The sequence below is a fragment of the Methylorubrum sp. POS3 genome, from assembly GCF_043352485.1.
Classification (GTDB): Bacteria; Pseudomonadota; Alphaproteobacteria; order Rhizobiales; family Beijerinckiaceae; genus Methylobacterium; species Methylobacterium suomiense.
Genome location: NZ_JAPRBT010000001.1, coordinates 265,142 through 376,132, shown reverse-complemented (window position 1 = coordinate 376,132; position 110,991 = coordinate 265,142). Strand labels below are relative to the sequence as shown.

The following is a 110,991-nucleotide window of genomic DNA, read 5'->3' as shown; positions in this document are numbered from 1 at the left end:
GCCATCGGGCAAGACCTCGCCCGCGGTGAAGACCGTCCGCTCGTCGAAGCGCGGCATGAACAGGAACATGCGCCCATCGGGCGCGAGCGTCAGCCCCGTCGGCGTCGTCGGCGCGCGGGCGGCGACGGCGAGTTCGAGAGGACCAGCTCCTGGCTCGGCCAGGGTTGGACGCAAGCCGGCAAGATTCGCGGCGAAGAGCCCCGCCGCGCCGCCGAGGAGATGGCGCCGTTGCATGTCTGTCATCCCGTCATCTTTCAGCGGCTGTTTGATTGATTGATCCCATCACTCCCCTCATCCTGAGGTGCCGCGTCAGCGGCCTCGAAGGAGGGCTCCACCCAGCCTCGCGATCCCTGGATCCCTCCTTCGAGGCTCCGCTCCGCTACGCACCACAGGATGAGGGGGTTTGGTGGGAAACCCACCTCGATGACTGTCTCGATCACGACGCCGACCGGAGGCCCTCACCCCCGAAGCCCCGCGCCGCGCACCCGCGTCTCGACAGCCAGGACCTTCGGACCGGCACAGATGTACAACCGGCGCCCATCCGGGCCACCGAAGGCGATGTTGGCGCAGGGGCCGTCCGTGGGAATCCGGCCAACGGGCGAGCCATCGGCGTTCCAGATCCGTACCCCGTCGCCGGTCCCGGCATAGACCCGACCGTCGGAATCGACTTTCAGGCCGTCCGGAATGCCGTTCTCCACGCGGGCGAAGACGCGCTCATTCGACAATCGGCCGTCCGAGACGTCGAGGGCGTGGATGGTCCGCGGCGCCGAGCCGTCCGGCCTCTTGCCGGCCTCGGCGACGTAGAGGATGCGTTCGTCGGGCGAGAAGGCGAGGCCGTTGGGCTCGTGGAAATTGGTCGCGACGGCGGTGAGCGTGCCATCCGGCGCGAGGCGGTAGACGAAGCTCCCGGCCTGCTCGGAGGCACGGGGCTCGCCCTCCGAGGGAACCGAGATGCCGAAGGTCGGGTCGGTGAACCACACGGCCCCGTCGGTTGCCACGACCACGTCGTTCGGCGAATTGAGCCGACCCGTGCCGTGGCGCTCGGCCAGCACCGTGAATGCGCCGTCGGCCTCCGCCCGCACCACCCGCCCGGTGCGGTGCTGACAGGTGATGAGGCGGCCTTGAGCGTCGAGGGTGTTGCCGTTGGCGTTCTCGGACGGATCGCGAAAGGGCTCTGGACGTCCGCCATCGGGAATGCGGATCATCCGGTTGCGGCGCACGTCGCTGAAGACGAGGCTGTTCAGAGCCGGAATCCAGACCGGTCCCTCGCACCATTGTCCTTCGGCATAGAGGGTCTCGACCCGCGCGTCCGGATCGATCACGACGGAGAGCGCGTTCCCGGCCCGGGCAGCGAGCGGGGCCAGCAGCGCGAGGCCGAGAAGGGGCCGTCGAGTGAGGCCGCGAGCGGGGGAGGCACGGTGATTCATCGGCCGGCCAACGCACCGACGTGGCGAAGGCTCCGTTAAGATGCCTACGTTAGCGTGAGTCCCCACGCCGGAGGGCATCCGCGGTCGGCCATCGAAAAAGAGATCCGTGCGCTATCCGCCCCACATCCTCGAAGAGATTCGCACGCGGCTGCCCGCCTCCGACGTCGTCGGGCGACGGGTGCGGCTGAAGAAGGCCGGCCGCGAATGGCGCGGTCTCTCGCCGTTCAACGCGGAGAAGTCGCCGAGCTTCTACGTGAACGACCAAAAGCAGTTCTACCACTGCTTCTCGTCCGGCAAGCACGGCGACATCTTCACCTTCCTGATGGAGACGGAGGGCGTCACCTTCCCCGAGGCGGTCGAGCGCTTGGCGAGCGAGGCGGGCGTCACCTTGCCGAAGATGACCGTCGAGAGCGAACGGGCCGAGGCCCGCCGCACCGGCGCCCTGGAAATCATGGAACTCGCCGCCCTCTATTTCGAGGAGCAGCTGCGCGGCCCGAACGGCAGTGAGGCCCGGGCCTATCTCGACCGGCGCGGTCTCGGCGAGGCGACGCGCAAACAATTCCGGCTGGGCTATGCCGGCGGCGCCCGCTACGGCCTGCGCGACCATCTCGCCGCCAAGGGCATCGAGCGCGACGTGATGCTGGAACTGGGACTGCTCGCGACAGCCGAGGGCGTCGCCGTTCCCTACGACAAGTTCCGCGACCGGGTGATGTTTCCGATCCGCGACGTGCGCGGCCGGGTCGTCGCCTTCGGCGGCCGGGCGATGCAGGCCGAGGCCAAGGCGAAGTACATGAATTCGCCGGAGACGCCGCTCTTCCACAAGGGGCGGATGCTCTACAACCTCGACCTGGCCCGCAAGGCCGCCCATGACCGCTCGCGCATCGTCGCGGTGGAGGGCTATGTCGATGTGATCGCCATGACGCTGGCGGGCTTTCCCGAGACGGTGGCGCCGCTCGGCACCGCGCTCACCGAGGATCAGCTCGCCCTGCTCTGGCGTCACGCCGACGAGCCGATCCTCTGCTTCGACGGCGACGGGGCCGGGCAGCGCGCCGCCTTCCGGGCGCTGGATGTCGCCCTGCCGATGCTGGAGCCCGGCAAGTCGCTGCGTGTCGCCATGCTGCCGCAGGGCCAGGACCCGGACGATCTCGCCCGCTCGGGCGGCGCTTCGGCGATCGACACGGTGCTCGCAAGCGCGCAACCCCTCGTTGATGTGCTGTGGGCGCGCGAGACCGAGGCCGGCCCCCTCGACACCCCGGAGCGGCGCGCCGGCCTCGCCAAGACGCTGCGCGAGGCGGTGGCCGGCATCCGTGACGAGACGGTGCGCCGCTTCTACCGCGACGAGATCGCGGAACGGCTGCGCGGGCTCTCGGGCGGACGGCCCGAGCGCTCCGAGGGCGGATACGCCACCGCGTCACGCCCGCCCCGTGCCGCTCCATTCCAGCGACGTCCGCGCCCCGGTGATCCACCGCCCTCGCCGCGCATCGTCACCGGCTTCAATCCGCTGCTCAAGGTGACGGCCCCGGCACCGGTGCAGGGCGGGCGGGCGGCCAAGCGCGAGGCCATGATCGTCGCGAGCCTCCTGGCCCACCCGGAGCTTCTCGGGATCGAGGAGGAGGCGCTGGCCGCGCTCGAACTCGTCAATCCGGATGCGCAGGTCCTGCGCAACCTGCTGCTCGACCGGGCGGCGGAGGTCGAGGCGCTGGAGCCGGAACTGCTCGAGGCGCGCCTTCGCCGCTCCGGACTGGAGGAGGCGCATGCCCGGCTCGCCGCCTTGGTCAATCCCGGAGACCGCTGGATGCTCGACCCGCACGCCGATCCGCAGCGCTTGGAACATACCCTGCATCAAGCCGTGATCTTGCACCGGCAGTCGGGAGCGCTACATAGCGAACTTCACCAAGCCGAACGCGCCCTTGCCGAGGATGGGTCCGAGGCCAACTTCGCGTGGCTATGCGACGTGCAGCAGCAACTCGCGGTGATCGCCGCGGCCGAAGCGGAAGCGGAGGTTGCTCGGGAGGAATGATTTCGCGTCAGCGTGGCCCAACTGCGACGGCAGTGAATTGGCCGTTATGGTTAACGGTCGGTCAAGGGGCGCCGAGGTAGAGCGAGAACAACGAGAATCGGCGCGGGCACTCGACAAGCGCGCCATTCCCCTACATTGCGACGGGTCTTCGCGGGAAGCGCGCGGGCTGCGGCCCGGCCGCCGCCACGAGAACAATAGGCTGAGCATGGCAACGAAGGCAACCGAGCGGGACGATGCGGACGCCGCTCAGGAGCAACCGACGGACGGCCCGCTCCTCGACCTGACGGATGCCGCGGTCAAGCGGATGGTGAAGCTCGCCAAGAAGCGCGGCTACGTCACCTACGAGGAGATCAACGAGGTCCTTCCGGACGGTCAGGTCGACGGCGACCAAATCGAGGACGTCCTCGCGCAGCTCGACGACATGGGCATCCGGGTCGTCGAGGCCGAGGAATCCGAAGAGACCGCGACCGAGGCGAAGGCCAACGGCGAGGCCAGCGAGGACGAAGAGGCGTCCGAGGGGGGCGAGGTCGCCGAGACCACGACCGCCCGGGCGGTCGCCGTCGCCACGCCCACCACCAAGGAGCCGACCGACCGCACGGATGATCCCGTGCGCATGTACCTGCGCGAGATGGGCTCGGTGGAGCTCCTGTCCCGCGAGGGCGAAATCGCCATCGCCAAGCGCATCGAGGCCGGCCGCGAGGCGATGATCGCGGGCCTGTGCGAGAGCCCGCTCACCTTCCAGGCGATCATCATTTGGCGCGACGAGCTCGTCGACGGCAAGGTGCTCCTGCGCGACATCATCGACCTCGAAGCGACCTATGCCGGCCCGGATGCCCGCGGCGCGCCGCAGGAAGCCGAGGAGAGCGAGGAATCCGAGGATGGCGACGGTCCCGTCCCGCCGGAAGGCGGCGACGACGAGGACGACATGGAGAACAACGTGTCGCTTGCGGCCATGGAGGCCGAGATCAAGCCGCGTGTCCTCGAGACCTTCGACAACATCGCCTCGAACTACCGCAAGCTGCGCAAGCTGCAGAACGAAGAGACCGAGCTCAAGACCTCCGGCGGCTCGCCGACGGCCGCTCAGGGCAAGAAGCAGGCGGAACTGAAGGACATCGTCGTCACCGACGTGAAGTCGCTGTCGCTCAACGCCAACCGCATCGAGGCCCTGGTCGAGCAGCTCTACGACATCAACAAGCGCCTCATCAGCCACGAGGGCCGCCTGATGCGCGCCGCCGAGAGCCACGGCGTCGCCCGCGACGAGTTCCTCCGCCACTATCAGGGCTGGGAGCTCGACCCGAACTGGATGCAGCGCGTCGGCACGCTCGGCGGCAAGGGCTGGAAGAACTTCGTCGAGAAGGGCGGCCGGCAGGTCGCGGATCTGCGCGAGCAGATTCTCACGCTCGCTTCCGAGACGGGGCTCCAGATCGGCGAGTACCGCAAGATCGTCGCGATGGTCCAGAAGGGCGAGCGCGAGGCGCGCCAGGCCAAGAAGGAGATGATCGAGGCCAACCTCCGCCTCGTGATCTCCATCGCCAAGAAGTATACCAACCGCGGCCTTCAGTTCCTGGACTTGATCCAGGAGGGCAACATCGGCCTGATGAAGGCGGTCGATAAGTTCGAGTATCGCCGCGGCTACAAGTTCTCGACCTACGCCACGTGGTGGATCCGGCAGGCGATCACCCGTTCGATCGCCGACCAAGCGCGCACCATCCGTATCCCGGTGCACATGATCGAGACGATCAACAAGATCGTCCGGACATCGCGCCAGATGCTGCACGAGATCGGCCGCGAGCCGACGCCCGAGGAGCTGGCCGAGAAGCTGGCCATGCCCCTGGAAAAGGTGCGGAAGGTCCTGAAGATCGCCAAGGAGCCGATCTCCCTCGAAACGCCCATCGGCGACGAGGAGGATTCGCATCTCGGCGACTTCATCGAGGACAAGAACGTCGTTCTGCCGATAGATGCGGCGATCCAGTCGAACCTGCGCGAGACCACGACCCGCGTTCTGGCCTCGCTGACCCCGCGCGAGGAGCGCGTTCTGCGGATGCGCTTCGGCATCGGCATGAACACCGACCACACCCTCGAAGAGGTCGGCCAGCAATTCTCGGTGACCCGCGAGCGTATCCGTCAGATCGAGGCGAAGGCGTTACGCAAGCTCAAGCACCCGAGTCGGTCGCGCAAGCTGCGCAGCTTCCTCGACAACTGAGCCGGAGAGGCGGAAACGATCCGCCCCGAGCTTGACGACATCACGTAAACGGCCGCTTTCGGGCGGCCGTTTTTGTTCGCGAACCATGCCGCCCCTTGGATTCACGGGACGCGACGAACCGACAGAATCATGCCCCGAGCCGTGTTCGGCCCCTCACTAGAAGCGTGACGCCGATCGGGCCGCGCCGCGCTTCGCAATGCGTTCCGCCCAAAGGTTCCCGTCCCGTCACAAAAAACCCAGACTTCCCGGGCATCCCGGAACCACCGCGGCCGGGGACGCCAGAATCACCGGCCGGCTCGATTTGGGGGTTTGCCGGATGACGTTCGACGACGCGCGCGACGACTTCTCGCGGCTGCATCGGCAGTTCACGCTGCATCTCGGCGTGGCGGTGGGGCTGTCCTGGCTGACGGCGCTGTACGCAGCGGCCAATGCGCCCTGGGTACGCAACATCCGGGCGCTGATCGACCCTGCCGGCCCGCTCCGGGTCGAGAGCACGCTCTCCTACCTGTTCATCCTGCCGGCCGTGCTGACCTTCGCCTGGGCCTCCGCCTATTTCGGCCGCGAGACCATGCGCCGCTTCCAGACCCTGCCGAACCAGACGCTCGAATTCGCCGCCGCGGCGGCCGTCGCCTTCGGCGTGTTCTACCTGTCGATCGACCGAGCCGTCGCGGTTCTGCTGGCCGGCTTCTGACAAGCGGTCGCCACGGGCCGGAGGACGAGTCCCGGCGTTCGCGAACAATCGCTGCGGTCACGAAACCTCGCCGGCCGGCCCGGATTCGGTCACGGGACGGTCGGCTCGATAGGCTCGCTCAGGTGCCGCACGCGCTCGGTGCCGAGCAAGTGGACGAGACGCCGCTCGGCCTCGGCATCGGCAGCGACGATCATGCCGCCGCAGACGCTGCCGCGACCGGTGAAGGCGTAGCGCAGCACCGGAGCGGCCTTCCACCCGCCGGAGCCCGCGGCGACGAAGCCCTGCATCCGCCCCGGCCGATCGCTGCGCCCGATCACCACGTCCATCCCGCCCCCCTGCCCCGTCACCGTCCAGGCGCGAAGATCGAGGCGTCCGCCCGCCTGCCGGACGAGGGCGCGGTGCGGACCGGACAGGGCGACGAGGGTATCGGGGGGCAGGTGCAACAATCCCTCGAACGAGATCGACCGTCCCGCTGCGCCGCGCCGCACGAAGCGATCGAGCACGGCCAGTCCGGCCAGATCATCGAGGACGAGAAAGAGACGGGCATGGGCATATTCGGGCCCGTGCAGGTTGCTGGCGAAGGCCAGCAGCTGTGCCCCGTCGAGATCCACACGCGCCGTGAACCAAGCACGCCCGGCGACAGGTTCGCGCCCATCGGGGCGCGCGACGTTGTGGGCTCGTGACGAGAGCAGATAGTGGCGCATGGCGCCCGTCTCCGTCCCCTCCCCGCCGCCATCCACGATCCAGCGCAGACCGCCCGTCGCGAAGGTGAAGGAGGTGCCGTCGCGGTGGCCCAGAGCCGATTGTCCGCTGTGCAGACAGGCGAACTGCGCCCAACCCCGCTCCGGTGCGTCGTAGCGCAACGTCGAGATCCCTGAGGCCTCCGGCTCGGGAACAACCTCGCCACGGGCGACGACGAGCGCGCCGACATCGGGGCGACGGGTCAGCCGCGTCACCCAGCCGCCCAGGTCGTGGGGACTCGCGCCGTCGCCGAAGGACGGCAACCGCCCGCCAGGATCGACCAGCCGGGCGAGGCCGGGAAGGGCCGCCGTGACGCGGGCAGCGATCATCGGACCGGGCGAATCGTCCCCGAGGGCCTCCGCGACCGTGCGTCCGTGACTCAGCAGATAGAGGCGAGTCTGGAGCGCGGGATCGGCAAACGCACCGTCGCGGCCGACCATCGCCCCGAATCCCTGTTCGAGACTGCGCCTGGCCAGGGTCTCCCAGAAGGAGGCGAAGGGGAAGGACGGGAGCGCCCGGGCGAGAACCAGAAGGGCGGCCGACGCCTGGATGCCGGTGAGGCTGCGGGCCAGGGTGTTCTGACCGACGATCTCAGCCAGGGCGAAGCCGTGCCGTGCCGCCTCGGCCGTGATCACAGCGCGCTCCGCGCCCTCCCCATCGAGCAGATTCGCCAGAACCTCCGCGCGCGGCGCGAGGGCCGCCGGATGCAGGCTGAGGGGATCGCTCGGCTGCCCCCAGGGATTGGCCGCCGACCACGAGGCGGCGAGCGCGCCAGCGCGTTCCCTCCCCTGCGGCAGGGCGGCGAGGGGCAGAAGCCATGAGAGGGATTGATAGGCCAGCCGCCAAGCCACCGAGCGGAACGGGTCCTCCCGCCAGTTCTGGCCCTCGGGCAGGGTCCAGACCGGCAGGCCGGCCAGCTCGAGCGCCACGCCCCCCGTCGGATCGATCCGGGCACCGCGATCCGTCCCGGCCCTCAGGGCACGGGCACCGGCCAGGGGCGCGATCACGCCTCCGCTTGCGACCGGAGGCACCCAGTCGGCGATCGCCGTTCCCGGCAGACCGAGGCGCTCGGCGAGGCGGGCGAGGAAGGCTGGCGCGTCGAGAACATCGTCGGCGCACAGGCTCTCCAGGCGAAAATCGTTCTCCAGCGCGATTTCGGGCTCGGCGAGCAATTCGGCACCGTTCGGGCGTGGCGCGTCTTCCCAGGGACCGAAATCGAGATCGACGAACGCGGCGCCGCTGGGCGGGCGGAGCGCCAGGGTGAAGCGCCGCGCCTGCGGCACGGCCGACAGGTTCACGACCGCTCCCAGTCCCGGAACCGAGACCGTACCGGGATAGGGCGGTGCGATCTGCGCGCCCGCATGGTCGCGGTAGACGAGCTTGACCCGCGCGGCGTGCTCATCCGGCTCCGGTGCGTAGATCTGGCCACGCAGCACGAGGCCGACCGCGTCGGGTAGGGCGAAACGTAAGGTGACCGGGCTCTCGTCGAGGATCCACTGCCGCGGCGGCGGGCCGGGATCGGGCCGGCCGACGAGGATGACCGGGTCGGACAGGATGATGGGTGCCGTGTTGCGCCAGGACCGTACCGTCAGAGCGAGAGCGCGGGCCTGTTCCGGCATCCGGAAGCCGATGCGCACCGGACGGTCCGTGAGATCGGGCCCCGGAATCCAGGCGACGTGCGGATCGAGCAGGCTGCGCACCAGCCCCGGCACGTGGTCGAGATCGAGGCTCGATCCATCCCCCGCCAGGAAGTCGAAGCCGATCGCGACAGCGTCGGCCACGAGGCCCGCCGCCTCGTCCTCGTCGAAGGCGAGATCAAAGCGAAGGCAGCACCAAGCTCCGGGCCGAAGATCCTCGAAGTCGAGTACGACGCGGGCGAACCGGTGGTTCGGCGTGATGAGGTGCAGGCCGGGATGCTCGCCCTGCCCCGCCCCACCGGCATAGCGGACAGCGCCCGGCGCGCGGACCGGTACCGCCCCTGGCCCGCCATCGCCCTGCGGCTCCCGTTCCTCGTCGCGCCTGCTCATGGCTGCAGGCGCACCGGGCAGCCCTCACCTGTCAAGCCGAGAGCCAGCCTCGTGCAAGATTACCGACCTAAACCCCACAGGAGACGGGGAAGGTTTCACTTTCCCTCCACCAATCGAAGGGGCCGTTTGAGGATGGGGGCGTTGCCATGACGACGGGCGTCTACCTATTCGACCTTGCCTCGCAGCACGCGCGCTACCTCGCGGTGCGGCAGGCCACCATCGCGGGCAATGTCGCCAACGCGAACACCTCGGGCTTCAAGGCGCGGGATGTGGTGCCGTTCTCCCAGGTGCTGGCCCGAACCGGGCTCGACCTGTCCGCCACGTCGCGCACTCATCTCGCGCAGCAGAGCGACCGGATTCCGTTCCGGACCCAGCCCGCCGGCGACTGGGACGTGCTCGCCACGTCGAGCAGCGTGAGCCTGGAGCAGGAGATGCTCAAGGGCGGCGAGGTCGCCCGGCAGAGCAACCTCGACAATGCGGTGGTCAAGTCGTTCCACCGCATGCTGATGACCGCCGTACGGAGCGGGTGATGATCGACCCTCTGCTCTCCGCCTCCCGGCTCGCCGTGGCCGGGCTCCAGGCCCAGTCGATGCGCATGCGCGTCGTCTCGGAGAACCTCGCCAACGCGCAATCGACCGGCGAGACGCCGGGCGCCGATCCCTATGCCCGCAAGACCGTGACGTTCCGGGCCGAGCTCGACCGGGCTGCCGGCTTCGCCTCGGTGCGTCTCTCGCAGATCGGCACCGACAAGACGCCGTTCCGCACGGAGCACGACCCGGCGAATCCCGCCGCCGACGAGGACGGCAACGTCAAGCTGCCCAACGTCAACATGCTCGTCGAGATGGCGGACATGCGGGAGGCCAACCGCTCCTACGAGGCGAACCTCCAAGTCATCAAGCAGGCCCGCGCGATGGTCGCGGGCGTCATCGATCTCCTCAAATCCTGAGAGCCAGCACGATGATCGAGGCACTCACCTCGCTATCGGCCTTCGACAAGGTCGCCGGCACCGCCTTCTCCGAAACCGCGCCGGTCCAGCGGGCGGCGCTGCCAGTCCAGGCCGCGGCGCCGGCGGGGGCCGAGTTCGGCGACGTCATGGCCCAGTTCGCCGCCCAGGCGCGCGACGCCCTGCGGCTGGGTGAGGCCACCTCCATCGCCGGCATCCAGGGCCACGCCACGGCGCAGCAGGTGGTCGAGGCGGTGATGTCCGCCGAGCAGAGCCTCCAGACCGTCGTGGCGATCCGCGACAAGGTCGTGGCCGCCTATCTTGAACTCAGCCGCATGCCGATCTGAGGAGACCCAAGACCATGCGCGCTCTCGCCATCGCCGCCACGGGCATGTCGGCCCAGCAGCTCAATCTCGAAGTCATCGCGAACAACATCGCGAACCTCAACACCACCGGCTACAAGGGCGCGCGGGCCGAATTCACCGACCTGCTCTACCAAGCCGAACGCCAGCAGGGCGCGCCGAACCAAGCCGGCCAGGAGGCCGTGCCCGAGGGTGCGATGCTGGGGCTCGGTGTGCGTGCGGCCGCGATCCGCAACCTCCACCGGCAAGGTCAGCTCGCCAATACCGGCAATCAATTCGACCTGGCGGTGAACGGGCGCGGCTATTTCCAGATCACCAGTCCGAGCGGCGAAATTCACTACACCCGCGCCGGCTCGTTCAACAAGAACAGCGCCGGCCAGCTGGTGACGATCGAGGGTTACGCGGTCGATCCGGTCATCCTGATCCCGCCGAACACCTCTCAAGTGACGATCAACGAATCGGGTCAGGTCTTCGCCAAGGTCGATGGGCAGGTGGCTCTGCAGAATATCGGCCAGCTCACCCTCGCCAATTTCGCCAATGAATCCGGCCTGGAACCTCTGGGCACCGGCCTCTACCGCGAGACGCCCGCCTCCGGCGCGCCGGTCGTCGGCAATCCCGGCGATGTCAGCTACGGCCGCCTGCACCAGGGCTATCTCGAGGGCTCGAACGTCGATCCGGTGAAGGAGATCACCAACCTGATCACGGCCCAGCGCGCCTTCGAGATGAACTCCAAGGTGATCCAGGCCGCCGACGAGATGGCCGGCACCGTCTCGAAGGGCATCCGCTGACGCGCGCGTCGCGCCCGCCCCTCCCCTGCTCCCGTCTCGGCGCGTTCCCCATGGCCCGCACGCTTCTCGCCCGCTGCCTTCTCCTGCCGTTCCTCGCCGTGGCTTTGTCCGTGGGCGCCACCGGGCAGACCCTTGCCGCCGAGGAGATGGCCGCCGCCGAGATCGAGCTGCCGGTGCCGGTGGTGACGATCTACGCGGGCGACATGATCAAGGATTCGATGCTGCGGATGCGCGCCTATCCGTCGACCTTCCGGGCGCGCTCGGCGGTGATCGACGCTCCGAAGGCGATCATCGGGCGGCAGGCCCGGCGGATGCTGCTGCCGGGCGAACCGGTGCCGGTCAACGCGGTCGACGATCCCCGCCTCGTGAGCCGCGGCACCCCGACCCAGATGGTGTTCGAGGAGAACGGCCTCGTCATCACCACCGTCGGCGCGCCGCTCCAGAATGGCGGGCTCGGCGAGACGATCCGGGTGCGCAACACCGACACCAATCGCATCGTTCTCGGCACCGTGATGGCGGACGGCCGCATCAAGATCGGCGCGCAGTGATGACACCCCGCCTGCCGAACCGCGTCCTCCTTGCCATCCTGCTCGGGCTCATCACAGGGCTCGGCTTCGCGCTGATCGCCGGTCCCGCCCGGGCCGCGGGCACGCGCATCAAGGACATCGCCACGCTGAAGGGCGTGCGCGACAATCAGCTCTTCGGCTACGGCCTTGTCACCGGTCTCCAGGGCACTGGCGACACCCTGCGCAACGCGCAATTCACCGAGCAGTCGCTGCAATCGCTCCTCGATCGGCTCGGCATCAATGTGCGCGACGCGCGGCTGCGCACCCGCAACATCGCCGCCGTGATGGTGACGGCGGATCTGCCGCCCTATACCGGCACCGGCTCGCGGATCGACGTGACCGTCACCTCCATGGGTGACGCGACCTCGCTCAAGGGCGGCACCCTGCTGATGACGCCGCTCACCGGCGGCGACGGCCTCGTCTACGCGGCGGCGCAGGGGCCGCTCGCGGTCTCGGGCTTCACCGTGCAGGGGCAGGCCGAGCAACTGACCCAGGGCGTGCCGACGGCCGGGCGCATTCCCAACGGTGCCCTGATCGAGCGGGAAGTGCCCGGCACGTTCCGCGATCTGCCCGAACTCGTCTTCGAGTTGAAGAATCCCGACTTCAAGACCGCGACGCAGATTGCGGACGCGATCAACACGTGGTCGCTCGGCGCCTTCCGGCGCCGCATCGCCTCGGCCCGCGACCAGCGCTCCGTCGTCGTGATGCGCGGGCGCCAGATGGCCCAGACCCGGCTGGTCGCCGAGATCGGTGATCTCACGATTCAGCCCGACACTCCCGCCCGCGTCGTCGTCGACCAACGCACCGGCACGGTCGTGATCGGCCGCAACGTGCAGATCTCCACCGTCGCGGTCACCCACGGCAATCTCACCGTGCGGGTCACAGAATCGCCCGAAGTGTCCCAGCCCGCGCCCTTCTCCAACGGCCAGACGGTGGTGGTGCCGCGCACCGAAGTCGCCGCCCAGGAGCAGATGGGCAAGCTCGCCATCCTCGGCGGCTCCGATCTTCAGACCCTGGTTCGGGGACTCAACCAAGTCGGGCTGAAGCCCTCCGACATCATCGCGATCCTGCAGGCGGTGAAGACCGCCGGCGCCCTGCAGGCGGAGCTGGTCGTCCAATGAGCCGCCGCGCGCGCAATCTCATCGTCGGGCTCGTCCTCGGCCTCGTTCCCGCCGGCGCCGCATCGGCGGCCGGCGGTGAGAGCAGTGATGCCGCGAAGGAGGCCGCCCTCAAGGCGCTCGCGATCCGCGACGCGCCCAAGGACGTCTCGGCTCAGGACTTCGTCGCCAAGGAGCCGGCGAAATCCGGCTATTGCGCCAATATCGCCGACGCCGCTGCCGATTCCCGCTTCGCTTGGCAGAAGGAGCAGCTCGCCGCGCTCGAACGTCAGGTCGAGGAGCGCATCAAGGCGCTGGAGGAGAAGCGGGCCGAGTACGAAGCGTGGCTCAAGCGACGCAACGAGTTCCTGGCCAAGGCCGACGAGAGCGTGGTCGCCGTCTACGCCAAGATGCGACCCGACGCGGCGGCGCTGCAGTTCGCCAACATGTCCGAGGAATCGGCCGCCGCCCTTCTCACCAAGCTCAATGCCCGCACCGCCAGCGCCATCCTCGCGGAGATGGAGGCATCCCGCGCGGCGAGCCTCGCCCGCAAGATGACCGAGACCGGTCGCCGGGACGCCCCGGCCGGGGACACCCCGGAGCCGGCGAAGAAGAAGAACGAGAGGTCGTGATGCGTGGCTTTCGTACGGCCTTTGCGAGCCTGCTGACGCTGGGCCTCGGCGCCTGCCAGAGCGATCTCGACCGCCTCGGTCGTCCGCCCGTCCTGACGCCGATCGGCACCGGCCTCAACGCCCCGCGGGAGCCGCTGCCGACCGCCTTCGGCGCCTATGGCCGCCGCCACGGCTACCATTCCACGTGGTCGCCCGCGAGCGCGGAGCTGTACCAGGATCCGCGCGCGCGCAATGTCGGCGACGTCATCACGGTCGCCATCGCGATCAACGACAAGGCGCAGTTCGACAACGCGACCGAGCGCGAGCGCAGCCAGAAAAGCTTCCTGGGCTTCGATTTCGGTTACGGCGTCTCGGGGCTGAAGGATTCGGCCACCGCCGATACCGGCATCCGCTCCGGCACCTCGACCAAGGGCCAGGGCAATATCGACCGCAAGGAATCGCTCAGCCTCTCGGTTGCGGCGGTCGTCACCGAAGTATTGCCCAACGGCAATGCGGTGATTTCCGGCTCGCAGGAGGTGCGGGTCAACAACGAGGTCCGCGTGCTCAACGTCGCCGGCATCGTCCGTCCGCGCGACATCTCCCGCCGGAACACCATCGATTACGACAAGATCGCCGAGGCCCGAATCTCTTACGGGGGGCGTGGCCGCATCACCGACGTGCAGAGCCCCACCGTCGGCCAGCAGATCTTCGAAACCGTGACGCCGTTCTGACGGCAGGGCGAGCGACGGCCCGCCCCAACCGAACATGCCGGGCTGCGCCGCCCGTCGCGTGCGGTCGGGAGGCTGGAACCTCACGGACAGCGTGAAACCCAACGGAAGAAAGTCATGGCCGAGGACAAGGACGGCGCGAAGAAGGGCGGCCTGGGTTGGATCGGGGCGCTCGCCCTGGTCACGCTGGTCGCCATCGGCACGGGGGGCGGGCTCGGCATGTATCTGCTCGGCACCGTCGAGAAATCCGTCGACCTCAAGAAGCGTGAAGAGGCCGACAAGGCGGTCAAGGTGCTGAATTACACGGGCGATCTCAGTCTGCGCAGCGTCGGCTCCGCGGTGACCAATCTCGCCGAGCCCGCCGATGCCTGGGTGCGGATCGAATCGTCCATCGTGTTCAAGACCGGCGCCCTGCCCAATCCCGAGGTCACCATCGCCGAGATTCGCGCCGACGCGATCGCCTATCTGCGCACCATGTCCCTGGCCCAGATCGAGGGCGCGAACGGACTCCAGCATCTCCGCGAGGATCTGAACGAGCGCGTCGCCATCCGCACCAAGGGCTTGGTGCGCGAACTCATCGTCGAATCGCTGGTGATTCAGTGAGCGCGATCATGGCAGCCGCCTGCCCGAAGAACGGATCTTCGCCGACGCGAGCGGGATTTCAGCGGCTCGGCCGTTCCATCCCAACGGTCTTCGGTGCCTTCGGCATCGTCGGCCTCACCGCCACCGCCGCCCTCGCGCAAGGTTCCGCCCCCGCCGGGGTCACCGGCGTGCCGGGGCTCGACGCGCTGCTGCCCCCCGGCAACGGGGCGGCGAGCGGGCGCATCATTCAGCTCGTCGCGCTGCTGACCGTCCTGTCGCTGGCGCCGGGCCTGCTCGTGATGGTGACGAGCTTCACGCGCTTCGCCGTGGCCTTCTCGTTCCTGCGCTCGGGCCTCGGCCTCCAGAGCACACCGGCCAACCTCTTCCTCGTGTCGCTGGCCCTGTTCATGACGTTCTACGTCATGGCCCCGACCTTCGACCGCGCCTGGAACGAAGGGGTGAAGCCGCTGCAGGAGAATCGCATCGGCGAAGAGGAAGCTTTGGCCAAGATCGTCGAGCCGTTCCGCGAGTTCATGACCCAGCACGTGCGGCCGAAGGATCTCCAAACCTTCACCGATCTCGCCAGCCGCAACTTTCCCAAGGCGGAAGCGGGGGACAAAATCGATCTGCGCATCCTGATCCCGGCCTTCATGATCTCCGAATTGCGCCGCGGCTTCGAGATCGGCTTCCTGATCGTGCTGCCCTTCCTCGTCATCGACATCATCGTCTCCACCATCGTGATGTCGATGGGCATGATGATGCTGCCGCCGACGGTGATCTCACTGCCGTTCAAGGTGCTGTTCTTCATCTTGATCGACGGGTGGAATCTGCTGGTCAGCGGGCTGGTGCGGTCGTTCTTCTGACAGTTCGCCCCACCTCTAAGAGATGGGCCGCCGTGCCGTATGGCGGCAGCGCTGCACGATGTTGGCGACATCGGTCACGACGTAATCGATCAGGTAGGGGTAGGGGACGAGATAGATTCGACGTACCCCGGCGACCGACGTCCTGACCCCGAGTTGCGGATGTTCTCGAAGACGCTGGACGAGATGTGTAAGCCGTGCCTCGATATTCGCCGCACCTTGCGGCGAGCGGGCCTGGACATAAGTGAGCGCCGCGCCGACCTGCTGGAGCGCCCGCGCCTGGAAGCGCAGGTCGCGCGTCGAAGAACTCACCCGCGATACTTGGCGAATACGGCCTCGACAGCCGCGGTGTCAGCGAACTCGCTGCGCTCCATCTCACCTCGCGCTTCGAGAAAATCGGCCTCTTCCTCGGGCGTCAGCACGAGGACCGCCTTATCCTCACCGGCATAGGCGAGGACGAGGCTAGCGATCTCGTCCTGCATATAGGCCGGGAGAGATCGAGCTCGGTCCATGGCCTGTTCCAGCCGCTTGGTCATTCCCCGACCTCCTGCACCGTGCGCGAGAGCGACTTTGGCGAATATCGCAATTTAGAGCGCGCGCCTGACCGGTGTCGATAGACGTAGCTTTCCGTGTCGCCTGATCGGCCACCCCGCCACGGCAACGACCCGCGCAACCCCCGCGCAAGACTGACCGGCAAGATGGTCATCGGACCAAGGATCAGGTCCGGTTCGGGATGGCCCAGAATGCCCGGTCGCGAGCAAGCCGAGAGATTGTGGACCAACATCGTCGATCTCGGCGCGAGGCGGTTGATCGCCCTCGGGCTGGTCGGCCTGCTGGTGTTCCTGGGCGTCGGCGTCGGCGCCTATTACCTGAGCCGTCCGGCGCAGGAGACGCTTTATACGGGCCTTTCGCGTGAGGATGTCGGCCGGATCGGCGCCGTGCTGAAGGACAACGGCGTTCCGTTCGACGTGTCCTCCGACGGCTCGGCGGTGCTGGTGTCCTACGGGCACACCGCGCAGGCGCGGATGCTGCTCGCCGAGAAGGGCCTGCCGCAGAGTTCGAAATCCGGCTACGAGCTGTTCAACGATCTCGGCTCGCTGGGCATGACCTCCTTCATGCAGGAGGTGACACGGGTGCGTGCCCTCGAAGGCGAGATCGCCCGCACCATTCAGGGCATGAAGGGCGTGCGCGCCGCCCGCGTCCACTTGGTTCTGCCCGATCGCGGCTCGTTCCGCCGCGATCAACAACCGGCTTCGGCCTCCGTGGTGGTGCGTACAGAGCCCGCCGACGACGTGTCCGGCGCGCAGGCGATCCGCCATCTCGTCGCCTCGGCGATCCCCGGCATGAAGCCCGACCGCGTCACCGTGATCGGCTCGGAAGGCTCGGTGCTGCTCGCCGGCGACGATGCCAGCACGGCCCCCACCGGCAAGATGGCGACCCTGGAGAAATCCGTCAGCCGCGAGATGCAGGACAATATCCGCCGCACGCTCGCCCCCTATCTCGGCGTCGGAAACTTCGAGGTCAGCGTCGCGACCCAGCTCAACACCGACAAGACCTCGACCAACGAGACGATCTACAATCCTGATCAGCGCGTCGAGCGCTCGGTCCGCTCCGTCCGCGAGAGCGAGAACGCGCAGAACCGCGCCAGCCAGCGCCCGACCAGCGCCCAGGAGAACCTGCCCGATCAGCGGACCCGTTCGGACGGCAACGACCAGTCGAGCAATGAGAGCTCGAAGAAGGAAGATCTCACCAATTACGAGATCTCACAGAAGACGGTTCAGACGGTGAGCGACGGCTACGCGATCCGACGCCTGTCGGTCGCCGTGCTGGTCAACCGCTCGCGGCTCACCGCCCTCGCCGGCCCCGACGACAAGACGGCTCTGGAGAAACAGATCGCCGAGATCGAGGAACTGGTGGGCTCGGCCGCGGGCTTCAGCAAGGAGCGGGGCGACACGATCAAGGTGGCGGCCGTCGGCTTCGTGAATGACGGTCAGCCGCTGGAACCGCTGCCCCCGCTCTCCATCAGCGACGTGCTGATGAAGCAATCGGGCACGCTCATCAACGCCGTCACCATCCTCGTCGTCGCGGCCCTGTTGATCTGGTTTGGCCTGCGGCCCGCCCTGCGCTCGATTCTCGCCGTGCCGGAGGCACAGCAGGCGGAGATCGCCGCGCTCGCCGCCCCTGAGGCCGCGCCGGCCCTCGCCGCGACACCCGGATCTGCCGAGGGAGCCACCGCCCTCGCGGCACCGGCGGCGACGAATGCCGCCGAGGCGCAGAAGCTGCCCGCTCCGGGCGTCGCCGGCATGATCGGCGAGTTCGAGGACAAGATGGCCCGCTCGCCGCAGAAGCGGTTGGAGCAGCTGATCGACATCGACGAGGAGCAGGTCGCGGCCGTCCTCAAGCGCTGGCTCATGCGTGAGGAGCCGGCGTGATGCCCACGATGCTGTCGAGACTCCTTCCGGACTTCGCCGAGGCGCCTCCTCCCGTCGCGACCGCCGCGCCGAATTTCGATCGGCACTGGTTCCGCCCGACCCGACGGGCCGGAAGACCGGTGGAGGCCGACGCCGCGACGGTGCCCGACGCACCCGAGGCCGACATCGCGGGCTTCACACCGGTGAGCATCCTCTCCGGTTCGGCTTGGCAGGTCGAGGATCGGGCGGTGCTGATCGCTGCGGCCGAGGCGCGGGGTCGCGAGGCCGGCCGGGCCGAAGCCGAGGCTGAGGCTGAGACACGGATCGCCGCCGAGCGCGTCGCTTTCGAGGAGCGCCTCGCGGGCGCCCGCCGCGACTGGGCCGAGGCCGAGGGGGCGGCCCTCGCCCGCAAGCTGAATGCGGCCTTCGCCGAACTCGACGCGACGCTGTCCCAGCGCGTCGCCCGGCTTCTCGCTCCCGTCCTCACCGATGCCCTGCGGCGACAGGCGATCGACGCCCTGTCTGCGGCGGTGACGCGCCTGCTCGCCGAGCCGCAGCCGTCGGCGATCGCCATCACCGGTCCCGAAGATCTCATCGCGGCCTTATCCGGGCGGCTCTCCGGCCTGTCCGCAGCCATCGCCTTCACGGCCGCCGATGTCGCCGAGGTGACGGTATGCGCGGGCGAGACCGTGATCGAGACCGAGCTTTCGGCCTGGGGTCGACTGATCGCGGCGGCCGTGGCGGAGGCGTGAGGTGACCGAGCGCGTACCCGAGATCGTCATCGTCAAGCGCAACGGCGACCAGGAGGACGGCCATCATGGGGGCGCATGGAAGATCGCCCTAGCCGATTTTATGACGGCGATGATGGCCCTGTTCCTGGTGATGTGGCTGATCAACTCGACCAGCAAGGAGCAGAGGCAGACCATTGCCGAGTATTTCAATCCGGTGAAGCTCGCGGAGGTCACGCATGACCGCAAGGGCCTCAACGACCCGCAGAACGTGCCGAACGATCAGGCCCCGGAGGGCAGAGGCACGGGGGGCGAAACGGGTGAAGGCAGCAGCGAGGCGGCGCGGGGCAAGCCCGATGCGGCCGGTGCGCCGGGCAGCCGAGGCCGCGAGTCAGCCCTGTTCCAGGACCCCTACGCCGTGCTCGCCAAGCTCGCCGCGGAAGCCGACGCGGCCTTGGAAGCGGCGAGTGCCGATGCCTCCCTCTTCGAAGCCGGCCGGCCCGGTATGGCGGGCGGCGAGACCGGTCGCGACCCGTTCGACCCGCTCTACTGGCAGGTGGCGGCGCTGCCGCGACGGCGCACCGAGGCGCCCGGCCCCCTCGACACCGCCGTTGCCGCACCCTCCGAGGCCCGCCTCGACGCCAGAGCGCAGTCCGGTGGGACGGCGCCCAAGGTGGATCGACGCGACAGTGCCAAAGATCCGTCGAACGAGGCCGCACAGCAGAGCCTGCGGGAGGCGATGAAGCTGGCGGGTGTCCGACTGGCTTCCGTCGAGGCTCCGCCCGCTGGCAAGGATGCCATTGCCAAGGAGCCTGACCCGAAACCGGCCGAAGGACCGGCGCCGGCGAGCGTCCCAGCGGCAACCGCCGTCCTGCCCGAAATGCCCGCCCCGGATGCGGATCAGGGTGGTCGCCCCGAGATCAAGCCGGCTGCGATGAACGAGCCGGCCAAGGCGGAAAATGCGGCCAAGGCAGCCGAGACGGCCGCGGTTGCGGCACTGAAGGCCGAAATCGCGAGAGCGGTGCAGCCTCTGGCTCTGGGAAGCCCGGCGCCGAATGTCGAGGTGCGCCGCATAGGGGAGGGCATCCTCATCAGCATCACCGACGCCATTCAATTCAGCATGTTCGGGATCGGCTCCGCCGAACCGAGCCCGAAGGTCGTGAAGGCCTTGGAGCGCATCGCCAAGCTCCTGAGCCAGCGCCCCGGCCGCATCGTCGTGCGCGGCCATACCGATGGGCGACCCTTCAAGTCGGAGACGTACGACAATTGGCGGCTGTCCTCGGCCCGTGCCCAGATGGCCGCCTACATGCTCATCCGCGGCGGCGTCGATGACGGACGGATCGAGCGTGTGGAGGGTCATGCCGACCGCCTGCCCCGGATCGCCGGCGATCTGAAGGCCGCGGAGAACCGCCGGATCGAGATCCTGCTGCGGGGATCACCGGAATGAACCGGCTTCGCGTGTCGGCAGGACGGATCGGCGTCTCCCTCTGTCTCACTGTCTGCCTCACTTTTCCCGCCGTTGCGGCGGACGAGAACAATGGACAGGCCGCGCCACCTGCCGAAGCCGCCGCTTCGGCCGATTCCCATGGCAGTCCCACGGGACCGACCAACGTGATCGAGCCGCTGCCGGTGATGCCGCACGGATTGCCGGTGGAACTGGTGCGAACCCTTCAGCTCCTGCAGGATCGCATCGCCCGCGGCTCGACCCAGGCGCATCTCGCCCAGCGCCAGTTGCTCACGCATATCGAGCGGAAGCTGATCGAGTGCGAACCCGAGACCTGGGCCGACGTCGCGAATCTGCGTGCCGCGGTCGCCTTCGGTCTGGCCGGCGGCGGCCCCGGCGTGCTCCGCCACATCCTCGCGACCGGTCAGGTGACGGAGGCTGAGACGCCGCTGGCCCAGGGCGCTTTGGCCTATCTCGAAGGCCGGGAGAAGGACGCGCGCGCGAAGCTCGGGGGGATCGATGCCCGCACGATGCCCGCAAGCCTTTCCGGCCAGCTCGCGCTGACACAATCCGCGCTGCTGGTGCGCGACGCGCCGGTCCGCTCGCTGGAGCTTCTCGACCTGGCTCGCCTGCTGGCACCGGGGACCCTCGTCGAGGAAGGCGCGTTGCGCCGCCAGATCTTCGTCGTGGCGCAGGGGGGAAGCGCGGCGCGCTTCGAGGCGCTGTCGATCCAGTATCTGCGGCGGTTCCGCCGCTCGGTCTATGCCGGCAATTTCCGCCAGCGCTTCGCCGCAGCCCTGACCCGGCTCAATTTCGACAGTGACCGGACGCGCGTCGCGAGCCTGGAGCGGATGCTCGAGGAGATCGAGCCCGAGAGCCGGCGTGACCTCTACCTGCTGGTGGCGCGGGCCGCGCTCGAACAGGGCCGCCGAGAGACTGCTCTCTTCGCCGCCGAGCGCGCCGCCGGTCTCGCCGGGTCCGACATCCACGCCGCCGCCCAAGCCCGACTCTACCGAGGGGCCGCGCTGATCGTGGCCGAGGGCCGGTTCGAGGAGGGCCGCGAGGCCCTGCGCGGCCTCGACCGTGCGGCCCTGGCGGCTGGCGATCTAGAGCTACTCGACGCCGCCCTCTCCGCCGCCAATCAGATCCGCGGCCCGCTGCCGAGTGTCGTCGAACCGCCGGCCACCGAAGCCCCACCCCGCCGCGCCGTGCCGGAACCGCCGGCCATCGGCCGGGCCCGGGACGCCCTGGCCCGCGCCGAACGCGCCCTCGCCCCCTGAGGCCACGAGAACCCAACTCGGACCCGACCTCTCGGCAGACGGTGGACTGCTCCCACGTGATGACCTCCCTGGATCCTCTCTCCCTGCTGCGTCCGAAGCCCGACCCTGGCCGTTCGCCCGCCGGCGATGAGGCCGGAGAGCGCGCATCGCCCGATTTCGGAGCCATGCTCGACGCTTTCGAGACCCGTTCCGCTCCCGAGGAGCCTGATGTGTCCGGAGAGGCGAAGGAATTGGAACCGCCCCCCCCACCCGCCGATACCGGCGATGTGTCGGGATCCGACAACATCGGAGCAGACTTGCGGGAACTGATGGCCCTCACCGCACCGGTGCCGGCGACGCCTCCGGTGCCGCCGGACGCCTCCCTGGCCGCCGTCGTTCAGCGGGCGGTCGCACGCGGGAACGCGAATGCCATCGCCGAGGCGCCGCGTCCCGAGCTGCGCATCACCCTCGTCGGCGTCGAGACACATTTCGCCCCCGTGCGACCCGCCGCCGTTGCGGAGGTCGCGCAAGCCATGCCTTCGACAGCGGCAACAGGCGTCGCTGCCCGCCCACAGACAGAAGCGTTCGATATCCAGGCCGGTCTCATTGGGTCGGCACCGATGCCGGACGCGCTCGATCGGCCAATCACAGCGGCGAAATTCACCACCGGCACCGGTACCGGTGACGCGTCGAACGGGGCGCTCTCGGCGCAGGCGGATCGCGGATTGGTGCCCGATCGGACCGTGCACGAGCACGCCGCGGTTGTGCCCAACGTTGCCGACCGGGGAGCACGCTCGGCAGGCCTGGGCGATCCGACGGAAGCCCGCCTCGCATCGGCGTCCAAAGGCTCTGCATCGGAGCGCCCGCCTCAGATTTCGCCCCAACCCGCCGTATTGGCCGACCGGGTGGCCATCGAGACCGGAGCCGGTCACGGACGTCCACTCCGCGCCGCCGGGTATTCGCCCCCCGCGCGCGGCGAGGGGGATGCACGGGATTTCACGGGCGATGCCGCTTCGACGGACGATTGGTCCATCGCGGACAGGCCGGCGGTGGGAAGGGTCGCAGCTTCGCAAACCGCGACGCCCTCATCCCCAAGCACTTCGGGCCGCCTTCCCGTCAGCGGAAGCCCCGTCGGGGTTCCCGCCGCAAGCGGCTCCGAAATCCCGGCGACGAGCGATTCTCCGAATGGGGCTGGCGACTTAGTCGACGTGTCGGCGGATCGGTCTGACGCCGTTTTCGACACGCGATCATCCGCACAGGATGCCATCCCCCCGGCTCAGCGCCCGGAGGCAGCTCAAGCTTCGGAAAAAGGACGCCGGGAGCCGGCCATCACTTCGGATCGACCTTTCGGGACGACGCCGACGGCAGAGGCGATCCCGGCTTCGTCCGGGCCGGCGGAGACGGTGGCAGCGCCGTCCGCTCCATCGATGCCGGCCTCGCCCCTGCGCCAGATCGTCGATGCGGTGAGTGCACAATTTCCGGCGGCTGCGCCCGCAACCCCAGCCCGGACCGGAATACCCTTAGAGGCCGGACCGCTGCGCATCCTCACGCTGCAGCTTCACCCGGCCGATCTCGGCACCGTGCTCGTCCGGATGCGGCTTCAGGACGGGCGCCTGGAGATGAATCTGCGCACCGGTCGCGAGGAGACTGCCGAACGCCTCCGCCGGGAGGGCGGCGCCCTATCCGCCTTGTTGCAGGAAGCAGGCTACGCGCCGCAATCGCTGACCATCGAGGCCAGTCATCCGGCAACCGGGACCACCGCCGAGCGCGGGACGGCGCAGAACGGCCTGGCCGGCGGGCAGGCCCGTGACCAGGGTGGCGCCGCGCCGGACCAGCAGCCGGGCCGGCGCCCATTCCGCCAGGAGGACGGGGCTGCCCCGCATGCCAAGGAACAGGATCATGACACGGCATCTCGCGCGGGTGATCGCGGCGGCGTGTATCTGTAGCGCCGTCACCGCCGCGATGGCCCTTCCGAACAGCGTGGAGGGCGCGCGTCATGCGACCGCTGCGGACGCGCCGGAAGGCGGCGCGCGGGCAGGCTCCAACGTGTGCGAGCAGCAGATGGCGCGTGCGGCCACTCGGCACGGGGTTCCCCTCGGCATGCTCTACGCCGTCGGCCTCACCGAGAGCGGCAAGCGCGGCTCGCTTCAGCCCTACGCCATGAATATCGGCGGCCAAGCCTATTTCGGCTCGGGTCCGGCGGACGTGATCGCGCGGCTCGGTCAGGCGCAGCGCGACGGCGTGCGGCTGGTGGATCTCGGCTGCATGCAGATCAACCACCACTACCACCGCGAGAAGTTCGCATCGCTCGAAGCGATGATCGATCCGGCTCAGAACGTCGATTACGCGACGCGGTTTCTCCGGGAATTGCGGGACAGGGAGGGCAGTTGGACCCTGGCGGTGGCCCGCTACCATGCGGGCCCGCACAACAACCCGGCCCAGAAGGTCTATGTCTGCCGGGTCATCGCCAACATGGTCGCCACGGGCTTCGGCAATTGGACGCCGGGCGCCCGAGCCTTCTGTCAGCCCGGCTGACGATCAGCCGATATAGGTGTAGCCCATATAGCGCTTGGCCTCGATCGGATCGTGGCCGAGACGCTCAGCGAGCTTCTTGCGAAGCTTGCTAACATGCCCCTCGATCACGCTCTCCTCGACGCCGTTGCTGTAAACGCCGTAGACCACATTGAAGACCTGCGTCTTGGTCAGCCGGCGCCCACGGTTGCGTACGAGGTATTCGAGAATATGGCGCTCGCGTCGCGGCAGGCACAGGGGCGTTCCGTCGATCTCGGGGTCGCGCCCGTCGTGAAACACCCTGAGGCGATCCGGGGCCGGAGCCGCCTCCGCCGGTGACGACAAGGCTCCGTTGACCCGCCGCCAGATCGCCTCGGAGCGGGCCAGGATTTCGCGGACATGAACCGGCTTGGGCAGCACGTCGTCGATGCCGGCATCGAGCAATTGAACGGTCAGCTCCAAGGAGCGCAGATCGGCGAGGGCGATGATCGGCGCGCGGGAATGGCGGCGGATGGAGGTCGCGCATTTGGCGCGGTCTTCGAAATCGCCGAGGAGGAACCCCTGGATCGCGTCGAGGTCGGTCTGAGACGCGGTCTCGATCCAGCTCAGGAACTCGTCGGGCAATAGTCCGAACGACGACACACCTTCCCGGTCGAAACTGGCCCTATAGCCGGCATTCACCGATTCCCGTGGATCGACCATGAAGTACATCGACGGCTCATCCCTCGATCCGGCCATGGCATCGGCCGGGTGTCGCGGAGGGTTGGGCGTTCAAGGCTGGGAGCCGTCGCCAACCCCGATTCGCGACCGCCCTTCATCCATGTCGCGGCGCGGCGATGAGGTCAATTCGGACTATAACATATTTTAATTTTTGGCGGGACCGTTGCATTCCCACGCTCAGGCTCGTCGCAGCCGAGCCCGGGTCAAAATGTCGGCGAAGCCGTCGAGGCAGAGTGCGGCCGCGTCGGCGGCGACGACCCGCTGGATTGCGACGCCGGCGAACATCTCGTCGAGAACAAGCTTGAAGAATACGGTGAGAGGCTGTGCCGAGAATTCCATATCCAGCACAACCTGCATGGAATGACCGAAATCGAGATACACGTCGGCACCGTCGGCGTAAGTCAGGACGGAGTCGTTGAAGAAGAGTTCGGCGGAGGACGCCACCATATCGGCGATGTTGCCGTGATGCTGGCCCCGGATCCAGCCGATCAGCACGCCGCCATCGATGAGGCACAACTCGCGGATGAAGTCGCGAAGCGCGTGCGCGAAGATCTCCTCCGCGGCCGCGAGCCCGGATGGCAAGCCGGGCCGTCCGGGCGAGAGAGGAGCGGCCTGAGAGGTCATCGGGCTCTCGCGAACAGGAAGAACAGGATCTGCGCCACGGCGCGATAGAACTCCGCGGGTATCGTCTGGTCGACCTGCACAGCTTCGTACAGCGATCTTGCGAGAGGCTTGTCCTCGATCACGGCGATGCCGTTCTCCTCGGCGATCGCGCGGATCCGGAGAGCGATCAGGTCCTGCCCCTTGGCCAGCACCAGCGGGGCGGGATTCTCGGTGGGCTCGTAGCGCAGGGCCACGGCGAAGTGGGTCGGGTTCGCGATCACCACCGTGGCCCGATCGACATTGGCGAGCATCTGGTTGCGGGCGCGATCCTGGGCGAGCGAGCGCAGCCGCGCCTTCACGCTGGGGTCACCCTCCGATTGCTTGTGCTCGTCCTTGATGTCCTGACGCGACATGCGCAGCGAGCGCTGCCATCGCAGCCGCGACCAGACCAGATCGCCCGCGACGATGACGATGATCGCGATGGCGACGGCCGAGACGAGGCGGATCGCGACGGTCAGGATCAGTTCAGGCAACTGGCTCGGATCGACGAACATGGCATTGACAGCTCTTGTCCGCTCCGAGCGAAGGAGCAGGAGGGCGACGACACTGACCGAGAGGAATTTGACGACCGACTTCAGGAACTCGACTTGACCTTGCAGCCCGAAGATCCGCGACAGACCGGCCATCGGCGAGATCCGCGACCATTTCGGCGCGATCCGATCGCCGACGAGGCGCGGCAGGTTCTGCAGCAGGGATGCCGCGAGGCTGCAGACACTGAGAAGCAACAGGAACGGCAGCAGAAAGCGGCCGGCCGCGAGCGCCACTTGGTTGAGCAGCATCGTGGCATCCTCGCCGCTCTCGAGGCGGAAGCCTCGGGGATCGTCGAGAAGCAGGGAGAGATCCTGGGCCAGCTGTGCCGTCTGCCCTCGGGCGAAGAAGGCGAGCGCCAGCAGGAAGCCGAGGATCGACGCGAAGACGGGCGCCTCGCGCGAGAACGGAATGTCGCCCTTCTCGATCGCGTCGCGCACGCGTTTCTCGGTCGCGGCTTCGGTCTTGCTCTCCTTGTCGGTGTCCTCGGCCACGCCTCAGATCCGCCCGGCGCTTCGAACCAGGGGTGCGGCTGCCCCGGCATAGGCGAGAGGCCCCTCATCGGATGAGGGCTTCATCCTCGCCTCCCGGATTGATCTCGATCTCGCCGCGACCGGCCATCTCCATGACCATGTCGGTGATGGAGCGCCGGGCCTCCATGACGTCGCGCTGCGCGGCCGGTTCGCCCCCGTTGAGTTCGTGCTCGACCATGCGGCGCACGCGCGCCGACAGCGCGGAGAGGACGGTGCCGCGGAACTCCGCGTCGGTCCCCTTGAGCGCCAGCACGAGCCGGTCGTTGGGCACGGCATCGAACACGGTGGTGCGGGCGCGGGGGGAGAGCTTGACGATGTCGTCGAAGGTGAAGAGCAGCCCCTTCAGGATCTCCACGGATTTCGGGCGAGATTCGCGGAGACTGGAGAGGACGTCGTCCATCTGATGCCGCTCCATCTTGTTGATGATGTCGGCCATCTTGGCGTGGGTGTCGGCGCCGGAATTGCGGGCGCCGTTGATCATGAAGTCCTCGTGCAGCGTCCGCTCGACGCCCTGGAGCACGTCGTCGACGATCGACTTGAAGCTCAGCATCCGCCGCATCACCGTGTTGCGCAGCGGCGCGGGCAGATGGCCCATCACCTTGGCGGCGGTGGCGGGCTTCACCTTCGAGAGGATCAGGGCCGCCGTCTGGGGATGCTCCTTGACGAGATAGCTCGCCAGCACGCTCTCCTGCACCGTACCGAGCCGTTCCCAGACCGTGCGGGTGGCGTTGCCGCGCACCTCCGACAGGATCTCGGCGATCTGGTCGGCGGGCAGGAGTCCTGTGAGCAGCTTCTCGATCTCGTTGGCGGTGCCGACGAGGCTGTTGCCCGCCGAGAACTCGGCGGAAAACATCTCGATGACCGCGTCGAGCTGAGCGGGACTGATGGCACCGAGCTGCGAGGCGGAGCGGGTGATGCGCTTCAGCTCGTCCGGCTCGAAATATTTGATGAGTCGACCGGCCGCCGGCTTGCCCATAGCGAGCAGGAGCGTGGCGACCTGATCGGTCGGATCGAGGCGGCGCGCGACGGCACGGCCCGGTGGGGGAGATGGAAGGGGGCTCGCGGACATCCTCACCCTGCCGGAGCGCTAGCCGTTCTGATCGCTGGCGGACGGTCCAACGATCTCGGTGAGGGACACGCCGAAGCGGGAATTGTCCTCCTCCACGATGACGATCTCGCCGCGGGCGATAACCCGGCCGTTGACCATCACGTCCACCGGTTCGCCGACCCGATGGTCGAGTGGGACGACGGCCCCGCGGCCGAGCTTCATCAGATTGGCGACCGGCATGGTCGCAGAACCGAGCACCACCTGCATCAGCACCGGGATCCGCAGGATGGAATCGAGATTGCGGCCCTCGCCGATCAGAGGGTCGGCGGGAGGCTCGGCATCGGGGAAGGGGCTGCTCATCGCGGAATACTCGTGGGTCTGAGGCTTGGCCTTCCCACGGGTCTATCCCGCTTGGCTGACGTGAGGCTGTCGCCCCGTCGATCCGGCGGTGTTACCCGCTCAAGCCCGCCAGCATGGCCTCGATCTCGGCACGGGCCGCCGCCACGGCCTCCGCGTCGCGCCCGCGCACGACGATCCGATTGCGAAACCCCTCCGGCGTCATCGACGGATAGGAACCGATCGACACCCCTCCATGCGCCGCGGCGATACCTCCCAGAGCTCCCGCGAAATTGCCCTCGGGGATCGCTCCGGCCTCGATCGTCTCCGAGATGACCGGGGCGTTCGAGGCCAGCGTCGGTCGGATCTCGTCGAGCATGGCGTTCATGATCTGCGGCACGCCGGCCATGACGTGGACATTGCCGATGCGGAACCCCGGCGCCTTCGAGATCGGATTGGCGATCAGGTCGGCCCCGTGGGGGATGCGGGCCATGCGCAGCCGCGCCTCGTTGAGATCCTCCGGACGGTGCCGCTCCAGCAGCATGGCACGGGCCCGCTCGTCCACGTCGATGCCGACACCGAAGGCTTCGGCCACGCTGTCGGCGGTGATGTCGTCGTGGGTCGGGCCGATGCCGCCGGAGGTGAAGAGGTAGGTGTAGCGCGCCCGCAGGGCGTTCAGAGCCGCGACGATCTCCTCCTTCACGTCCGGCACGATGCGCACTTCGCGGAGATCGATGCCGATTTCGGTCAGCACGTCGGCGATGGCGCCGATGTTCTTGTCCTTGGTGCGGCCCGACAGGATCTCGTCGCCGATGATCAGGATCGCGGCGGTAATCTCGGACGTGCCCTGTGGGGTGGTGTCTGATTCCTGGGACATGCGGCCTCGGCGGCAAATTCGGCCCTGGAAGCTAGAGCGCCGATCGGCGAAGGCGAAGCGGCCGCGCGATGCCTGCTCGGCGTGACGGGTGCGACCGATGCGCTTTCCCACAGAGCTGACCGAAGGGCGCCTGGTGCGGCGCTACAAGCGCTTCCTCGCCGACGTGATCCTTGCGGATGGTCGCCTCGTCACGGCGCATTGCGCCAATCCCGGCGCGATGCTCGGCCTCAACGCGGAAGGGTCGCGGGTCCTGCTCTCGGCTTCCACCAATCCGGCCCGGAAGCTGCCGTTCTCGTGGGAGCTGGTGGAGGCGGACCTCCCGGGCGGCCCGCAATGGGTCGGCATCAACACGGCGCGCCCCAACGCCCTGGTGGCGGAGGCGTTTCAGAAGGGCCGGCTCGCGCCGCTCGTCGGCTACGAGACGCTCCGGCCGGAGGTCGCCTACGGCAAGGCGAGCCGGGTGGATTTCCTGGCGAGCGGCGGCGGATTGCCGCCCTGCCATGTCGAGGTGAAGAACTGCCACCTGATGCGTCGGCCGGGCCTCGCCGAGTTCCCCGATTGCAGGGCGGCCCGCTCGGCCCGTCACATGGAGGAATTGGCCAACGTCGTGACCACCGGCGGTCGGGCGATGCTGATCGTGGTCATTCAGATGAGGGCGGAGGCCTTCGACGTCGCCCGCGACATCGACCCGACCTTCGACCGCGCCTTCCGGGCGGCCCGGGCAGCGGGCGTCGAGGCCCACGCCGTTCGTTGCACGGTCGGGCCGGAGGGAGTGGTGATCGCGGATCCGGTGCCGATCCTGGGCTGAGCCTTATCCGACCGATGAGCCACCCTGCGGGGCAAGCAATCGACAGAGATCCGTTCCCGCCGCACAGGACCCAGAGAAGCCTGCGCGAAGCAGCGCGATCCTCACCCCACCCGCTCGAACACGAGATTGAGCCGTGTCTGGGCAATGCGGCGGTAGCCGTAACCCTCCAAGAGTCCCGGCAGGTCGAGCTGCCACTGGTCGGTGCCATTTTCGACGATCAGGAGGGTGGGGCGCAGGGATTCCGGCGCCTCCCGGAGGAACGGTTCGAGGATGAGGTCCTCGGCCCCCTCGACGTCGAGCTTGATCGCGTCGATGCGTTCGATGCCTTCCGAGCGGCACAGGCTCAGGAGCGTCACCGATGGCACGCGGATCGCCGCGCTCTTGTGGGTGCCGACGATCTTCACGCTCGATTCGCCGCGATTGCGGGGATCGATGAACAGCGTCAGTTCGCCCGCCCGGTCCGCCACGGCGCAGGCGATGGCCTTGACGGTGCCGAACGGATTCTGGCCGATATTGTAGATCAGCCGGTCGAACACGTCGGGCTGCGGCTCCACCGCCAGAATCCGGGCGCGGGGCCCGGTGAAGCCCGCCACGAATAGGGTGTAGGCGCCGATATTCGCCCCGACATCGAGGAAGACCGCGTCATCCGACAGGCGTGCCTTGAGAAGGGCTCGCTCCTCGGAATCGAAGAACTGGGGCGTGAAGAGGACCTTCTTCTCGCAATTGTTGTTGTAGGGGTGCAGCCGCATCCGCGCGCCGTAGCGCTCCACATCGAGCGGGCGGCCTCGCAACAGCGAGATGGCGATCCGGCGCAGCAGCATGGCCATCCGCCGCCCGCGCCAGGAATGCTCGTCGAGCGTCTGCGTCCGCCGCGCGATCCGGGCGACGATCCCGGTCGGGGCGTAGGTGCCGTAGGGCTGAGAATCCGTCATCGTGCGCGCCTGATGCCAGCCGATTGGGGCCGCGGCAAGTCGCGGGCGATGAAGCAAATCCGCTTCCGCGGCCCTTTGACATTCCGGGCGGCCGGACGGCATGTCGAAGTCATGCAGAGCTTCGATTCCGACGGCGTCGAGATCGCCTATATCGACGTGCCGGCCCAGGCAGGCACGGGCGATCCCGTCCTGTTGATTCACGGCTTCGCCTCGAACCACGCGGTGAACTGGGTCAATACCCTGTGGGTCAAGTTCCTCTCGGAAGCCGGCTACCGGGTCGTGGCGCTGGACAATCGCGGCCATGGCCGGAGCGAGAAACTCTACGAGCCGGACGCCTACGGCGCCGACCGGATGGCGGGCGACGGGCTGCGATTGCTCCGTCATCTCGACATCGAGCGGGCCGACGTGATGGGTTACTCGATGGGCGCGCGCATCGCCGCCCATCTGGCCCTCGACCATCCGGAAGCGGTCCGGTCCCTTCTGATCGGCGGCCTCGGCTTCCACCTCGTCGACGGGCATGGCCTGCCGAAGGGGATTGCCGAGGCTCTCGAAGCACCCGCCGGCACCCCCGCGCCCAACCCGACGGCGGCCGCCTTCCGCCTGTTCGCCGAGCAGACGAAGAGCGACCTCAGGGCGCTCGCCGCCTGCATCCGCTGCTCACGGCAGACGCTCTCGCGGGCAGAACTCTCCACGATCGACACGCCGACCCTGGTCTCGGTCGGCACACTCGACACCGTGGCCGGCTCGGGCAGCGAACTCGCTCGGCTGATGCCGAATGCCCGTGCCCTCGATTTGCCCGGGCGCGACCACTCCACCGCCGTCGGCGACAAACTGCACCGCAAGGGCGTCCTGGAATTCCTCGCGCAACGGCCCTGACGCGGCGCCGGATGCGGAATGCGCTACGCGTTCCGCCAACAAAAAAATGCGCCGCTCCCGAGGGAGCAGCGCATTGGTCCGAAGGTCCGGACGAATTTCTCTAGCGGGGCGCCAGGATCATGATCATCTGGCGGCCTTCGAGCATCGGCTCGCTCTCCACCTTGGCGACCTCTTGGGTCTCGCTCTTGACGCGCTCGAGCAACTTGAGGCCGAGATCCTGGTGCGCCATCTCGCGGCCGCGGAAGCGCAGGGTGACCTTGACCTTGTCGCCCTCTTCGAAGAACCGCTGCACGGCCTTCATTTTCACGTCGTAATCGTGCTTGTCGATGCCGGGGCGGAGCTTGATCTCCTTCACCTCGACCGTCTTCTGCCGCTTGCGAGCCTCGTTCTGCTTCTTCTGCTCGTTGAAGCGGAAGCGCCCGTAATCGAGGAATTTGCAGACAGGCGGCGCGGAGTTCGGCGCGATCTCGACGAGGTCGAGGCCGACTTCTTCGGCCATGGCGAGCGCATCGAAGAAGGGCACGACGCCCCGGTTCTGACCGTCCTGGTCGATCAGCTGGACTTCGCGGACGCCGCGGATGTCCCGGTTGGCGCGCGGCCCGTCCTTCTGCGGGGCCGGCATGGCTCTCATTGGTCTGCGAATGGCTTGGTTCTCCTGTATCAACGACGAAACGGCAGCCTGAAGATCCCGCGTCGAGCGAGCCCCGGCCACCGATCGATCCGGCTCGGCCGGACGGCGCTAACTTGGCAAATCTTCTTGCGGAGTCAACTCGTGGAACTGAGTTCGGTTCACCGTTTCAGCCCTGATCCGCGTCCGAGAAGATCCGCGTAGACGTCGAGCGTGCCCGAAATCATGCGGTCGAGGGAGAAATTCGCCTCGACATGGGCCTGAGCCCGCCGCCCCATCGCGTCCCGTGCGCTCGCCCCGAGGGAGAGGGCCTCGCTCAACGCTTCCGATAGGGCCGCGGCATCGCCCGCCGGCACGCGCCAGCCGGTGCGCTGAGCGGGATCGGTATCGGGCGGCGCCAGAACAGTTTCCGGCACGGCCCCGAGATCGGAAACAACCACGGGAATGCCGAGGGCCTGCGCTTCGACCGCCGAACGCCCGAAGGCTTCGGGCTCGACGGAGGGCACCGCCACGACCGAGGCCGCCCGGAAGGCTGCCGGCATGTCGGTGCAATGACCGACCCGGCGCACGATTTCCTTGAGCCCGCGTGCCTCGATCAGAGCATCGAGTTCGCGCTCGTAGGCGGCTCGGCCCTGCGGGTCGCCCGCGAGAACCACCGCGACATCGGTCAGGCCGCGATCGCGCATGCGTGAAGAAGCCTCGATCAGCACGCGCTGCCCCTTCCATGCGGTGAGCCGCGCGGCGAGAAGCACGACCCGCTGGTGCGGGGCGACGCCCCAGGCCCGGCGCAGGGCCTCGACCCGGCCCGGCGCGACCGCCGATGGGGTGAAGGTCGACAGGTCCGTGCCCCGGTGAATCACCACGATGCGATCGCCCGCCTGATCGGGATGGGCCCGGCGGATCAGATCGGCCGTGTAATGCGAGTTGGCGATGACGACATCGCCCCGGGCCATCACTGAATTGTAGAGCAGCTTGACGGCAGTCCGGCCCGAATAGCTGCCGTGATAGGTCGTCACGAAGGGAATCTTGAGACGGCGCGCGGCTCCCAGGGCGACCCAGGCCGGGGCGCGGGAGCGGGCATGCAGGATCTGCACGCCCTCGCGGCGACAGAGCCGGACGAGCCGCTCGACATTGAGGGCCATGGCGAACGGGTTTTTGGTGTTGGCCGGGAACGGCACCCAGACGCCGCCCTTGGCCTGAAGCTCGCCGACGAGGCGCCCCCCCTCCGTGGCGACCAGCGCACGGGCGCCGGCGGCGGCCAAAGCTTCGGCGACATCGACGGTGGTGCGCTCTGCGCCGCCCGCTTCAAGGGCCGGAATGATCTGCAGGATCGAGGCGCCAGCGAGAGGTGAAGGTTCGGCCGTTCGCACCGGGCCGCCGGACAAGCCGACCCCGTTCATCGCCGGATCCGCGGCTGCGGGAGGGTCGCTCGAAACACGTTCATCACCTATGAATCAACCCAAGCGCTTTACGGTTCGGTAAACGAAACCCCATCGGGTCTGCTCGAATTGCGAGGATCAACGCGGACGTGACGACGACGCCCCCCTCCCCCGACGATCTACCCATGGATTTTCTGACCACCGACGGTGAAAGGCACCGGCGGCTCGCGGTGCGGATACGCGACGGCGCAGGCCCGGCCGTGGTCTGGCTCGGCGGCTTCCGCTCCGACATGCGCGCGACAAAGGCCGCCGCCCTCGACGCCTGGGCCGCGCGGGCGGGCCGCCGCATGGTCCGGTTCGATTATTCCGGCCACGGCGAATCGGAAGGCCGCTTCGAGGACGGCACGATCTCCGATTGGCTGGCGGATGCCGAGACCGTGATCGCCGCCCATGCGGGCGAAGGCCCGATCCTCGTCGGCTCGTCCATGGGCGGCTGGATTGCTTGCCTCGCGGCCCGCAACCGCGCGCGGCGGGGCGAAACGCTCGGCGGCATGGTGCTGATCGCCCCCGCCCTCGATTTCACCGAGAAGCTGATGTGGGACTCGTTCCCGCCGGAGATCCGCGCGACGTTGGAGCGCGACGGCGTCTGGTATCGCCCGACCGACTATGCTCCCGAGCCCGACCCGATCCGGATGGCGCTGATCGAGGATGGACGTCGGCACCTTCTGCTCGACGCCGATCTGGATCCGGCAGGCCCGGTCCATATCCTGCAAGGCATGCGCGACCCCGACGTGCCCTACGGACACGCCCTGCGCATCCTGGAACGCCTACCGGCGGAGGGCGCGCGCCTCACCCTTGTGAAGGATGCCGATCATCGCCTTTCGCGTCCGCAGGACATCGAACTCCTGATTCGGACAGTGGCGGCGATGACGTCGTGAGACGAACGCCGGCCCGGAAGGGCCGGCGCGGCGGTCAGCGCGGGATCAGTGGAGGCTGACCGGATAGAGCGAATGGGCCATCGCATTCGCCACCGCGACTTCACGCGAGTCGGTCAGCATGATCGGAGCGCCAGATGCCGAGAGGAGGGCGAACAGATCGAGGCCCGGACTCATCTCCGGCGCCTGCGGAAACAGAGCACGCACCTCGTCCGAACGGATCGGGCGGACATAGGCGATGTGACCCTCGCCGAGCGCGGCAAACTCGGCCGGATCGATGCTGGGGGTCGCAGCGGTATCGACGGTTGATTCGGTGATGGTGAACTCGTTCATCAGTGCCCTCCTTCCGAGGCAGAGCGTAAGCCGGATATGGTCCCGCACTTCGGCGACCACAAACCCGGTTGTTGACAGCGATTCGTGTTTCGGAGGACCCGGCCTGCGGTGCGTCGCCGCGTCCGAGATGCGACGCGCCTCAGTCGTCCTTCGAGGAGATCGTGATCTTGCGGACGATCCGCTCCGGCTCGGGCCGGACCAGATCGATCGAGAGTAACCCATTGGCCAGATCGGCCCCGAGCACCTCCATGCCATCGGCCAGGAGGAAGGCCCGCTGGAACTGCCGCGCCGCGATTCCGCGATGTAGGAACTGTCGCGATTTGTCGTCGACCTGACGACCACGGACAACGAGCTGGTTCTCCTCCAGCGAGACGTCGAGTTGGTCCTGCGTGAAGCCGGCAACCGCGAGCGTAATTCGAAGCCGCTCCGGCTCTCGCTCGTTACGGGATACGCGCTCGATATTGTAAGGCGGGTAGCCATCGCTTCCTGCCTTCGCCACACGATCGAGGGCCTGCTCAATCTCATCGAAGCCGAGCAAGAATGGGTGCCCGAACGGTGATGGCCGCGTCATCGTCAACTCGAACCTCCAGCAAGGCCCTTGGGATGCGCGATCCCGGTGGCGCCTCACAGTCTCGGGCCCGCCTGACGGCAGCACCCTTGACGCCGATATGGAAAGCGAATCCCCGGCGATCAAGATGCGCCCCCTCCATTGGGCCGGCCGCTTCGGAGGCCTGTCCATGGACATTGCGCAAACAATCACGGGATGAATCGGCATAATTTCACGGCCAAGCTGAGCCCAAGTAACAGTTTGGAATTACTCTGAAATTCAGGCTTCGCCTTGATCCCGGACCTGTTTCTCGGATAGGCACGCGAATAATATGGGCAATGCACTCATGGTGAGCGCGCTGCTCGGGCTTCGCCGTATCCGGGACATTTTAGGATCGCCGCGCGGACAATGTCCGCTGGAGCATCCGCATTGGTCGAGAGCGATCCAAGGTTCTCGTGCTCATCCGAGCGGAAGGTGAGGTCCGCGGGCGGTCAGATGCCGAGCCGCGACAGGGAGGGACACGCGTCGTGATGCAGGGAACCGGGGGAATGATGCGCGCGGTACGCGGGATCGGAATGCTGGCGGGTATCGCCCTGACCCTCACGATGACCGGTGCTGTGGCTCAGGAGAGTGGGACCAAAGGCGCACCGCTCAAGATCGAGCTGAACCGGCTCGAACCGGCGGGCGAGGCGTGCCGCACTTACATGCTCGTCGACAATGGCCGGGGGCCGGCGTTGAAATCGCTCAAGGTCGATCTGTTCGCCTTCGACACCGAGGGTGTCGCGCAGAAGCGGTTGGCCGTGGAACTCGGCCCGCTGCAGGAGAAGAAGACGGTCGTCCGGCTCTTCGACTTCACCGGTCTCGCCTGCCCGAAGGTCGGCCGCATCCTGCTCAACGACGTGCTGGCCTGCGAGGGGGGCGACGCGAGCCGCGAGACCTGCCTGGAGCGGATCGAGACCGCCACCAAGACGCCGGCCGCTTTCGACCGCTGATTTGAGACCAGCCGGCTCGCCGGCTGCACGGCCCCGGGGGGCGGGGCGAACCGACACCGATTGACGAGGAGTTTCAGATGGATTCGACGTCCGCGCCCGTGCAAGCCGCTGCTGCGGCTGGCCATGACCTCTCGTTCATCGGTCTGTTTCTCCAAGCCGATCCGATCGTGAAGGGCGTGATGATCCTCCTGGTCGTCGCCTCGCTCGCGTGTTGGACCGTCGTCTTCGAGAAGATCGTGCGGCTCGCCGCTGCCAAGCGCCAAGCCAAGGCGTTCGAGGCGATGGTCCGCAAGGAAGGCCATGTGGACACCAAGCAGGTCGGCATCGCCGGCCGCATCGTCCATGCCGGACTCGACGCATGGCGTGACCAGGATCCCAGCGAGAGCCGGGCCGAGCGCCGCGACCGCATCGAGCGCGCCATGAAGGGCGCCCTCAGTCTCGAAGTGAAGCGCCTGCAGGGAGGTCTGCCGCTGCTGGCGACCTCCGGGTCCACCGCCCCGTTCATCGGCCTGTTCGGCACGGTGTGGGGCATCATGAACTCGTTCTCGTCGATCGCGAAGAGCCAGGATACCAGCCTCGCGGTGGTGGCGCCGGGCATCGCGGAGGCCCTGTTCGCGACCGCCATCGGCCTCGTCGTCGCGATCCCGGCGGTGATGGCCTACAACAAGCTTTCCGGCGACGTGGCACGCATCCAGTCGGGTTTCGTCTCGTACATCTCGATCCTCGGCAATCGCCTCGCCCGCGACCGCGGTCCGCAGGCCCGGGCCGCCGCGGCCGAATAATCGAACAGGCGCAGGACCGGCTCCGGCCGGTCGCTGAGCGCTCCGCCCTCGACGCCTCGGTGCGGCCCCACTGAAACGGCCGCCCGGTCAGCGTTGCGCCCTTCGTACGATCCGACACACCAACTCCAACGCGATCTCCGCCCGGCCGGCGAAGGCGCGCGGCCCGGGAGGGCGAAACACATGGCCATGGGATCCCTGCGCACCGGGGGTGGCGACGACGAGGACGGCCTCGACGCCACGCCGATGTCCGAAATCAACGTCACCCCGATGGTCGACGTGATGCTGGTGCTGCTCATCATCTTCATGGTGGCAGCCCCGCTGATGACCACCGGCGTGCCGGTGCAATTGCCGAAGACCAGCGCGGCCAAGGTGGCGCAGGCGCAGAAGCCGCTGGAGGTGTCCATCGACAAGGATGGCAACGCCTACATCGCCAAGGACCCGTTCACCGCCGAAACGCTGCTGCCGCGCCTCAAGGAGCTGAAGGGCGAGAATCCCGATCAGGTCGTCCTCGTGCGCGGTGATCGCGACGCGAATTACGGCAAAATCCTGGAGACCATGGGCGTCGTGGCCCAGGCCGGCTTCACCAAGGTCTCGCTGATCGCCCAATCGCCGGGCGGTGCCGCCCCCGCTGCCGGAGCCGCCAAGTAGCACCATGGCCGCTTACGCTGAACGCGCCCCCGGCGGTCCCGATGGGGGCCAGGGTCCGCTCGTCGCCGCCTTCGCCGTCGCGTTGCTGCTGCACCTGCTGGGGCTCGCGGGCCTCGCCTACATGAATCTGCACGCTCCGGAATCGGCGGGCGAGCAGGAAATCTCCATCGACCTGACTCCCCCGATGGAGGAGGCTCAGCCGCAGGAAGCCTTGGAAGCGGCGCCGGCCGAGCCCGTGCCGGAAGAGGCCAAGCCTGAGGCCGAGCCGACGACGGTGAATCCGATCGAAACCCAGGAAACGCCCGTTCCGCCGCCCCCGCCGCCGGAGGTGACGGAGGTCGTACCGCAGGAGGTGACGCCGCCGCCGCCCACCGAGATGACCCAGGTCATGCCGGAGGAAGTGGAGCCCCCGCCTCCGCCGCCGGAAGCCGTGGCCGAGATACCGCCCGAGACTCCGCCCCCGCCCCCAGAAGAGCAGGTGATTACCTCGCAGGCGCCGGAGGCCGAGCCGCTGGCGCCCCCGCCACCGGTCGTGGTCAAACCGAAGGAGCCCGTGAAGCCCAAGCCCAAGGAGCCCGATCCGGCCAAGATCGCCGAGGCCCGCCGCAAGGAGCTCTTGGAGCGGAAGCGTGAGGCGGAGCGTCGTGAGGTCCGCGAGGAACAGCGCAAGGCCGCGATCAAAGCCAAGGCCGAGCGAGACGCGGTCCGGAGAGCCACGCAGAACGCCCAGGGTGCCGCGCAGGCGAATCAGCAGGCGAGCCAACTCCAACGCAGCGGCGGCGGTAATCCGAACGCCCTAGCGGCCTGGAAGAGCATGCTGTCCTCGACCATCAGGGGTCGCATGAACCGCAATGCCGCCAGCGGCACCGGCGGCGGCGTCGCGACCGTTCGCTTTACGGTGACCCGATCCGGCTCGGTGACGAGTGCCTCTCTGGCATCGAGCAGCGGCATTCCAGCGATCGATTCCGCTGCACTCGCGGCGGTTCGGGGCTCGTTGCCGCCGGCTCCCGCTGGCTTCGACCAGCCGAGCCTGTCGGTGACGGTGCCGATGCGCTTCACCGACTGAGCACGATTTGCATCAGGAGACCGGGCATGTCGCGCCCGGTCTCGCCGCACTACATGCCGCTTCGATGGCGACCTTCTTCACCAGCGATACGCATTTCGGCGATCCGCGCATCCTCCGGATCGACCGGCGCCCCTTCCCCGACCTCCCGACCCATGACCAAGCCCTGATCGACGGCTGGAACGCCGTCGTCGGTCCCGACGACACGGTTTGGCATCTCGGCGACTTCGCCCTCGGGCCGCCGCCCGAACGCATTGTTGAAATGTTGGCCGCCCTCAACGGGCACAAACATCTCATCGTCGGCAACAACGACAAGGCCGCAACGCTGTCCGCGCCGGGCTGGGCATCGGTGGCGCATTACGCGGAGATTGCGGTCGACGAGCGCCGGCTGGTGCTCTGTCACTACGCGTTCCGGACTTGGAATGGCCTCGGACGCGGCGCCATCAATCTCCACGGACATTCCCATGGACGGCTCAAGCCGATCCCACGCCAATACGATGTTGGCGTCGATGCACAGAGCCTTCGGCCCGTGACGCTGGCGGAAATTCTGTCATCGCGCCGGCGAGGCGGGAGCGCACGGTCGTCCCGCAAAGGTTCCGTCAAGGGCGTTGAAAAGTTGCCGGAACCATCGGCTTAGCCGCACCGTTCATCAGACCATAAGCGAGGGCGATGCGTCGCAGCGAAAGCTGACAGAGTATCGGTTTCGCAAGGTTACACCCCCCACGACCTCGGTCGAAACATCGTCGGTTTGTCCATGCGTTACACCGTTCTTGCCGGCCTCACGGCCGTTCTCGTCGGCGCAAGCATCGCCACATCCGCCGTTGCGGCGCCCGGTTGCCTGGACGGCCGGCGCAAGGTCGAGGAAGCGGGCGCTCTACGCTATCAGGCGCGCCAAGAAGCGCGTCTGGGAAATCACGATCGGGTCTGCGACACCCTCGACGAAGTGGGTGACCGCTATCACGAGGCGCAGGATGCGTTCGAGGATTGCGGGGCCGACGTGGTCTCGATCGATCTCCGCAGCGAACTTCGCGATCTCCGCGTCGCCAAGCGCCTGAATCGCTGCGATTGAGGGCGGCGTCGCCAGCGACGTTACCCCACCCACACATCACCTGACGTGACCCGGCAGAGCCTTGTTCTGTCGAGCCTCGACGTGCGTCCACGCACCGCCGAGCCTGACCGTTCGCCACATCGTCAATTAAACGAGATCGCTTGATTCGGAGCCTTGTCATGAACATCGTTGCCGACACCTCCACCCAGACCGCCTCCCTGCAGACCGGTCCGTCCTTCGCGGCAGCTCTCTGCGGCTTCCTCGGCTGCACGCTGGCCACCACGATGGTGATGTTCCTGATCGGCACCAGCGTCTGATGTCACTCGAGCCTCAGGGCTTGATCGACCACAGACGGCTCCGCGAGAATAGCATGTCAGTTCGACCGACAGGCGTTTCCGCTCGTGTTTCGGGGCAACGCGGCGGCTCGATTCGGGCCATCGGCATCGGGGGCGTAGCAGCCTGAGCGACGGTGGGCATCAGCCCGAGACGCGTTTGGACGGCGGGATTGCGCGCCGCCGAGATGGTGACGACGCCGGCAATAATGCAGCCGGCAATGAGGCCTAAAAAGAAGTTCGTCATTCGTGTCGGGTCCCGGACCCGGATCGCGGCGCGAGCTGTCCACAACAGACCCCTCGCCCCCTTTCGGGGCGCCATTACGGCAACCCATGTTGCATACGGGGTTTTAATAAACCGGATGCCACATGGGCCGGACGGACGTCATATGCGTCCGGCGCACGAGGGATCAGCCGATGTCGTATGGGGCCAGTGCCTACGCGAAGGTCGCGCATGTCGCGCTTCCACCCCGTGAGGCGGAAGCTGCCGTTCTGCTGAAGGCGGCAGGCAAGCTTCAGGCCCTCGGCTCCGAGGTCACCTCCGGCACCGCCCTCAACGAAGCCCTGGTGTTCAATCAACGGGTTTGGACGATTCTCGCTGCCGCGGTCACGGACCCGGCCAATCCGATCCCCGATGAGATCCGCACCGGCATCAGCCGCCTGTCGATCTACGTCTTCCGCACGATCGTCGACACGATGATCGAGCCGAACCGCGAGAAGATCGAGTCTCTCGTCTCGCTGAACAACCACATCGCCGCCGGCCTCCAGGGCGATCCCGGCGCGAGCGCCTGAGCGCATTGCAGGGCGCCGGTTCGAGGGGCGTCGGCTCAGCGAACCACGTCGCGTTTCCGCATCTGTCTTCAAACTCATGCCGGCGCTGAAGCGCGACGGCGATGCACTGCTGAATTGGCCCACGATGGGCTGATCGCCTCTCCGAGAAATGAGCTTTGCCTCACCCCTGATCGGCGAGGTGCACAGACGGAGTTCGCTATCGCGACGACCGGCCAGTGATATGCGCGTGTTTCATCGGAGCTTCCCGAGAAATGTCGGGTCGAGCCGTTCCGCGCGAGAGCAACCGAGCGGGATTTCCGATCGGAGGCTCGCCGTTCAAGCTGTTTTGACGAGCCGTTCGCCGCTGAACGCCGCCGTGTTTTCACGGGCATAGGCGCGGGCGCGCAGGACGACTTCGTCGGGGATTTGCATCACCACGTCGCCGGTCTTGGGATCGGTCACGCGGAAGACGAGTGCCGCGCTATCACGGTCGCGGACATAGGCGCGCCGATCCGGCTCGGTTGGCTTGGCGTCACCCGCCTGCGGGCGCACATCGATGGAGACGGCGGGATCGAGCACCCGAGGCTCCGATCCATTCGACGCTCCGACGACGGGGCGGACCGGCGTGACGGCGTTGGAAGGCCCGACGGAGGGCGATGGGGACAACGGACGGATCGGGTCCATGACAGATGTCCTTTCGGTTCAAGCACGAAGCATGAACCTCAAGACATCGCGATTCCCGTGAGCGGAGTCTTAAGAGCTGGCGGCTCTCCCCTACCGACGTGGGATACCGTCGATAGTCCGTTGAGAGGGTCCGAACAATTTGAGCGAATGTTCCCTCTGGTAGAAAAAGGGGCGGCCCTCGTGACCGCCCCCTGTCGTCCTTACTCGGCCGCCTCGACGTAGAGCTTGCCGCCCTCGGCCAAGAATTCCTCAGATTTCGCCGCCATGCCGGCCTTGCGCTCCTCTTCCGAGAGAGGCTTGGCCTCGCCGAGCACGATACCGGCCTCCTCCATGGCGAGCACGTCGGCGCGCAGATCCTGCGTGATCTTCATCGAGCAGAATTTCGGGCCGCACATGGAGCAGAAATGGGCGACCTTGTGGGCGTCCTTCGGCAGGGTCTCGTCGTGGAAGCTGCGCGCCGTGTCCGGATCCAGCGAGAGGTTGAACTGATCCTCCCAGCGGAAGTCGAACCGGGCGCGGGACAACGCATCGTCGCGCAGCTGCGCGGCGGGGTGCCCCTTGGCGAGGTCGGCGGCGTGAGCGGCGATCTTGTAGGTGATGACACCGGTCTTCACGTCGTCGCGGTTCGGCAGGCCGAGATGCTCCTTCGGCGTGACGTAGCAGAGCATGGCGCAGCCGAACCAGCCGATCATGGCCGCGCCGATGCCCGACGTAATGTGGTCGTAGCCAGGCGCGATGTCGGTCGTCAGCGGGCCGAGGGTGTAGAACGGCGCCTCGCCGCATTCGCGCAGCTGCTTCTCCATGTTGACCTTGATCTTGTGCATCGGCACGTGGCCGGGGCCCTCGATCATGGTCTGGCAGCCCTTCTCCCAGGCGATCTGCGTGAGTTCGCCCAGGGTCTCCAACTCGGCGAATTGGGCGGCATCGTTGGCATCGGCGATCGAACCGGGGCGCAGACCATCGCCCAGCGAGAACGAGACGTCGTAGGCCCGCATGATGTCGCAGATCTCGTCGAACCGCTCGTAGAGGAACGATTCGCGGTGCCCGGCGAGGCACCAGCGCGCCATGATCGAGCCACCCCGCGAGACGATGCCGGTGGTGCGACGCGCCGTGAGCGGAACGTGGGCGAGGCGCACGCCCGCATGGATCGTGAAATAGTCGATGCCCTGCTCGGCCTGCTCGATGAGCGTGTCCTTGAAGACTTCCCAGTCGAGCTTGAGCGGGTCGCCGCCGACCTTCTCCAGCGCCTGGTAGATCGGCACCGTGCCGATCGGCACCGGGGAGTTGCGCACGATCCAGGAGCGGATGTTGTGGATGTTGCGGCCGGTCGAAAGATCCATGACCGTATCCGCACCCCAGCGGATCGACCAGACCAGCTTCTCGACCTCTTCCGCCGCCGACGAGGTCACGGCGGAGTTGCCGATATTGGCGTTGATCTTCACCAGGAAGTTGCGGCCGATCACCATCGGCTCGAGTTCGAGGTGGTTGATGTTGGCCGGGATGATGGCACGACCCCGGGCCACCTCCTCGCGCACGAATTCGGGGGTGATGAAGGGCGGGATCGCGGCGCCGAAATTCTGCCCGTCCGCGAGGGCGGCCTGGGCCTGATCCAGCATCTGGGCGCGGCAGGCATTCTCCCGGTGGGCGACGTAGATCATCTCCTCGGTGATGATGCCGGCTTTGGCGAACTCGTACTGCGTCACGAGCTGACCCGGCGCCGCCTTGCGGATCGTCCGCTCGGCCGGGCACGGGGCGACGAGCTTATCGGCGGAGGCGAAACCGTTGTCCTCGGGCTTCACCTCGCGGGGCTTCACCGCCGCGTAGCCGCGCTTGGCGATCCAGGGTTCGCGCGCCGTCGGGAGGCCTTTCTCAAGATCGATGGCGGCATCCGTTTCGGTGTAGGGGCCGGACGGGTCGTAGACCCGCACCGGCGCCTCCTTCGGATCGGACAGGCCGATCTCGCGATAGGGCACCCGGATATCGGGATGGCCGGGGACAGCGTCATAGACCTTGCGCGAGCCCTGGACCGGTCCGGTCGTCACGCTGGCGGGAGTGCCTTGGGGAAAATCTTTGGGACGGACGGGTGCGTTCATCGCTGTCGCTCCTGGCGTGGGAGGCGACCCGTGGTCCCGACGATGGTGCGGAAGGCCGACGCCTCTCGCGCCGGCCACAGGTTCCCGTCCCTCCGCCGGTACGAGCCGGATCAGGTTCAAGGGTCAGGGCGTCGCGCCCACTCTCAGCCCCGTACAGGGCCCCCCTCGGAACGATTCCAACCTCTTCCGCCGCGCCATCCTTGTCAATCCGTGCCGTGAAACGGACGAATCGGAGTGTTCGGTTTTACCGGTGGCTTTCCGGTGAAGGGGCGCCTCGCCCGAACCTTGCCGGTTTGCCGCGTATCCAGAAGAAGCGCCTCACCCAAAACTCACCAATCCGAGCAGGAACGCCCGCAGACGCGCCGCAATCGCCCCGCAGATGTGGATGGGCGCGGGTCCTGGGGTGGTGCCCGGCCGCGCCATCCGCGACACAGACACTCGATGAGCACGGTTGTCCCCTTCCGCAAACTGAAACCCGCCACGCATCGCCGCGCTGCCAGCGATGCCGCTGCCGTGGCCAGCGATTTGTTGGAGTTGCTGGATCAACTCGAAAGTCTGGTGGAGCGGGCGGCGGCCATGAATCGCCCGCAGATCGAGGTCGAGCGGAGCGTTCAGCACCTTCTCGACGCGATCAGCGCCGTCGAGCGGGCCTCGGATACGATCGGGGAAGGCAGCGAACCCGAGACCGCCTGAGGAGGCTCAGGCTCCGGCAGCGAGAACGCTGGTGATGATCGTGCCGTAATGGCACGCGGTCGCGGCGAGCACGAAGCCGTGCCAGATCGCATTCTGAAACGGCAATCCGCGCCACACGTGGAAGACGACGCCGACCGAATACAGCAGACCGCCGGCAGCGAGCAGCCAGAACGCCGAAGGCGTCAGGCCCGAGATGACCGATTCGTAGGCGAGGACGCCGCTCCAGCCGAGCATCAGGTAGAGTACGATCGAGACGCGGTCCCAGCGGCCCGGCATCAGGATCTTGATGGCGATGCCAGCGAGCGCCACCGTCCACACCAGGGCCAGGAGACTCCAGGCGACCGGCCCCGAGCCGACCAGGGCGACGACCGGCGTGTAGGTGCCGGCGATCATCAGATAGATGAAGGCGTGATCGAAGCGGCGCAGAATCCATTTGCGCGGCGAGACGGGCCACATGTTGTAGGCCGCCGACGCGCCGAGCATCGCCACCATTGCGGTCGCGTAGACAAGGAGAGAGGCCCGCTCCAACCAACCGAGATGCGTGAGCGCCGCTGTCACAATCAGACAAACCGCGCCGAGAACTCCGAGAACGACTCCCGCCACATGGACGGCACCATCCGCCCGCATCTCACTGGGCGTGTAGTTCCACGTCAGAGCCACAGGCCGGCCGTCCTCAGCGAGAATCATCCTCTGCTCCCGTACTGGTCGAACCTCAAGTCTTCAGCGTCACGAGTCGTTCCATCAGCGAACTACGCATTCCATCTTGTTCCACACCCTTCGTGAACAAACGACGACTACTCCCACCTTGTGCAATGCAAGAAGAGACGAAGTTCATGCTGCATTGCCGTTCGAGCGATGGGACAGAATCGACACGGTTCGCGACGCTTTCATGAACCGACCCCCGTCTCGCAGCAGGTTCCGGGCCAACGGCTGAAACCGGCGTCCGGATCAGGATCGGGACCGAAAGCCGCGGATCCGTCGCTGCCAGATGCCCGTCCGCGGGTCTGGCTCCCCTCGGTCGAGACGCTCGGCCCGTTCCAGCAGGTCGCGGGCGAGCCCGCGCGGATCGGGCACTTCCCAGGAGACCTCGAAGGCCCCGGGCTCGCGCAGGACCGTGCCGGGCGCATGGTAGTAGCGGCCCTGCGTGCCGTTGAGCCCGTCGAGCAGGGGGAAATTGGCATTGAGCGCGGGCTGCCAGTTGAGGCCGACGAGGCGCCGGCCCGGTGCCGCGAAGACCGAACCGTGGAAAGCCGAGCCGACCGTGCCGAGCAGGACCCGCCGGCTCGACATCAGGCGGATCTGCGCCCCGAAATCGAGGGTCTCCGGGGTGACGATCTCGACGCCGTGCCGATCGAGTTCGTCGGCGATCTCGATTTCGTTGACCAAGCGCGTGACGCCCGACGTGAGCCGCGTCTTGGCGAGATAGACCGGGCGTGACACGGAATCGGCTTCCGACGCCGCCCAGAAGCCCTCCCCGACCATGCGGCAGAGATCGCCATAGACCGTGTGAACGCGCGTCTGCTCATGGAGCGCCGGATCGGGGACCAGCACGTCGGAGAGACGCACCGGCCGGTCGAAGGTCACGAGATCGTCGAGACGATATCCGAGGCGTTCCAGAATGCGTTTGAGGAAGGGCGCCCGATGCCAGCTTCCGGGCTCGGCATGGCAGAGCAGCTTGGGCCGGGGCCCCGTCCAGCCCACGAGCGGCCAGAGATGCGGCAGGGTATTGACGACGAAATGCCCGTAATGGAGCGCCAGCAGGCCGATGAAGAGGAGCGGACCGGTCTCGACCTGGTCCGGTTCCGTCAGGCTCTCCCCAGCGACGGGAGCGCGCCCGGCGCCGAGACAGCGCCCATCGCGGCCGAACAGGCCCCAGGGACCGTCGGTGCGCACGGGATGAAAATCGACGCGGCCGTAGCGCCGGAGGCGGGGCAGCGCCTCGACTCGCTCGCAGGTGCCCCACAGGGTTCGGCAGGGCTGGAGCCGACCCCGCGCCGGCCGCGCCACCGGTTATCGTCCGGCGAGGGCTTCGAAGCCGATCGGCACGGTCGGCCGGTACACGATCGGTGCCGCGCCGAGGCCGAGGCTGAGCCGGGCATGGACCGTCGCCATCACGAGGACCGCCATGGCGAAGACCTGATGGGCCAGACCGGCCCAGAGCGGAACCTGCAGCAGGAGAGTGACGATCCCGAGGCCCATCTGCGCCGTCGCCAGAGCGGCGACGCCGACGGCGCGTCCCGCGGCGGCGCCCGCCGAACGGCGAACGGCATCCACCGCGTGAATCACCGCCACCAGCACGACGAGGTAGGCGAAGAGGCGGTGATTGAACTGGACCAGGGTCAGGTTGTCGACGAAGTTCTCGATCCAGGGCACCTGCGAGAACAGCGTCTGCGCCGAGGGGACGAACACGCCATCCATGTCCGGCCACGTGTTGTGGATCAGCCCCGCCTTCGACCCCGCCACGAGCCCGCCGAGCCAGATCTGCATCAGAACGAGGGCGGGCATCAGGCAGGCCAACGCACGCACGGGGCCGGGCGCCGGGCTGAGCCCACCGGACCGCGTGCCGGCGGCGAGCCAGACGAGGCCGGTCAGGATCAGGCTGGCCGTCGTGAGATGCAGCGCGAGCTTGAGCGGCGCCACTGCGGTCATGCCCGGCTGAAGGCCCGAGGCGACCATGATCCAGCCGATCGCCCCCTGAAGCCCCCCGAGCAATCCCAGTCCGAGCAGGCCGAGAAGCAGGCGCCGCGAGAGAAAGCCGCGGGCCCAGAAGAACAGGAACGGCAGGAAGAACACCAAGCCGACGATGCGCCCGAGCAGACGGTGGCCCCATTCCCACCAGTAGAGCGTCTTGAAGTCGGACAGCGGGATGCCCTGGTTGAGGATGCGGAATTGCGGCGTGTCCTGATACTTGCCGAATTCCACCGCCCAGTCCGCGTCGCTGAGGGGCGGGATCACGCCGGTCACGGGCCGCCACTCGGTGATCGACAGGCCCGAACCGGTCATCCGGGTCGCGCCGCCGATGGCCACCATGGCGACCACCAGGGCCGCCAGCAGATAGAGCCAGGCCCGCACGGCACGCTGGCCGGGGCGCGCCGTTGCCGGCACGGCATCGAGATCGGTCGAGGCTCTGGACAATCGCATGATCAATCGGGCGGTTACGTGCCGGAACGGCCGGGCGTCCCGTGCCTTACGGGAAGCGATGGGCGGGGCGCAACGCGGCGGATGAGCAGCGCCGGGTTTGACGCAGCCGGATCGGTCACCCGGATCGACCGAAGGCGGCCGTGACGCAGCGCCCCGGCGTTGCGGCCCGAGACCAGGGCCGGTACGACCGGACGCGTTCCCAACGAGACGGTAACCCGATCCCATGCGCCGGCGCACGCGCACCTTCCTCGGCACCTTCGGCATTCTGGCCTTCGTGATCGTCTACGCGCCGCTCGCCATGGCGCTGGCCGACAGCCGGATCTCGGAGTCGCATCCGGCGATCCAGACGATCGCCTACTGCATCCTCGGCATCGCCTGGATCTTTCCGCTCATGCCGCTGATCCGCTGGATGGAACGCCCCGATCGGTGATGGCTGACTTCGAAGGCGCATCCGGGCAAGCCGTGAACTGAGACACCGGCGCGGTCGCGACGCCCATAGCAGATCCCGCCCGATGGGAGCGACAGCGCCGCATTCCGGCCAGGACGGCGCCGCTCGCAGCCTTGGTCCGACCCCTCATCGCCGGAAATGCCGCGAAGCGCGCGACGGGACCGCAGGACGCTCCTTTTTTCGCCGCACTCCGCAGCGAGAAAGCCCGACGTCTGCCACGCCTAAGCTTTTCCGCCGCCTCACCCAGGGTCGCCTGTCGCCTCATGCGCCACCCGTTCCGCTCCGCGCTCCTCTTGTCCGGCCTGCTGTCCGCCGGCTCCCTGCTGGCCTCTGCCGGCCCGGTCGCGGCGCAGGGCGCGCCTCGCTCCATGGCGGAATGCGAGCGCCTGAAGAACGATCTGGCCTACAATCAATGCTTGGCGATGTTCGGCCCGCCCGCCCGCAATGTCGGGGGTGGCGACGGGGGCGCCGCGAGCGCACCCGCTCCGGTCGCCGCCACGGCGACGATCCCCGGCATTCCGGCGGTCGAGGAGCCCGAGATGCAGGAGGGCCGGCGCGGCCGTCGCAGCCGCTACAGCCGCCGCTCCGGCCGGGTCAGCGCCGCCTTCGCGATCGCGACCGCCGATGACGGCACCGGGGTGGCGGACAGCGCGGAAGCGCCGCGTTCGCGCCACAGGCGGCGGCGGCGATAGGCCATTCGGGCCAAAAACCGCGCTTCTCCTCGGTGCAGCCCTTGACAATTAAAGCTTGGCTGTTTCGGTGTCGCGTCGGGCCGCAGGTCATGGGAAGTCCGGGATCATGACGATCGATCATGGGAACGCCGCGCGCGGTGCCGTCGGCGGGATCGCTGCGTTCGAGCCGCAAAGGCCGTTTCTCAGCCGCCGCTCCTTCCTGGCCGGCTCCGCCGCCGGTCTCGGCGCGCTGGGATTGGGCGGCTGCGTGACGTCCGACGGCGCGTTGATGGCCGAGGCGGCGACGATCTACGGTCCGATGCCGGACGAGAAGTTTCCGATCCCGGCGGTCGACTACAGGAAGGTCAATCCGAAATACTATCGTCGAACGGTCGCCTACGCGTCCAAGGAGGCAGCGGGCACCATCGTCGTCGATCCGAGCCAGTACTACGTCTACCGCATCGAGGGTGACGGCACCGCCACCCGCTACGGCGCCAATGTCGGCCGCGACGGGTTCCTGTGGAGCGGCGACGCCTATGTCGGCCGCAAGTCCGAATGGGCGACTTGGACCCCGCCCAAGGAAATGATCAAGCGCCAGCCCGAAGCGGCGAAATACGCCCGCGGCATGCCGGGCGGCCTGGACAATCCGCTGGGCGCCCGAACCCTGCATCTCTACCAGAACGGCGCCTATACGCTCTACACGATCTACGCGAGCAGCGACCCCGAATCGATCGGCTCCGGCATTACCAGCGGCTGCGTCGGTCTGCTGAGCCAGGACATGATCCACCTGTATGCGCGCACGCCTGTGAAGACGAAGGTGGTGGTGCTGCCGGCCTGACCGGCGATCGAGCGGCCTTCCGGCCCGACGCCCGCACCCGGGTTGATCCATGTCCCGAACAGGGCGAGGGCGGGCCGTCCTTGCGTCACGCCACGTTGAGACGTCTTCCCCGGTTCCAGGCCAGGAACGGCACGCCCGACAGCAGGCTTGCCAGCGCCGCATCCGTCTGATGCAGCCCGTTCACCGAGACCCGCGGGAGGGCGTGGAGATGCTCCCCGTGACCGGCGAAGAGATGTCCCGGCCGCGTCGTCACCGCCGTCACGAAACCGAGGCCGCGGGCGAGCGCGAAATCCCGCGAGCCGGCGGATGTCGGATCGCCCACGGGATAGGACAGGTGGCGGACGGGACGGCCGGTCTCTCCCTCGATCCGAGCGCGGCTCTCGGCCATCTCCCGGGATGCGGTCACGGCGTCGTGCTTGGCGAGCATCGGATGCGTCAGCGTGTGCGCGCCCAGCGTGACGGCGGGATCGCGGGCGAGCGCCCGGATCTCGTCCCAGGTCAGACAGAGCTCGCCGGCCACCGCGCCGGGCGCGAAACCCGCTCGGTGGCATAGGACCGCGATCTCGGCGCGGAGAACCTCCTCCGGTTCCGCCCGGAGTGCCCGATAGGCGGCCTCGAAGGCGGCGCTCTTCTCGGCCGCATTCCGGGCCGGACAGTCGAGCCCGGTCGCCAGCGTGATGCGCTCGAGGCGAGCGACGGCGCGCTCCAGTTCGATCCACCACAGCCGGCCCCGCCCCTCGGCGAAGTCGCTCGTGACGAACAGGGTCCACGGCGCGCCGTGCCGCCTCAGCACCGGCTGCGCATGGAGGACATTGTCGCGATAGCCGTCGTCGAAGGTCAGCACGGCGAAGGGGCGGCGCGGCGCGGGATCGGCGAGGCGTCCGGGGACTTCATCGAGGCCGACGACCTCGAAGCCGCGCCGCGCGAGATGGGTCAGCGTCCGGTCGAGGAAGGCCGGAGTGATCGCGAGGAGCGCGTTCGGCGCGAAGGGTCCGGGCGGTTCGGGCCGAACATGGTGAAACGTGAGAATGATGCCGCGCCCGCGGGCGAGCGGTGCGAGCCAGCGGTCGGCGCCCAGGGCGGCGATCGTGGCGAACCCGGCGCGGAACAGGCGGTGGCGTGACATCGTCATAGCCGGCAAATGCGGAGGTCAGGGGCGCAACCTAGACCCCGGGCCGACAAGCATTCGTTACCCATCGCCGGAGTTCGCCGCACGCCGTCAACGGGCTTTTGAGGGAATCCGACGACGCTTGGCCGGACATCGGATCGGCGCATGGCCGAACGGGTGCATCCGGGATCATACCGCCATGACGGCACTCGCCGAGAATCTGGGTCGGATCGCTCTCGATGGGGTCGCGCCGCGGGGAAGCCTCGTCGCCGAGATGGCCCATGATCTCGCGAGCGTCGAGACGACGTGGCGGGCGCTCGAATCCGATTCGGCGGCGCTGATGACACCCTATCAGCGTTTCGACTGGGTCGCGGCCTACGCGACAGCCGAGGTCGAGGCTGGCTCTGAGCTTCTCGTTCTGATCCTGAAGGACGAGGCGGCGCGACCGCGTTTGCTGATCCCGCTCGCGGTCGAGCGTGTCGGTCCGTTGCGGATTGCCCGCGTGGTCGGCGACCGACACGCCAATTTCCATATGCCGCTCTTCGCCTCCCGCGAGGCCGCCGCCTTGCGACCGGAGCAGCTGGCCGAAGCGCTGGTACAGGCCGGGCGGAAGGCCGGTATCGATGCCTTCCGCTTCGCCAATCAGCCCCGCTTCTGGGACGGCGTGCCGAACCCCCTCAGCGATCGCGGACTTCCGGCGCCGAGCGACGCCTATGGCCTCCTGCTCGGGCCCGACGCGGAAGCAACCCTTCGGCGCGTCTTCAGCGGGGATGCCCGCAAGAAGGTGAGAGCGAAGGAGCGCAAACTCGTCGAGGCGCTGGGTCCGGTGCGTCACCGGATCGCCGCGACCTCCGCAGAGGCGGCCGCGATCCAATCGGCCTTCTACGCGCAGAAGGCGTCGCGCTTCGCCGCGCTCGGCATCGCCGATCCCTATGCCGATCCGGCGGTTCGCCGCTTCATCGCCTCCGCCACGGCGCCGGGCTCGGAAGGACGCGGCCCGGCCATCGAAGTGCACAGCCTCGAGACCGAGAACGGCCGCGTGCTGGCGACCTTCGGCGGGGCCGTCGACGGCAACCGCTTCTGCGGGATGTGGACCTCGTTCGATACCGACTCCGAACTCGGGCGCTTCAGCCCCGGCGAGATCCTGCTCCACCGCCTGATCGGGGACCAGTCCGCCCGCGGCCGGAGAGCCCTCGATCTCGGCGTCGGCGAAGCGAGCTACAAGGCCAAGACCTGCGACGAGACGATCGAACTCGTCGAGTCCCTCATGCCGGTCAGTGCCGGCGGTCATCTCTTCGCCACGGCGGCCGGTGCATTGGTGCGCCTGAAGCACCGGATCAAACACTCGCCGCGCCTCTTCGCCGTGGCGAACAGAGTGCGGCGCCTGCGGCGGCGCCGCGTGCCGTCTCAGGCGGAGAGCCGAAGCGGGGTTTCCTGAAGCGTCGCGCCCGGCATCTCCCGCCGCAGCGCGGCTTCGCGATCCTGGGCCACCAACACTTGGGGGGCGCCGGTCTCGCAGGCGAGCTGGTAGAGGGTCACGAGCTTGGGATCGTCCGCGGCCTCGTTGGAGGCGATGACGATCGCATCGGCGCAGGGGCCGCAGGCGGAGAGGAAATCGTTCGCTTCGGAGCCCGAGGCATCCAGGCGGCACAGCACCCAGTCGTAGCTCTGCGCCATGGCGTTGAGGGCGATCGCGAGAGCCTGCGGCTCCTCCAGCAGCACCTCGCGCTCGGTCAAGCCGCGCTGGACCCGATGCAGCCGCGAGCCGCGAACGGGTTGGATCACGTCGGGGAAGGCAGCCTCGCCGGCCACGAGATCGCTCAGGCCAGCGCCAACCAGCCCTCCCGCCGTACCGTTGATATCGACGAGCAGGGTTCGGGCGCGCGGGCTCAGGGTCCGGGCGAGATCGGCGGCCAAGCCCGACGGCTCCCGATCACTCGCCGTCTCGACCACGAGAATGCAGGCACCCTCCCCGGCTTTGCCCAGACCGAGTCGGGCGATCAACCGGTCGAGATCGATCGAGCCGGCCGGGCGCGGCGCCGAATAGGGACCGATCGGACCCGTCGCCTGGGCGCCACCGAAGAACGGTTGCTGGATCGTCGCGGTCGCCCGCAGGGAATTGGCGAAGGCGAGTGCCGGGGCGAACCGCTCCGCGGCGGAAGCCGGCATCGACGCGGCTTCGGGAGCGCGGCGGCGGGGGCCGGGCGGCTCGGGGAAATGGTCCGGCGGCAGACTGCCATCGGTCTCCTCGGCTTCGTACCGGTCGAAGCGCGGGGCGGGCGGGTTCTTGAGCAGGTGCCGGCCGATGACGGCGGCCGAGGACAAGAGGAAGGCGAGCAGCGTCGCGAAGGCGACGATCGGCACCTTTTTGGGGAAGGAGGGCAACTCCGGTTCGACAGCGCGGGACACGACGCGGGCATCGGCCGGGGTCGCGCTCTCGGCATCGCGCGCGGCGGCCTCGCGATAGCGGGAGAGATAGGATTCGAGCTGCTCGCGCTGCGACTTCGCCTCGCGTTCGAGCGCCCGCAACTGGACTTCGCTGGTATTGCCCTTAGCGACCACGTCCTGCTGTCCGTCGACCGCAGCCTGCAGGCTCTCGACCCGCGCGCCCGCGATCTTGGCATCGTTCTCCAGCGTGCGCACGACGCGGTCGGCGGCCGCCTTGATCTGGCCTTCGAGGTCCTGAAGCTGCGCGGTCAATTCCTTGATCCGAGGATGGGCCGGCAGCAGGGTCCGCGACTCGAGGGCCAACTGCGCGCGCAGGGTGATGCGGCTCTCGACGGTACGCCGGATCAGCTCGTTGTTGGCGACGTCGGGGATCTCGAAGGCACGACCGTCCTTGATCATGTCCTTGAGGAGCTTGGCGCGGGCGGTCAGGTCGGCCTTGATGGTGCGCGCCTGCGTGAGCTGGCTCGACAGTTCGGAGAGCTGCTGCGAAGAGAGCGGCTGGCTCGCCGACGAGCCGGTCCCGATCAGGCCGTTGCGGGCGCGGAAGGATTCGACCTTGGCCTCGGCCTCAGCCACCCGCGCCCGCAGGGTCTCGATGTTGTTGCCGAGCCAGGTCGAGGCGTAGCGCGCCGTGTCGACGGAGGCGGCAGCGAGCGAGGCGAGGTAGAGATCGGCGACCGTGTTGGCGCCGCGAGCGGCGAGTTCGGGATCGCGCGATTTGAACTCGATGGCGAGAATGCGCGACTTCCCGACCGGATAGACCAGCAGGCGCTCGAGGAAGTTGTCGAGCACCCGATCCTCGGGCGACCGCTCCATCGGCGAGGGGGCGATCCCGAGCACCATCAGGACTCTCTGGATTGGGGAGATCCCCGCAGCCTGCGGATCGAATTCGGGATTGCCGACGAGCTTGAGTCCGCGAATCGCCTGCCGGGCGAGATCGCGCGACATCGCCACCTGCACTTGGCTCGCCACCGCCTGCTCGTCGATCGGCTGCACCTGCTCGCCGCGCTCCGCCGCCGTGCGGGCGAAGGCGGGGTCACGGCTCTCCAGGAGCACCTTGGCCTCGCCGGTGTAGCGCGGCGTGACGGTCTGGACGAAGATTCCGGATCCGAGGGCGACGACGAGCGTCGGAACGGCGATCCAGGCCCAGGATCGGCCGAGAACGGAGAACATCTGCGACACCGACAGCCCCTCCCCGGCGGCGTATGGCGCCGCTGTCGCGGTGGCGGGATCGGTCGACGGCCTAAGGCGCGGCATGTGCAGTCTTCACACAGAGCAGGACCGGGACCGAGGCAATCGACCCGTCGGCCAACAATAGAACCTGTTAAGGTTGCGCGCAGGTTAATGACGCGTCGACATCATCCGGCCCGTCAGGGTTCATTAACTATGACGGCTTAAGCGCAAGAGAGGGATTCACCATAACGGCGATGACGATGCATCGGCGCGCATTTCTTCTCGCTCTTCCGACCGTGCTGACGCTCGGCGGCTGCCTGCGTCCAGAGTTTCGAACGGCCGATCTCGATGCCACCGGGACCGGATCGATCAGCAGCCGCTACATCCTGGCGGCGGGCGATAAGCTGAGGGTCATCGTGTTCGGTCAGGACAACCTGTCCAACATCTATGCTGTCGATGGTGCCGGGCGGATCGCCATGCCGCTGATCGGCACCGTCCAGGTCGGTGGGCACAGCACGGCCCAGGCCGCACGCCTGATCGAGGGGAAGCTTGCCTCGGGCTACGTGCGCGAGCCGCACGTCACGGTCGAGGTCGATGCCTATCGGCCGTTCTACATCCTCGGCGAGGTCACGACCTCGGGCCAGTATCCCTACGTCAACGGCATGACCGTGGAATCCGCGGTGGCGATCGCGGCGGGCTTCGGGCCCCGTGCCGCTCGCGACTACGCGGTGCTGACACGGGATGGCCCAGGCGGGCTCATCAACGGAATCGTCCCGATGTCCTATCCGGTTCGGCCGGGTGATACCATCGTGATCAAAGAGCGGTTCTTCTGAGAGCGTGTTCGTCAACACGTTTGAACGCGCGGATCCTCAAAGGCGCTCACGCATCGTCGTAGCCTGAGTAAGAACCGTCATGACGTTCGGGGTCAAATCGAGTGAGATTGACGATTTCTTGATACCCGCGCGTCCGATCACTGAATTGTGACGTTCAAAGAAAGTCATGATCGGCCTGGGCAGGAGCCGGCATTGTTCACCGAAGCCTAACCCAATTGCCGAAAAGCGCCCGGCCAGCCGCCCTCCACGGCTGATAAAGAGCTTTGCCCGGATTCCTTTAACCCGCCGCTGACTGCTCGCGCCCAATCTTCGTGGAGTTCGGCACCCGTATCGGGTTCGCCCCGCGGAGATTCACCACCGTGGTCGCCTCACTCGCCGCCGGCATCACGCCGTCTCGTCCGGTGTCCGAATCACCGGTCATCGCGTTGCCCAGCTCACCCCACAAGGGTGAGTGCCTGCGCATCCTCCACGTCTTTCGGGCACCCGTGGGCGGCCTGTTCCGGCATGTGCTCGACCTCGTTCGGATCCAGGCGGCGTCGGGTCATCAGGTCGGCATCGTTTGCGACGCCAATACCGGCGGCGAGCGTGCCGCTCGGGCTCTCGCAGAGCTCGCGCCCCATCTCGCGCTCGGCTGCGTCCGCCTTCCGATGCAGCGGAACCCGCATCCGTCCGACCTGTCCGTCCTGCTCGGCGTGCGCGAACGCGTACGGACGACCGGCGCCACGATTCTCCACGGCCATGGTGCCAAGGGTGGCGTGTTCGCGCGCCTCTGTCCCGTGCCGGGTGCCAGCCCGATCCGAGCCTATACGCCCCATGGCGGCAGCTACAATTACCGGCCGGGCAGCGCCCTGCATCGCGTTTACATGAGTATCGAGCGGTTGCTCGCCCGGGCGACCGACGTGTTCCTGTTCGAGAGCGAGTTCGTCGCCACGCGGCATCGGACCTATGCGGGCGGGACCGTGCGCCTCGGGCGCATCGTCCATAACGGCATTGCCGAATCGGAATTCGAGCCCGTCGGCACCGTCGCGGCGGCCTTCGACCTCGTTTATGTGGGCGAGCTGCGCGAGGCGAAAGGCCTGCCGTTCCTGTTCCGAGCGCTCTCGCGCTTGCGCAAGGAAGGCCGCCCCCTCAGCCTTCTGATGGTCGGGTCCGGCCCCGACACCGAGAGCCTGACGGCTCTGGCCGATGAACTCGGCATCCGCGACGCCATCGCCTTCGAGCCGCCGCAGCCGATCCGGCCCGTGCTGGGTCGCGGGCGGGTCATGGTCATCCCCTCCCTCGCAGAATCCCTTCCCTACGTGGTGCTGGAAGCGGCTGCCGCCTGTCAGCCAATGGTGGCCACGAATGTCGGCGGCATCCCGGAGATCTTCGGTGCGTTCTCCGGAAACCTCGTGCCGCCGCGGGACGTGAACGCCCTCAGCACGGCCATCGCCCGGATTCTGGACGAGCCTGCGGATGTGCGGGACGGCCGTGCCAAGGCGCTGAGTGATTCGATCCGCGCGCGCTTCTCCATGAACCGCATGGGCGCCGATGTGCTCTCCGGCTACGCCGCCGCCCTGCAGAATCGCCCTTCCGACCGGGCCGTGGCCATCACGGGCACCGCTCGCACCTGACGACATTCGGGGAGCCAGTTCCGGCTCCCGTTCGAGACATCAGCCCAGGGCCGCAGGCCCGTTTCAAGTCACAAGTGGAAGCTCGCCATGAGTGCGATCGACGTCCGCGACCTGCTGAAGGCGGCCGGGCAACCCGGCGCCGCGACCCCGGTGCCGCAGCCCTTGCCGCTGCACGACGCGGCGCATGGCCCGTCCCGCGGAGGCCAGACGGAAGAGGCGCCGGCCGCGATGAATGCAGCGCCCTCAAGCCCCTTTCTGTCGGCGGTGGTGCTGACCGGCAGCGTGCGCCTCGCCGAATTCGGCGGACTGGTGCTGATCGGCTTCGCCCTGCACGCGGCCCTCCTCTACGGCAAGGTGCCGCTCGCCCCGCGCTATCCGGCGGCGATCCTGGCGGTGGCGTTCGCGGCGATCGGCCTGTTCCAGGCCTCGGGCTGCTACCGGATCAGTGCCTTCCGCACCCTGCCGAAAACCGCCCTCAAGCTCGTCACCGGCTGGTCCATCGCCTTCCTGATGGTGACCGCGGCGATGATGCTCGCCAAGGTATCCGATCATTACTCGCGCATCTGGCTGCTCAGCTACTTCGCGACCGGCTTCGCCGCGCTGATGGGTTCACGGACGGCCCTCGCGACCTTCGTGCGGATCCAGGTGGCGCGGGGGCGGTTCGACCGTCGCACCGCCATCGTCGGTGGCGGCAAAGTCGCCGAGGAATTGATCGGCGCACTCCATGCGGCCGGCGCCGACAGCGGCATCCGCATCGTCGGCGTGTTCGATGATCGCGGCGACGAGCGCGCCAGCAATGATGTGGCTGGATACCCGAAACTCGGGAATGTCAGCGACCTCGTCGCCTTCGCCCGCCGCAACCGGATCGACCTCGTGCTGTTCACCCTGCCGATTTCGGCCGAGGCGCGCATCCTTCAGATGCTGGCCAAGCTCTCGGTGCTGCCCGTCGACATCCGCCTCTCGGCCCATGCCACCAAGCTGCGTCTGCGCCCACGCGCCTATTCCTATCTCGGCGACGTTCCCGTGCTCGACGTGTTCGACAAGCCGCTGGCCGATTGGGACGTCATCACCAAGAACCTGTTCGACCGCTTCGTGGGCTTCGGCCTGCTGCTGGCCCTGGCCCCGGTGATGCTTGGTGTGGCGCTCGCGGTGAAGCTCAGCTCATCCGGCCCGGTGCTGTTCCGGCAGAAGCGCTACGGCTTCAACAACGAGCTGATCGAGGTGTTCAAGTTCCGCTCGATGTATGTCGACCAGTGCGACGCGGGTGCCTCTCGTCTCGTCACCAAGACCGATGCACGGGTCACCCCAGTCGGGCGCTTCATCCGCAAGACGTCGCTCGACGAATTGCCTCAGCTCTTCAACGTGATCCGCGGCGACCTTTCCCTCGTCGGCCCGCGGCCGCATGCCCTGCAGGCGAAGGCTGCCAACACGCTCTACGATCAGGTGGTGGACGGCTACTTCGCGCGCCACAAGGTCAAGCCCGGCATCACCGGCTGGGCGCAGATCAACGGCTGGCGCGGTGAGACCGACACCAGCGAGAAGATCCAGCGCCGCGTCGAGCACGATCTCCACTACATCGAGAACTGGTCGATCCTGTTCGATCTGAAGATCCTCGTCACAACGCCGATGGCCCTCCTGTTCAAGACCGACGGCGCGTATTGAGGCGGTGGTGCCGCCACGAAGAAGGCCCGGAACCTTGCGGTTCCGGGCCTTCTTCGTGTCAGCGTGGGGCAGCGCGGATTACGGCAGCGCGCCCGCCGCTTCCTTCACCTTGGTCATGGTGTTCTGACACTCGGTCTCCTTGCCGGCCTTGTCCTGTTCCTTGGCCGTCGCCAGGAGCTTGCGCGCCTCCTCGACGCCGGCCTTGCTCGGCTGCGTCGACGGATCGGACGGCTTGCCCTCCGGGGGCTTGTCGAGAGCCTTGGGCGAGTTCGAGCTGGTGGGGCCACCCGGCGGCTCCTTGCCGGTGACCATCTCGGCCCCGGCGCTGTTCAGCCGCCGCTCGACCGTGGAGATGTCGTCCTTGCAGCTGACGGCGAAGGCGGGGCCAGCCGCGACAAGGACGGCGAGTGCGGCGGGAAGGCCGAGGGCAATGCGCATGGTGGGACTGTCTCCGGGATCTCATGGCCGGAGCGTCCGCTGCCAGCCGGGTGCCCAGAAAGCCGCCAAGCCGTGCCGAAGTTTCATCCCTGCGACGCTACGCCCGCCCGCGACACGGACGAGCCCGCCCCCAGAGACGAGCCGGCACGGATAAAAAAAAGGCGCGGACCCTTCGGCCCGCGCCCTTTATCGCAACAGGACGTATCAGCGCATCAGCGCGACGAGCGCCGAACCGGCCGGGCCCGACAGTTCACGGGCGTCGATGGTGCCATCATTGTCCGGATCGGCAGCCTTGAACTGAGCGGCGACGGCCGCCAGCCATTCCTTCTTATCGATGGTGCCGTCGCTGTCCGGATCGAACTGCTTCAGGTCCGCCTCGGTCATGCGGCCCTTGAGCTCCTTGGCATCGAGGGTGCCGTCCTTATCCGGATCGAGCTTGTCGAAGGCGGCCGATGCGGCGGCCTGGGCTTCCTTGAGATCGATGGTGCCGTCCTTGTCCGGATCGAAGGCGGCGACGTCGACTTTGGTCATGGAGGGGGCGGCGAGGGCCGGCGCGGCGCTGAGGGCGAGCGCGAGGAAGGCGGCGTGGGAAAGGCGAAATGCCATGTGGGATGCGTCTCCTGTTCGGATGTCCGCCACATGGGCGGACGGTTCGGCAAAGGGGCTGGCTCCGGCAGGGCACGCAGTCCGCGCGCCCGCCGTTCTGGCCGGCATGCTTGCGTAACCTGCCCGGGATAATTTGGCAATCGATCGAGGCAGGTTTCGCACGAAAACGTGCGCGGATCGCATCGGTTGCATTTACTTGGGAACAGCCAGCAACGTGGACGACACTGCGTTGAAAGCAAACAAGCGCGGCGCCGGATGACCCGGCGCCGCGCTTGTTGTGAACGTCTCCGATGGCCTGGAACCGCCGCAGCGGTCCCAGGAAGCCTGCCGGCCTCAGCCCTTGCGGACCAGAGGCTCCACCACCGGGGCCGGGGGCGGCGGGGCGAACAGGATGCGAAGGCCGCCGAAAGCTGCCACCGGCGCGCCGGGCGCGAGGCTGCGGTTGTTCGAGGCGTTCGGGACCGCGATGATCGGCACTTCGTCCACCGGCGAGAAGGTGCCGAAGGTGGCGTAGCGGCGGTTGAACGCGTTCTCGACGTAGCCGTAGATCTCGATGTTCTCGCTCACGCGATAGCTCGTGTTGAACCCGAACACCGCGTAATCGCCCGTGGTCTTGTTCTGGTTGCTCGGATCGCCGACCAGGAACTTGCCTGTGGCGAAGCGGGCGAGCGCGCCGATCCGCCATTCCGGGGTGACCTGATACTGGACGCCGACCTTGACCTGATGCGGCGCGACGCCGGGCAGGCGGTTGCCCGGACGAACCAGAACCGTGCCGCTCTCGTCGCCGCCCGCGCTGTTGGCCGGGTTGCCCGGCGCGGCGAGCTCGACCGGAGTCTGGAAGGTCGCATCGACATAGGCATAGTCGATGAAGGCCGACCAGTTCGGCGCGTTGTAGTACAGGCTCGCCTCGACGCCCTGCCGCTTGGTCGAACCGACATTGCGGAAATAGGCGCGGCCGATCGTGTCGAGGGCCGGCACGAACAGGATGTCGTCGGCGTTGCGGGTCGAGAAGAAGCCCGCCTTGTAGGAGAGGATGCCGCCGAACACGCTGTCGGGTTCCGGGATGCGGCCACGGACACCGGCCTCGACCGTGCGGGCCTTGACCTGCTTGAGCGGCGGATCACCCACGAAGAAGTTGGTGAGCGAGCACGGCGCCAGCGGGTCGGCGCAGGAAAGCTCCGCCGGGGTCGGAGCGCGGTTGGCCTCCGAGTATCCACCATAGGCGCTGAGATAGTCCGGAATGATCTTGTAGGCCGCGCCAACGCCGGGGTTGAAGCGCTGGTAGTAGTGATCGCCGTTGAGGGCGGTGCCGATCTGATCCTTCAGGACGATATGGGCCATGTTGAACCGGCCCTGCAGGGTCAGGGTCAGCCGGTCGGTCAGGTCGGTGACGTTCGAGAAGTAGATGCCGCCATAATCGTTCGAGGAACGCACCGAGACCGGGGTGATGATGCCGTCGTCGCTGGAGACGACCGTACCGGGGGGCGAGAAGCCGCGATCGAGGGTCAGGCCGCCGATCGAGTTGTCGGCGCTGAAGCGGGTCCGTCCGCCGTCATAGGAGCCGCCGAGCACGAAGCGGTTCGGCAGGCCGAACAGGGTTTCACGCACGGTGGTCTGGACGGTCGCGCCGAAATTGTTCGTCCGCGTCCGGGTTTGGTTGAGGAAGGCGAAGGGGCCGCCCTCGTCGAAGCGATCGGCGAAGATCGGGTTGACGGCGCCGAAATCCGCGGTGCGGACGTTGCTGGACAGAACGCGGTTGCCGGTGCGGTCGCGCAGGAAGAACTGCTGATCGTCGGCCCCTTCCGAGCACAGGAAGCGCTCGTCGGCCTCGCAGTTCTCCACGTCGGCGGCGTCGCCGTTGGCGGTGCGCTGGCGGAACAGGCCGTAATAGGCGTTGCCCTGCACGGTGATGGTCGGGGTGATGTCGTAGGTGCCCGACAGCTGGAAGCGCAGGAAGTCGTTCTTCGTCTGGTCGGGATAGGTGAAGACGTCGTTGTACTTGGCCTGGAGCAGTTCGACCGGGGCCGTGCCGTTGCCGGTGAGGCTGTTGCTCGCGCCGATGACGTTGAAGTGGAACTCACCCTTCTCCGCCAGGACGCCGAGATCGGCGTAGATCTGGTTGAGCCGCGAGGGCGAATGCTTGCGCCAGCCCCGCTCGCCGAGCACGTTGCCGGCAACGTAGAGGCCGATATTGTCCACGCGCTGGCCGTGCTGGAACGCCACCGCGCCGCGGCCGAAGGATCCGCCGAGGACGTTGATCTCGCTGCCCTGGTAGGTGAAGCCGTTCTTGAGACTGACGGCAAGCGAGCCGCCCAGCGCGTTGAGACCGAAGGCCGGGTTGGACCCCTCCAACTCGATGCGGTCAACGGCGATATCCGGGATCAGGTCCCACTGCACGGTGTCGCCGAACGAGGTGTTGAAGCGCGCGCCGTTGACGTAGACGGCCACACCCTGCGGCGAGCCGCCGAGGGGCGAGGCTTCGAAGCCGCGATAGGTGATGGTCGGCTGGAAGGGGTTGCCCTGCGCGTTGTTGATGCTGATCGAGCCGATGCGCTCGTCCAGCGAACGAAGCACGCTCGGGAAGCCGACGCGGTTCACGTCCGCCGAGGTCAACACGTCGGTGTTGCGGGGCACCTTGTTGCGCTCGATTCCGTCGAGCACCGTCAACTCACGGTTGCCCGAGGCGGTCGGCGCGGTAACGACCCGGCGCGGCGAGGCGACCGGCGTATTCGACACGACACTGATTTCGTCCAGCGTGACAGCCTGCTGGCCCATCACCTGCCCCGGCAGCAGCGCAACCGATGCGATCAAGCTGCCGCGCAGCACTCGCAATGTCATTCCCCGAGCCCTTGTTATCTGGCGTTCATGGGCCCCCGATGACCCTTGATGCGACTGTCACCCGAGAAGCGTGGCCGCCACAATCGCGCCACAGCCCCTGTCGGGCCATTTATGAGGCAACGCTCAAGCTTCGTTTCCCGGCGTGCCTCTGAAGCAACATTTTTCCGATGCTCGAACAAGCACTTACGGATAAAAAGGAAGGAAAATTCGGGAACATTTGGCAAGGCTTCACGCAGTCGATCGCGCGGACAACCGTTGGTCGGGACTCCCAGCAGCCACTCGAATCATGAGGGCGGCCCAATCGACGAATTGGACCATCGCGGCTGGCATCACCCTCTCGGGCCGATTACCTCTCCGACCCTGCGTTCTACCCGCGAGAATCCGATGTCCGACCTACCTCTCCGTTTCCAAAGCGTCGAAGCGCTGCGTGCCCAGGTCGCGACCTGGCGGCGGGCCGGGGAGCGTATCGTGCTGGTGCCGACCATGGGAGCGCTCCATGCAGGACATCTCGCCCTCGTGGCCCATGCCCGGGCGATCGGTCAGCGGGTCGTGGTCAGCATCTTCGTCAACCCGACCCAGTTCGGGCCGAATGAGGATTTCTCACGCTACCCTCGCGACACCGAGGCGGACCTCGCCCTACTGGCGGGCGCGGGCGCCGATGCGGCGTGGCTGCCCTCCGTCGAGACCATGTATCCGGCGGGATTTTCCACGCGGATCGAGCCCGGACCGGCGGCGGAAGGCCTGTGCGGCACCTTCCGTCCGGGACATTTCTCCGGTGTCTCGACGGTGGTGACGAAGCTTCTCAACCAAGTCGGACCGGATGTGGCCCTGTTCGGCGAGAAGGATTTTCAGCAATTGCAGGTGATCCGCTCGGTCGTGCGCGACCTCGATATGCCGGTCACCATCGAGGGGGTGCCGACCCTGCGCGAGGCGGACGGGCTCGCCCTCTCCTCTCGCAACCGCTATCTCGCCCCCACCGAGCGGGCGATCGCGCCGCGCCTCCACGCGGTGCTGTCCGAGATCGCCGAGCGGCTCGCGACAGGCGCAAAGGCGGGCCCTCTGGTGGCCGAGGGCATGGCGTCGCTGGAGGCGGCAGGCTTCGGACCGGTGCAGTATCTGGAAGTGCGCGATGCGGACACGCTCGCCCCGGTCGCGCAGGTCGAGCGGGAGGCCCGGGTGATCGCCGCGGCCTATCTCGGCGGGACCCGCCTCATCGACAACGTGGCCGTGCTGCCGGGCTGAGGCGCCCGGCAGTCTTGCGCCGAGGCCGGTCAGGCGGCCTTCAGCGGTCCCGTGCGCTCGTGGAAATCCGGCCCGTTCGTGGTCTTGGACACGAAACCGGCGCGGATGACGAAGTCGCCGAAATGTTCGCCAGGCTGGCGGTCCTTGGCATAGGCCGCGAACAGCGGATCGAGCACACCCCGAATCTCAGCCGCCGTCACGTCCTCCCGGTAGAGCTTGCTCAGGCGGGAGCCGTCGAAGGCGGCGCCGAGATAGAGGTGGTAGCGCTCGGGTCCGCGACCGACGAGGCCGATCTCGGCGATGAACGGTCGGGCGCAGCCGTTCGGACAACCGGTCGAGCGGATCGTGATCTCCTCGTCCTGCAGACCGTGGCTGGCGAGGCTCTCCTCCAACTCCGTGAGGAGATCGGGCAGGTAGCGCTCGCTCTCGGCGAGGGCGAGGCCGCAGGTCGGCAGCGCCACGCACGCCATGGAATTGCGCCGGAGCGCTCCGGCGCCCTTGGTCATGGCGTATTGATCGACCAGCGCCTCGATCTCGGCGCGTTTGCCGGCCGGCACGTTGGCAATGATGACGTTCTGATTGCCGGTCAGGCGGAAATCGCCCTCGTGAATCTCGGCGATGCGGCGCAGGCCCGTCAGAAATTGCGGCCCGCCCTCAACGTCCTTGATGCGGCCGGACGGCACGTAGAGCGTGAGGTGATGGCGACCATCGTCCCCCTCGACCCAGCCGTAGCGGTCGCCGTTGCCGTCGAACACGAAGGGTTTCGGGCTCCCAAGCTTCTTGCCGATGCGGTTCTCGACCTCCGCGCGGAATGCGTCCAGGCCGAAGCGCTCGATCGTGTACTTGAGCCGCGCGTTCTTGCGGTTCTTGCGGTTGCCCCAGTCGCGCTGGACGGTCATCACAGCCTCGGCGACCTTGAGGGCGTCTTGCGGCGCGCAGAAGCCCATCACGTCGGCGGTGCGGGGGAAGGTGTCGCTCTCGCCATGGGTCATGCCCATGCCGCCGCCCACGGTGACGTTCCAGCCTGTCACCTTGTTCTTCTTGTCGAGGATCGCGATGAAGCCGAGATCGTGAGCGAAGATGTCGACCTCGTTGGAGGGCGGCACCGCCACGACGGTCTTGAACTTCCGCGGCAGATAGGTCTTGCCGTAGACCGGCTCGAACTCCTCCTCGCCGCCGACGACGCGCTCGCCGTCGAGCCAGATCTCGCGCCACGCATTGGTCTTCGGCAGGAGCGAGTCGGAGATGTCCTTGGCGAGCTGGTAGGCGACCTTGTGCGCGCCGGCCTGGGCCGGATTGGTGGCGGCCATGACGTTGCGGTTGACGTCGCCGCAGGCCGCGATGGTGTCGAGCAGCACCGCGTCGATCGCCGCCATCGTCCGCTTGAGGTTCGACTTGATGACGCCGTGATACTGGAAGGTCTGCCGCGTCGTCGCCCGCAGGGTCCCATTGGCGTAGGTCGTCGCGATCTGGTCGAGCGCCAGCCACTGCTTCGGCGTCACGACGCCGCCGGCGATCCGCAGGCGGATCATGAAGCTGAACGCCTTCTCCAGCTTCTTCTTGGTGCGCTCCGCCCGGATATCCCGGTCGTCCTGCATGTACATGCCGTGGAACTTGACGAGTTGGCCGTCGTCCTCGGAGATCGCGCCGGTCGCGTGCTTGAGCAGCCCATCGGCGAGCCCGCCGCGCAGGTAGCCGCTGGCAATCTTCAGATGCTCGTTATGGGCGAGCCCGGCCAGACGGGCCGCCTCGGCCTCGGTGATCGGGAGATCCGAGGGCGGCGCCTCGTAGCGGCGCGCGCCCGCACCGGGCGTCTCCAGCGCCGGGCCGTCAGGTGTATCGATCGGCTTGTGGTCGTCCATGGCGGTGATCCGATTCGAAGTCGTCAGACGCGGAGTGTTCCTCTCCCTCTGCGGGAGAGGACGGCCCCCGCTCCAGTGGGGGTTGGGAGAAGGAGGCGCCGGTTCCGGAATAGTCTCACCATTCCCGGCCGCGCCATTCGCAGCGTCGTCGCGCCACCCCTATCCCGTCCGATCCAGGGCCCCTCCCCCTTTGGAGGAGGGTTTCGTGATGTATCAGTAGACGTCCTGCTGGTAGCGCTTGGCCCGTTCCAGCGACGCGACATGCGCCTCGGCGTCGGAGGCGGAGAGCCCCTTCACCGTCTGGAAGGCCCGCACCACCGCGGCGTGGACGTCCTTGGCCATGTTCTTGGCATCGCCGCAGACGTAGAAATGGGCGCCGCCGTCGAGCCACGCCACCACTTCCGCGGCATGTGCGTCGATCCGGTCCTGCACGTAGATCTTCTCCGGCTGATCACGGGAGAAGGCCACGTCGATCTGAGTCAGCGAGCCGTCCTCCAGCGCGTCCTGCCATTCGAGCTGGTACAGGAAGTCGTGGGTGAAGTGGCGGTCGCCGAAGAACAGCCAGGAGCGGCCGGGCGCTTCCGTGGCGCGGCGCTCCTGCACGAAGGCGCGGAACGGTGCCACCCCGGTGCCGGGGCCGACCATGATGATGTCGGTGGCCGGGTCCGAAGGCAGGCGGAAATGCTTGTTGGGCTTCACCCGAACTCGCAGCTTGGCGCCGTTCTTGATCCGGTCGGCCACGTGCACGGAGGCGACGCCGGAGCGGGCGCGGCCGTGGGTCTCGTAGCGCACGGCGGCGATGGTGAGATGGACCTCATCGCCCACTTCCTTGCGGGAGGACGCGATGGAATAGGCCCGCGGCGGCAGCGGCCGGGTGACCGTGGTGAGATGATCCGCGGTCAGCGTCGCGGGAAACCGCTCCAGCAGGTCGATCAGGTGGCGGCCCTCGATCCAAGCCTTCACCTCGCCGCTGTCCACGAAGACCTGGGCGTCGGCATGCCCGGTGGCCTTGGCGAACCGCTCGACCGTGGTGGGCGACAGCGTGGTGATGTCGCGCTCGGCGAGCAGCGCCTTGCGCAGGGCCTCGTCGCCGGAAAGCCCGGTGGCCTTCAGAATCTCCTCGACCAGTTGCGGATCGTTCTCGGGGAAAATCTCGAGCGAGTCGCCCGGCTCGTAGGCCGGCGCCCCATCCTCGAATTCCAGGGCGAGGTGGATCGTCTCCTTGTCGGAGCGCGAGGAATTGAGGTTCACGTGGTCGATCACCTCGACCACCACCGGCTCGCGGCTGAGTTCCGCTTCCTCGTCCTCGCCGCCCGCGGCCCGGAAATCGACGGCGACGACATTGCCCGCCGGAGCTTCGGCCGGGGCGAGCGCCTTCAGCGCGCCCTTGATCCAATCGGCGGCGGGCTTCTCGAAATCGAGATCGAGATCGGCACGGTCATAGGCCCGCTTGGCACCGAGCGCCTCGAAGCGTGCGTCCAACGCCTTGCCGATGGCGCAGAACTCCGCGTAGCTCGTGTCACCGAGCGCCAACACGCCGAACTCGACGCCGTCGAGCCGCGGTGCACCGTCCCCCATCAGCTCGCCATAGGCCCGGACCGCGCGGGCCGGCGGCTCGCCTTCGCCCCAGGTCGCCGCGATGGCGACGAGCTTGCCGACCTTCGGCAGCGTGGCGAGATCGAGCTCGGCGAAATCGACCACCTTCGGCTTGAAGCCTTGCTTGCGCGCGAGCTTGCTCACGTCGCTGGCGAGCTTCTCAGAGTTGCCGGATTCGGACGCGAACAAGATGGTGAGCGGCTCGGCCGCCTTGGGCGGCGCGGCGGGCGCCGCAGCGGTCGCGGCGGCGGGCTGGCCCGCAGCCGCGTCCAGACCCGCGAGAAAGCCCGTGAGCCACGCCCGCTGGATCGGCGTCGCAGTCCCGAGCGCCGCATCGAGATGAGCCCGCTCCTGATCGCCGAAGGGGGCGGTGCGGGGGAGTAATGCTGTCTTGGACATCTTAGGTGCCATGTCGTCCGGGAACGCGCCGCTGTCAACGGAGGAATGTCCGTTTAAAAGAACGCCCGGTGCGGAGAAGAGATTGTTTGTCGTTGCGCTGCGAAAAGAAAGATTATTCTCCAACCACGGCAAGACGCGGCTCGACTCGGCCCCGCGGCGGGGGTGCGGGCAGCGGCAGGGCGGTTGTGGACTTCACTTTCTCCATCGCGAACCGCGAGGTCACGTTCTTGAGAGGGAGCGTGGCGATGAGATTCTTGTAGAAGGTGTCGTAGGCGGCCATGTCGGCGACGACGACCCGCAGCATGTAATCGACATCGCCCGCCATCCGGTAAAATTCCAGCACTTCGGGCATTGCCGCGATCCGGTCGGCGAAGCGCTCCAGCCAGTCCTTGGAGTGATCGGCCGTCTCGATGGAGACGAACACGGTGAGGCCGAGCCCGAGCTTCACCGGGTCGAGCACCGCCACGCGCCGGTCGATCACCCCGTCGGATTCGAGCCGCTGGATGCGTTTCCAGCAGGGCGTCTGAGACAGACCGACCTGCTCGCCGATGGCGGCGATGGAGAGGGTGGCGTCCTTTTGCAGGAGCGCGAGGATCTTCAGGTCGATCGAGTCCAAGGGTGGCCTCTCTGAAGGTGGTGAGGGAGCCGGAGGGCGGGTCGACTTCGCGCCGTCCGACCGGTCCGACGAGAAGAATCTTTTATGGGGAGGCAACGATCCGCCGCGGCAACCGTTGCCGGATCACCCGCGCCGCAACACGGATTTGCGTGTGCAGCGGGTGCGACGCCTTGACAGCGTTCGTTATAGCGAACATCTCAGAACTCCGACAAGCAGGCAATTCATTTTACGCACATGACCGCTGCCCTCGTGCGGGCGGCCGGGGACCTCGCCGAAGCCATGGCGGGGCTGGACCTCCGGGGGCGTATTCGCCTCATCGAGGATCGCATCCCGGGCCGGCTCGTCTTTACCACCAGCCTCGGCATCGAAGATCAGGCGCTTACCCATGCGCTGGCCCTCAACAAGGGTCGCACCGAGATCGTCACCCTCGATACCGGTCGGCTGTTTCCCGAGACCTACGATGTGTGGGTCGAGACTGAGGCCGCCTACGGGATCCGTATCCGCGCCTACGCGCCCGAGCGGGTCGCCGAGGAGGCGTTCGTGGCAGCCGAGGGCATCAACGGGTTCCGCCACTCGGTGGCCGCCCGGCAAGCCTGCTGCGGCTTCCGCAAGGTCGAACCCCTCGGCCGAGCGCTCGATGGCGCCGCCGCTTGGTTCACCGGACTTCGCGCCGGGCAATCAGCCAACCGATCCGACACGCCCCTGGCGGAGGCCGATGAGGGCCGCGGCTTGATCAAGGTGAACCCGCTCGCGGATTGGTCACGGGCTCAGGTCGATGCGTTCGTCCGTGACAACTTCATTCCCTACAACGCCCTGCACGACCGAGGCTTCCCCTCGATCGGCTGCGCTCCCTGCACCCGCGCGGTGAAGATCGGAGAGGACGAGCGCGCCGGCCGCTGGTGGTGGGAGCAGGAATCCAAGAAGGAGTGCGGCCTGCACCTGCACGCCCCAGGAAGCGAAGAACCTTTGAGCGACGTGGCTCCGGGACAGGAAGCCGCCGCTTTCGAGGAGCCGGCGAGCGCCGCGACCTCACGCGAATATAGAAGGGAACTTGTCTGATGAGCGCCGCAATCGCCGCGCCCGCGCGCACCCGCCTGACGCATCTTCAGCGTCTCGAGGCCGAGAGCATCCACATCTTCCGCGAGACGGTCGCCGAGACCGAGAACCCGGTGATGCTCTACTCCATCGGCAAGGATTCTTCGGTGCTCCTGCACCTCGCCCTCAAGGCATTCGCGCCGGGCCGCCTGCCGTTCCCGCTGATGCACATCGACACGACGTGGAAGTTCCGCGAGATGATCGCCTTCCGCGATCAGCGCGCCAAGGAACTCGGCCTCGATCTGATCGTCCACACGAACCAGGAGGGGCTCGCCAAGGGCATCGGCCCGGTGAGCCACGGCTCCGAGGTGCATACCGACGTCATGAAGACGCAGGCCCTGCGTCAGGCCCTCGACAAGCACAAGTTCGACGCGGCCTTCGGCGGCGCCCGCCGTGACGAGGAGGCGAGCCGCGCCAAGGAGCGCATCGTCAGCTTGCGCAACGCGCAGCATCGCTGGGACCCGAAGCGCCAGCGGGCCGAGCCATGGCACCTGTACAATTTCAAGAAGCGGCGCGGCGAATCCTTCCGCGTCTTCCCACTCTCGAATTGGACCGAGCTCGACATCTGGCTCTACATCGAGCAGGAAAAAATTCCGATCGTCCCGCTCTACTTCTCGGCCGAGCGCCCGGTGGTCGAGCGCGATGGCCAGCTCATCATGGTCGATGACGATCGCTTCCCGCTCGAGCCGGGCGAGTCGCCCCAACTCCGCCAAGTGAGGTTCCGCACCCTCGGCTGCTACCCGCTGACCGGCGCGGTGGAGAGTCCGGCCGCGACCTTGCCGGAAATCATCGGCGAGACGCTGGCCGCCCGCACCTCGGAGCGGCAGGGCCGCGTCATCGACAAGGACGGCGCCGGCGCCATGGAGCGCAAGAAGCAGGAGGGCTACTTCTGATGACCATCCATCAGTCACCCGAGGCGTTCGGCTACGACGCCTTCCTGCGCGCGCACCAGTCCAAGGAAGTGCTGCGCTTCATCACCTGCGGCTCGGTGGACGACGGCAAGTCGACCCTGATCGGCCGCCTGCTCCACGACACCAAGCAGATCTTCGACGATCAGGTGACGGCGCTTCAGCGCGACTCGCGCAAGCACGGCACGCAGGGCGGCGAGGTCGATCTGGCGCTTCTCGTCGACGGCCTTCAGGCCGAGCGCGAGCAGGGCATCACCATCGATGTCGCCTATCGCTTCTTCTCGACGGAAGCGCGCTCCTTCATCGTCGCCGACACCCCCGGCCACGAGCAATACACCCGCAACATGGCGACCGGCGCCTCGACGGCGGACGTGGCCGTGATCCTGGTCGATGCCCGCCAGGGCCTGACGCGGCAGACGCGGCGCCACGCGCTTCTCGTCTCGCTCCTCGGCATCCACCGGGTGGTCTTGGCCATCAACAAGATGGACCTGATCGGCTGGTCGCAGAACCGCTTCGACGAGATCGTCGCGGGCTTCCAGACCTTCGCGGCGCCGCTGAACTTCTCCGAGGTGCGGGCGATCCCGCTCTCCGCGAAGAACGGCGACAACGTCGTGCTGCCGGGTGCCGCTGCGCCGTGGTACGAGGGCGTTCCGCTGCTGCGCTATCTCGAAGAGGTGCCGGTGAAGTCGGAGGAGCGCGCTGCCGCCTTCCGCCTGCCGGTCCAGTGGGTCAATCGGCCGAACTCCGATTTCCGCGGTTTCTCGGGGCTGATCGCCTCGGGCTCGGTGGCCCCCGGCGACCGTGTCACCGTCGCGCCGTCGGGCAAGACCTCGACGGTCGCTCGCATCTTCACCGCCGACGGCGATCTGGAGCGAGCGAGCGAGGGACAGTCCGTCACGCTGGTGCTTGCCGATGAGATCGACGCGTCCCGCGGCGCGGTGATCGCCACTTCGGATGCGCCGCTGACGCTGACCGACCGCCTCGACGTCCGCCTGTTCTGGGCCGCCGAGAGCGAATTGACGGCGGGCGCCGAACTCTGGGCCAAGGTCGGCACGCAGGTCGTCAATGCCCAGGTCGCGACGGTTCATCGCCGGATCGACCCGGAAACCGGGCAGGCCGGTCCGGCGGACGCGCTCGCCGTCAACGATATCGGCGACGTGACGCTGCAGCTCGACCGCCAGATCGCCGTCGATCCCTATGCCGTGAATCGCGACACCGGCAGCCTGATCCTGATCGATCGCGCGACCACGGATACGGCCGCCCTCGGCCTCGTCCAGACGAAGGCTGCTTCGGCCAAGACGGCACCCAGCCAGGCTGAGACCAAGGCCGCGGCGACCCCGGAGCCTGCCGCCCGCAGCGGTGGATTTTTTGCCGGGATCAAGCGCCTGTTCGGTGGCTGACTGCGCACATCCGCGCGAGCAGGGCCTCGTTTCGTCCGACCCGTCCCCCTCATCCTGAGATGCGGAGCGAAGCGAAGCCTCGAAGGAGGGCTCCAGGGAGCGCGCGCTTCGCTGGAGCCCTCCTTCGAGGCCCGCTGCGCGGGCACCTCAGGATGAGGGCGGGGATTGGAAAGGGCGTAGGGTCGATCTTACAAAGCTTCTCCAAATAGTTTCCAAAATCAAAAACCCCGCACCGGCCGGTGCGGGGTTTTCGTGGCGTCTCTGCCGTGAGAAGAAATCAGTTCCAGCGAGCCGGATGACCGAAACGGTTGGCGCTGCGCAGGATATGGCTGAAGCAGGTCAGGGAGGCGTCGGCCGCGCGTTGGAATTCGCTCACCTGCAGGCGAATCGCCTCCGCCGGCGACTTGGCCTTGGTCAGCGCCTGAAGATGCGCCACGGCCGCCTCGCCCTCACCGCGGGCGAAGGCCAACAGGGTCGCATTGATCTCGTTCAACGGCTCGAAGGTCGGGACGAAGACGAAGCGCGTGCTTGCCATCCCGGTGAACGATGGGCCGCTCTTCGTCTCGCCGGCGGCGGCCGGCGCGGCGCTTAGGGCCATGGCGGTCTCGGCCACTTGCTCGACGGTCGCCGTCGCCTGCTCCCGCCCAGCCTCGACGGTTTCCGTCACTTGCTCGACCGCGTCGGTCGTGTGCTCGGTCGCCCGTTGAGTGGTTTCGGCGACGGTCGCAGTCGTCTCGTCCTGGACCGTTCCGACCATTTCCACGGTCTGCTCGGCAGTCTCGGCCACGCTTTCCGTGACGGCAGCGCGCACCGTTTCGGGTGAAATCTCGGCCGGTATCTCGGGGATCGGCGCGGTCTCGGTGTCGTCGCTCATCCCATCGACGGGCGCGGCGTTCTGGGACGCCTCGGCCACTACGGGCTCAGAAACACTGTCCCCAGGAGCGGTCGGGCGGCCCGTGGCGGGCGATCCCGACGAACGTCCTCTGCGGCGGCTCGACGACATGGACTTCACTCCTCGGTCAGACATCGCTCCCACCGGCAACCCCGGAACGGGCCCGGGGTGCCATGGGAGAGCGTAGCGACGGAGCATGACACATTCGGGACCGGGACTGGACCCTATGGCTCATGCCTCGTGTCCCCGGCAGGACCGGGGAACGGATGCCTTAGCGGGCGGCGCTCTGAGCGAGAGCACCGTACTCCTTGAACTGGGCCTGGAGCGCGGCGAACTGCGTCTTCACGAACTCCGACTGGAGCTCGAAAGCCTCGCGGACGTCCTTCGCGCGCACGACGCGCTGAGCGTAGTCGAAGGTGGTGTCGGCGTTGGTCTTGGCGTGGTCGAGGCCCTTCAGCATGGCGGCGTGCAGGGTCGACTGGACCGTGTTGGCCGAGGTGCGAAGCTGCTCGGACGTCTTCACGGCGCCGTTGAGGAAGGTACCGAAGGCATTGCGAGCCTGGTCGACGCTCTTGTCGGCGAAATCGCGGAACTCGGTGGGGATCTCGAAATTCGGGGTGCTCATGTCGCTCTCCTGATTTTCAGGACCGGGAGATCGGCGCGCCGCCCTTTCGGCGGGGCGTCTCCGTTCGGATGACCGGCCCACGCCCCATATGTTGCACCGCAACATGAAAGTCAAGCGAGTATCCGAACCAGCAACGTCCCTCGTTACCGACAAGCTATTTAGTCAAATGCAATATCAGATGATCATCGATGCGGGACGGTCTCGCGGCCTCGATCGCGAGCAATCCAGCACTATAACGTCAAACCGCTCCTCGGCCAACCGCTTTTCCCTCAGAGAACACGATTCATCGCAGTGCAGCGACAGTCCGGTCGGTTCCAGCTGACTCGCTTTGGGTGCAGTGCCGCATAAAGTATTCATCCGCCAAACGATGGTACAGGCCAAGCAGAGCATCTGCGTGTGCTTCGAGGGTCGGCGGCGCTCGCCAATAGGCAGCATGGGCCGCCTGGCCGAGCCGTTCGACCACCGCATCGTCCCGCAGCAACCGGAAGGCCTGGTCCAGTGCCTCGACCTCCGGTTCGATCACGAGACCGGTCTCGCCATGGCGCACCTTCTCGGCGGCCCCGGAACGGGTCGAAGCAATCGCCGGAATTCCCTGCGCCAAGGCCTCGTAGATCGTGAGCGGTCCGGTCTCGTACCAGCGCGAGGGGGCACAGACGGCCCGTGCCCGCGCCCGCAGGATGGCTCCAACTTCGGCGGGCGTGCGCCAGCCGATCACCTCCGCCCCCTGCGCCCGCAGAGGCTCCGCCAACGGTCCGGCCCCGACGAACAGGGCGGGCAATCCCGCGCGGCGGGCCGCCTTGGCGACGAGATCGGCCCCCTTCTCCACGGTCAATCGCCCGATATAGGCGACCGCATCGCCCCGCGCCGGCTCGGCCGGGGCGCCGTGGACGACCCGCACGGGGTTGTCGATGCGGTGATGGCGAAGCTTTTCGGCCCCGAGCCATCCCGTCATCCGGGCAAGGCTTCCATCGCAGACGTGGATGACGTCGAGGCTCTCGCGGCCCCGGGCGATCCGCAGCGAGGCGGCGCGCCCGACCCGCACCGCCTTGTGCAGGCGGCTCTTGGGATCGCAGGGCGCGGCGAGGCACGACATCGACATCGGCGAAACGGTGCAGGGCTCATCCCGGTCGAAGCGGTAATAGACGCCGTTCGGGCAGGCCAGGAAGTAATCATGCAGGGTCAGCACCAGCGGTGCGGGCCGGGCGAGCAGCACCGGCAGCACGGCGGGCGAGAAGGCGCGGCTCCACTGGTGGAGATGCAGACAATCGACGGGTTCCGGCAGCGCATCGAGCGCCGCCGCGAGCCGCCGCGCCGCCTCGGCGTTCCAGATCCCCGTCACTGCCCCGCGCCATGCGGGCAGCGACCACACGTCGGGCAGGGCGAGAGCGACGCGGCGCAGGCGGGGATGGTCGAGGAGCGGATCGACCGGTCCGTCCACCGCCTGGATATAGGTGACGCGGGCACCGGCTTCGGCGAGGCCACGGGCGGATTCGACGGCCACCTTCTCGGCGCCGCCGCTGGCTGCGGCGAATTCGGCCAGGATCACGACGTGCATGGGCGCGCTCCTCTGCCGGCCACCGGGCCGGATGGTGCGGGACGATCACCTGCCGTTCGGTAAACGGGTCACCGGCAATCCGCCCGGTCGACGAAACACCGGGCGCGTCCGTCGCGTTGGTCAGCATCCCCGCCGCCCGAGGGGCGGCTCTGAGAACACGAGCGAGACGCGAAATGACCGACCAGACCAATCCGAACGACACGACCCGGAAGGACGACACCGAGGCCGCCGGCTTCCGCCAGGACGGCAAGGGCGACAAGTCGAACCCGGAGAATCGTCAGGACAAGGCGAGCGAGCGCCTCGACGAGGCTCTGGAAGAGACGTTCCCGTCGAGCGATCCCGTCTCGGTCAAGATCACGAAATAAGCCCCTGCCGCCTCCGGCAGGGATCGCCGTTCCGGTCGTCGCCATCGGACCGCCGCATGCGACCGATGGTGGTGACCGAAACTGACACGCGGTGGCGGGGCTGGCTTACTTCGCCACCGCGCCCACCAGCGGACCGAGCGGTCGGCTCAGATCCGAGCGTCCCAGGCCGGGGGCGTAGAGGCTCGAGACGCTGCCATCAAGGAACAGGGCGTTGCGGCAACCGAGCTCGTCCTTGAACAGCCGCGCGAAGGCCCCGAAGGTCACGGGCTGTTCGGAGATCGCGAAGACGGCGACACGCCCATCGTCGCGCACGCCGACCCCGTTGCGGATCTTCTGGCTCGGGCCGTCCGTGGAGATCTTGGGGTGGATCTTGCCCTCGATCACCAGCATCGGCCCCGATTGCGTGGCGAAATCGGGTGCCGGCTTGGCTTTCAGGTAGCGCGCGGTGTCCATCACGCCGGCCCGGTCACCCTTCACGTAGAAGATGCCGTTCGGCTTGAGATGGAAATTGCCCGGCCCGTTGGCGGTCGAGACGCCCTTCAGCTCGCGACTCTCCTCGACGTAGAGCCCGACCGGCGCCTGTCCCTTGTCGTACATGCCGGCATTCATCGCGAAGCTGAGGCGGGTACCCTGCCGGTCGGCGAGATTGCCGAGGGAGGAATAGGGCAGCCCGTCCGGCCCGAGCCAGAAGAGCCGTACCCGCTCGCGCCGCAGATCGACGGTGCAGATGGTGTAGGGCTGCCCCTCGGCCTCCACGGCCCGGCAGGGCCCCTTCCCCGTCGCGGCGGGCGCCGGCTCCGCAAAGGCGCGGTCCGTGCTCGGACCGGACAGCAGAAGGCACAGGGCGAAAAGCGGAAGGCGAAGCGTCACGGTCACGGTTCCAGCACGGTCCCTGTCGGTGGAGCGGCCTCTTTTCGTCCCGGCGAGACGGAGCCGCCGGATATCACTGGCGAGACCTCGCTCCCGAGGTCCGGCGAACGAGGATTTGCCAGCGAATCGACCACGGACGCCCCTCTCGCCCGAAAGCATGGCAGCATTCAAGCCGCACCGTCGGGCCGAGGGCGCGCGAGGAACGCGTCGACTTTATCCCCCCCTCACCGGTTTGGGACCAGAGGTCGCATGAACCCTCTCTCGATCCCGGACGTTCTGAGCGCACGGGGGAGCTTTCTCTCTGTTGGAGATGGTTCGATGAAACGGATTGTTCTGGCATCGGCCGCGATGGCCGGCGCGCTGGCGATGATCCCGGCGACCGCCGATGCCCGAGGCTTCGGCGGTTTCCATGGCGGTGGTTTCCACGGTGGCGGCTTCGGCGGCTTCCGGGGCGGCGGGTTCGGCGGAGGGCGCTTCGGCGGCGGGTTCGGCCGCTTCGGCGGTGGCTTCGGCGGATATCGGGCGGCCGGCTTCGGCCCGCGTTACGGTGGCTATGGCTGGCGGGGCGGCGGATATGGCTGGCGCCGTGGCGGTTATGGCGGAGTGGGCCTCGGTCTCGGCCTCGGCCTCGCGACCGGTGCAGCTCTGGGCGCCGGCTATTACGGTGGATATGGCGGCTATTACGGCGGTCCCTACGGCTACTCCACCGTTGGCTACGACCCCTATTATTACGGCGGCGGCTGCTACACCGTGGAGCGGGTGCGCTGGACGCCTTACGGACCGCGCCGGGTGCTGGTCGAGCGCTGTTACTGACCGTCGAAACGAAAGATCGACCGGGAGGGGCCGCCGCGGGCGGCCCCTTTGCTTACTGGCACAGGTCCCGCGATCCGAGCGAGCGTGTCACCGCCGCATCTCGTCACGCCGCATCGGCATGGCGTCGATGGTCGAGAACAGCGTCTGGGGCGGTATCGGCTCCGCCGACGTGAGCTTCGCCCCGCCATCCTTGCCCACCAACACGGCGCGGAACGCATCCGCCGGGAGCCCGAGCGCCCGTCGGATCGCCGCCGCTTCCGGCCCGTCGCCGACCGCCTCGACGATCACGAGATCACGTTCCGACGCTCCCGTTCGGGCGGAAGCCAGGGCCTGACGCTGGGCCGACAGTCGATCATTGCGGGCATCGGGCGCCGCCACAACCAACACCCGCGAGGTCCCGGCATAGCGTGACAGCGGATGGCTCTCGATGGCCGATGCTCCGGTTCCCAGGATCACTGCCGACATCGCGAGGCCCGCGCGCTTCCACACCACCGCATCTCTCCCGGCCACATTGCCGGAAACGACGTGCGACCCATCTGCCCGGTTCCCTTTCCCCACCCGGAGACGCTCATGACCGTCGTCAACCGCCGGATCGTTCTGGCTTCACGACCGCACGGCGAACCGAAGCCGGAGCATTTCCGCCTGGAGGAGAACCGCGTCAACGCGCTGCGGGATGGCGAAGTCCTGCTGCGCACCCGCTTTCTCTCCCTCGACCCCTACATGCGCGGGCGCATGAGCGCGGCGAAATCCTATGCCAAGCCGGTGGAGATCGGCGAGGTGATGGTCGGGCAGACCGTGAGCGCGGTCGAGGCGTCCCACCATCCGGCCTTCGCGGTCGGCGATCTCGTGCTGAGCCCTGCCGGCTGGCAGGACTATCTCGTATCGGACGGGCACGGCCTGCAAAAACTCGATCCGGCCGACGGCGCGCCGAGCGCCTTCCTCGGAGTGCTGGGCATGCCGGGGATGACCGCCTATGCCGGTCTTCTGGAGATCGGGCGCCCGCAGGCGGGCGAGACCGTCGCGGTCGCCGCCGCCGCCGGCCCGGTCGGTTCGCTGGTCGGTCAGATCGCCCGGATCAAGGGTGCGCGAAGCGTCGGCATCGCGGGCGGACCGGAGAAATGCGCGTATCTCACCGAGACGCTCGGCTTCGATGCGGCGGTCGATCACCGCGCGCCCGACTTCCCCGAGGCGCTCGCCCGTGCCTGCCCGAGCGGAATCGACGTGTATTTCGAGAATGTCGGCGGGGCGGTGTTCGACGCGGTGCTTCCGCTCCTCAACGACTTCGCTCGCATCCCGGTCTGCGGCCTCGTCTCCGGCTACAACATGAGCGAGCTACCGCCGGGGCCGGACCGATCCCCGACCCTCATGCGCGCGGTGCTCACCAAGCGCCTGACGCTTCGCGGCTTCATCGTCTGGGATTTCGCGGAGTTGCATGACGGCTTCCTGCGCGATGTCGGCGGTTGGCTGAAAGCCGGTCGGGTCACGGCTCGCGAGGATATGGTCGAGGGGCTGGAGAAGGCTCCGGCCGCCTTCATCGGAATGCTGCGGGGCGCCAATTTCGGCAAGCTGGTGGTGAAGGTGTCGTGAGCCGTGATCACCGATCCCCATGGGAGGGCGCAGGGGTCGAACCGCGCACTTCCGTGGGGGGACGCGATGCCGGGCGTCGGTGTGACGAGAGGCTGTCTCGTCGCTCGATGCCTTGCCCGGTGATCAGAACAAAGATAGAACATCGTGACGCGCTGCGGCCCCCCGGTGTGAAGCGGGCACAAGCGGTGCGGACGGCTTGCTCCGGAGAGGTAGGATCGCCAAGGTCCAGGCCATCGCGGGCGAGAGAGGCCCTGTGAGATCGGATCGAATGGAGAGAGTGAGATGGCGGGCAGCGTCAACAAGGTGATCCTCGTCGGCAATCTCGGGCGCGATCCCGAGACGCGGCGCCTGTCCTCGGGCGACCCCGTGGTCAATCTGCGCATCGCGACGTCGGAGTCCTGGAAGGACAAGGCGTCGGGCGAGCGCAAGGAAAAGACCGAGTGGCACTCGGTCGTGATCTACAACGACAACCTCGCCCGCGTGGCGGAACAGTATCTGCGCAAAGGATCGAAGGTCTACATCGAGGGTCAGCTTCAGACCCGCAAGTGGACCGATCAGTCCGGCGCGGAGAAATACACCACCGAGGTCGTGCTGCAGCGCTTCCGCGGCGAGATGACGATTCTCGACGGTCGCGGCGGCGGGGGTGGCGGCGACTTCGCGGGTGAGGATGATCAGGGTGGCGGCCAGATCAGCCGCGGCGGTGATCGTGGCGGGCGCGACGAGTACGGCTCGGGTCGATCCTCGGGCGGCGGCGACCGTCGGCCTTCCGGCGGTGGCGGGGGCGGCGGCAAGCCGAACTACGACCTCGACGACGACATCCCGTTCTAGGGGCGTCCCGACGAGGCGGAGACCCGCTTCGCCGAGGATTGCAGCCTGTCCGGAATTTACTCCCCAACGCCTGCTATCCCAGGATCGGGAAAGCACCGGACAGCATTCGCTCTGTCATCTCAATGACCATCCTTCGGCTTCACGCGACCTGATCGCGGCGAAGCCGAAGTCGTTTTGTACGCAGCAATTCCGGTTCACGCCGATGGCTCCGGGCGCCATGCGAAGCGATCGCACCCGATCTCGCCTTGCCCATCCGCGACGAAACCATGCAATGGAAGGCCGGGCGAAGCGGAACGATAAGCTTGGCGATACGTTCTGCAAGCATGGAACACTACAAGTCCACCCTCGGCGTGACCGCCGCTGCAATATCCGCGCTGGTTCTGGCCGCCCAGATCATGCACGCGGGTCCCTTCGCCGCGTCGACGCCGCGTCCGGAGCGGGCGGTGGCCAGTCTCGATACGCAGGCCGAGCAGACGGCCTGGGTGAACCCGCCGATGCGCCAGCAGAGCGTACCAGCGACGGAGGTCGCGCAGACCCGTCCCGAGACAGTGGGCGCGAAGCCCGCCGAGGTATCGGTGCCCCCGGCTCAATCGATGTCCCAAGCCCTTGCACCGGTCGCGGCCCAGAAGCTAGAGCGGGATGTGCCGAGCGCCGCACGGAAATCGGCCTCGGCACAGAGGCGTAAGGCGGCCCAGCGACCGGTTCGCAGCCGCCATGCCACCCTCGAATCACAGGAAGCGGCGACGAATGCTGCCTCGCCGCCATCGGTGCCGGCTCAGGCGCCGACCGAGACGAAGCGCGTCGACCCGATCGGCGACATCATCCGTGGATTGGGCTTCGGCGGTCAGGGCTGAGCCCAACGACCCTCTCTGAGACCGCGCGCGGGAAGGCGCTCAAACGCGAACCCGCCTGCTGCCGAAGGGCAACAGGCGGGTTTCACGTGGTCGCTGCGGCGGATCGCACGGTGGCGGGGCCAGTCCCGCACCGTTAAGCGGCCGGACATGGATCACGCAGCCCTCGCCGTCATGGCTTCCGCCACCCTCTTTTCCGGCTTCGTCGTGCTGGTGGGGTGGCGCTGGAACTTCGTCACCGGATTGCGGCCGCTCACCAGTCCTGGTCAGGAATGAGCGGCCGCTACAACGCGGTTCTGCTTAGCTGAAGGAGCCGAATCCCTCGAAATCGCTCGTCGGCGCCACGACGCGGCCGGTTTCCGGAGCCGGGCCGGGCGTCTTCCCGCTCGCCGCCGACGCTTTGTTGAGGCCCGACAAACGGTGAGCCGACGCGGCGGGACGGCCATTCCGCTTCGGCGAAGATGAAGAAAGGCGGCCGATCGATTGGCTGTGGTCGCGCATTCGTTCTCACTTCCTGTAAGATGATGAGCAAAGCCGATACTTCGGATCGTGCAGGCAACGCAGCATATCTGCCCACGTTCCGGGCAGATCGCTGCCTATTCGGTCACACTGCGCCGGGGCACGCCACCGGTACGGTGAGGGATGGCGCCGGCCGCGCGGCGGGAGGAGAATGACGGTGGCAGCCTCGCAGGCCAAATCCCATCCGGCAGCCGTTGCCGCGCTCCTGCGCGACGCTCTGGCCGATCCCGGCACCGCCTGGAGCCTCGGCAGCTTCGGCGCCATCGCCGAATTCATGCGCGATCCTGAAGAACCGGTGAGCCCTCTCTCCGACAGTCGCTTGGGCCTGGCCACGGCCCGCGGTGCCATCGCCCTCGAAGTTCTACCGGAGCTGCGGCCCCTGGCCTACGAGACCGCCTTCGCCTCGGGCTGGAACCATGCCGTCGCCCTGTGCCTGCCCGAAGATCGCTGTGCCATGGGCCAGCGCACGGTCGTCACGGAACTCGGACCGGACGAAGCGGCCGCCCGCCCCGAGGACCGGGATGCGGTGCTGTTCGATCTGGGCTTGGGTCTGACGGCCGTCGATGCCTGTGTCCGCACCCGCGATCCGGAGGCCATCGCTTGCCTGCGGGCGGGACTGGGGCAACCCTTGTTCGACCTTTCGAACCCGATCGGACCGCAGCTCGTCAGGCTGAGCCCGCATCGGGTGTTCCTGGCGCGCTTCGGCCGGATCGAGGTGTTCTCGCCGATCCCCGGCCCCGGCGGCACCAGCCCCGAGGGGCCGCACACCCACGTCCTGCCGAAACTCCTCAAGGGCGGGCGCACCCACGCGGCGACGACGCCGATCCCGCCGGGGCTCGTCCCCTGCGCGGCGATCCATCCGCCGCACCCCTACAAGGACATGATGGGCGCTCGCATCCCGTTCGAGCCTGAGCGGCTCGCCGCATTCCAGACGTTGCTGGATCGCTGGGCCGATCCGGATTGGCTCGCGATCAAGCGCGGCGGCGTGCAGGGTCTGGGTGGGACGATCTCGCCCAAACACGCGCAATCCGCACGCCGCGCGGCGGAGATACAAGCCCGCTACCGGCGTGGCGAGTGCGTCGAGGAGATGCCGAGCGAAGAAGAGGAAGAGGCCGCCCTCCACGGGTGAGCGGGTCGCCCCCCGTCAATCCGGCAGGGCGAAAACCACCAGCGCATCGCCCGTGCCGAAGCCCGAGGCCTTGGTGAAGGAGGCGCCACCCGCGGCCACCGCGACGTATTGGCGGCCGTCGACGGCGTAGGTGACCGGCGGCCCGCCGATGCCGGCGCCGCACTGGAAGCGCCACAGGATCTCGCCCGTACCGGCATCGTGCGCGTCGAGATGCCCGTCCTCCTCTCCGGAGAAGACGAGACCGCCGGCAGTCGAGAGCGTCCCGCCGGAGAGCCGGCTCCCGGCCTTCTTCGACCAAACCGCCTTGCCGCTCGCCAGATCGATCGCCGTCAGGGTCGAGAAGGTCGGCTCGCCCTTCGCCTCGCTCGTCTCGGTATAGCGGAGTTCCGGGCGGTTGCCGGAGGCCGGTACGGTCTTGATCGTATAGGTCGCCGCCCCGTGCCGGACCTGAGCGAAGGCACGGTTCGACACCGCATCGTAGGCGACCGGATGCCAGGAGATGGCGCCGAGCGGCCCGGGGCTCACCACCGTTCCCTCCGGGCTCGGCGGCGCGAACAGGTTCTTGTGCCTGATCAGCGGTTCGGAGCGCGCCAGAAGGCGGCCGGTGGTGCGCTCGTGCAGGTAGATGAAGCCCGTCTTGCTCGCCTGGGCCACCGCCTTGACCGGGCCGTCCGGCGTCGTCGCCTCGACGAGGAAGGGCGGGCTGGCGACATCGTAGCCCCATTGCTCGTGCGGAACCTGCTGGAAATGCCAGCGCAGCTGGCCCGTGCGCACGTCGAGGGCGACGAGGCTCATGGTGTAGAGATTGTCGCCCGGCCGGGTCAGGCCGAAATTCTGCGGCGCCGGGTTGCCGGTTCCGAGGAAGATCAATCCGAGCGCTGGATCGTATGCCGGCGTCATCCAGAGCGAACCGCCGCCCACCTTCCAGGCGTCGCGGTTCTTCTCGGCGGCGGCCTTCTCGGCGGCGATGTCGCGGTTGAGCGGGATACCGTCGGGCGTCGTCTCGGCGAAGACGCCCTCCCAACCATCCTCCTTGGTGACGTACCAGCGCCAGCGCTCCGCGCCGGTCTTCGCGTCGTAGGCGGCCAGCCAGCCGCGTCGGCCATAGCCGCCCTCGATGCCGACCACCGAGCCGCCGTCGAGCCCGCCCTTCTCGTCTTCCACATGGAGACCGTAGCCCGCGCCGGTCACGCCGACGATGACGAGGCCCTCCGCCACCAGCGGCGGCATCTTGAAGCCGAGCCGGCTCGATCCCTGGACCGGTTTGTCGCCGAGAGTGGCCGCCAGCGCCGAGGCGGTCTCGGTCTCTCCCTCTTCCGGGCGCACTGCCTCTTGATCCCAGACGAGGCGGCCGGTCTTGGCGTCGAGGGCGATCACCCGGCCATCCATGGTCGCCTCGAAAACGAGGCCTCCGGAGACAGCCACACCGCGATTGGAGGGCGGGCCGAAGATCTTCTCGGTGCGCGCCTTGTGCGTGTAGGTCCACAGCACCCGGCCGGTCTTGGCGTCCAGGGCCGCGACGTGGTTGCCGGTGGTCGAGACGTACATCACGCCCTCGACGATCACGGGCTCGGCCTGGAAATAACCGGTCACGCCGCTCTGGAAGATCCAGGCCGGGCGCAGACGGGCGACGTTCGACCGGTCGATCGCCGTCAGGGGCGAATGATGCCCGTTGGACGGATCCCGTCCAAAGGCGGGCCAATCCCCCTCGCCTGCCGCGACGACGCTTCCGGAAAGCAGAAGAAGCAGCGCCGCACCGATGCGGGCCCGTGCCGAACTCGTCGCGTCTCGTCTCACGTCGCCGCTCCTCCCCACCGATCCCCCTGGTTACGGTGGTCGATGCGGCCTGTCGAATGGGCATTACCGTCGCGCTGTAAGAGAGCGCACGAGGGTGGAGGCGCGATCCGGCGCCCAAGCGAAAACCAACCTGGGCGATTGACAATGTGACGTTATAGCGTTTCGATACCAGTGTATTGTTCGAATGATTGCCCTGCGGCCATCCCCTTATGTTTGCTCCGTTTCCCGGCTTCTCCCGACCATGCCGCCGGTCCGCATCGATGTCCGTGACGCCGCGATCCGACGGAGGTGGCGTTCATCGCGTCGCCGTGGGTGCGGTACGATGAGCGCCGTGACCGCCAATACGGACCGGATCGGGGAACAGGTCGCTGGCCTTTCGCTCGTGGACCGATGCGACCCGATCGATGCGGGAAACGGGTCTCCAGGCTCGCTGCCGCCCATCGAAGAAACGCTTTCGAGCGATCCGACGCTCTGGGATCTCGTGACCGAGGAGCACATCCCCATCGAGGGTCTGAACGACGCCGTCGATGCCTACCTCGCCGATCCGGCAACCGGAAAGTACCGGATCGGCGACCGTTATTGTCTGGATCTCGCCGCATCGGTCGCCCGATACGCGACGCAGCGGGAAGCCGCCGACCTGCGCGACGCACATCTCCCCTCGCGGCGCAGCGCCGTACGGACGGCGCTGCTGATGGCGAGGCCGGTCAGGCGTTAGTCCTCGTCGTCGTCCTCGACATCGACGAGGTCGCTGGTGTCGTCATCGTCCTCATCCTCGATGAGGGTGACGTCGTCGTCGGCCGTGTCGGAATCGTCCTCGACGGTGAGGTCGTCATCGCCGGTGCTATCGCTGCTGTCATCCGCACCGCCCTCTTCGCTCTCGACCTCGTCGAGCGACACCAGTTCGGGGCCCTCGGCTTCCGCCTCGTCCTCGTCGGGATCGGTCTTTCGAGCGAGCGCCGGTGCCGCCCCCCGCGCCAGGGGCGTCATGGCCGAGATCGGCACGACCTCGCCGGTATAGGGCGAGATGATGGGATCGCGGTTCAGATCGTAGAACTTCTTGCCGGTGGTCGGGCAGATCCGCTTCGTTCCCCGTTCGGAAATATCCATACAGGCCTCACCGTAACATTGTTGCATTTCGCAGATGCGCCGGCCCCAGGGCGGTGTCAATCGGATCCGAAGCGTTCCGCCGCTTCCTCCGATCGCATCTGATGGCCCCACGGGATGGTGCTGACCGCCGAAGGTATGGGCAAGACGCGGCGGCGTCGAGCGGCCAAGATTGAGCACCCAAGGGATACAACAGGCGCCCAACGGTGTTGTCCCGCGAACCAAAACGGCCGGCACCGAGCCGCCGGACGCTCGTTCCGTTCGACGAAAGGGTCACAGGATGCGTCACACGATTCTCGCCAGCGCGCTCGCCCTCGCGGCGGCCGGCCTCTCCCCCGCCCTGGCCCAGACGACGGCGCCGCAGACAGCGCCCGGCGCGCCGGTGACCAGCGGTCAGAACAATACCGGCGGCGATCGCAATGTCACGATTCCCCGCGGTGCGACCGGTGCGGACACGGTGCAGACCGATTCGGCCGCGGGCGGTAATGCCAACCAGCCGTCGCGGGCCGTCCCGCAGGGCAGCGGCGGCGGCGGCAGCAGCTCCGGCGGCGGCAACTGAGATCGCGTTAAACCTCAGGGGCGGGGCGCCATCCGCACTTCGAAGCGGGCGCCCCGTCCCGGCACCAGGACGAGTTCGCCATCGAGCTGGCGAGCCAGATTGTTGATGACCCGCATGCCGAGGCTGGAGCGGGCTTTGGCGGGATCGAACCCCTCCGGCAATCCGACCCCGTCATCGGCGACTGCCACCGTCAGGCCGCCATCGTCCCGCGAGAATGCCTCGACGCGGATCTGACCCTGGCCCTGGGGATAGGCGTACTTGATCGCGTTGGTGACGAGTTCGTTGACGAACAGGCCGAGGGGAATCGCGAGGTCGGCCGGTATCGTCAGGGCAGCGGCATCGCAGCGCAGCGCATTCGCCCCGGCGCTTTCGGTGAGCTTGTCGCAGAGGGCCCCGAGGAAGCCGGCCAGATCGATCTGCGTGATGTCCGGCTGGCGCCAGAGCTGGTCGTGGACCTGCGCCACCGCCTCGACCCGGGCGCGGGCATCGGAGAGGGCGCTCTTCACATCCTCGTTGTCGGTGCCCCGCACCTGAAGGGCGAGCAGCCCGGCCACCACCGTGAGGCTGTTCTTGACCCGGTGGCTCATCTCGCGCGTCAGCAGATCCTGACGCTCCAGCGCGACCTTGAGCTTCGCCTCGGAGCGCAGCCGTTCGATGGCGCTGCCGAGCAGATTGGCGAAACCCTGCATGAAGGCGATGTCGGCTTCGCCGAAGACACCCTCGCGGGTATCGTCCACCTCCAGCACACCGTAATGCCCGTCGCGGTTGGTGATCAGCACGTTCACCGCGCGGCGGATGCCGTGATCGGCCATCAGGGTCGGGGTCCGAAAGCGGGTCTCGTTTTCCAGATGGTTCGAGATCACCGGATGGCCGGTCTTGAGGGCGTAGCCCGCGGGCGAGGCAAGGTCGGCCCCGACGACCGCCCTGCCGATGCAATCCGGCTCCCAGCCCACCCCGGCGCAGACCAGCAGGAGATCCTGCGCCGGTTGGTATTCGAGCGCCTTGCAGAACTGGGCGCCCATCCCTTGGGCGCACAGCTCTGTCGCCCGCTGCAGCAGTGGCAGAAGGGCGCTGGCCTGCAGAGCCTCCACGCCGAAATCGGATAGAATGACCTGCTGGCGCAGACGGAGTTCGAGCGCACCCGGCGCAGTCACGGTCATCGATGTCGGCTCAAGGTCGGCGGAACACGGGGCCCTTCGGGCGAGCGCCCTGGCAGGCAAGCATGTCCGCAATAGGACCTCGGGCGCGTGACTGGATAGGATCGCGCCCGAGGTGACGTCGTTTCAATCTCAGGGCTTGGCGTCGAGGAGCTTTTCGGCCCGCTGGACGGCCTCTTCGCAGCCCTTGGCGTCGCCCTTGCCGTCGGCCGTGCGAGCTTCCTCGACCGCGACCTTGGCCTGCTGGGCCTGATCACCGCCCTTGCCGGCCTCGGCCGATTTCTCGGGTGGCGCCTCGCGCTTGTCGGTCTGGCCACCGGTGCCGGTCTGGCCTTCCCCCTCGCGATGGGCGGCGATCGTCTTGCTGCCGGTCGAGGCCGAGATCGCCTCCGCAGCTTGGTCCTTCACGCGACCGTCGAGGGCGGCGATCTTGTCGGAGCACGGCGATGCGAGTGCGGGCCCGGCGAGCAGGGCGAGCAGCGGAAGGGCGAGCGACAGACGCGGGGCCTGCATCATGAAGAAAAATCCTGTGCGGAGATCATCGGCTGGGCGTTCCTCCGGAAAGTCTTCGGAGCCGCAGCGGGTTGCACGCTGTCCGCACGCCCCTCCTCAAAGAGTGGCGAGAAGCACGCGGGTGCCCCCGTCCCCTCAGGGAACGGGGGCACCCGTTTTCGTCAGCTGCTGAGCTGGTCGCGGATCGGCAGCTCGCGCACGCGGCGGCCGGTGGCCGCGAAGACTGCATTCGCGATCGCCGGGGCGACCGGGGGCACGCCCGGCTCGCCGACGCCGCCGAGCGGACCGTCGTAGCTTCCGGTCGGAACGAGATGCACCCGGACGATCTTCGGAGCCGCGTCGATGCGGGTGATCTCGTAGGTGTCGTAGTTCGACTGCTCGGTGCGGCCGTTCTTGAAGGTGATCTTGGAGGTGAGCGCGAGGCCCATTCCCATCACCACGGCGCCTTCCATCTGCGAACGGATGCGCTCCGGGTTCACCTGCGGACCGCAATCGACGGCGATGTCGACGGCGTGCACCTTCACCTGACCCTTAGCATCGACCTCAACCTCGGCGGCGACCGCGGTGTAGGTGACGAAGCTGTAGTGTCCGGCGATGCCGAGACCCCGGCCCTTCTCCAGCTTCCGGCCCCAGCCGGCGCCCTTGGCCACCGCCTCGATCACGCCGCGCAGACGGCCGGTATCGACGGGATAGCGCTTCGGGTCCTCGCCGTAGTTCCACACGTCGCCGATCTCGGTCGGATCGATCTTCCGGGCCGGCCCGATCAGGTCGAGCAGGTAATCCTTGGGATCGCGGCCCGCCGCGTGGGCGAGTTCGGCCACGAAGGACTGGATCGCGAAGGCGTGCGGGATGTTCGAGACCGAGCGGAACCAGCCGATCCGGGTATGGGCAGCGGCTTCCGGGTTTTCCAGACGCACGTTCTTCAGGTCGAACGGGTTGTTGACGAGGCCCATGCCGAGCTCGAACGGCAGCTCGTGCTTCGGATCGGGCGCGAAGATCGAACCGATCGTCGGCGCCACCGAACGGTGAAGCCACGCCACCGGCATGCCCTTGTCGTCGAGGCCCGCTTCCAGCCGCTCCACCGAGATGGTGTGGAAGTAGCTGTGCTGGATGTCGTCCTCGCGGGTCCAGACGAGCTTGACCGGCGCGCCGTCGACCGCCTGCGAACACAGGGCAGCCTCGACCACGTAGTCGGGCTTCGACTTGCGGCCGAAACCGCCGCCGAGCAGCGTCACGTTCACCCGCACCTTGTCGGCGGGCAGGTTGAGGCGCTTCATCAGCCGGTCATGGGCGGCCTGCGGACCCTGCGTGCAGGCCCAGGCCTCGCAGGCGCCGTCCTTGACGCGGGCGACCGCGGCCGGGTTCTCCATCGGTGCCTGAACCAGGTGCGGCACGAAATACTCGGCCTCGATCTTGGTCTTGGCCGTCTTCATCGCCGCGTCGACATCGCCGGAGACGCGGACGACCTTGCCGGGCTTGCGGGCCGCCGCCTCCAGTTCCTTGCGGAACGCGTCGGTGTCGTAGCCGGCGTTCGGGCCGTCGTCCCAGGTGATCTTCAGGGCCTCACGGCCCTTCATCGCCGCCCAGGTGTTCTTGGCGATGACCGCTATGCCGCCCAGCGGCATGAACTCCGACGGGATCTCACCGCCGTCGATCTTGACGATCTTCACGACGCCCGGGACCTTCTTGGCCGCGCTGTCGTCGAACGAGACGACCTTGCCGCCATAGACGGCCGGGCGCGCCACGACGGCGTACAGCATCCCGTCGAGCTTCACGTCGAGGGCGTACTGAGCCTTGCCCGTCGTGATGTCGAAATTGTCGATGATGCCGACCTTGCCCTTGCCGATGTAGCGGAAGGCCTCCGGCTTCTTGAGCGAGACGCTCTCGCGGGCCGGCACCGGCAGGGCGGCAGCGGCCTCCGCGACATCGCCGTAGCCCAGCTTGCGGCCCGACTTGGCGTGGGTGAGCACGTGGTTCTCGGCCGTCACCTCGTTCTCCGGCACACCCCATTGCTTGGCGGCGGCCTGGATCAGCATCAGCTTGGCGGCGGCACCGACATGGCGGAAATGCTGGAAGAAGTGACGGAGCGAGCGCGAGCCGTCCGTGTCTTGGTTGCCGAAGCGCTTCTCGTCGCCCCAGGCCTGAACCACCTTCACCTTCGACCAGTCGGCCTCGAGCTCGTCGGCCACCGTGAAGGCGATCGAGGTGCGGACACCGGTGCCCATCTCGGAACGGTGGTTGGTCACCGTGACGGTGCCGTCCTTGGCGATGGCAACGAAGATCTTGGGATCGTCGCGCCAGCCGTTCGGCATGCCGTCGGCGCCGAATTTTTTGGCTTTCTGCTCTTCGGTCTGGCCTTCGTCCGCCTTCGCCTTGTCGGAGAGCGAGAGGGCGAGCACGAGGGCGCCCATGCCACCGAGGATGCCGCGGCGGCTGAAATTGTCGATCGTCACGGGGCCGGCGGCATCCTTCGACGCAGCGTGCTCGGCCATCATCTTGGCTTCATGAATCACAGGCGCTCTCCCTTGTTGGCGGGCGCGTTGCCGGCGGCCTGATGGATCGCGGCGCGGATGCGCGGATAGGTACCGCAGCGACAGATGTTGCCGCTCATGGTCTCATCGATCTGCTGATCGGTGGGTTTCGGCGTGTCCTTCAGGAGCGCGGCCGCCTGCATGATCTGACCGGTCTGGCAGTAGCCGCACTGGGCGACGTTGAGATCGCGCCACGCGGTCTGGACCGGGTGGTTGCCGTCGGGCGAGAGGCCCTCGATCGTGACGATCTCCTGGCCTTCCGCGCCGGAGACCGGGGTGATGCAGGCCCGTGCAGCGGTGCCGCCGATATGGACCGTGCAGGCGCCGCACTGGGCGATGCCGCAACCGAACTTCGTGCCGGTGAGGCCGAGCTCGTCGCGCAGGTACCACAGCAACGGCATCTCGGGATCGCCGTCGAAGCTGCGTTCGGCTCCGTTGACCGTCAGTTTTATCATCGCTGCCATCTGCCGTTTCAGGATGGAGCCACCCAAGCGAATCATTCTCCGCCGGAGGGCCGATCGTGACTGTCCGTCCCCATGGAATGCCGTGGCGGGACCGGTGCCGGGCGCCGATCAGGCGGGGCGGTCCGGTGCCGTGGCGGCCGGTTTGGCGGAACCTCAGGTGGCGTCCGCCCGGCTCTTGAATGTCAGGGCAGGCCGGGACGCGCCCGGATCGGGGCCGGTCGACGGCCCCACCTGCATGCATAATCTGGAATTAGTCGGAACTGGCCGGTCTGACAATCGCATGGGGCAAGCCGCCGGCCATGGATTACGCTGTGAGACGGGATCAGGAGCTTCCGGCAGGGTGGTCTGTGCGTTCGCGCACATGAATGCTACCGAATAGACGGCCTTGTGGCTGCGACGTTTGCCTCGGAAGACGGTCGGAGTTCCATCGGACCTCATCATCCATGTCCCATGGATGACGGCGCCCCGCCGCGAATGCTGAGCCGGAGATCGCTAAGCCGACGCCTTCCTCCGATCGGGATCGGCCTTGGCGGCGTCCGGCAGGTCTGAATACCAATCCGCATAGGGTGTGTTGGCGATCATCCGGCGATTGAGATCCGGCGTGCCGTCCGTCCACCAGACCGGACCACGCTCTCCCAGCCCGTGCTTGGCGGCATCGACCGCCGAGCGTGCCTCCCGCAGCGCTGCGGCTTCACCGGACCGCTTGGCCGCGCGGACGGCCCGGCGCGCATCCATGAGGTCACGGATCAGCCGGTCGCGGCGCGTCGGCTCCAGATCGGGACGGTGGCGGCGCCAAAGCCGCCCGTGAACGACGATGTAGCGCCCATCCGGGGTCTCCAGCACGCGCATGGCCGGGCCCTCAGGCGAAATCGGCGAGATCGTCGGCGACGGCATCGGGGGCGGTCACCGAGGCGTGGCCATCCGCCCAGTGGCGGTACTCCGATGAGCCGGCCGAATGGGGATTGCGATCGGCACCTTCCCCACGCTCGGCCGCGGCGCGACCCTCGACATAGGCCGGGTCACGCTGCGCCTGCGTATCCTCACTCGTGTCCATGATCCGATCTCCCGCGTCTCGCTCGGACCATCTACCGCTCACCGGCGGCTCGGCGAGGGGCCGACAGGTGAGACCGAGTGTTACGATGCCCGGGGGCCGCGGTTGCACCGATTGCGTTCGGCAGGAGTTCATGGAGCATTCGCTCATGTCGTCGCCCGCCCGCACCGCGCGCGCGGATGCCGACCGATACGAGACATGGACCCCGAGATACGGCCCCGAGGACGCCCGATGAGTCGCCTGGACGAATTGAAGAACGACCCCGCCTTCCGCCAAGCGGTCCTCGCCGTGAGGGGCGCGGCGAGCACGTTGAGCGGACGGGCGATGACCCATGAGGAAGCCGAGTTCCTCGTCAGCTTCGCCCTCGCGACCTACGCCAATGCCGGTGGCTTGGCCGAGCCGAGCCTATCGCGCCTGTCGCGCTTTGCCGGCAAGGTCGAGCCGGATGCCAGCATCGAGAGCATCATGCGGCATTAGGGAAGGAGTGGGGGTCGGACGTGGAAACCGACTTCCACCCTTCCCCCTGAGGCGCCGTGAAGCGGCCTCGAAGGAGGGCTCCATGGATCGCCGAGACGTCTGGGACCGTCCTTCGAGCCTTCGCGCCGCTCTGCATTTCAGGATGAGGAGATGAGTCGGACGCGCTGCTCCGCCGAGACAGGGCGCTCGATCTCCTTGTGGTCGCACATGATCTTGGAAAAACGAATTTTCCAATTCCGCATCGTGCTCTATCCGAATGCGCCGACATCGTGCTGGATGATGCCGGAGATCTCCCGCACCCGCTCGAACATCCGGCGGATCGGCCCGAACAGGGTGCCGTGCTCGGTCTCGTAGGTGCCGACATCGCGCGGGCCCGGGGGCTCACCGAAATTCAGGCCGAGCGTCGGGTCGGGGATGACGGGGAAGATCTCGTCGAGGAGCTTCAGGCATCCATCGATATCGAGGCGGAGGAAGCGCTCCAGCAGCATCTCGCGGGTCAGGCCCGCCTGGGGCCGGAAGGCCGGGATATGGGCGGCGAGGAACCAGATCCGATGGATCAGCGCGAGACGGATCGCGTGAAGCAGGGTCAAGCGGGCCGACATCGTGGCGAGGTCGGGCGCCGCCGCCTGCAGGTGGAGCCAGTCGCGGGTCAGGCGTCCGAACAGCCGCCGCAGGTCCGGCGCGAGGCTCAGGCGTTCCAGGGCGGCGGCCACCGTCATCAGTTCCTCACGGCGCCCGTCGCGGCGGGTGCGCCGCGCCCGCTCCAGCCAGACCGCCGGGTCGAGGGTATCGATATAGGCGCGCAGCACGTCGAGATCGCCGACGCTCGCCGCGTGCTGCGCCATGCCGAAGGCGCGGGAGAAGCGCACCGAGCCGGTGCGCATGTGCCGGAACGTCTCCGGCGCCCGGTGTGCCGCCCGGCCGACGCCGTGCAGCGAGTTCGCGAGGAAACCGAGCTGCTGCAGGATCGCGTTGTTGGGGATCGCCCGCATCTGGCGCGGATGGGTGATGGCGGCGGGACCGCCCGAATCCGACTGGCGGGCGACGGGACGTGAGCCGGTGCGGTCGATGAGGCTGGGTCCGAAGGTGCCGAGCAAAGCCGCATAGCCGCGATCGTCGACCAGAGCCTCCATGTCCTGGCGCACGGTGCGGAAGAATTCGGCGGCGAAGTCGCTTTCCTCGTAGATCGGATCCGCCGCCGGATTGGCCGCCTTGCCGTCGCTCAGCGCGTAGTCCGAAAAGGCATCGTCCTCCGCCAGCGTGTCGGAGAAGAGGTGCTCGGCGATGCGGGCGACGGAGGCATTCGCGAGCTGGGGCGAGCCGAACATCAGGTAGCCGTCGGACCCCTGGAAGCTCGATTCGAGCCTCACCTTGATGCCGGCCTCGGCGTCGCGCCGCCGGGAATCCTCCGGCGCGAGATAGGCGAGGCGGTCGCGCAGAGAGGTCGGATGCGCGCCGCGCCCGATCGACTCGCCGTGGGTGTCGAAGATGACGAGTTCGATCTCGGTGAGCCCGTTCTGGGTCATCAGTTCGGTGATGCGCAGCCGGAGCCGCTCGATCCAGAACGTCGCGGCGAGCTGACCGACGTAACGACCGGAATCCGAGTAGCCGAATTGCACCGAGAGGCGCCCGAGCCGCTTGAGATGGGCGCGCCAGTGCGGATTGCGCAGGGCGTCGTCGAGGACGCGGATGCCTTGTTCCAGGGCGCTCGCCGTCTCGAACAGCGGCGTGATCTCGACCTTGTCCGAGATGCCGTAATGGCGTGCGAGCCAGAGGGCGGCGAGGAGGGTGTAGCCGGTCTCGGTCTCGGCGATGAGGAAGCGGACCGGGTGGGTGCCGTCGACATGCTTGAGGATCTGCGTGATCGTCATCATCAGCCGCGCGGCCGAAGCCCGTTCGGCGGCGAGCGCCCCGAAATCGACCGGGACCGCGCGCACGTCGTTGAGCAGGGTGTTGATCGCCGCGAGGTGTGAGCGGCGCTGGGCGGCGTCGGTGGGCTCGCCTTCGAGATCGATCACGCGCCGCACGGCGTTGTGGATCTGGCTGGCGTTGAGCCGGAAATGCGGCAGGGCGTTCGAAAGGCCGTGGGCGGCAACGCCCGACCGCAGCACGGCGATGGCGCGCCGATCCGCGTCGGTGGTCGCGGACCCGATGGCGGCGGCAAGACCCGCGAGCAGGGGCCCGGCATCGGTCTGGGCGCGCTCGCGCTCGATGATGAGGGCCAGCGCGAAGCGGTGCACGGTCTCGAGGGAGGGCTTGGTGCCCAGGAGCGGCGCGCCCGCGAGTTGGCGCTCGACCGCGGCGCGGGCGCCCTGGACCAGCTCGCGCACCACGCGGGTGGCGGGCATGTCGGGCAAGTCGCGCAGGATGCGATCGAACTGCATCCGCTTCGAGATCAGGCGGTAGCGCAGCGTGTCCCACCACCCGATATCGGTCCGACCGTCGGTGTCGCAGCCGACCCAGCTGGCGATGGCGAGGGGTTTGGGCACCAGCTCGGTCCAGCGATCCGGCCAGCGCTCGCGGGCGGCATCGATTAGGGCGCCGTTGAAGGCGTCGATCGCCGCGCGGCCGTTATTGGCGGCAACGCAGGCCTGCTCGAACTCGTCATCGAGGCTGATCCCGGGATCGGGTCGGCTGGAGCGGGCGGCGGCCTCGCCGAGAATCGGGGTGCGGCCGGCTTCCTCGGGAAGCGAGGCGGCACGGGCGATCATCTCGGCCACCGCACGGGGCATGCCGAAGGTCGGATGCGCGGTGAACACGACGGCGAAGCCGGTGCGACCGACCCGCTCCCGGAACGCCTCGAAATCCGAGGCGCCGCGCGGGATCGCCGCGACGAGGCGCCCGGCGAGGTCGGCGAGCGTGGCGGCCTCGTCACCGTCGAGGCCGACATAGTCGCGCAGACGCGCGGTCCGCTCCGTCAGCGCCCGGCGCCGGAGGGTGGCGAGCAGCGCGTCGAGATCGCTCTCGCCGATCTCCTCGCGATCGAGGCGGCGGGTGATCGCCAGCGTCACCGCCAGGACCGGATTGCGGAACGGATCCTCGCTCGCCTGCTCACGGCTGCGGGCCACGAGGTCGAGGAGGTCGCGCTCGAGGTCGTTGCCTGGGAGGGCGGGCGGCGTGTCCGCGCCCCCCTGCGAGCGGGCGACGGGCGCGACATTGTCCGAGCGGTGGTCTTCGAGCGGCATCGAGCATCCCTGATGTGAGCGGCCGGCGACCCTTTCGGCTCCGCGCAGCCGGTTCTCACCGTTTCCTCCGGCGACGCAAGGACCGTTCCGTGTTTTCGAACCTCTTGCCGGGGATGAGTCTGTCACGGCGCCGGAGGGCGTGCATGGGCGCTTGATCCGGTCTAGGGTCGGCCCTGTATGGAAAACTTCGTGATCCTCGCCGCGGTCGCGGTCACGCTGATCGTGTGTGTCCTGATGGTGGGTCTCTTCCGAGCAGAGCGCCGCGCGCCGCTGCGGCTGCCGCAGGAGGAGGCTTGGGCGGACGACGAGGCGGGGACGGTGCGCAAGCTGACCCCCCCACGCGCGAGCCCGATCGATCGCGAGGCGGTCATCCTCGATGTCCAGGCTCTCGACGAGACGATTCTCGATGACCGTCGCACCTTGATCGCGGATCGGAGCGATCCCCCCGAACCGAACGCCGCCGGGAGGCGGAGGCAGATCGGATGAGGCCGTTTCTCACTCTGCTCACGCTCCTCTGCGCGATGCTCGGAGCGGTCTTGGTGGTCCCGGCCTCGGCCCAGGATGTCGCGCCACCCTCTGAGGCGCCCGCCGAGGCCGCACCGGAGGCGCCGCGCAAGCCCAAGCCGAAGCCGCGTCCCAAACGACCGGCCAAGCCGGCCGAGAAACCGGCGGATGATAAAGCCGCCAAATCCGCCGAGACGCCCCCCCAGGCGCCCGCTCCCGAGACCGGGCGGCATCGGGACGCTCCGGCCGACCCGCCCGACGTGGCATCGGTCCCGGCCACGCCCGCCGCGCCCGTGCCGACCTTGGCCGCCGCGCCGTCCATCGTTTGCGAGCCCGGCGAGGCGGTGCGGTTCGAAGGTCTCCCCAAGGCGGCGGCGAAACCCGGTCAGGCGACCGCCGATCCCGCCAGCATCGAATTGTGGGTGACGCGCACCGGCTCGATCACCGTCGACAACCCCTTACGCCCGCTCACGCCCGACGTGACCCGGGTGCTTCAGGTCGTGATCGGGGGCAAGGTCGCCACGCTCTACGGTCCGGATGTCCTGTCCCTGCGCCGCGGCGCCGGACCTGCCGTGTTGGAGGGGACGATCGGAGGCACGATCCGGTGGGACGCATCCCTCAACGCCCTGCCCGATACCGTGCCGGTATTGGCGGATTCCGGGGATATCCTCGCGGAGTTCCGCTTCCGCGCCTGCGGCACCGCCCCCGCGGCGCGAACCCTGGCCGCGCCGAAGCCGCGCCGGACCGCCCCCCCGGCCGATGCCGCGGGGTTCGGGGCGGAAGCCGGCAAGGAGGCCGCCAAAGGCACCACCCGAGAGCGCGACAGGCCGGCGCAACGGGCCGAGCCACGACCCGCAGGCTCTGCCCCGCGGCCGGCGGTTCCCATGCCGCAGGGGGCGATCCCCTGAGGCCGGTCATCCGCCTCACCGACGCCGATCGCGTCCGGCAGCCCACCGGTGAAGGACCGGGCCGACCGATCCGTATCGCCCGCCAGGAGACGTCATGAGCGACAGCCTCACCGCCACCCAGGTGATCGACACCCTCGGGCTGAGCCCCCATCCCGAGGGCGGCTACTATCGTGAGACGTTCCGCGATCCCCGCGAGGTCGACGGACGCTCGGTCGGCACCGCCATCTATTACCTGCTCGGCGTCGGCGAGACCTCGGCTTGGCATCGCGTCGACGCCGCCGAAATCTGGCTCTGGCACGCGGGTGCGCCCCTGGTGATCACCCTGAGCCCGAACGGCCACGACGCATCGGCCCACCATCTCGGCCCGGACCTTCTGCGCGGACAGCGCCCGCAGATCGTCGTTCCGGCCGGTCACTGGCAGACGGCGACCAGCCTCGGCGCCTGGACGCTCGTCAGCTGCACCGTCTCCCCCGGCTTCGACTTCGCCGGCTTCGAGATGGCCCCGCCGGATTGGCGCCCGACCCCGCGCCGCTGAGGCGCCCGGCTTCGCGACGGCTCTCTCGGCAGGGGCTCGCCGGAGCGCGTCAACCCGAGATCATCGAGAAGCCGGTCGTCGAGGTCCGACAGACGGGCCTGGGGGTATCGCGCGCCCGTTCTGGTCGCCGATCCCCACATCCGTGACCGAACCAGGGCTCCGATGGAGCGCATCACCGCCTCGAACCTGTGAGCCATCGCCGTCTCCTTCTCAGGAGCGGAGGATCGCTGGATCTTTACGTTGAGTCGAACGAATTGAATTTATGCAATCGATGAGGGATGCTCATACGAACGCGGAGGATGATCGCGACATGGGCCCCCTCAACCCCGCCAATCTCGATCTCGATCTCGTGCGCACCTTCGTGACGATCTGCGAGACGGGCAATTTCTCGCGCGCCGCCGACCGGATCGGGCGCACGCCCTCGGCCGTCAGCCTGCAGGTCAAGCGGCTGGAGGAGCGCTTGGGTCGCGCCCTGTTCCTGCGGCGCCCCCGGACGATCGTGCCGACGGCGGATGGCGAAGTGCTGCTGGGCCTCGGCCGACGCCTGCTGGCGGTGAACGACGAAGTGGTGGCCTTCTTCGATGCGCCGCCGATGGAGGGGCGCATCCGCTTCGGGGCGCCCAACGATTCAGGTCTGTTCGCCCTACCGGCGATGCTGCGCCGGTTTTCCGTGACGCATCCGCATGTTCAGGTCGATGTCCGGCTCGACGCGAGCCGCGCCTTGGCCGACGCCTGCACGGACGGTGCCCTGGACCTCGTCCTCTATACCGGCAACGCCGGCGCGAACCGCGACGCCAGCGTCGTCCAGGCGGAGGACCTCGTCTGGATCGGCCTCGATGGCGGGTTGGCCGAGACTCGACGCCCGCTGCCGCTGGCGCTCTGCCACAGCGGCTGCGCGTGGCGGGCTGCGGCCCTGAATGCCCTCGACCAGGCAGGCATCCCCTACCGCGTCGCCTATTCGAGCGAGCATTGCCAGGGACAGATCGCGGCGGTCGAGGCCGATCTGGCGGTCGCCCCGCTGCCGGCGAACGTCGCGCGCCGGCCCTTCCGCCGAGTGACGACCCTGCCCCCGCTCGGCGGCTACGACGTGCTGATGCGCGTGCGCGACGGGGCCGGGCCGGCCGCGAAGGCCCTGGCAGGTCACGTGGCGGCCTGCGTCCGTGAGATCTCCGGCAACGGCGAACGCCTCTTCGCCTGAGACAGGCTTGCTCAGATCGTCACGATGATCTTGCCGAAGACCTGGCGGGATTCGAGGCGCTCGAGACCCTTGGCAAAATCGGCGAGCGGCAACACCGTATCGACCACCGGTGTGAGCCCCCCCGCCATCTTGTCGAGGCTCTCGCGCATATTGGCGATGCGGCAGCCGAACGAGCCGGTGATGCGATATTGCTGCTGGAACAGCTGCATCAGGTTCATCTGCGTCGAGACGCCGGAGGTCGATCCGCAGGTGACGAGCCGCCCCCCGCGCTTGAGGCAGAGCAGCGAGCCGTTCCATGTCTCGGCGCCGACATGCTCGAACACCACGTCCACGCCCTTGCGCTTGGTCAGTCGCCGTACCTCGCCCTCGAAGCGCTCCTCGCGATAGTTGATCACGTGGTCGGCGCCCAGTTCGCGGGCCTTCTCGCCCTTTCGGTCGTCGCCGACGGTCGTGTAGACCGTGCAGCCGATGGCCTTGGCCATCTTGATCGCCGCGGTGCCGATGCCCGACCCGCCGGCATGAACCAGGATCGACTCGCCGGGCTCCAGCTTCGCATTGTCGAACAGCATGTGCTGGACCGTGCCGAAAGCGATGCCGGCGCAGGCCGCCTGCACCGCATCGACATTCGCAGGCACTTTCACGACGAGGCGGGCCGGCATGTTGACCAGCTCCCGGCTGAACCCGTCGAGATGGAAGCCCATGACGCCGGAAACGTCCTCGCAGAGGTTGTCGCGCCCCTCGCGGCAGGCCCGGCACTGCCCGCAGGTCATGGCACCGTAGGGGACGACCGGATCACCGACGGCGAAGCCTTCGACGCCCTCGCCGAGGGCTGAGATCTCGCCCGCCGCCTCGGCCCCTACCGTCAGCGGCAGCTTGCGCTTGGCGAAGGCCATGCCGCGAAACCCCCAGACGTCGATGAAGTTGAGCCCGACCGCGCGGATGCGGATCTGCACTTCGCCGGGACCCGGCGCGGTCGGCGGCTCGACCTCGGTGACGCGCAGGTCGCGGTCGCCGAACAGCTGAAGGGCTCGCATCAGGAAAGTCTCATCTGCCGTCGGATTCTGGGCCGGGTTCTCGGCGCCCGCGATCGGTGGGCCGAGGCCGGACGGCTTATCGGTCGAAATCGGCCCCGGCTCAATCCGGCCGTCGCATTTGCAGCCTTCGAACGAGAGGAGCGCTCGATGGAAAGCTTGACTTGAGTCGCCAGTCAAAATGTGAACATGAACAACAGATGTTACCTACGGTGGGTCAGCTCAATTACTGATCTAATCTAGAGTCTACAAAACAACCTCAACGATAGTTCTAAGCAATCGCTGTCTTCGACAGGCATGCTCCCCGGAGGCAATGAAAGGATCATGGCAGAGTGGCCGAGCGTCCCGAGCCCGATGGCCCGGCGCATCCGAGCGCTTGACTGGACCACTACGACGTTTGGACCGATCGAGCACTGGCCGCTTAACTTCAGGTCCATCGTCGATCTCATGCTCGGTGCACCCGGACCCGCCGCGATAGGCTGGGGCGCCGACCAGACCACCCTCTTCAACGATGCCTTCGCCGACCTCATCGGCGGCGACGCGGCGGCGCTGCTCGGCCGCCCGTTCCGCGAGATCTGGGCAGACCGCGAGACGAGCGAGATCACCGCCGCGGTGCTGGCCGGGAAGGTTCGCCTCGGCAGCGACCAGTACAGGGAGCTTCCGCAACGGGCCGACCGGCCCTTCGCGTGGCTGACATCGAGCTGGACGCCTCTCTACGATGGGGGCGGCACTCCGATCGGCTTCTATTTGGCCTCCTTCGAGACCACGGAAGCCGTTCTGGCGAAGCGCGCCCTGCAGGAGCGCGAGATTCAACAGGCCTACCTGCTACGTCTCTCCGACGGCTTGCGCGCCCTGTCCGATCCGGTCGCGATCCAGCGCGAAGCCTGCCGGCAGCTCGGCGAACAGCTGCGAACGGACCATGCCTATCATGTCGTCCTGCATCCGGCGGAGGGCGTCGCCGTCATCGAGCAGGATTACACGCGCGGCGGCGTGCGCTCCTTCGTCGGTTCCTACTCGCTCGCGGTGCTGCATTGGTTCGTCCCGCTCTACCGGAAGGGACAGCCGATCGTCGTCGCCGATATGCGGACCACCGATCTGGTCCCGGAGCCGGAGCGCACGACGCTTGCGGCGGACGGCGTCGTCGCCTGGATCGCCGTCCCGCTCATGAGCCGGGGCGAGTTGGTCGGCGCCCTCTGCGTCGTGCGTGGCGAGGCCTTTGCCTGGAGCGAGGCGGATGTCGCCCTCGTCAGCGAGACGGGAGAGCGGATCTGGACCGCGATCGAACGGGCTCGGGCCGAAACCCTGGCGCAAGAGAACGATCGGCATCGTCTCTTCCTGCAAGAGGTACGATTGCGCCGTACGGACGGCCAGTATCGGGGCGCCAGCCGTGCCGGTCAGCCGCTCGGTATGGACCGCTTCGTGAGTCTGTCGGTCGATATCGCCGAGCGGCACCGGGCCGAGGAACGACTCAGGCGCAACAACGCACTTCTCAACGCGATCAACCACATCTTCGACGTGACCCTCGGCGCGGCCTCCGAATCGGAACTGGCGGATATCGCGCTGAAGGTCGCCGCCGAGCTGGTTGCCAGCCCCGTCGGCTTCATGGGCGCGACCAACCCCCGGACCGGTCGGCTCGACACGCTCGCCATCTTCAGGAGCTGCGAAGACAGCGGCAAGCGTCATTCTGCGGCCGCGCTCGAAGGCGCCGTCCGAAGCCTCTATGAGCCGGCATCCTGTCACAACTTGGCGCCGAGCAACCCCTATCAATCGCCCGGATCCGTCCTTCTCCTTCCGATCAAGCAGGACGGTGCGGTGATCGGCGTCGTCGCCCTCGCCGGCCGCTCGGGAGGATACCGGCCCGAGGACCGGGAGGCGGCCGAAGCCCTCGCGCCCGCCATCGGGCACGCGCTCCTGAGCAAGCGCGCCGAAACGCGCCTACGGGAAAGTGAGCAGCGCTTCCGGCAATTCGCGCAGGCCTCCTTCGACTTTCTGTGGATCCTCAACGCCGAGACCTTCGAGGGCGAATTCGCGAGCCCCGCCGTGCAGAGGGTTTGGGGGATCGACCCGGACGCGTCCCTCGGCGATGCCCGGGTTTGGGCCACCCATCTCGTGCCCGAGGATCGCCCGGCGGCCTTCGCCCGCCTTGAACGCGTGCGCAATGGCGAGACGGCGGTCTACGAATTCCGCATCCTGCGCCCGTCGGACGGCGCCTTCCGCTGGCTCCGCACGCACACCTTCCCCATCGTGGACGAGGATGGCCGGGTACGGCGCATCGGCGGCATCACCACCGACGTCACCGACATCCATCAGGCCGAGCACCACCAACGGGTGCTGCTGGCGGAGTTGCAGCACCGGGTCCGCAACATCATGGCGCTGATCCGCTCGATCGTGGTGCGGTCGGCGGAGCGGGCCGAGAGCGTCTCCGATTATGCCGCTCTCGTCAGCGGGCGCCTCGTGACGCTCGCCCGTGTTCAGAGCCGCCTGACCCGCGCACCGCAGGCCGGCATCGCGATCTCCACGATCCTGCGCGACGAACTCGCGGCACGGGCCGAGCACGACGATCAGTACGATCTCGCCGGACTGGAGATCGAGCTGGCGCCCAAGGCCGCCGAGGTGCTGACCCTGGCGATTCACGAGCTGACCACCAACGCGCTGAAATACGGGGCGCTCTCGAGCAGCGGCGGTCGCGTCACGGTGCGCTGGCAACGCATTGAGCGCAAGGACATTCCCTGGTTGAGCCTGTTGTGGACCGAGACCGGCGGTCGCGCGTCGATCGAGCCGGCCCAGGGCCAGGGGCAGCGACGCGGCTTCGGCACCGAACTGATCGAGGGACTGATCCCCTACGAGCTCTGCGGCAACGGGAGGATCGAACTGACGCCGGAGGGGGCCTGCTGCCAGCTCGAGTTCCCGCTCACGAACGGGGCCAGCATCCTCGAGACGCACGCGCCTCCGCCCACGAGCGTGAACGGGGGCAGCCTCGACATGACCGGACAGGCCGCCCTCGACGGTCACCGCATCCTTGTGGTCGAGAACGAGTTCTATCTCGCCAATGACACGGCCCGCGCCCTCAATCGCGTCGGCGCCACGGTGCTCGGCCCGTATTCCGACGAGGCGACGGCGTTGCGAAGTCTCGACCGAAACCGGCCGACCGGCGCCGTGATGAACATCAATCTCGGCCGCCAAGCCGCGTTCGGTCTGGCCCGGGCACTGACCGAGCGTGGCATCCCGTTCGTCTTCGTCACGGGCTACGAAGCGGAGGCGATCCCGCCGGAATTCGCTGACGTGCCGCGCTTGGAGAAGCCGGTGGAACTGCGTCGGATCGTCGGCAGCCTCGCCCGGCAGCTCGGGGAGCAGCCGCTCAATCCGGCGTGAGATAGCGTCGGCGAGCCCAGCCGACGGTTCGGCCGAACTTGACCCGGCACCACGTCAATCCGCTCGGCGTGTCGGTGGTGCAGCCGAAGCCGAGCACCCGGCGCCCGACCGGGATCTGGCCGAGGGCCGGCGCGCTCGCATCCGGCGTCTCGCGGATCGTCAGCCCATCATCCCGCGGCAATCCCTCGACGCGGAACGGCTCGGCGGCCCCGGCCGGTCCCATCGCGGCAAGGAGGATGAGGGCAGTCAGGATCGGCCGCGGAGCGAGCAACATCGGGGTCGGGATGGCGATCGAGAGGATGCTCAGGTGCGATGGATGCCCATCATCGCGGTCAGTCCGCCATCGACGGGCAGCACCGCCCCGGTGATGTAGGTGCCCCCCTCCCCCATCAGGAAGGCCGCAAGCGCGGCGACCTCGTCGGGTGCGGCGAAGCGCCCGAGCGGGATCTGACGCTCGATCCCGGCGCGATGGCTCGCATAGGCGGCCAGCATCTCCGTATCGATGAAGCCCGGCGCGATCACGTTGACCGTCACGCCGCGCTTGGCCGACTCGATGGCGAGCGTGCGGCAATAGGCGATCAGCGCGCCCTTGGTGGCGGCATAGGCGGCGTTGCCCGCATTTGCCTGGAGCGCAGCGACCGAACCGATGGCGACGATGCGCCCCGTCCGCGCGCGGATCATGCCGCGCACCAGCGCCTTCGCGATCCGGGTCAGCGACCAGAAATTGACCTGCATCGCGTCTTCGGCCCGGTCCCGGTCGAGCATGGCCGCCAGCGCGTCCGCCGATTGGCCGGCATTGTGGACGTAGCCGTAGAAGCTCTCGCCCTCCGCCTCCTCGCAGAAGCGCTCGATGGCCGCCCGGTCGGACAGGTCGAGGGGGCGGGCGGCGAAGGTCCGCTCGGGATGGGCCTGTGCCAACTCTGCCGCCAACGCCTCGGCCTTCGCCGCCGACGAGCGGTAGGTGAAGGTGACGTCATGGCCGGCCAGGGCGAGGGCGCGCACGATGGCCGCGCCGAGTCCGGAGGCGCCACCGACGACGAGGACGGGTTTCGCGGCCTGTGCGCTCACGGTTCGTCCCCCAGAACGAGGCAGGTGTTCTGCCCGCCGAAGCCGAATGAATTGGACAGCACCCGCGAGATCCGCATGTCGCGGGTGCGATCGACCACGTCGAGCAGCAGGGCCGGATCGGGGATCGCGTAATTGATGGTGGGCGGGATCCGACCGTTGCGGATCGTCAGCAGCGAGATCACCGCCTCGATCGCTCCGGCGGCCGTGAGGGTGTGGCCGATCATGGACTTGTTCGAGGAGATCGGCAGCTGCCCGACCCGGTCGCCGAACACCGCCGAGCAGCCGAGCGCCTCCATCTTGTCGTTCTCCGGCGTCGAGGTGCCGTGCGCGTTGACGTGGTCGATCGCTTCCGGGGTGAGACCGGCATCGGCGAGCGCCGCGCGCATCGCCGCGATCACCGGCGCGCCGTCGGGACTGGAACGGGTGCGGTGGAAGCCGTCGCCCTTCTCGCCGCAGCCCAGCACGTAGCCGAGGATGGCCGCGCCGCGCGCACGAGCGGACGCCGCGCTCTCCAGCACGATGGCGGCGGCGCCCTCGCCCATGACGAAACCGTCGCGGTTCTTCGAGAACGGCTTGGAGGCTCCCTCGGGCGGATCGTTCTGCGTCGACAGCGCCGAGAGCAGGGAGAAGCGGATCAGCGATTCCGGATTCACCGATCCGTCGGTGCCGATGCAGAGGGCTGCCTCCATCTCGCCCCGGCGGATCGCCTCCACGCCGAGCTGGATCGCGGTGGCGCCCGACGAGCAGGCGGTCGAGAGCGAGATCGGCGAGCCCCGCGTGCCGAAGCGGTCGGCCAGCCGATCCGCCACGGTGCCGAAGATGAACAGGTCGTGCCAAGCGTCGAACCGGCGGCTCGCCGCCGATCGCTGGAGATCCGAATAGGTGATCTCGCCGTCATTCGAGCCCGCCGCTTCGGCCAGGGCCTCACGCTGCGGCCATTCCATCTCGACCGGGGGCACCGCCACGAACAGCGCCCCGGGGAAGGTGCTGCCGATGCCCGCCTGCGCCACCGCCTCGTCCGCCGCCACCGTGGCGAAGCGCTCCGACAGGAGCGGGGCAACCAGCGGATCGGTATCGAGAAAATCGACCGTGCCGGCGATGCGGGTGCGCAGGCCCTCGGTGGGAAAGCGCCGGATGGCGCGGATGCCGGAGCGCCCGGCGGTGAGCGCGTTCCAATTCTCGGCGACGCCCTGCCCGAGGGAAGTCACGATCCCGAGGCCGGTCACGGCGACGAGCGGTCGGCCTTGGGTGTCGTGGGTGGACGAGGAGCGCGTGTCTGGCATCCGAGCCTTCAATCACCTTTTTGCCGGATCCGCATCCCCCACGAGCAGCGCGACGCGCGACGGCGGCACCGCCGAAGCTGAGGCGGACACGGTGGCGGGCGGGGCGCCCCGTTCGGGACGGATCAGGCGGCCAGCACGCGGATCACGCCCTCGCCCCGGCGATGGCCGACCGAGGTGACGGCAACTTCCCTGGCTGAGCCCGCCGCACAAAGGGCGGCCCCGAGTGCGGCCCCGAACGGCGCCGTGACCTCCATCGGGTGGCCGACGATGTCGCCGGTGGCGCGGATGCCGGCGCCGGGCAGCGCCGCCCGGATGCCCGCAAGCTCCTCCGCCGCGAGATCGGCCAATCCGGTGGCTCCGGACAACACCACGTCCGGCTGCCCGATACCGGCTTCACCGATCAACCGGGTCAGGCTCGCCAAGACGCTGCCCGGTTTGCGCGCCATCCGGTCGTTGGCGACCGGCATCAGCCGGGCCAGGGCACGCGCGCCGCGGGCGTTCGCGTGCTCGCCCGTTTCCAGCACGAGGAAGGCCGCCGCGCTTCCGAGTACGAAGCCGCCATTCTCCTCGCGGCGCTCGAAGACCGGGCGATAGACGGGCTTGTCGAGAAAGCCACCCATCTCGTGGACGACCATCACGTCGGGCCGCTCGGCATTGTAGGACGAGCCGACCATGATGGTGTCGATCTGCCCCGAGGCGACGCGGGCATGAGCGATCCGCAGGGCATCCACCCCGCAGGATTCCTCGCCCATGAAGGTGCGCGAGGCCCCGGTCACACCGTGGACGATGCTGATATTGCCTGCGAGCAGGTTCGAGAGCTGCGCCAGGAAGAGGGTCGGCCGCAGGTCGTTCAGCAGCCGCTCGTTGAGGAAGGCGCCGGGATCGGCGGCATTGCGCAGACCGGACAGGATCGCCCCGTCGACGGCGTAGTCGCGCTCGCCGCCGCCCGCCGCGACGACGAGTTGCAGAGCGGCCTTGAAGGCGGGATCGTTCTTCACCCCCGCCGAGTCGAGGGCGAGCCCCGCGGCGTAGACGCCGAGCCGCTGCCACGGCTCCATCTGCCGTTGATCCGATTTCTTCGGGATTTGGGCGTCGAGGGTGAGCGGGGCGACCGGGTGAACCGGATAGGGGGCGAAGCTGTCGGCGTCCGTGCGCGGCGCCTCCTGCGAGGCGAAGGCCGCGAGATGCGCCTCGATCCCCTCACCCGCGCAGGAGACGAGGCCGATCCCCGTCACGACGACGTCACGACTCATGCGCAGATCCGTCCGCAAGTCCGTCGAGGAGGCCGATTCGGCGGGCGCGCTCGCGCATCGGCGCGTCGAGCCCGGCGGGAAACGGCATCGTGCGGAAGCGCAGTTCCGCGTCGCAGAGCGCCTTGCCCTCGTGGCGGATGGCGGCCTTCGTCACGGCATAGCCGGACCCGTCATGTTCCAGGCTCGCCTCGATGTCGAGGGCGGCTCCGGGGCCGACGAAGGAGCGGAACCGCGCCTTGTCGACGGCCATCAGGAACGGCATCTGCGCGAAATCGAGATGGGCAAGCACGAGGTAGCCGGATGCCTGCGCCATCGTCTCGGTGAGGAGCACGCCGGGAACCAGCGGGTGGCCAGGGAAGTGCCCCTCGAAGACCGGACTCGCATCGGGCACGAGCGCCCGCGCCTCGATGCGTCCCGCAGCACGGTCGAGCCGCACCACGGAATCGATCATCTCGAAATATTCGAGCCGCATCGCGGGATGTCCGTTCTCAGGCCTTGGCGGCCTTCTCGGCGACCAGACCGTCGATGCGGGCGCAGAGGTTCTTCAGGACGAAGTACTGCTCGGCCGGGACCTTGCCCTCGTTGACCTCCTGGGTCCAACGCTCGAGCGGCAGCTTGATGCCGAACGCCTTGTCGACCGCGAAGGCGATGTCGAGGAAGGCCAGCGAATCGATGCCGAGATCATCGATGGCATGGCTCTCGGGGGTGATCTTGTCGCGCGGGATATCCGCCGTCTCGGCGATGATGTCCGCGACGCGGTCGAAGGTGGCGGTCTCGTTCGACATGGAGGCTGGCCGCTTTCTCGTTCTCGTATCCGGCGTCGCCGGTTCTTCGCGCGGCCCGCCCCCGATGGCTTGACCCGACCTGCGGCTGACGTGTCGCCGCCGGTTCCCGATGACGCTCTTGAAAAGATCGCGACCCCTTACACGAAGCGACGGAGACCGGGCAACCTCGACGCGACATCACCCGTTCGGTCGTCGAGTCACGGCCCGCCGCAACGCGGCGCGACCGTCCGAGAGAACGGTGATCCGCGGAGGCGTTGCCAATCATGACCCGCGCGTGCCCGATACCGACCGCAGCTCAGCGACGATACGGACAGATACGTGCCGAGGTCGAGGACGCGATGATGCGAAGGGTGTTCGCCGCCCTGGACGAGGCCGCCGCGACGGCGCAAGTGCGCATCCGGCAAGCGGGGATCGACATCCCGCCACCAACGACCGACGCCTTCATGGCCATCCTGCAGCAGGCGGTGTTCTGCATACTTTGCAGGGCCGATCCGAAGACCTTCGAGGGGGGCGACAAGCGGATCGCCCTCGCGATCCTGCGCAATGGTTCGAACATCGCGCGGCATCATTGGGGACTCGAGACCGAACCGTCGCTCTGAACGACCGCGCGGATCGATCCTCGGATCAGTTCGCGTGGGCCAGGATGCGCGGCTCGGTGCGGGGGCGTTCACGCCCGGTCCGACGGGGCCCGCCTGCCGCCGCGCGCTTACGCTCCGGGTTGCGCGCCCGAACCAGCTCGCCGAGCGCCACGAAGCCGTCGTTCTTGCGCTGGCCGGGATCGTGCAGACCGAAACCGACGGCGAAGGAACGAGCCAAATCCGCATCGGGAGCGATGCCGTAATGGTCGAGCGCCGCGAGGAACGAGCGCCGGAAGCCCGTGGGGGCGCACCACGCCTTCTCGGCCAGCTGCATCGGCCAGGTCCACAGCCCATCACTCCGGCGGTAGTCCATTTCCTCGCGGGCGATGAGATAACCGGTGCCCCGATGCTCCAGCCCGTCTTCCCGCAAGCGCCAGTCCGGATCGACACTCGGTCGCGTCGTCACCGGACGCACCGCGTCCGCCACCCGGTCGAGCGCGTCGTCGTCGAAGCCGATCTCGAGCATGGGAACCTCCTGCCTGGGCGCCACCGCGAGTCCGGGGCGAATCGGGTCTGGAACGTTCCATGAACAATGGCCCCGCGCGCCGACGCGGTCAAGGACTCGTTCGTACTCTGTTCCTTTTTGCCTATCTCAGTGAAGGGTGAAGGTGGATCGGCGTGCATTCATCGGAGGGTTCAACGCCAGCGAACCGTGCCGACGGCCCACACGCAATCTCACAGCGTCGTGCCCCCCATGCTGGCAAATCGCTCTGGCGACGCCGTGCCCCAAAGGGTTGCTTTGGGCAGTCCGGCGCTCGGTTTCTCCGTGTCATCGCCGAAACCGCAAGACTCGGCGATGCCCCGTCGCTCGGGCTCTTTACATTTCGCCCATAAGGTCAGGATCAGCCGTGCCGTCGGCTGTCGTCGAAAGTCTCCGCATCCAGATTCATGCCCGATCTACCGGACATCCAGACCCTACGCTGGTGCAGCATGCTGGCGAGCCTCGCCTTTTTCGGCGTGTTCGCCGGCCTGTGGCTCGGTCGTCGGGACGAGCGCCACTACCTGCACTGGGCCGGGGGCTCGCTCCTCTACACCTTGGTCATCTTCAGCTTCACGATCTCGGCCCATACGCCGGTTCAAGACGGCATTCTCTACGCGCTGCTGTCGGCCAGCACGCTCAGTGTGCTGACGGGGGTGCGCCGTTTCGACGGGCGGCCGCCCTTTCCCGCTTGGCTCCTCCTGCCGGTCGCGGCGGCCGGGCTCGGATATGGTCTTCCCGCTCATCTCGTCGGTGCGGACAGCGCCGCCGCGCGGATCGGCGGCACGCTCGGCAGCATGGCGACGATGGCGCTCACGGGGGGCCTTCTCGTCTTCGGCTCGGCGAGAGTCAGGGGGCCGGGACGGCGCATCGCCGGAGCCGCCCTCCTCGGCTACGTTCCGGCCTTCCTCGCGGCGATCGCGGCGGAGGCCTTCGGGGCCGCGGGCGTGAACATGGCCGCGCTGATCCCGATGCTGGCCGACCAGCTGCTGCTCGCGGTGCTCAATCTCGGTCTCATCGCCATGCCGGGCGAGCGGGCGCAGATGCAGCTGCGCGAAGCGGCCCTGCGCGATCCGCTGACGGGGGTCTGGAATCGGGCCGGCCTCGCGGCCTTGCCCCCTCGCCTGCTGGGGCCAGAAACGGCGGTGATCGTGCTCGATATCGATCACTTCAAAGCGATCAACGATCAGCACGGACACGGCGCGGGCGATCGGGTCCTGATCGCGCTGGTCGAGACCGCCCGCGCCGTGCTCCCCGTCATCGATGCCGAGATCGTCCGTCTCGGCGGCGATGAATTCGTCGCGGTTCTGCCGGGTCGGAGCCTCGCCGAGGCGTCATGGCTCGCTGACGAGATCCGCCACGCCCTGCGCCGCGCCGTCCAGAGCCGGCCGGATCTGCCCCCCTGCACCGTCAGCCTCGGCATCGCCACGCGGGAGCCCGGCGACCCGGATCTCGCGCGGGCGATCGAGCGGGCCGATGCGAAGCTCTATCAGGCCAAGGCGCAGGGCCGCGACCGCGCCGCCTGAACGCGCCGCCGCACCGGGACTGGTCCGCGCGCCCGACCGCCATACTTGCCCCGCGCCGCCGTCGCGGCGACGAACGGAGCGAGGCGGCGGATGCCCCCCAAGACCGAAACCGGGCCGCGGCCCTTCACCGCGACCGATCGCGAGGGCGATCGGATTCAGGCCTTCTTCCGGGCTGCCTTGGCCATCGGCCTTCTAGGGCTCGGCCTCTACATCCTCGAAGACTTCCTGCGGGCGCTGGTTTGGGCCGTCGTGCTCGCCGTCGCCCTATGGCCTCTCTACGAGAAGGCGCTCCGGTTCTCGCCGCCGGGGCGGCACAATCTGCTATGGCCGGGGCTCTTCACCGGCCTCGTGGCCCTGGCCCTGCTGCTGCCGGTGGTGATCCTGGCGATCGAGGCCCTTCGCGAGGCGCACGACCTCCTGGCCTATGCCCGCGAGGCGGAGCGAAACGGCATCCCGGCGCCGGATTTCATCGCCCATCTCCCCTACGGCGCGCAGGCGGTGACCGATTGGTGGAACGCGCATCTCGCCCATGCCGGCTGGGCCCACGAATTGAGCGAGCGGCTCAACACCGCCTCCAATCGCGATCTCGGTCGCACCCTCGGCAAGGGCGTCGTCCATCGCGTCGTCCTCGTCGGCTTCTGCCTGCTCGCCCTGTTCTTCCTGTTCCGTGACGGCCGAACGCTGGTAACGCAGGCGCTCACCGCCAGCCGGCGCCTGTTCGGCCCGCACGGGGAGCGGGTCGCCCGGCAGATGGCGGCCTCGGTGCACGGCACCGTCGACGGACTCGTGCTGGTCGGCCTCGGCGAAGGCGTATTGCTCGGGATCGTCTATTACTTCGCGGGGGTGCCGCATCCGGTGCTGTTCGGAGCACTCACGGCGGTCGCCGCGATGATCCCGTTCGGCGCTCCCCTCGCCTTCGGTCTCGCGGCGGTCCTGTTGGTGGCCAAGGGCGCCGTGGCGCCCGCGGCCATCGTGGTGGTGTCCGGCTTCGTCGTGACCTTCGTGGCCGACCACTTCGTGCGGCCGGCGCTGATCGGCGGCACGACCCGCCTGCCGTTCCTCTGGGTGCTGCTGGGCATTCTCGGGGGCGTCGAGACCTTCGGCCTCGTCGGCCTGTTCGTCGGCCCGGCGGTGATGGCCGCGCTGATCCTGCTCTGGCGGGATTTCACGGGGACGGCGACGCCAGCTGAGCAGGCCTGAGGGCTTCTCCACCCATCCGCTCATCTTGAAGTGGTGGGATGGGGGACACGAAGCGCTCAGTGCTTGAGCGGCCGGCCGAGCTTCTTTGCCAGGATCCGCTGCGGCGCCTTTTCCGGGTCGGCTTGGTCGGCGACCGCGAGGTAGCCGGTCTGCTCCAGCATGTAGCGGCCGCCCATGGCGCCGTGCATCACCAAATCCGAAAAGGTCACCCAGGTCTCGCCGGGATGGAAATGCACGTCGGCCTGCGGCGCGCGTGCCTGGTAATCGAGGTCGCGCTTCAGGGCGTCGTGCAGGTGCAGCATCAGGTGGTCGTATTCCGACCGCTTGGCCTTCGTGATCTTGAGCGCCGCGAGCAGGCTGGCCGATAGACCGGAATAACCCGGAAGCTTGGGCAGGAACTTCTCCGCCATATCGCCGAACGCCTCGCCGACCCGCCAGTGGCGTGTCTGCCCCTCGGCGTTGATGTTGCGGAAGATGCGCAGGATGCGCCGCTCGCCGATCGGGTTCGAGGGGAAGGCATCGACATGCATGCGGGTGTCGTCACGCCGCCAGCTCAGCTTGCGCTTGTCGACATCGAACGGCCGGTACGAGGTGCCGGCGAGCGTCACCTTGCCGGTATAGGCCGGGAGATAGGTGTCGATCAGGTCCTGGGCGAAGTGACGGTAGCGCACCAGCAAGGCGCGAAGCCGGGCCTGCTCCTCGTCGCTTCCGGCGCCCCCCTTCAGCGCGGCGCTCTCACCCCGGATCGAGACGTTCTTGGCCTTGCCGTCGGCGAAGGGCCGCTCGACGAAGCGGCGCTCGAAGGCGTCGAGGGGAAAATCGAGATCGCGGAAGACCAGCACCGAGCCGCTCTCCAGCGCCTCGACGAGGCCGGACGCCCCCGGATTCGCCTCGCTGCGGGAGACCGGGAGAATGGGGCTGATCATGTCGAAAAGGCTCTCGCGCGATCCACTGGCGCAAGCGGTTTAGCCGAGCCCGTCGGCGCGTGCCAAGCGCGGACGGATCGCGACGGTTGCCGCAGCCCAGGCACGCTCGGGGGCCGAAGCGCGAAAGGGCGGCCTTCGGCGGTGGACAGATGCCGGCGTTCGCCTTTTACCCCTTGCCACACGCCTCGGGCGCGCGTCACCTCTCGGGCAACTTCGGGCACGAGCGCGGCG

At 68.0% G+C, this 110,991-nt stretch carries 112 protein-coding genes and 1 riboswitch (1 of these 113 running past the window's edge); of the genes, 60 read left to right on the top strand and 52 right to left on the bottom strand.

Going from position 1 to position 110,991, the window contains the following annotated elements; all coding sequences use genetic code 11:
* Positions 1 to 243, bottom strand: the beginning of a protein-coding gene (locus tag OWC43_RS01830) for an L-dopachrome tautomerase-related protein (RefSeq protein ID WP_393955478.1). It extends 912 nt beyond the left edge of the window; 243 of the gene's 1,155 nt are visible here — the first part of the coding sequence; its start codon is at positions 241 to 243; its stop codon lies beyond the left edge, outside the window.
* Between the two features lie 215 nt (positions 244 to 458).
* Positions 459 to 1,427, bottom strand: coding sequence for an SMP-30/gluconolactonase/LRE family protein (locus tag OWC43_RS01825; RefSeq protein ID WP_393955477.1), 969 nt, complete (start codon positions 1,425 to 1,427; stop codon positions 459 to 461).
* 106 nt (positions 1,428 to 1,533) lie between these two features.
* On the opposite strand from OWC43_RS01825, the gene dnaG reads away from it, so the two are divergent.
* The 3 genes from dnaG (at position 1,534) to OWC43_RS01810 (ending at position 6,341) form a co-directional block, all read left to right on the top strand.
* A complete protein-coding gene (dnaG, locus tag OWC43_RS01820; protein WP_393955476.1) occupies positions 1,534 to 3,447 on the top strand; it encodes a DNA primase in 1,914 nt (637 codons plus the stop codon).
* Positions 3,448 to 3,652: 205 nt separating this feature from the next.
* Positions 3,653 to 5,650, top strand: a complete 1,998-nt coding sequence (gene rpoD / locus OWC43_RS01815) for an RNA polymerase sigma factor RpoD (protein WP_137829345.1) — start codon at positions 3,653 to 3,655, stop codon at positions 5,648 to 5,650.
* A gap of 316 nt (positions 5,651 to 5,966) precedes the next feature.
* Positions 5,967 to 6,341, top strand: a complete 375-nt coding sequence (locus tag OWC43_RS01810) for a hypothetical protein (protein ID WP_137829346.1) — start codon at positions 5,967 to 5,969, stop codon at positions 6,339 to 6,341.
* An 89-nt stretch (positions 6,342 to 6,430) separates the two neighbouring features.
* Here the strand turns inward: OWC43_RS01810 and OWC43_RS01805 are convergent, their stop codons facing one another.
* Positions 6,431 to 9,109: a heparinase II/III family protein gene (locus tag OWC43_RS01805; RefSeq protein WP_393955475.1), complete on the bottom strand. Its 2,679-nt coding sequence runs from the start codon at positions 9,107 to 9,109 to the stop codon at positions 6,431 to 6,433.
* Positions 9,110 to 9,255: 146 nt separating this feature from the next.
* Between OWC43_RS01805 and flgB the strand changes: the two genes are divergently transcribed.
* The 10 genes from flgB (at position 9,256) to fliP (ending at position 15,649) form a co-directional block, all read left to right on the top strand.
* Entirely contained in the window at positions 9,256 to 9,639 is a 384-nt protein-coding gene (gene flgB, locus OWC43_RS01800) for a flagellar basal body rod protein FlgB (protein WP_137831281.1), read from the top strand.
* A complete protein-coding gene (gene flgC, locus OWC43_RS01795; protein WP_137831282.1) occupies positions 9,639 to 10,055 on the top strand; it encodes a flagellar basal body rod protein FlgC in 417 nt (138 codons plus the stop codon). Before flgB ends, flgC begins: the two co-directional genes overlap by 1 nt.
* Before the next feature lie 11 nt (positions 10,056 to 10,066).
* Positions 10,067 to 10,399: a flagellar hook-basal body complex protein FliE gene (locus OWC43_RS01790; protein WP_393955474.1), complete on the top strand. Its 333-nt coding sequence runs from the start codon at positions 10,067 to 10,069 to the stop codon at positions 10,397 to 10,399.
* 14 nt (positions 10,400 to 10,413) lie between these two features.
* A complete protein-coding gene (flgG, locus tag OWC43_RS01785) occupies positions 10,414 to 11,202 on the top strand; it encodes a flagellar basal-body rod protein FlgG (protein WP_393955473.1) in 789 nt (262 codons plus the stop codon).
* A gap of 50 nt (positions 11,203 to 11,252) precedes the next feature.
* Positions 11,253 to 11,750, top strand: a complete 498-nt coding sequence (gene flgA, locus OWC43_RS01780; protein ID WP_393955472.1) for a flagellar basal body P-ring formation chaperone FlgA — start codon at positions 11,253 to 11,255, stop codon at positions 11,748 to 11,750.
* Between the two features lie 11 nt (positions 11,751 to 11,761).
* The gene (gene flgI, locus OWC43_RS01775) at positions 11,762 to 12,889 is read left to right on the top strand and encodes a flagellar basal body P-ring protein FlgI (RefSeq protein ID WP_171015574.1); all 1,128 of its coding nucleotides are present in this window, start codon (positions 11,762 to 11,764) and stop codon (positions 12,887 to 12,889) included.
* Positions 12,886 to 13,497 (top strand): MotE family protein, encoded by a 612-nt coding sequence (locus OWC43_RS01770; protein WP_393955471.1) that lies wholly within the window; start codon positions 12,886 to 12,888, stop codon positions 13,495 to 13,497. The genes flgI and OWC43_RS01770 overlap by 4 nt, the downstream gene beginning before the upstream one ends.
* Positions 13,497 to 14,207, top strand: coding sequence for a flagellar basal body L-ring protein FlgH (gene flgH, locus OWC43_RS01765; RefSeq protein ID WP_393955470.1), 711 nt, complete (start codon positions 13,497 to 13,499; stop codon positions 14,205 to 14,207). Before OWC43_RS01770 ends, flgH begins: the two co-directional genes overlap by 1 nt.
* Positions 14,208 to 14,321: 114 nt before the next feature.
* Complete coding sequence (locus tag OWC43_RS01760) at positions 14,322 to 14,807, top strand: flagellar basal body-associated FliL family protein (RefSeq protein ID WP_137831289.1); 486 nt, start codon at positions 14,322 to 14,324, stop codon at positions 14,805 to 14,807.
* Between the two features lie 77 nt (positions 14,808 to 14,884).
* The gene (fliP, locus tag OWC43_RS01755; protein ID WP_393958469.1) at positions 14,885 to 15,649 is read left to right on the top strand and encodes a flagellar type III secretion system pore protein FliP; all 765 of its coding nucleotides are present in this window, start codon (positions 14,885 to 14,887) and stop codon (positions 15,647 to 15,649) included.
* A gap of 15 nt (positions 15,650 to 15,664) precedes the next feature.
* Here fliP and OWC43_RS01750 read toward each other — a convergent pair whose 3' ends face one another.
* The gene (locus OWC43_RS01750) at positions 15,665 to 15,958 is read right to left on the bottom strand and encodes a type II toxin-antitoxin system RelE/ParE family toxin (protein WP_393955469.1); all 294 of its coding nucleotides are present in this window, start codon (positions 15,956 to 15,958) and stop codon (positions 15,665 to 15,667) included.
* Positions 15,955 to 16,182, bottom strand: coding sequence for a hypothetical protein (locus OWC43_RS01745; RefSeq protein ID WP_393955468.1), 228 nt, complete (start codon positions 16,180 to 16,182; stop codon positions 15,955 to 15,957). Before OWC43_RS01745 ends, OWC43_RS01750 begins: the two co-directional genes overlap by 4 nt.
* 207 nt (positions 16,183 to 16,389) lie before the next feature.
* On the opposite strand from OWC43_RS01745, the gene fliF reads away from it, so the two are divergent.
* From fliF to OWC43_RS01715, 6 genes are all read left to right on the top strand, one after another.
* A complete protein-coding gene (gene fliF, locus OWC43_RS01740) occupies positions 16,390 to 18,078 on the top strand; it encodes a flagellar basal-body MS-ring/collar protein FliF (protein ID WP_393955467.1) in 1,689 nt (562 codons plus the stop codon).
* Between the two features lie 8 nt (positions 18,079 to 18,086).
* Entirely contained in the window at positions 18,087 to 18,809 is a 723-nt protein-coding gene (locus OWC43_RS01735; RefSeq protein WP_393955466.1) for a hypothetical protein, read from the top strand.
* A gap of 1 nt (position 18,810) precedes the next feature.
* Entirely contained in the window at positions 18,811 to 20,232 is a 1,422-nt protein-coding gene (locus OWC43_RS01730) for a MotB family protein (RefSeq protein WP_393955465.1), read from the top strand.
* Positions 20,229 to 21,509, top strand: coding sequence for a chemotaxis protein MotC (locus OWC43_RS01725; protein ID WP_393955464.1), 1,281 nt, complete (start codon positions 20,229 to 20,231; stop codon positions 21,507 to 21,509). The genes OWC43_RS01730 and OWC43_RS01725 overlap by 4 nt, the downstream gene beginning before the upstream one ends.
* 308 nt (positions 21,510 to 21,817) lie before the next feature.
* The gene (locus OWC43_RS01720) at positions 21,818 to 23,434 is read left to right on the top strand and encodes a flagellar hook-length control protein FliK (RefSeq protein ID WP_393955463.1); all 1,617 of its coding nucleotides are present in this window, start codon (positions 21,818 to 21,820) and stop codon (positions 23,432 to 23,434) included.
* Positions 23,388 to 24,023 (top strand): transglycosylase SLT domain-containing protein, encoded by a 636-nt coding sequence (locus OWC43_RS01715; RefSeq protein ID WP_393955462.1) that lies wholly within the window; start codon positions 23,388 to 23,390, stop codon positions 24,021 to 24,023. Before OWC43_RS01720 ends, OWC43_RS01715 begins: the two co-directional genes overlap by 47 nt.
* 3 nt (positions 24,024 to 24,026) lie before the next feature.
* On the opposite strand, the gene OWC43_RS01710 is transcribed toward OWC43_RS01715, so the two are convergent.
* The 6 genes from OWC43_RS01710 to OWC43_RS01685 form a co-directional block, all read right to left on the bottom strand.
* Positions 24,027 to 24,710 carry a response regulator transcription factor gene (locus tag OWC43_RS01710; protein WP_393958467.1) on the bottom strand — a complete coding sequence of 228 codons (684 nt, stop codon included), beginning with the start codon at positions 24,708 to 24,710 and terminating at the stop codon, positions 24,027 to 24,029.
* Positions 24,711 to 24,896: 186 nt separating this feature from the next.
* Positions 24,897 to 25,343 (bottom strand): hypothetical protein, encoded by a 447-nt coding sequence (locus tag OWC43_RS01705; protein WP_137831297.1) that lies wholly within the window; start codon positions 25,341 to 25,343, stop codon positions 24,897 to 24,899.
* A complete protein-coding gene (gene flhB / locus OWC43_RS01700) occupies positions 25,340 to 26,404 on the bottom strand; it encodes a flagellar biosynthesis protein FlhB (RefSeq protein WP_393955461.1) in 1,065 nt (354 codons plus the stop codon). The genes OWC43_RS01705 and flhB overlap by 4 nt, the downstream gene beginning before the upstream one ends.
* Before the next feature lie 64 nt (positions 26,405 to 26,468).
* Positions 26,469 to 27,512, bottom strand: coding sequence for a flagellar motor switch protein FliG (locus OWC43_RS01695; RefSeq protein ID WP_137831299.1), 1,044 nt, complete (start codon positions 27,510 to 27,512; stop codon positions 26,469 to 26,471).
* 18 nt (positions 27,513 to 27,530) lie between these two features.
* Positions 27,531 to 27,851: a flagellar motor switch protein FliN gene (gene fliN / locus OWC43_RS01690; protein WP_137831300.1), complete on the bottom strand. Its 321-nt coding sequence runs from the start codon at positions 27,849 to 27,851 to the stop codon at positions 27,531 to 27,533.
* Positions 27,852 to 27,942: 91 nt separating this feature from the next.
* Positions 27,943 to 28,704, bottom strand: a complete 762-nt coding sequence (locus OWC43_RS01685) for a competence/damage-inducible protein A (RefSeq protein WP_393955460.1) — start codon at positions 28,702 to 28,704, stop codon at positions 27,943 to 27,945.
* A gap of 97 nt (positions 28,705 to 28,801) precedes the next feature.
* Here OWC43_RS01685 and sfsA point away from each other — a divergent pair, with 97 nt between their 5' ends.
* Positions 28,802 to 29,512: a DNA/RNA nuclease SfsA gene (sfsA, locus tag OWC43_RS01680; protein WP_393955459.1), complete on the top strand. Its 711-nt coding sequence runs from the start codon at positions 28,802 to 28,804 to the stop codon at positions 29,510 to 29,512.
* A gap of 101 nt (positions 29,513 to 29,613) precedes the next feature.
* Here the strand turns inward: sfsA and OWC43_RS01675 are convergent, their stop codons facing one another.
* Entirely contained in the window at positions 29,614 to 30,444 is an 831-nt protein-coding gene (locus OWC43_RS01675) for an FkbM family methyltransferase (protein ID WP_137831303.1), read from the bottom strand.
* A 111-nt stretch (positions 30,445 to 30,555) separates the two neighbouring features.
* Between OWC43_RS01675 and OWC43_RS01670 the strand changes: the two genes are divergently transcribed.
* Positions 30,556 to 31,320, top strand: coding sequence for an alpha/beta fold hydrolase (locus OWC43_RS01670; protein WP_393955458.1), 765 nt, complete (start codon positions 30,556 to 30,558; stop codon positions 31,318 to 31,320).
* 100 nt (positions 31,321 to 31,420) lie between these two features.
* Here OWC43_RS01670 and infC read toward each other — a convergent pair whose 3' ends face one another.
* Positions 31,421 to 31,942 (bottom strand): translation initiation factor IF-3, encoded by a 522-nt coding sequence (infC, locus tag OWC43_RS01665; RefSeq protein WP_238308132.1) that lies wholly within the window; start codon positions 31,940 to 31,942, stop codon positions 31,421 to 31,423.
* A 167-nt stretch (positions 31,943 to 32,109) separates the two neighbouring features.
* Entirely contained in the window at positions 32,110 to 33,348 is a 1,239-nt protein-coding gene (locus tag OWC43_RS01660; protein WP_393955457.1) for a glycosyltransferase family 4 protein, read from the bottom strand.
* Positions 33,349 to 33,512: 164 nt separating this feature from the next.
* On the opposite strand from OWC43_RS01660, the gene OWC43_RS01655 reads away from it, so the two are divergent.
* Positions 33,513 to 34,265, top strand: a complete 753-nt coding sequence (locus OWC43_RS01655; RefSeq protein ID WP_393955456.1) for an alpha/beta hydrolase — start codon at positions 33,513 to 33,515, stop codon at positions 34,263 to 34,265.
* Positions 34,266 to 34,310: 45 nt separating this feature from the next.
* Here the strand turns inward: OWC43_RS01655 and OWC43_RS01650 are convergent, their stop codons facing one another.
* Together OWC43_RS01650 and OWC43_RS01645 are read right to left on the bottom strand one after the other, a co-directional pair.
* Complete coding sequence (locus OWC43_RS01650; protein ID WP_238308130.1) at positions 34,311 to 34,595, bottom strand: DUF1150 domain-containing protein; 285 nt, start codon at positions 34,593 to 34,595, stop codon at positions 34,311 to 34,313.
* A gap of 139 nt (positions 34,596 to 34,734) precedes the next feature.
* The gene (locus tag OWC43_RS01645; RefSeq protein WP_137831314.1) at positions 34,735 to 35,166 is read right to left on the bottom strand and encodes an Hsp20 family protein; all 432 of its coding nucleotides are present in this window, start codon (positions 35,164 to 35,166) and stop codon (positions 34,735 to 34,737) included.
* Between the two features lie 524 nt (positions 35,167 to 35,690).
* Between OWC43_RS01645 and OWC43_RS01640 the strand changes: the two genes are divergently transcribed.
* The 8 genes from OWC43_RS01640 (at position 35,691) to OWC43_RS01605 (ending at position 40,799) form a co-directional block, all read left to right on the top strand.
* A complete protein-coding gene (locus tag OWC43_RS01640; RefSeq protein WP_137831309.1) occupies positions 35,691 to 36,134 on the top strand; it encodes a Tat pathway signal protein in 444 nt (147 codons plus the stop codon).
* Positions 36,135 to 36,211: 77 nt separating this feature from the next.
* On the top strand, positions 36,212 to 36,916 hold the full coding sequence (locus OWC43_RS01635) for a MotA/TolQ/ExbB proton channel family protein (RefSeq protein WP_393955455.1): 705 nt from the start codon (positions 36,212 to 36,214) through the stop codon (positions 36,914 to 36,916).
* Between the two features lie 180 nt (positions 36,917 to 37,096).
* Positions 37,097 to 37,564 (top strand): protein TolR, encoded by a 468-nt coding sequence (tolR, locus tag OWC43_RS01630; RefSeq protein ID WP_137831311.1) that lies wholly within the window; start codon positions 37,097 to 37,099, stop codon positions 37,562 to 37,564.
* A 4-nt stretch (positions 37,565 to 37,568) separates the two neighbouring features.
* Positions 37,569 to 38,630 carry an energy transducer TonB gene (locus OWC43_RS01625; protein WP_393955454.1) on the top strand — a complete coding sequence of 354 codons (1,062 nt, stop codon included), beginning with the start codon at positions 37,569 to 37,571 and terminating at the stop codon, positions 38,628 to 38,630.
* A gap of 64 nt (positions 38,631 to 38,694) precedes the next feature.
* On the top strand, positions 38,695 to 39,264 hold the full coding sequence (locus tag OWC43_RS01620) for a metallophosphoesterase (RefSeq protein WP_393955453.1): 570 nt from the start codon (positions 38,695 to 38,697) through the stop codon (positions 39,262 to 39,264).
* Between the two features lie 117 nt (positions 39,265 to 39,381).
* Entirely contained in the window at positions 39,382 to 39,696 is a 315-nt protein-coding gene (locus OWC43_RS01615; RefSeq protein ID WP_137829590.1) for a hypothetical protein, read from the top strand.
* A 158-nt stretch (positions 39,697 to 39,854) separates the two neighbouring features.
* Positions 39,855 to 39,992 carry a hypothetical protein gene (locus OWC43_RS01610; RefSeq protein ID WP_171015468.1) on the top strand — a complete coding sequence of 46 codons (138 nt, stop codon included), beginning with the start codon at positions 39,855 to 39,857 and terminating at the stop codon, positions 39,990 to 39,992.
* Between the two features lie 432 nt (positions 39,993 to 40,424).
* Positions 40,425 to 40,799, top strand: a complete 375-nt coding sequence (locus tag OWC43_RS01605) for a flagellar biosynthesis regulator FlaF (protein WP_393955452.1) — start codon at positions 40,425 to 40,427, stop codon at positions 40,797 to 40,799.
* A gap of 315 nt (positions 40,800 to 41,114) precedes the next feature.
* Here OWC43_RS01605 and OWC43_RS01600 read toward each other — a convergent pair whose 3' ends face one another.
* Positions 41,115 to 41,357: a flagellar protein FlaG gene (locus OWC43_RS01600; RefSeq protein WP_393955451.1), complete on the bottom strand. Its 243-nt coding sequence runs from the start codon at positions 41,355 to 41,357 to the stop codon at positions 41,115 to 41,117.
* A 305-nt stretch (positions 41,358 to 41,662) separates the two neighbouring features.
* Positions 41,663 to 43,555: a phosphomethylpyrimidine synthase ThiC gene (thiC, locus tag OWC43_RS01595; RefSeq protein WP_393955450.1), complete on the bottom strand. Its 1,893-nt coding sequence runs from the start codon at positions 43,553 to 43,555 to the stop codon at positions 41,663 to 41,665.
* Positions 43,556 to 43,625: 70 nt separating this feature from the next.
* Positions 43,626 to 43,731: riboswitch (TPP riboswitch) on the bottom strand.
* A gap of 58 nt (positions 43,732 to 43,789) precedes the next feature.
* On the opposite strand from thiC, the gene OWC43_RS01590 reads away from it, so the two are divergent.
* Positions 43,790 to 44,248: a hypothetical protein gene (locus OWC43_RS01590; protein WP_393955449.1), complete on the top strand. Its 459-nt coding sequence runs from the start codon at positions 43,790 to 43,792 to the stop codon at positions 44,246 to 44,248.
* A gap of 6 nt (positions 44,249 to 44,254) precedes the next feature.
* Here the strand turns inward: OWC43_RS01590 and OWC43_RS01585 are convergent, their stop codons facing one another.
* The 3 genes from OWC43_RS01585 to OWC43_RS01575 form a co-directional block, all read right to left on the bottom strand.
* Positions 44,255 to 44,935 (bottom strand): hemolysin III family protein, encoded by a 681-nt coding sequence (locus OWC43_RS01585; RefSeq protein WP_137829596.1) that lies wholly within the window; start codon positions 44,933 to 44,935, stop codon positions 44,255 to 44,257.
* A 261-nt stretch (positions 44,936 to 45,196) separates the two neighbouring features.
* Positions 45,197 to 46,255: a glycosyltransferase family 61 protein gene (locus tag OWC43_RS01580; RefSeq protein ID WP_393955448.1), complete on the bottom strand. Its 1,059-nt coding sequence runs from the start codon at positions 46,253 to 46,255 to the stop codon at positions 45,197 to 45,199.
* A 3-nt stretch (positions 46,256 to 46,258) separates the two neighbouring features.
* A complete protein-coding gene (locus tag OWC43_RS01575) occupies positions 46,259 to 47,389 on the bottom strand; it encodes a COX15/CtaA family protein (RefSeq protein WP_393955447.1) in 1,131 nt (376 codons plus the stop codon).
* Between the two features lie 223 nt (positions 47,390 to 47,612).
* On the opposite strand from OWC43_RS01575, the gene OWC43_RS01570 reads away from it, so the two are divergent.
* The 3 genes from OWC43_RS01570 (at position 47,613) to OWC43_RS01560 (ending at position 49,346) form a co-directional block, all read left to right on the top strand.
* Entirely contained in the window at positions 47,613 to 47,819 is a 207-nt protein-coding gene (locus tag OWC43_RS01570) for a DUF2842 domain-containing protein (protein WP_137829599.1), read from the top strand.
* A 281-nt stretch (positions 47,820 to 48,100) separates the two neighbouring features.
* Entirely contained in the window at positions 48,101 to 48,529 is a 429-nt protein-coding gene (locus OWC43_RS01565) for a hypothetical protein (protein ID WP_393955446.1), read from the top strand.
* Positions 48,530 to 48,635: 106 nt separating this feature from the next.
* The gene (locus OWC43_RS01560) at positions 48,636 to 49,346 is read left to right on the top strand and encodes a L,D-transpeptidase (protein ID WP_393955445.1); all 711 of its coding nucleotides are present in this window, start codon (positions 48,636 to 48,638) and stop codon (positions 49,344 to 49,346) included.
* Positions 49,347 to 49,431: 85 nt separating this feature from the next.
* Here OWC43_RS01560 and OWC43_RS01555 read toward each other — a convergent pair whose 3' ends face one another.
* Complete coding sequence (locus OWC43_RS01555; protein WP_393955444.1) at positions 49,432 to 50,478, bottom strand: polysaccharide deacetylase family protein; 1,047 nt, start codon at positions 50,476 to 50,478, stop codon at positions 49,432 to 49,434.
* A gap of 175 nt (positions 50,479 to 50,653) precedes the next feature.
* Here OWC43_RS01555 and OWC43_RS01550 point away from each other — a divergent pair, with 175 nt between their 5' ends.
* Positions 50,654 to 51,892, top strand: a complete 1,239-nt coding sequence (locus OWC43_RS01550) for a GNAT family N-acetyltransferase (protein WP_393955443.1) — start codon at positions 50,654 to 50,656, stop codon at positions 51,890 to 51,892.
* On the opposite strand, the gene OWC43_RS01545 is transcribed toward OWC43_RS01550, so the two are convergent.
* On the bottom strand, positions 51,862 to 54,159 hold the full coding sequence (locus tag OWC43_RS01545; RefSeq protein WP_393955442.1) for a GumC family protein: 2,298 nt from the start codon (positions 54,157 to 54,159) through the stop codon (positions 51,862 to 51,864). The genes OWC43_RS01550 and OWC43_RS01545 overlap by 31 nt on opposite strands.
* Positions 54,160 to 54,329: 170 nt before the next feature.
* Here OWC43_RS01545 and OWC43_RS01540 point away from each other — a divergent pair, with 170 nt between their 5' ends.
* From OWC43_RS01540 to OWC43_RS01530, 3 genes are all read left to right on the top strand, one after another.
* Positions 54,330 to 54,908: a polysaccharide biosynthesis/export family protein gene (locus OWC43_RS01540; RefSeq protein WP_137829604.1), complete on the top strand. Its 579-nt coding sequence runs from the start codon at positions 54,330 to 54,332 to the stop codon at positions 54,906 to 54,908.
* A 401-nt stretch (positions 54,909 to 55,309) separates the two neighbouring features.
* On the top strand, positions 55,310 to 56,521 hold the full coding sequence (locus OWC43_RS01535) for a glycosyltransferase family 4 protein (RefSeq protein WP_393958466.1): 1,212 nt from the start codon (positions 55,310 to 55,312) through the stop codon (positions 56,519 to 56,521).
* An 87-nt stretch (positions 56,522 to 56,608) separates the two neighbouring features.
* On the top strand, positions 56,609 to 58,183 hold the full coding sequence (locus OWC43_RS01530) for an undecaprenyl-phosphate glucose phosphotransferase (RefSeq protein WP_393955441.1): 1,575 nt from the start codon (positions 56,609 to 56,611) through the stop codon (positions 58,181 to 58,183).
* A 78-nt stretch (positions 58,184 to 58,261) separates the two neighbouring features.
* Here OWC43_RS01530 and OWC43_RS01525 read toward each other — a convergent pair whose 3' ends face one another.
* The 3 genes from OWC43_RS01525 to OWC43_RS01515 all read right to left on the bottom strand — a co-directional run bounded on the left by OWC43_RS01525 (position 58,262) and on the right by OWC43_RS01515 (position 62,059).
* The gene (locus OWC43_RS01525) at positions 58,262 to 58,621 is read right to left on the bottom strand and encodes a hypothetical protein (protein WP_137829607.1); all 360 of its coding nucleotides are present in this window, start codon (positions 58,619 to 58,621) and stop codon (positions 58,262 to 58,264) included.
* A 204-nt stretch (positions 58,622 to 58,825) separates the two neighbouring features.
* Positions 58,826 to 59,227 carry an EF-hand domain-containing protein gene (locus OWC43_RS01520; protein ID WP_137829608.1) on the bottom strand — a complete coding sequence of 134 codons (402 nt, stop codon included), beginning with the start codon at positions 59,225 to 59,227 and terminating at the stop codon, positions 58,826 to 58,828.
* Between the two features lie 333 nt (positions 59,228 to 59,560).
* Entirely contained in the window at positions 59,561 to 62,059 is a 2,499-nt protein-coding gene (locus tag OWC43_RS01515) for a TonB-dependent receptor (protein WP_137829665.1), read from the bottom strand.
* A gap of 390 nt (positions 62,060 to 62,449) precedes the next feature.
* Between OWC43_RS01515 and panC the strand changes: the two genes are divergently transcribed.
* Complete coding sequence (gene panC / locus OWC43_RS01510; protein WP_393955440.1) at positions 62,450 to 63,307, top strand: pantoate--beta-alanine ligase; 858 nt, start codon at positions 62,450 to 62,452, stop codon at positions 63,305 to 63,307.
* A 29-nt stretch (positions 63,308 to 63,336) separates the two neighbouring features.
* On the opposite strand, the gene OWC43_RS01505 is transcribed toward panC, so the two are convergent.
* The 3 genes from OWC43_RS01505 to OWC43_RS01495 all read right to left on the bottom strand — a co-directional run bounded on the left by OWC43_RS01505 (position 63,337) and on the right by OWC43_RS01495 (position 67,780).
* Positions 63,337 to 65,169, bottom strand: a complete 1,833-nt coding sequence (locus OWC43_RS01505; protein ID WP_393955439.1) for an NADPH-dependent assimilatory sulfite reductase hemoprotein subunit — start codon at positions 65,167 to 65,169, stop codon at positions 63,337 to 63,339.
* 213 nt (positions 65,170 to 65,382) lie between these two features.
* On the bottom strand, positions 65,383 to 67,164 hold the full coding sequence (locus OWC43_RS01500; protein ID WP_393955438.1) for a sulfite reductase flavoprotein subunit alpha: 1,782 nt from the start codon (positions 67,162 to 67,164) through the stop codon (positions 65,383 to 65,385).
* A 112-nt stretch (positions 67,165 to 67,276) separates the two neighbouring features.
* Complete coding sequence (locus tag OWC43_RS01495) at positions 67,277 to 67,780, bottom strand: Lrp/AsnC family transcriptional regulator (protein WP_137829612.1); 504 nt, start codon at positions 67,778 to 67,780, stop codon at positions 67,277 to 67,279.
* A gap of 234 nt (positions 67,781 to 68,014) precedes the next feature.
* On the opposite strand from OWC43_RS01495, the gene OWC43_RS01490 reads away from it, so the two are divergent.
* The 3 genes from OWC43_RS01490 to cysN are packed head-to-tail and all read left to right on the top strand — an operon-like array spanning position 68,015 to position 71,183.
* Positions 68,015 to 68,839 (top strand): phosphoadenylyl-sulfate reductase, encoded by an 825-nt coding sequence (locus OWC43_RS01490; RefSeq protein ID WP_393955436.1) that lies wholly within the window; start codon positions 68,015 to 68,017, stop codon positions 68,837 to 68,839.
* Complete coding sequence (gene cysD / locus OWC43_RS01485; RefSeq protein ID WP_137829614.1) at positions 68,839 to 69,768, top strand: sulfate adenylyltransferase subunit CysD; 930 nt, start codon at positions 68,839 to 68,841, stop codon at positions 69,766 to 69,768. Before OWC43_RS01490 ends, cysD begins: the two co-directional genes overlap by 1 nt.
* Positions 69,768 to 71,183 (top strand): sulfate adenylyltransferase subunit CysN, encoded by a 1,416-nt coding sequence (cysN, locus tag OWC43_RS01480; protein ID WP_393955435.1) that lies wholly within the window; start codon positions 69,768 to 69,770, stop codon positions 71,181 to 71,183. The genes cysD and cysN overlap by 1 nt, the downstream gene beginning before the upstream one ends.
* Positions 71,184 to 71,460: 277 nt before the next feature.
* Here the strand turns inward: cysN and OWC43_RS01475 are convergent, their stop codons facing one another.
* The 3 genes from OWC43_RS01475 to OWC43_RS01465 all read right to left on the bottom strand — a co-directional run bounded on the left by OWC43_RS01475 (position 71,461) and on the right by OWC43_RS01465 (position 74,255).
* Positions 71,461 to 72,057 carry a phasin family protein gene (locus OWC43_RS01475; protein WP_393955434.1) on the bottom strand — a complete coding sequence of 199 codons (597 nt, stop codon included), beginning with the start codon at positions 72,055 to 72,057 and terminating at the stop codon, positions 71,461 to 71,463.
* A 289-nt stretch (positions 72,058 to 72,346) separates the two neighbouring features.
* Positions 72,347 to 72,700 (bottom strand): phasin, encoded by a 354-nt coding sequence (locus OWC43_RS01470; protein ID WP_137829616.1) that lies wholly within the window; start codon positions 72,698 to 72,700, stop codon positions 72,347 to 72,349.
* A gap of 283 nt (positions 72,701 to 72,983) precedes the next feature.
* Entirely contained in the window at positions 72,984 to 74,255 is a 1,272-nt protein-coding gene (locus OWC43_RS01465; protein WP_393955433.1) for a glycosyltransferase, read from the bottom strand.
* 173 nt (positions 74,256 to 74,428) lie between these two features.
* On the opposite strand from OWC43_RS01465, the gene OWC43_RS01460 reads away from it, so the two are divergent.
* Positions 74,429 to 74,620 (top strand): hypothetical protein, encoded by a 192-nt coding sequence (locus tag OWC43_RS01460; RefSeq protein ID WP_137829618.1) that lies wholly within the window; start codon positions 74,429 to 74,431, stop codon positions 74,618 to 74,620.
* Between the two features lie 105 nt (positions 74,621 to 74,725).
* Here OWC43_RS01460 and OWC43_RS01455 read toward each other — a convergent pair whose 3' ends face one another.
* The gene (locus tag OWC43_RS01455; protein ID WP_393958465.1) at positions 74,726 to 75,463 is read right to left on the bottom strand and encodes a phosphodiester glycosidase family protein; all 738 of its coding nucleotides are present in this window, start codon (positions 75,461 to 75,463) and stop codon (positions 74,726 to 74,728) included.
* Between the two features lie 345 nt (positions 75,464 to 75,808).
* Here OWC43_RS01455 and OWC43_RS01450 point away from each other — a divergent pair, with 345 nt between their 5' ends.
* Positions 75,809 to 76,303, top strand: a complete 495-nt coding sequence (locus tag OWC43_RS01450) for a hypothetical protein (RefSeq protein WP_137829619.1) — start codon at positions 75,809 to 75,811, stop codon at positions 76,301 to 76,303.
* Between the two features lie 87 nt (positions 76,304 to 76,390).
* Here OWC43_RS01450 and OWC43_RS01445 read toward each other — a convergent pair whose 3' ends face one another.
* Complete coding sequence (locus tag OWC43_RS01445; protein ID WP_393955432.1) at positions 76,391 to 76,795, bottom strand: DUF4174 domain-containing protein; 405 nt, start codon at positions 76,793 to 76,795, stop codon at positions 76,391 to 76,393.
* A gap of 78 nt (positions 76,796 to 76,873) precedes the next feature.
* Between OWC43_RS01445 and OWC43_RS01440 the strand changes: the two genes are divergently transcribed.
* The 5 genes from OWC43_RS01440 (at position 76,874) to OWC43_RS01420 (ending at position 81,217) form a co-directional block, all read left to right on the top strand.
* A complete protein-coding gene (locus tag OWC43_RS01440) occupies positions 76,874 to 77,890 on the top strand; it encodes an NADP-dependent oxidoreductase (RefSeq protein WP_393955431.1) in 1,017 nt (338 codons plus the stop codon).
* A 282-nt stretch (positions 77,891 to 78,172) separates the two neighbouring features.
* Complete coding sequence (gene ssb / locus OWC43_RS01435) at positions 78,173 to 78,718, top strand: single-stranded DNA-binding protein (RefSeq protein WP_137829621.1); 546 nt, start codon at positions 78,173 to 78,175, stop codon at positions 78,716 to 78,718.
* Positions 78,719 to 79,041: 323 nt separating this feature from the next.
* A complete protein-coding gene (locus OWC43_RS01430) occupies positions 79,042 to 79,572 on the top strand; it encodes a hypothetical protein (protein ID WP_393955430.1) in 531 nt (176 codons plus the stop codon).
* Between the two features lie 147 nt (positions 79,573 to 79,719).
* Positions 79,720 to 79,845, top strand: coding sequence for a hypothetical protein (locus OWC43_RS01425; RefSeq protein WP_393955429.1), 126 nt, complete (start codon positions 79,720 to 79,722; stop codon positions 79,843 to 79,845).
* Between the two features lie 400 nt (positions 79,846 to 80,245).
* Entirely contained in the window at positions 80,246 to 81,217 is a 972-nt protein-coding gene (locus OWC43_RS01420) for a DUF6925 family protein (protein ID WP_393955428.1), read from the top strand.
* Between the two features lie 15 nt (positions 81,218 to 81,232).
* On the opposite strand, the gene OWC43_RS01415 is transcribed toward OWC43_RS01420, so the two are convergent.
* Positions 81,233 to 83,014: a pyrroloquinoline quinone-dependent dehydrogenase gene (locus OWC43_RS01415; RefSeq protein ID WP_393955427.1), complete on the bottom strand. Its 1,782-nt coding sequence runs from the start codon at positions 83,012 to 83,014 to the stop codon at positions 81,233 to 81,235.
* A 241-nt stretch (positions 83,015 to 83,255) separates the two neighbouring features.
* Between OWC43_RS01415 and OWC43_RS01410 the strand changes: the two genes are divergently transcribed.
* Positions 83,256 to 83,729: a hypothetical protein gene (locus OWC43_RS01410; RefSeq protein WP_393955426.1), complete on the top strand. Its 474-nt coding sequence runs from the start codon at positions 83,256 to 83,258 to the stop codon at positions 83,727 to 83,729.
* On the opposite strand, the gene OWC43_RS01405 is transcribed toward OWC43_RS01410, so the two are convergent.
* Entirely contained in the window at positions 83,726 to 84,121 is a 396-nt protein-coding gene (locus tag OWC43_RS01405) for a TIGR02300 family protein (RefSeq protein ID WP_137829626.1), read from the bottom strand. The genes OWC43_RS01410 and OWC43_RS01405 overlap by 4 nt on opposite strands.
* Before the next feature lie 277 nt (positions 84,122 to 84,398).
* Here OWC43_RS01405 and OWC43_RS01400 point away from each other — a divergent pair, with 277 nt between their 5' ends.
* Entirely contained in the window at positions 84,399 to 84,677 is a 279-nt protein-coding gene (locus tag OWC43_RS01400; RefSeq protein ID WP_393955425.1) for a hypothetical protein, read from the top strand.
* Positions 84,678 to 84,691: 14 nt separating this feature from the next.
* Here OWC43_RS01400 and OWC43_RS01395 read toward each other — a convergent pair whose 3' ends face one another.
* The 6 genes from OWC43_RS01395 to OWC43_RS01370 form a co-directional block, all read right to left on the bottom strand.
* Positions 84,692 to 85,837: a sensor histidine kinase gene (locus OWC43_RS01395; RefSeq protein WP_393955424.1), complete on the bottom strand. Its 1,146-nt coding sequence runs from the start codon at positions 85,835 to 85,837 to the stop codon at positions 84,692 to 84,694.
* 129 nt (positions 85,838 to 85,966) lie between these two features.
* Positions 85,967 to 86,347 carry a hypothetical protein gene (locus OWC43_RS01390; protein WP_393958464.1) on the bottom strand — a complete coding sequence of 127 codons (381 nt, stop codon included), beginning with the start codon at positions 86,345 to 86,347 and terminating at the stop codon, positions 85,967 to 85,969.
* A gap of 161 nt (positions 86,348 to 86,508) precedes the next feature.
* Positions 86,509 to 88,860 (bottom strand): xanthine dehydrogenase family protein molybdopterin-binding subunit, encoded by a 2,352-nt coding sequence (locus tag OWC43_RS01385; RefSeq protein ID WP_137829630.1) that lies wholly within the window; start codon positions 88,858 to 88,860, stop codon positions 86,509 to 86,511.
* Positions 88,857 to 89,333: a (2Fe-2S)-binding protein gene (locus tag OWC43_RS01380; RefSeq protein ID WP_091947650.1), complete on the bottom strand. Its 477-nt coding sequence runs from the start codon at positions 89,331 to 89,333 to the stop codon at positions 88,857 to 88,859. The genes OWC43_RS01385 and OWC43_RS01380 overlap by 4 nt, the downstream gene beginning before the upstream one ends.
* A gap of 501 nt (positions 89,334 to 89,834) precedes the next feature.
* A complete protein-coding gene (locus OWC43_RS01375; RefSeq protein WP_393955423.1) occupies positions 89,835 to 90,191 on the bottom strand; it encodes a hypothetical protein in 357 nt (118 codons plus the stop codon).
* 10 nt (positions 90,192 to 90,201) lie between these two features.
* On the bottom strand, positions 90,202 to 90,396 hold the full coding sequence (locus tag OWC43_RS01370; RefSeq protein WP_137829632.1) for a hypothetical protein: 195 nt from the start codon (positions 90,394 to 90,396) through the stop codon (positions 90,202 to 90,204).
* 228 nt (positions 90,397 to 90,624) lie between these two features.
* Here OWC43_RS01370 and OWC43_RS01365 point away from each other — a divergent pair, with 228 nt between their 5' ends.
* Positions 90,625 to 90,870, top strand: coding sequence for a hypothetical protein (locus OWC43_RS01365; protein WP_137829633.1), 246 nt, complete (start codon positions 90,625 to 90,627; stop codon positions 90,868 to 90,870).
* Between the two features lie 248 nt (positions 90,871 to 91,118).
* Here the strand turns inward: OWC43_RS01365 and OWC43_RS01360 are convergent, their stop codons facing one another.
* Positions 91,119 to 94,055 carry a phosphoenolpyruvate carboxylase gene (locus OWC43_RS01360; protein WP_393955422.1) on the bottom strand — a complete coding sequence of 979 codons (2,937 nt, stop codon included), beginning with the start codon at positions 94,053 to 94,055 and terminating at the stop codon, positions 91,119 to 91,121.
* A 177-nt stretch (positions 94,056 to 94,232) separates the two neighbouring features.
* Between OWC43_RS01360 and OWC43_RS01355 the strand changes: the two genes are divergently transcribed.
* From OWC43_RS01355 to OWC43_RS01340, 4 genes are all read left to right on the top strand, one after another.
* The gene (locus tag OWC43_RS01355; protein ID WP_393955421.1) at positions 94,233 to 94,541 is read left to right on the top strand and encodes a hypothetical protein; all 309 of its coding nucleotides are present in this window, start codon (positions 94,233 to 94,235) and stop codon (positions 94,539 to 94,541) included.
* On the top strand, positions 94,538 to 95,467 hold the full coding sequence (locus OWC43_RS01350) for a hypothetical protein (protein WP_393955420.1): 930 nt from the start codon (positions 94,538 to 94,540) through the stop codon (positions 95,465 to 95,467). Before OWC43_RS01355 ends, OWC43_RS01350 begins: the two co-directional genes overlap by 4 nt.
* Positions 95,468 to 95,561: 94 nt before the next feature.
* Entirely contained in the window at positions 95,562 to 96,002 is a 441-nt protein-coding gene (locus OWC43_RS01345) for a cupin domain-containing protein (protein WP_137829636.1), read from the top strand.
* A gap of 310 nt (positions 96,003 to 96,312) precedes the next feature.
* Positions 96,313 to 97,200, top strand: a complete 888-nt coding sequence (locus OWC43_RS01340) for a LysR family transcriptional regulator (protein WP_393955419.1) — start codon at positions 96,313 to 96,315, stop codon at positions 97,198 to 97,200.
* 11 nt (positions 97,201 to 97,211) lie between these two features.
* Here the strand turns inward: OWC43_RS01340 and OWC43_RS01335 are convergent, their stop codons facing one another.
* On the bottom strand, positions 97,212 to 98,234 hold the full coding sequence (locus OWC43_RS01335; protein WP_393955418.1) for a zinc-binding dehydrogenase: 1,023 nt from the start codon (positions 98,232 to 98,234) through the stop codon (positions 97,212 to 97,214).
* Between the two features lie 444 nt (positions 98,235 to 98,678).
* Here OWC43_RS01335 and OWC43_RS01330 point away from each other — a divergent pair, with 444 nt between their 5' ends.
* Complete coding sequence (locus OWC43_RS01330; protein ID WP_393955417.1) at positions 98,679 to 101,603, top strand: GAF domain-containing protein; 2,925 nt, start codon at positions 98,679 to 98,681, stop codon at positions 101,601 to 101,603.
* On the opposite strand, the gene OWC43_RS01325 is transcribed toward OWC43_RS01330, so the two are convergent.
* The 6 genes from OWC43_RS01325 to OWC43_RS01300 all read right to left on the bottom strand — a co-directional run bounded on the left by OWC43_RS01325 (position 101,590) and on the right by OWC43_RS01300 (position 105,992).
* Positions 101,590 to 101,877, bottom strand: a complete 288-nt coding sequence (locus tag OWC43_RS01325) for an SH3 domain-containing protein (protein ID WP_137829639.1) — start codon at positions 101,875 to 101,877, stop codon at positions 101,590 to 101,592. The genes OWC43_RS01330 and OWC43_RS01325 overlap by 14 nt on opposite strands.
* Positions 101,878 to 101,906: 29 nt before the next feature.
* Positions 101,907 to 102,671, bottom strand: a complete 765-nt coding sequence (locus tag OWC43_RS01320) for an SDR family NAD(P)-dependent oxidoreductase (protein ID WP_393955416.1) — start codon at positions 102,669 to 102,671, stop codon at positions 101,907 to 101,909.
* Complete coding sequence (locus OWC43_RS01315) at positions 102,668 to 103,954, bottom strand: beta-ketoacyl-ACP synthase (RefSeq protein ID WP_393955415.1); 1,287 nt, start codon at positions 103,952 to 103,954, stop codon at positions 102,668 to 102,670. Before OWC43_RS01315 ends, OWC43_RS01320 begins: the two co-directional genes overlap by 4 nt.
* Before the next feature lie 122 nt (positions 103,955 to 104,076).
* Positions 104,077 to 105,207: a beta-ketoacyl-ACP synthase gene (locus OWC43_RS01310; RefSeq protein WP_393955414.1), complete on the bottom strand. Its 1,131-nt coding sequence runs from the start codon at positions 105,205 to 105,207 to the stop codon at positions 104,077 to 104,079.
* Positions 105,197 to 105,679: a 3-hydroxyacyl-ACP dehydratase FabZ family protein gene (locus tag OWC43_RS01305; protein WP_393955413.1), complete on the bottom strand. Its 483-nt coding sequence runs from the start codon at positions 105,677 to 105,679 to the stop codon at positions 105,197 to 105,199. The genes OWC43_RS01310 and OWC43_RS01305 overlap by 11 nt, the downstream gene beginning before the upstream one ends.
* Before the next feature lie 16 nt (positions 105,680 to 105,695).
* A complete protein-coding gene (locus OWC43_RS01300; protein WP_110351127.1) occupies positions 105,696 to 105,992 on the bottom strand; it encodes an acyl carrier protein in 297 nt (98 codons plus the stop codon).
* Between the two features lie 341 nt (positions 105,993 to 106,333).
* On the opposite strand from OWC43_RS01300, the gene OWC43_RS01295 reads away from it, so the two are divergent.
* Positions 106,334 to 106,591, top strand: coding sequence for a hypothetical protein (locus tag OWC43_RS01295; RefSeq protein WP_393955412.1), 258 nt, complete (start codon positions 106,334 to 106,336; stop codon positions 106,589 to 106,591).
* Between the two features lie 25 nt (positions 106,592 to 106,616).
* On the opposite strand, the gene OWC43_RS01290 is transcribed toward OWC43_RS01295, so the two are convergent.
* On the bottom strand, positions 106,617 to 107,096 hold the full coding sequence (locus OWC43_RS01290) for a hypothetical protein (protein WP_393955411.1): 480 nt from the start codon (positions 107,094 to 107,096) through the stop codon (positions 106,617 to 106,619).
* Positions 107,097 to 107,518: 422 nt separating this feature from the next.
* On the opposite strand from OWC43_RS01290, the gene OWC43_RS01285 reads away from it, so the two are divergent.
* Positions 107,519 to 108,634, top strand: a complete 1,116-nt coding sequence (locus OWC43_RS01285; protein WP_393955410.1) for a diguanylate cyclase — start codon at positions 107,519 to 107,521, stop codon at positions 108,632 to 108,634.
* 90 nt (positions 108,635 to 108,724) lie between these two features.
* Positions 108,725 to 109,834: an AI-2E family transporter gene (locus tag OWC43_RS01280; RefSeq protein WP_393955409.1), complete on the top strand. Its 1,110-nt coding sequence runs from the start codon at positions 108,725 to 108,727 to the stop codon at positions 109,832 to 109,834.
* Positions 109,835 to 109,890: 56 nt separating this feature from the next.
* Here the strand turns inward: OWC43_RS01280 and OWC43_RS01275 are convergent, their stop codons facing one another.
* Positions 109,891 to 110,760: a Kdo hydroxylase family protein gene (locus OWC43_RS01275; RefSeq protein ID WP_393955408.1), complete on the bottom strand. Its 870-nt coding sequence runs from the start codon at positions 110,758 to 110,760 to the stop codon at positions 109,891 to 109,893.
* Between the last annotated feature and the right edge of the window lie 231 nt (positions 110,761 to 110,991).

Coding starts and splice junctions, on each gene's coding strand:
- OWC43_RS01670 (WP_393955458.1), top strand. CDS start 30,556: ATGCAGAGCTTCGATTCCGACGGCGTCGAGATCGCCTATATCGACGTG.
- OWC43_RS01660 (WP_393955457.1), bottom strand. CDS start 33,348: ATGAACGGGGTCGGCTTGTCCGGCGGCCCGGTGCGAACGGCCGAACCT.
- OWC43_RS01475 (WP_393955434.1), bottom strand. CDS start 72,057: ATGAGCGACGACACCGAGACCGCGCCGATCCCCGAGATACCGGCCGAG.
- OWC43_RS01430 (WP_393955430.1), top strand. CDS start 79,042: ATGGAACACTACAAGTCCACCCTCGGCGTGACCGCCGCTGCAATATCC.
- OWC43_RS01770 (WP_393955471.1), top strand. CDS start 12,886: ATGAGCCGCCGCGCGCGCAATCTCATCGTCGGGCTCGTCCTCGGCCTC.
- OWC43_RS01280 (WP_393955409.1), top strand. CDS start 108,725: ATGCCCCCCAAGACCGAAACCGGGCCGCGGCCCTTCACCGCGACCGAT.
- OWC43_RS01545 (WP_393955442.1), bottom strand. CDS start 54,159: ATGCCGCGCCTTAGGCCGTCGACCGATCCCGCCACCGCGACAGCGGCG.
- OWC43_RS01735 (WP_393955466.1), top strand. CDS start 18,087: ATGCTGTCGAGACTCCTTCCGGACTTCGCCGAGGCGCCTCCTCCCGTC.
- OWC43_RS01305 (WP_393955413.1), bottom strand. CDS start 105,679: ATGCGGCTCGAATATTTCGAGATGATCGATTCCGTGGTGCGGCTCGAC.
- sfsA (WP_393955459.1), top strand. CDS start 28,802: ATGCGCTTTCCCACAGAGCTGACCGAAGGGCGCCTGGTGCGGCGCTAC.
- OWC43_RS01350 (WP_393955420.1), top strand. CDS start 94,538: ATGAGGCCGTTTCTCACTCTGCTCACGCTCCTCTGCGCGATGCTCGGA.
- OWC43_RS01425 (WP_393955429.1), top strand. CDS start 79,720: ATGGATCACGCAGCCCTCGCCGTCATGGCTTCCGCCACCCTCTTTTCC.
- OWC43_RS01745 (WP_393955468.1), bottom strand. CDS start 16,182: ATGACCAAGCGGCTGGAACAGGCCATGGACCGAGCTCGATCTCTCCCG.
- OWC43_RS01685 (WP_393955460.1), bottom strand. CDS start 28,704: ATGTCCCAGGAATCAGACACCACCCCACAGGGCACGTCCGAGATTACC.
- OWC43_RS01375 (WP_393955423.1), bottom strand. CDS start 90,191: ATGCGCGTGCTGGAGACCCCGGATGGGCGCTACATCGTCGTTCACGGG.
- OWC43_RS01365 (WP_137829633.1), top strand. CDS start 90,625: ATGAGTCGCCTGGACGAATTGAAGAACGACCCCGCCTTCCGCCAAGCG.
- OWC43_RS01340 (WP_393955419.1), top strand. CDS start 96,313: ATGGGCCCCCTCAACCCCGCCAATCTCGATCTCGATCTCGTGCGCACC.
- OWC43_RS01310 (WP_393955414.1), bottom strand. CDS start 105,207: ATGAGTCGTGACGTCGTCGTGACGGGGATCGGCCTCGTCTCCTGCGCG.
- OWC43_RS01395 (WP_393955424.1), bottom strand. CDS start 85,837: ATGACCGTGACTGCGCCGGGTGCGCTCGAACTCCGTCTGCGCCAGCAG.
- OWC43_RS01710 (WP_393958467.1), bottom strand. CDS start 24,710: ATGTACTTCATGGTCGATCCACGGGAATCGGTGAATGCCGGCTATAGG.
- OWC43_RS01470 (WP_137829616.1), bottom strand. CDS start 72,700: ATGAGCACCCCGAATTTCGAGATCCCCACCGAGTTCCGCGATTTCGCC.
- OWC43_RS01490 (WP_393955436.1), top strand. CDS start 68,015: ATGACCGCTGCCCTCGTGCGGGCGGCCGGGGACCTCGCCGAAGCCATG.
- OWC43_RS01410 (WP_393955426.1), top strand. CDS start 83,256: ATGCCGCCGGTCCGCATCGATGTCCGTGACGCCGCGATCCGACGGAGG.
- OWC43_RS01650 (WP_238308130.1), bottom strand. CDS start 34,595: ATGAACGAGTTCACCATCACCGAATCAACCGTCGATACCGCTGCGACC.
- OWC43_RS01450 (WP_137829619.1), top strand. CDS start 75,809: ATGAAACGGATTGTTCTGGCATCGGCCGCGATGGCCGGCGCGCTGGCG.
- OWC43_RS01330 (WP_393955417.1), top strand. CDS start 98,679: ATGCTCGGTGCACCCGGACCCGCCGCGATAGGCTGGGGCGCCGACCAG.
- thiC (WP_393955450.1), bottom strand. CDS start 43,555: ATGAACGCACCCGTCCGTCCCAAAGATTTTCCCCAAGGCACTCCCGCC.
- tolR (WP_137831311.1), top strand. CDS start 37,097: ATGGCCATGGGATCCCTGCGCACCGGGGGTGGCGACGACGAGGACGGC.
- panC (WP_393955440.1), top strand. CDS start 62,450: ATGTCCGACCTACCTCTCCGTTTCCAAAGCGTCGAAGCGCTGCGTGCC.
- cysD (WP_137829614.1), top strand. CDS start 68,839: ATGAGCGCCGCAATCGCCGCGCCCGCGCGCACCCGCCTGACGCATCTT.
- OWC43_RS01300 (WP_110351127.1), bottom strand. CDS start 105,992: ATGTCGAACGAGACCGCCACCTTCGACCGCGTCGCGGACATCATCGCC.
- OWC43_RS01695 (WP_137831299.1), bottom strand. CDS start 27,512: ATGTCCGCGAGCCCCCTTCCATCTCCCCCACCGGGCCGTGCCGTCGCG.
- OWC43_RS01540 (WP_137829604.1), top strand. CDS start 54,330: ATGACGATGCATCGGCGCGCATTTCTTCTCGCTCTTCCGACCGTGCTG.
- flgH (WP_393955470.1), top strand. CDS start 13,497: ATGCGTGGCTTTCGTACGGCCTTTGCGAGCCTGCTGACGCTGGGCCTC.
- OWC43_RS01825 (WP_393955477.1), bottom strand. CDS start 1,427: ATGAATCACCGTGCCTCCCCCGCTCGCGGCCTCACTCGACGGCCCCTT.
- OWC43_RS01390 (WP_393958464.1), bottom strand. CDS start 86,347: ATGCAGGCCCCGCGTCTGTCGCTCGCCCTTCCGCTGCTCGCCCTGCTC.
- OWC43_RS01500 (WP_393955438.1), bottom strand. CDS start 67,164: ATGTCCAAGACAGCATTACTCCCCCGCACCGCCCCCTTCGGCGATCAG.
- OWC43_RS01615 (WP_137829590.1), top strand. CDS start 39,382: ATGCGTTACACCGTTCTTGCCGGCCTCACGGCCGTTCTCGTCGGCGCA.
- flgG (WP_393955473.1), top strand. CDS start 10,414: ATGCGCGCTCTCGCCATCGCCGCCACGGGCATGTCGGCCCAGCAGCTC.
- OWC43_RS01675 (WP_137831303.1), bottom strand. CDS start 30,444: ATGACGGATTCTCAGCCCTACGGCACCTACGCCCCGACCGGGATCGTC.
- OWC43_RS01565 (WP_393955446.1), top strand. CDS start 48,101: ATGCGCCACCCGTTCCGCTCCGCGCTCCTCTTGTCCGGCCTGCTGTCC.
- OWC43_RS01790 (WP_393955474.1), top strand. CDS start 10,067: ATGATCGAGGCACTCACCTCGCTATCGGCCTTCGACAAGGTCGCCGGC.
- rpoD (WP_137829345.1), top strand. CDS start 3,653: ATGGCAACGAAGGCAACCGAGCGGGACGATGCGGACGCCGCTCAGGAG.
- OWC43_RS01620 (WP_393955453.1), top strand. CDS start 38,695: ATGGCGACCTTCTTCACCAGCGATACGCATTTCGGCGATCCGCGCATC.
- infC (WP_238308132.1), bottom strand. CDS start 31,942: ATGCCGGCCCCGCAGAAGGACGGGCCGCGCGCCAACCGGGACATCCGC.
- flgA (WP_393955472.1), top strand. CDS start 11,253: ATGGCCCGCACGCTTCTCGCCCGCTGCCTTCTCCTGCCGTTCCTCGCC.
- OWC43_RS01640 (WP_137831309.1), top strand. CDS start 35,691: ATGATGCGCGCGGTACGCGGGATCGGAATGCTGGCGGGTATCGCCCTG.
- OWC43_RS01360 (WP_393955422.1), bottom strand. CDS start 94,055: ATGCCGCTCGAAGACCACCGCTCGGACAATGTCGCGCCCGTCGCCCGC.
- OWC43_RS01370 (WP_137829632.1), bottom strand. CDS start 90,396: ATGGACACGAGTGAGGATACGCAGGCGCAGCGTGACCCGGCCTATGTC.
- OWC43_RS01655 (WP_393955456.1), top strand. CDS start 33,513: ATGGATTTTCTGACCACCGACGGTGAAAGGCACCGGCGGCTCGCGGTG.
- OWC43_RS01605 (WP_393955452.1), top strand. CDS start 40,425: ATGTCGTATGGGGCCAGTGCCTACGCGAAGGTCGCGCATGTCGCGCTT.
- OWC43_RS01465 (WP_393955433.1), bottom strand. CDS start 74,255: ATGCACGTCGTGATCCTGGCCGAATTCGCCGCAGCCAGCGGCGGCGCC.
- OWC43_RS01285 (WP_393955410.1), top strand. CDS start 107,519: ATGCCCGATCTACCGGACATCCAGACCCTACGCTGGTGCAGCATGCTG.
- OWC43_RS01380 (WP_091947650.1), bottom strand. CDS start 89,333: ATGATAAAACTGACGGTCAACGGAGCCGAACGCAGCTTCGACGGCGAT.
- OWC43_RS01315 (WP_393955415.1), bottom strand. CDS start 103,954: ATGCCAGACACGCGCTCCTCGTCCACCCACGACACCCAAGGCCGACCG.
- OWC43_RS01325 (WP_137829639.1), bottom strand. CDS start 101,877: ATGTTGCTCGCTCCGCGGCCGATCCTGACTGCCCTCATCCTCCTTGCC.
- OWC43_RS01405 (WP_137829626.1), bottom strand. CDS start 84,121: ATGGATATTTCCGAACGGGGAACGAAGCGGATCTGCCCGACCACCGGC.
- OWC43_RS01645 (WP_137831314.1), bottom strand. CDS start 35,166: ATGACGCGGCCATCACCGTTCGGGCACCCATTCTTGCTCGGCTTCGAT.
- OWC43_RS01610 (WP_171015468.1), top strand. CDS start 39,855: ATGAACATCGTTGCCGACACCTCCACCCAGACCGCCTCCCTGCAGACC.
- OWC43_RS01585 (WP_137829596.1), bottom strand. CDS start 44,935: ATGATTCTCGCTGAGGACGGCCGGCCTGTGGCTCTGACGTGGAACTAC.
- fliF (WP_393955467.1), top strand. CDS start 16,390: ATGCCCGGTCGCGAGCAAGCCGAGAGATTGTGGACCAACATCGTCGAT.
- OWC43_RS01355 (WP_393955421.1), top strand. CDS start 94,233: ATGGAAAACTTCGTGATCCTCGCCGCGGTCGCGGTCACGCTGATCGTG.
- OWC43_RS01295 (WP_393955412.1), top strand. CDS start 106,334: ATGCGAAGGGTGTTCGCCGCCCTGGACGAGGCCGCCGCGACGGCGCAA.
- OWC43_RS01555 (WP_393955444.1), bottom strand. CDS start 50,478: ATGACGATGTCACGCCACCGCCTGTTCCGCGCCGGGTTCGCCACGATC.
- OWC43_RS01760 (WP_137831289.1), top strand. CDS start 14,322: ATGGCCGAGGACAAGGACGGCGCGAAGAAGGGCGGCCTGGGTTGGATC.
- OWC43_RS01525 (WP_137829607.1), bottom strand. CDS start 58,621: ATGCGCATTGCCCTCGGCCTTCCCGCCGCACTCGCCGTCCTTGTCGCG.
- OWC43_RS01290 (WP_393955411.1), bottom strand. CDS start 107,096: ATGCTCGAGATCGGCTTCGACGACGACGCGCTCGACCGGGTGGCGGAC.
- OWC43_RS01570 (WP_137829599.1), top strand. CDS start 47,613: ATGCGCCGGCGCACGCGCACCTTCCTCGGCACCTTCGGCATTCTGGCC.
- OWC43_RS01440 (WP_393955431.1), top strand. CDS start 76,874: ATGACCGTCGTCAACCGCCGGATCGTTCTGGCTTCACGACCGCACGGC.
- OWC43_RS01400 (WP_393955425.1), top strand. CDS start 84,399: ATGCGTCACACGATTCTCGCCAGCGCGCTCGCCCTCGCGGCGGCCGGC.
- OWC43_RS01575 (WP_393955447.1), bottom strand. CDS start 47,389: ATGCGATTGTCCAGAGCCTCGACCGATCTCGATGCCGTGCCGGCAACG.
- OWC43_RS01335 (WP_393955418.1), bottom strand. CDS start 98,234: ATGCGAGCCCTTCAGCTGTTCGGCGACCGCGACCTGCGCGTCACCGAG.
- OWC43_RS01720 (WP_393955463.1), top strand. CDS start 21,818: ATGGCCCTCACCGCACCGGTGCCGGCGACGCCTCCGGTGCCGCCGGAC.
- flgC (WP_137831282.1), top strand. CDS start 9,639: ATGATCGACCCTCTGCTCTCCGCCTCCCGGCTCGCCGTGGCCGGGCTC.
- OWC43_RS01625 (WP_393955454.1), top strand. CDS start 37,569: ATGGCCGCTTACGCTGAACGCGCCCCCGGCGGTCCCGATGGGGGCCAG.
- OWC43_RS01520 (WP_137829608.1), bottom strand. CDS start 59,227: ATGGCATTTCGCCTTTCCCACGCCGCCTTCCTCGCGCTCGCCCTCAGC.
- OWC43_RS01715 (WP_393955462.1), top strand. CDS start 23,388: ATGACACGGCATCTCGCGCGGGTGATCGCGGCGGCGTGTATCTGTAGC.
- OWC43_RS01705 (WP_137831297.1), bottom strand. CDS start 25,343: ATGACCTCTCAGGCCGCTCCTCTCTCGCCCGGACGGCCCGGCTTGCCA.
- cysN (WP_393955435.1), top strand. CDS start 69,768: ATGACCATCCATCAGTCACCCGAGGCGTTCGGCTACGACGCCTTCCTG.
- OWC43_RS01345 (WP_137829636.1), top strand. CDS start 95,562: ATGAGCGACAGCCTCACCGCCACCCAGGTGATCGACACCCTCGGGCTG.
- OWC43_RS01460 (WP_137829618.1), top strand. CDS start 74,429: ATGACCGACCAGACCAATCCGAACGACACGACCCGGAAGGACGACACC.
- flgB (WP_137831281.1), top strand. CDS start 9,256: ATGACGACGGGCGTCTACCTATTCGACCTTGCCTCGCAGCACGCGCGC.
- OWC43_RS01810 (WP_137829346.1), top strand. CDS start 5,967: ATGACGTTCGACGACGCGCGCGACGACTTCTCGCGGCTGCATCGGCAG.
- OWC43_RS01725 (WP_393955464.1), top strand. CDS start 20,229: ATGAACCGGCTTCGCGTGTCGGCAGGACGGATCGGCGTCTCCCTCTGT.
- OWC43_RS01550 (WP_393955443.1), top strand. CDS start 50,654: ATGACGGCACTCGCCGAGAATCTGGGTCGGATCGCTCTCGATGGGGTC.
- OWC43_RS01560 (WP_393955445.1), top strand. CDS start 48,636: ATGACGATCGATCATGGGAACGCCGCGCGCGGTGCCGTCGGCGGGATC.
- OWC43_RS01805 (WP_393955475.1), bottom strand. CDS start 9,109: ATGAGCAGGCGCGACGAGGAACGGGAGCCGCAGGGCGATGGCGGGCCA.
- OWC43_RS01275 (WP_393955408.1), bottom strand. CDS start 110,760: ATGATCAGCCCCATTCTCCCGGTCTCCCGCAGCGAGGCGAATCCGGGG.
- OWC43_RS01505 (WP_393955439.1), bottom strand. CDS start 65,169: ATGGACGACCACAAGCCGATCGATACACCTGACGGCCCGGCGCTGGAG.
- OWC43_RS01635 (WP_393955455.1), top strand. CDS start 36,212: ATGGATTCGACGTCCGCGCCCGTGCAAGCCGCTGCTGCGGCTGGCCAT.
- ssb (WP_137829621.1), top strand. CDS start 78,173: ATGGCGGGCAGCGTCAACAAGGTGATCCTCGTCGGCAATCTCGGGCGC.
- OWC43_RS01530 (WP_393955441.1), top strand. CDS start 56,609: ATGAGTGCGATCGACGTCCGCGACCTGCTGAAGGCGGCCGGGCAACCC.
- fliN (WP_137831300.1), bottom strand. CDS start 27,851: ATGAGCAGCCCCTTCCCCGATGCCGAGCCTCCCGCCGACCCTCTGATC.